Source organism: Mesorhizobium sp. LSJC269B00 (assembly GCF_000502815.1).
Lineage (GTDB): Bacteria > Pseudomonadota > Alphaproteobacteria > Rhizobiales > Rhizobiaceae > Mesorhizobium.
In genome coordinates, this window is sequence record NZ_AYVN01000001.1 from 283,913 (window position 1) to 399,255 (window position 115,343).

The 115,343-nt window shown below is 62.8% G+C and carries 101 protein-coding genes and 4 pseudogenes (2 of these 105 running past the window's edge); 55 read left to right on the top strand and 50 right to left on the bottom strand.

Annotated features, from left to right (window positions below; all coding sequences use genetic code 11):
- Positions 1–512: the 5' portion of a LysR family transcriptional regulator gene (locus X771_RS163340; RefSeq protein ID WP_023683382.1), read on the bottom strand. Its footprint begins 394 nt before the window's first position; 512 of the gene's 906 nt are visible here — the first part of the coding sequence; its start codon is at positions 510–512; its stop codon lies beyond the left edge, outside the window.
- Positions 513–684: 172 nt separating this feature from the next.
- On the opposite strand from X771_RS163340, the pseudogene X771_RS01000000164620 reads away from it, so the two are divergent.
- The 5 genes and pseudogenes from X771_RS01000000164620 (at position 685) to X771_RS163320 (ending at position 5,323) form a co-directional block, all read left to right on the top strand.
- Positions 685–1,760: pseudogene (locus X771_RS01000000164620) on the top strand (class I SAM-dependent methyltransferase).
- A 42-nt stretch (positions 1,761–1,802) separates the two neighbouring features.
- Entirely contained in the window at positions 1,803–2,102 is a 300-nt protein-coding gene (locus X771_RS163335) for an antibiotic biosynthesis monooxygenase family protein (RefSeq protein WP_023686292.1), read from the top strand.
- 142 nt (positions 2,103–2,244) lie between these two features.
- Positions 2,245–2,883 (top strand): DUF1326 domain-containing protein, encoded by a 639-nt coding sequence (locus tag X771_RS163330; RefSeq protein WP_023683386.1) that lies wholly within the window; start codon positions 2,245–2,247, stop codon positions 2,881–2,883.
- Between the two features lie 9 nt (positions 2,884–2,892).
- Positions 2,893–3,756, top strand: a complete 864-nt coding sequence (locus X771_RS163325; RefSeq protein ID WP_245261700.1) for a DUF2182 domain-containing protein — start codon at positions 2,893–2,895, stop codon at positions 3,754–3,756.
- 121 nt (positions 3,757–3,877) lie between these two features.
- The gene (locus X771_RS163320; RefSeq protein ID WP_023686294.1) at positions 3,878–5,323 is read left to right on the top strand and encodes an adenylate/guanylate cyclase domain-containing protein; all 1,446 of its coding nucleotides are present in this window, start codon (positions 3,878–3,880) and stop codon (positions 5,321–5,323) included.
- A 693-nt stretch (positions 5,324–6,016) separates the two neighbouring features.
- On the opposite strand, the gene X771_RS163315 is transcribed toward X771_RS163320, so the two are convergent.
- The 3 genes from X771_RS163315 to X771_RS163305 form a co-directional block, all read right to left on the bottom strand.
- The gene (locus tag X771_RS163315) at positions 6,017–7,171 is read right to left on the bottom strand and encodes a GNAT family N-acetyltransferase (protein WP_023686295.1); all 1,155 of its coding nucleotides are present in this window, start codon (positions 7,169–7,171) and stop codon (positions 6,017–6,019) included.
- Positions 7,168–8,160 (bottom strand): sterol desaturase family protein, encoded by a 993-nt coding sequence (locus tag X771_RS163310; RefSeq protein WP_023686296.1) that lies wholly within the window; start codon positions 8,158–8,160, stop codon positions 7,168–7,170. The genes X771_RS163315 and X771_RS163310 overlap by 4 nt, the downstream gene beginning before the upstream one ends.
- A gap of 203 nt (positions 8,161–8,363) precedes the next feature.
- The gene (locus X771_RS163305; protein ID WP_023671805.1) at positions 8,364–10,370 is read right to left on the bottom strand and encodes a heparinase II/III-family protein; all 2,007 of its coding nucleotides are present in this window, start codon (positions 10,368–10,370) and stop codon (positions 8,364–8,366) included.
- Between the two features lie 16 nt (positions 10,371–10,386).
- Between X771_RS163305 and X771_RS163300 the strand changes: the two genes are divergently transcribed.
- Both X771_RS163300 and asnB (X771_RS163295) read left to right on the top strand, forming a co-directional pair.
- Positions 10,387–11,628 (top strand): cellulase family glycosylhydrolase, encoded by a 1,242-nt coding sequence (locus X771_RS163300; protein WP_023686297.1) that lies wholly within the window; start codon positions 10,387–10,389, stop codon positions 11,626–11,628.
- Positions 11,629–11,850: 222 nt separating this feature from the next.
- Positions 11,851–13,740, top strand: a complete 1,890-nt coding sequence (asnB, locus tag X771_RS163295) for an asparagine synthase (glutamine-hydrolyzing) (RefSeq protein WP_023686298.1) — start codon at positions 11,851–11,853, stop codon at positions 13,738–13,740.
- Between the two features lie 18 nt (positions 13,741–13,758).
- Here asnB (X771_RS163295) and X771_RS163290 read toward each other — a convergent pair whose 3' ends face one another.
- Positions 13,759–14,877: a glycosyltransferase family 4 protein gene (locus X771_RS163290; protein WP_023671802.1), complete on the bottom strand. Its 1,119-nt coding sequence runs from the start codon at positions 14,875–14,877 to the stop codon at positions 13,759–13,761.
- Between the two features lie 26 nt (positions 14,878–14,903).
- On the opposite strand from X771_RS163290, the gene X771_RS163285 reads away from it, so the two are divergent.
- On the top strand, positions 14,904–16,484 hold the full coding sequence (locus X771_RS163285) for a lipopolysaccharide biosynthesis protein (RefSeq protein WP_245262505.1): 1,581 nt from the start codon (positions 14,904–14,906) through the stop codon (positions 16,482–16,484).
- A gap of 40 nt (positions 16,485–16,524) precedes the next feature.
- Here X771_RS163285 and X771_RS163280 read toward each other — a convergent pair whose 3' ends face one another.
- From X771_RS163280 to wecB, 3 genes are read right to left on the bottom strand one after another with little or no spacing between them, the layout of a single operon-like run.
- Positions 16,525–17,328 carry a WecB/TagA/CpsF family glycosyltransferase gene (locus tag X771_RS163280; protein WP_031195422.1) on the bottom strand — a complete coding sequence of 268 codons (804 nt, stop codon included), beginning with the start codon at positions 17,326–17,328 and terminating at the stop codon, positions 16,525–16,527.
- Complete coding sequence (wecC, locus tag X771_RS163275) at positions 17,325–18,662, bottom strand: UDP-N-acetyl-D-mannosamine dehydrogenase (RefSeq protein WP_023686301.1); 1,338 nt, start codon at positions 18,660–18,662, stop codon at positions 17,325–17,327. The genes X771_RS163280 and wecC overlap by 4 nt, the downstream gene beginning before the upstream one ends.
- Complete coding sequence (gene wecB / locus X771_RS163270; protein WP_023686302.1) at positions 18,655–19,809, bottom strand: UDP-N-acetylglucosamine 2-epimerase (non-hydrolyzing); 1,155 nt, start codon at positions 19,807–19,809, stop codon at positions 18,655–18,657. Before wecB ends, wecC begins: the two co-directional genes overlap by 8 nt.
- Before the next feature lie 609 nt (positions 19,810–20,418).
- Here wecB and X771_RS0133190 point away from each other — a divergent pair.
- Positions 20,419–21,459, top strand: a complete 1,041-nt coding sequence (locus tag X771_RS0133190) for a hypothetical protein (protein WP_023686303.1) — start codon at positions 20,419–20,421, stop codon at positions 21,457–21,459.
- Between the two features lie 42 nt (positions 21,460–21,501).
- Here the strand turns inward: X771_RS0133190 and X771_RS27730 are convergent, their stop codons facing one another.
- Positions 21,502–22,605, bottom strand: a complete 1,104-nt coding sequence (locus X771_RS27730; RefSeq protein ID WP_197031318.1) for an acyltransferase — start codon at positions 22,603–22,605, stop codon at positions 21,502–21,504.
- A 379-nt stretch (positions 22,606–22,984) separates the two neighbouring features.
- On the opposite strand from X771_RS27730, the gene X771_RS163265 reads away from it, so the two are divergent.
- From X771_RS163265 to X771_RS163245, 5 genes are all read left to right on the top strand, one after another.
- Positions 22,985–24,247, top strand: a complete 1,263-nt coding sequence (locus tag X771_RS163265; RefSeq protein ID WP_023671794.1) for a VpsF family polysaccharide biosynthesis protein — start codon at positions 22,985–22,987, stop codon at positions 24,245–24,247.
- A 218-nt stretch (positions 24,248–24,465) separates the two neighbouring features.
- A complete protein-coding gene (locus tag X771_RS163260; protein ID WP_031197769.1) occupies positions 24,466–26,079 on the top strand; it encodes a GumC family protein in 1,614 nt (537 codons plus the stop codon).
- Between the two features lies 1 nt (position 26,080).
- Positions 26,081–27,187, top strand: coding sequence for a glycosyltransferase (locus X771_RS163255; RefSeq protein ID WP_023683443.1), 1,107 nt, complete (start codon positions 26,081–26,083; stop codon positions 27,185–27,187).
- Between the two features lie 238 nt (positions 27,188–27,425).
- Entirely contained in the window at positions 27,426–28,085 is a 660-nt protein-coding gene (locus X771_RS163250; RefSeq protein WP_084566697.1) for a HemK/PrmC family methyltransferase, read from the top strand.
- Positions 28,082–29,197, top strand: a complete 1,116-nt coding sequence (locus X771_RS163245; protein ID WP_023686308.1) for a hypothetical protein — start codon at positions 28,082–28,084, stop codon at positions 29,195–29,197. Before X771_RS163250 ends, X771_RS163245 begins: the two co-directional genes overlap by 4 nt.
- 133 nt (positions 29,198–29,330) lie before the next feature.
- On the opposite strand, the gene nadE is transcribed toward X771_RS163245, so the two are convergent.
- From nadE to asnB (X771_RS163225), 4 genes are read right to left on the bottom strand one after another with little or no spacing between them, the layout of a single operon-like run.
- Positions 29,331–30,335, bottom strand: a complete 1,005-nt coding sequence (gene nadE / locus X771_RS163240; protein ID WP_023686309.1) for an NAD(+) synthase — start codon at positions 30,333–30,335, stop codon at positions 29,331–29,333.
- Positions 30,332–31,879, bottom strand: a complete 1,548-nt coding sequence (locus X771_RS163235; protein ID WP_023686310.1) for an AMP-binding protein — start codon at positions 31,877–31,879, stop codon at positions 30,332–30,334. The genes nadE and X771_RS163235 overlap by 4 nt, the downstream gene beginning before the upstream one ends.
- A gap of 23 nt (positions 31,880–31,902) precedes the next feature.
- Positions 31,903–32,163 carry an acyl carrier protein gene (locus X771_RS163230; RefSeq protein WP_023686311.1) on the bottom strand — a complete coding sequence of 87 codons (261 nt, stop codon included), beginning with the start codon at positions 32,161–32,163 and terminating at the stop codon, positions 31,903–31,905.
- A gap of 25 nt (positions 32,164–32,188) precedes the next feature.
- On the bottom strand, positions 32,189–34,126 hold the full coding sequence (asnB, locus tag X771_RS163225; protein WP_023686312.1) for an asparagine synthase (glutamine-hydrolyzing): 1,938 nt from the start codon (positions 34,124–34,126) through the stop codon (positions 32,189–32,191).
- 298 nt (positions 34,127–34,424) lie between these two features.
- On the opposite strand from asnB (X771_RS163225), the gene X771_RS163220 reads away from it, so the two are divergent.
- Positions 34,425–35,294 carry a hypothetical protein gene (locus X771_RS163220; RefSeq protein ID WP_023686313.1) on the top strand — a complete coding sequence of 290 codons (870 nt, stop codon included), beginning with the start codon at positions 34,425–34,427 and terminating at the stop codon, positions 35,292–35,294.
- A 207-nt stretch (positions 35,295–35,501) separates the two neighbouring features.
- Here the strand turns inward: X771_RS163220 and X771_RS163215 are convergent, their stop codons facing one another.
- From X771_RS163215 to X771_RS163170, 10 genes are all read right to left on the bottom strand, one after another.
- Positions 35,502–37,016 (bottom strand): aldehyde dehydrogenase family protein, encoded by a 1,515-nt coding sequence (locus X771_RS163215; protein ID WP_023671784.1) that lies wholly within the window; start codon positions 37,014–37,016, stop codon positions 35,502–35,504.
- 1,363 nt (positions 37,017–38,379) lie between these two features.
- Positions 38,380–38,754 (bottom strand): YciI family protein, encoded by a 375-nt coding sequence (locus X771_RS163210; protein WP_023671781.1) that lies wholly within the window; start codon positions 38,752–38,754, stop codon positions 38,380–38,382.
- A gap of 82 nt (positions 38,755–38,836) precedes the next feature.
- Entirely contained in the window at positions 38,837–39,937 is a 1,101-nt protein-coding gene (locus tag X771_RS163205) for a DNA topoisomerase IB (protein WP_023686314.1), read from the bottom strand.
- Positions 39,938–40,000: 63 nt separating this feature from the next.
- Positions 40,001–40,762 (bottom strand): hypothetical protein, encoded by a 762-nt coding sequence (locus tag X771_RS163200; protein ID WP_023686315.1) that lies wholly within the window; start codon positions 40,760–40,762, stop codon positions 40,001–40,003.
- Positions 40,759–41,637 (bottom strand): glycosyltransferase family A protein, encoded by an 879-nt coding sequence (locus tag X771_RS163195; protein WP_023686316.1) that lies wholly within the window; start codon positions 41,635–41,637, stop codon positions 40,759–40,761. Before X771_RS163195 ends, X771_RS163200 begins: the two co-directional genes overlap by 4 nt.
- A complete protein-coding gene (locus X771_RS163190) occupies positions 41,630–42,565 on the bottom strand; it encodes a glycosyltransferase family 2 protein (RefSeq protein WP_023686317.1) in 936 nt (311 codons plus the stop codon). The genes X771_RS163195 and X771_RS163190 overlap by 8 nt, the downstream gene beginning before the upstream one ends.
- A 101-nt stretch (positions 42,566–42,666) precedes the next feature.
- Positions 42,667–43,551 (bottom strand): transglutaminase family protein, encoded by an 885-nt coding sequence (locus X771_RS163185; RefSeq protein ID WP_023683456.1) that lies wholly within the window; start codon positions 43,549–43,551, stop codon positions 42,667–42,669.
- Position 43,552: 1 nt separating this feature from the next.
- Positions 43,553–45,964, bottom strand: a complete 2,412-nt coding sequence (locus X771_RS163180; RefSeq protein WP_023686318.1) for a circularly permuted type 2 ATP-grasp protein — start codon at positions 45,962–45,964, stop codon at positions 43,553–43,555.
- Positions 45,965–45,970: 6 nt separating this feature from the next.
- Positions 45,971–49,330 carry a transglutaminase family protein gene (locus X771_RS163175; protein WP_023686319.1) on the bottom strand — a complete coding sequence of 1,120 codons (3,360 nt, stop codon included), beginning with the start codon at positions 49,328–49,330 and terminating at the stop codon, positions 45,971–45,973.
- A 247-nt stretch (positions 49,331–49,577) separates the two neighbouring features.
- Entirely contained in the window at positions 49,578–50,774 is a 1,197-nt protein-coding gene (locus X771_RS163170) for an acyl-CoA dehydrogenase (RefSeq protein WP_023686320.1), read from the bottom strand.
- Between the two features lie 105 nt (positions 50,775–50,879).
- Here X771_RS163170 and X771_RS163165 point away from each other — a divergent pair, with 105 nt between their 5' ends.
- Entirely contained in the window at positions 50,880–51,791 is a 912-nt protein-coding gene (locus X771_RS163165; protein ID WP_023686321.1) for a LysR family transcriptional regulator, read from the top strand.
- Positions 51,792–51,802: 11 nt separating this feature from the next.
- Here X771_RS163165 and X771_RS1000000165780 read toward each other — a convergent pair whose 3' ends face one another.
- The 9 genes from X771_RS1000000165780 to X771_RS163125 all read right to left on the bottom strand — a co-directional run bounded on the left by X771_RS1000000165780 (position 51,803) and on the right by X771_RS163125 (position 62,671).
- Complete coding sequence (locus X771_RS1000000165780; RefSeq protein ID WP_023671771.1) at positions 51,803–51,985, bottom strand: hypothetical protein; 183 nt, start codon at positions 51,983–51,985, stop codon at positions 51,803–51,805.
- A gap of 65 nt (positions 51,986–52,050) precedes the next feature.
- A complete protein-coding gene (locus tag X771_RS163160) occupies positions 52,051–54,372 on the bottom strand; it encodes a Tex family protein (RefSeq protein ID WP_023686322.1) in 2,322 nt (773 codons plus the stop codon).
- A 114-nt stretch (positions 54,373–54,486) separates the two neighbouring features.
- Positions 54,487–55,668 carry a serine hydrolase gene (locus X771_RS163155; RefSeq protein WP_023686323.1) on the bottom strand — a complete coding sequence of 394 codons (1,182 nt, stop codon included), beginning with the start codon at positions 55,666–55,668 and terminating at the stop codon, positions 54,487–54,489.
- A gap of 33 nt (positions 55,669–55,701) precedes the next feature.
- The gene (locus X771_RS163150; protein WP_023686324.1) at positions 55,702–56,898 is read right to left on the bottom strand and encodes a serine hydrolase; all 1,197 of its coding nucleotides are present in this window, start codon (positions 56,896–56,898) and stop codon (positions 55,702–55,704) included.
- 62 nt (positions 56,899–56,960) lie between these two features.
- Entirely contained in the window at positions 56,961–57,995 is a 1,035-nt protein-coding gene (locus tag X771_RS163145) for an extracellular solute-binding protein (protein WP_023683465.1), read from the bottom strand.
- Between the two features lie 23 nt (positions 57,996–58,018).
- Positions 58,019–58,819, bottom strand: coding sequence for an ABC transporter permease (locus X771_RS163140; protein WP_023686325.1), 801 nt, complete (start codon positions 58,817–58,819; stop codon positions 58,019–58,021).
- The gene (locus X771_RS163135; RefSeq protein WP_023686326.1) at positions 58,812–59,732 is read right to left on the bottom strand and encodes an ABC transporter permease; all 921 of its coding nucleotides are present in this window, start codon (positions 59,730–59,732) and stop codon (positions 58,812–58,814) included. Before X771_RS163135 ends, X771_RS163140 begins: the two co-directional genes overlap by 8 nt.
- 2 nt (positions 59,733–59,734) lie before the next feature.
- Entirely contained in the window at positions 59,735–60,835 is a 1,101-nt protein-coding gene (locus X771_RS163130; RefSeq protein WP_023686327.1) for an ABC transporter ATP-binding protein, read from the bottom strand.
- 156 nt (positions 60,836–60,991) lie between these two features.
- Positions 60,992–62,671 (bottom strand): amidohydrolase, encoded by a 1,680-nt coding sequence (locus X771_RS163125; RefSeq protein ID WP_023686328.1) that lies wholly within the window; start codon positions 62,669–62,671, stop codon positions 60,992–60,994.
- A gap of 276 nt (positions 62,672–62,947) precedes the next feature.
- Here X771_RS163125 and X771_RS163120 point away from each other — a divergent pair, with 276 nt between their 5' ends.
- The gene (locus X771_RS163120) at positions 62,948–63,601 is read left to right on the top strand and encodes a TetR/AcrR family transcriptional regulator (protein ID WP_023686329.1); all 654 of its coding nucleotides are present in this window, start codon (positions 62,948–62,950) and stop codon (positions 63,599–63,601) included.
- 24 nt (positions 63,602–63,625) lie between these two features.
- Positions 63,626–64,657 carry a histone deacetylase family protein gene (locus X771_RS163115; RefSeq protein WP_023686330.1) on the top strand — a complete coding sequence of 344 codons (1,032 nt, stop codon included), beginning with the start codon at positions 63,626–63,628 and terminating at the stop codon, positions 64,655–64,657.
- A gap of 87 nt (positions 64,658–64,744) precedes the next feature.
- On the opposite strand, the gene X771_RS163110 is transcribed toward X771_RS163115, so the two are convergent.
- The 3 genes from X771_RS163110 to X771_RS163100 form a co-directional block, all read right to left on the bottom strand.
- Positions 64,745–65,938 (bottom strand): TMEM43 family protein, encoded by a 1,194-nt coding sequence (locus X771_RS163110; RefSeq protein WP_023686331.1) that lies wholly within the window; start codon positions 65,936–65,938, stop codon positions 64,745–64,747.
- A gap of 64 nt (positions 65,939–66,002) precedes the next feature.
- Complete coding sequence (locus X771_RS163105) at positions 66,003–68,648, bottom strand: pitrilysin family protein (RefSeq protein ID WP_031202385.1); 2,646 nt, start codon at positions 68,646–68,648, stop codon at positions 66,003–66,005.
- Positions 68,546–68,983, bottom strand: a complete 438-nt coding sequence (locus tag X771_RS163100) for an insulinase family protein (protein WP_023686333.1) — start codon at positions 68,981–68,983, stop codon at positions 68,546–68,548. The genes X771_RS163105 and X771_RS163100 overlap by 103 nt, the downstream gene beginning before the upstream one ends.
- Positions 68,984–69,490: 507 nt before the next feature.
- Between X771_RS163100 and X771_RS1000000169850 the strand changes: the two are divergent.
- Positions 69,491–70,206: pseudogene (locus X771_RS1000000169850) on the top strand (LuxR C-terminal-related transcriptional regulator).
- Positions 70,203–70,973 (top strand): helix-turn-helix transcriptional regulator, encoded by a 771-nt coding sequence (locus X771_RS163095; RefSeq protein ID WP_023686334.1) that lies wholly within the window; start codon positions 70,203–70,205, stop codon positions 70,971–70,973. The pseudogene X771_RS1000000169850 and the gene X771_RS163095 overlap by 4 nt, the downstream one beginning before the upstream one ends.
- Positions 70,974–71,010: 37 nt before the next feature.
- Here X771_RS163095 and X771_RS163090 read toward each other — a convergent pair whose 3' ends face one another.
- The 6 genes from X771_RS163090 to motA are packed head-to-tail and all read right to left on the bottom strand — an operon-like array spanning position 71,011 to position 75,876.
- A complete protein-coding gene (locus X771_RS163090) occupies positions 71,011–71,448 on the bottom strand; it encodes a hypothetical protein (RefSeq protein ID WP_023671756.1) in 438 nt (145 codons plus the stop codon).
- Positions 71,445–72,527: a flagellar biosynthesis protein FlhB gene (flhB, locus tag X771_RS163085; protein ID WP_023686335.1), complete on the bottom strand. Its 1,083-nt coding sequence runs from the start codon at positions 72,525–72,527 to the stop codon at positions 71,445–71,447. Before flhB ends, X771_RS163090 begins: the two co-directional genes overlap by 4 nt.
- A gap of 21 nt (positions 72,528–72,548) precedes the next feature.
- Complete coding sequence (locus tag X771_RS163080; RefSeq protein WP_023686336.1) at positions 72,549–73,565, bottom strand: flagellar motor switch protein FliG; 1,017 nt, start codon at positions 73,563–73,565, stop codon at positions 72,549–72,551.
- Positions 73,566–73,609: 44 nt separating this feature from the next.
- Complete coding sequence (gene fliN / locus X771_RS163075; protein ID WP_023671753.1) at positions 73,610–73,999, bottom strand: flagellar motor switch protein FliN; 390 nt, start codon at positions 73,997–73,999, stop codon at positions 73,610–73,612.
- A 33-nt stretch (positions 74,000–74,032) separates the two neighbouring features.
- Positions 74,033–74,965, bottom strand: coding sequence for a FliM/FliN family flagellar motor switch protein (locus X771_RS163070; RefSeq protein WP_023686337.1), 933 nt, complete (start codon positions 74,963–74,965; stop codon positions 74,033–74,035).
- Positions 74,966–75,000: 35 nt separating this feature from the next.
- Positions 75,001–75,876, bottom strand: a complete 876-nt coding sequence (gene motA, locus X771_RS163065) for a flagellar motor stator protein MotA (protein ID WP_023671751.1) — start codon at positions 75,874–75,876, stop codon at positions 75,001–75,003.
- Positions 75,877–76,020: 144 nt separating this feature from the next.
- Here motA and X771_RS163060 point away from each other — a divergent pair, with 144 nt between their 5' ends.
- The 33 genes and pseudogenes from X771_RS163060 (at position 76,021) to X771_RS162905 (ending at position 107,063) form a co-directional block, all read left to right on the top strand.
- Positions 76,021–77,832, top strand: a complete 1,812-nt coding sequence (locus X771_RS163060; protein ID WP_023686338.1) for a DUF1217 domain-containing protein — start codon at positions 76,021–76,023, stop codon at positions 77,830–77,832.
- A 7-nt stretch (positions 77,833–77,839) separates the two neighbouring features.
- Positions 77,840–78,565, top strand: a complete 726-nt coding sequence (flgF, locus tag X771_RS163055; protein ID WP_023671749.1) for a flagellar basal-body rod protein FlgF — start codon at positions 77,840–77,842, stop codon at positions 78,563–78,565.
- 4 nt (positions 78,566–78,569) lie between these two features.
- Positions 78,570–79,991 (top strand): flagellar protein export ATPase FliI, encoded by a 1,422-nt coding sequence (fliI, locus tag X771_RS163050; RefSeq protein ID WP_023686339.1) that lies wholly within the window; start codon positions 78,570–78,572, stop codon positions 79,989–79,991.
- Positions 79,978–80,844, top strand: a complete 867-nt coding sequence (locus X771_RS163045; RefSeq protein WP_023673646.1) for a hypothetical protein — start codon at positions 79,978–79,980, stop codon at positions 80,842–80,844. Before fliI ends, X771_RS163045 begins: the two co-directional genes overlap by 14 nt.
- 85 nt (positions 80,845–80,929) lie before the next feature.
- Positions 80,930–81,310, top strand: a complete 381-nt coding sequence (gene flgB / locus X771_RS163040) for a flagellar basal body rod protein FlgB (RefSeq protein WP_023683310.1) — start codon at positions 80,930–80,932, stop codon at positions 81,308–81,310.
- A gap of 2 nt (positions 81,311–81,312) precedes the next feature.
- Entirely contained in the window at positions 81,313–81,729 is a 417-nt protein-coding gene (gene flgC, locus X771_RS163035; RefSeq protein WP_023686341.1) for a flagellar basal body rod protein FlgC, read from the top strand.
- Positions 81,729–82,064 (top strand): flagellar hook-basal body complex protein FliE, encoded by a 336-nt coding sequence (locus tag X771_RS163030; RefSeq protein ID WP_023686342.1) that lies wholly within the window; start codon positions 81,729–81,731, stop codon positions 82,062–82,064. Before flgC ends, X771_RS163030 begins: the two co-directional genes overlap by 1 nt.
- An 11-nt stretch (positions 82,065–82,075) precedes the next feature.
- A complete protein-coding gene (gene flgG, locus X771_RS163025) occupies positions 82,076–82,864 on the top strand; it encodes a flagellar basal-body rod protein FlgG (RefSeq protein WP_023686343.1) in 789 nt (262 codons plus the stop codon).
- Positions 82,865–82,870: 6 nt separating this feature from the next.
- Complete coding sequence (gene flgA, locus X771_RS163020) at positions 82,871–83,398, top strand: flagellar basal body P-ring formation chaperone FlgA (protein WP_023686344.1); 528 nt, start codon at positions 82,871–82,873, stop codon at positions 83,396–83,398.
- Positions 83,395–84,636: a flagellar basal body P-ring protein FlgI gene (locus X771_RS163015; RefSeq protein WP_023683306.1), complete on the top strand. Its 1,242-nt coding sequence runs from the start codon at positions 83,395–83,397 to the stop codon at positions 84,634–84,636. Before flgA ends, X771_RS163015 begins: the two co-directional genes overlap by 4 nt.
- 3 nt (positions 84,637–84,639) lie before the next feature.
- Positions 84,640–85,221: a MotE family protein gene (locus tag X771_RS163010; RefSeq protein WP_031195437.1), complete on the top strand. Its 582-nt coding sequence runs from the start codon at positions 84,640–84,642 to the stop codon at positions 85,219–85,221.
- A complete protein-coding gene (gene flgH, locus X771_RS163005) occupies positions 85,218–85,922 on the top strand; it encodes a flagellar basal body L-ring protein FlgH (protein ID WP_023686346.1) in 705 nt (234 codons plus the stop codon). Before X771_RS163010 ends, flgH begins: the two co-directional genes overlap by 4 nt.
- A 17-nt stretch (positions 85,923–85,939) precedes the next feature.
- Positions 85,940–86,440, top strand: a complete 501-nt coding sequence (locus X771_RS163000; protein WP_023686347.1) for a flagellar basal body-associated FliL family protein — start codon at positions 85,940–85,942, stop codon at positions 86,438–86,440.
- Positions 86,437–87,168 (top strand): flagellar type III secretion system pore protein FliP, encoded by a 732-nt coding sequence (gene fliP, locus X771_RS162995; RefSeq protein WP_023686348.1) that lies wholly within the window; start codon positions 86,437–86,439, stop codon positions 87,166–87,168. The genes X771_RS163000 and fliP overlap by 4 nt, the downstream gene beginning before the upstream one ends.
- 210 nt (positions 87,169–87,378) lie before the next feature.
- Positions 87,379–88,338 (top strand): flagellin, encoded by a 960-nt coding sequence (locus X771_RS162990; protein WP_023686349.1) that lies wholly within the window; start codon positions 87,379–87,381, stop codon positions 88,336–88,338.
- Between the two features lie 281 nt (positions 88,339–88,619).
- Positions 88,620–89,580 (top strand): annotated as a pseudogene (locus X771_RS01000000164635) (flagellin).
- 194 nt (positions 89,581–89,774) lie between these two features.
- Positions 89,775–91,415, top strand: a complete 1,641-nt coding sequence (gene fliF / locus X771_RS162985; protein ID WP_023686350.1) for a flagellar basal-body MS-ring/collar protein FliF — start codon at positions 89,775–89,777, stop codon at positions 91,413–91,415.
- A 3-nt stretch (positions 91,416–91,418) separates the two neighbouring features.
- Positions 91,419–92,045: a hypothetical protein gene (locus X771_RS162980; protein WP_023686351.1), complete on the top strand. Its 627-nt coding sequence runs from the start codon at positions 91,419–91,421 to the stop codon at positions 92,043–92,045.
- Positions 92,046–92,076: 31 nt separating this feature from the next.
- A complete protein-coding gene (locus X771_RS162975; RefSeq protein ID WP_023686352.1) occupies positions 92,077–93,423 on the top strand; it encodes a MotB family protein in 1,347 nt (448 codons plus the stop codon).
- Positions 93,420–94,847 (top strand): chemotaxis protein, encoded by a 1,428-nt coding sequence (locus X771_RS162970; protein WP_023686353.1) that lies wholly within the window; start codon positions 93,420–93,422, stop codon positions 94,845–94,847. Before X771_RS162975 ends, X771_RS162970 begins: the two co-directional genes overlap by 4 nt.
- Complete coding sequence (locus tag X771_RS162965) at positions 94,844–96,229, top strand: flagellar hook-length control protein FliK (RefSeq protein ID WP_023686354.1); 1,386 nt, start codon at positions 94,844–94,846, stop codon at positions 96,227–96,229. Before X771_RS162970 ends, X771_RS162965 begins: the two co-directional genes overlap by 4 nt.
- Positions 96,156–96,749, top strand: a complete 594-nt coding sequence (locus X771_RS162960; protein ID WP_050587388.1) for a transglycosylase SLT domain-containing protein — start codon at positions 96,156–96,158, stop codon at positions 96,747–96,749. The genes X771_RS162965 and X771_RS162960 overlap by 74 nt, the downstream gene beginning before the upstream one ends.
- A gap of 220 nt (positions 96,750–96,969) precedes the next feature.
- On the top strand, positions 96,970–97,638 hold the full coding sequence (locus X771_RS162955) for a response regulator transcription factor (protein WP_023683295.1): 669 nt from the start codon (positions 96,970–96,972) through the stop codon (positions 97,636–97,638).
- A gap of 93 nt (positions 97,639–97,731) precedes the next feature.
- Positions 97,732–98,985 carry a flagellar hook protein FlgE gene (locus X771_RS162950; protein WP_023686356.1) on the top strand — a complete coding sequence of 418 codons (1,254 nt, stop codon included), beginning with the start codon at positions 97,732–97,734 and terminating at the stop codon, positions 98,983–98,985.
- 176 nt (positions 98,986–99,161) lie between these two features.
- The gene (gene flgK / locus X771_RS162945; RefSeq protein WP_023686357.1) at positions 99,162–100,616 is read left to right on the top strand and encodes a flagellar hook-associated protein FlgK; all 1,455 of its coding nucleotides are present in this window, start codon (positions 99,162–99,164) and stop codon (positions 100,614–100,616) included.
- 3 nt (positions 100,617–100,619) lie between these two features.
- Positions 100,620–101,663: a flagellar hook-associated family protein gene (locus X771_RS162940; RefSeq protein ID WP_023686358.1), complete on the top strand. Its 1,044-nt coding sequence runs from the start codon at positions 100,620–100,622 to the stop codon at positions 101,661–101,663.
- A gap of 30 nt (positions 101,664–101,693) precedes the next feature.
- Positions 101,694–102,041, top strand: a complete 348-nt coding sequence (gene flaF / locus X771_RS162935) for a flagellar biosynthesis regulator FlaF (RefSeq protein WP_023686359.1) — start codon at positions 101,694–101,696, stop codon at positions 102,039–102,041.
- A complete protein-coding gene (gene flbT, locus X771_RS162930) occupies positions 102,038–102,481 on the top strand; it encodes a flagellar biosynthesis repressor FlbT (RefSeq protein WP_023683290.1) in 444 nt (147 codons plus the stop codon). Before flaF ends, flbT begins: the two co-directional genes overlap by 4 nt.
- Positions 102,481–102,888: a flagellar hook assembly protein FlgD gene (flgD, locus tag X771_RS162925; RefSeq protein ID WP_023683289.1), complete on the top strand. Its 408-nt coding sequence runs from the start codon at positions 102,481–102,483 to the stop codon at positions 102,886–102,888. Before flbT ends, flgD begins: the two co-directional genes overlap by 1 nt.
- A gap of 24 nt (positions 102,889–102,912) precedes the next feature.
- Positions 102,913–103,179, top strand: a complete 267-nt coding sequence (fliQ, locus tag X771_RS162920) for a flagellar biosynthesis protein FliQ (RefSeq protein WP_023671896.1) — start codon at positions 102,913–102,915, stop codon at positions 103,177–103,179.
- A 71-nt stretch (positions 103,180–103,250) separates the two neighbouring features.
- Complete coding sequence (locus X771_RS162915) at positions 103,251–104,165, top strand: hypothetical protein (RefSeq protein WP_023686360.1); 915 nt, start codon at positions 103,251–103,253, stop codon at positions 104,163–104,165.
- Positions 104,165–105,196: an asparagine synthase C-terminal domain-containing protein gene (locus X771_RS162910; protein WP_245262515.1), complete on the top strand. Its 1,032-nt coding sequence runs from the start codon at positions 104,165–104,167 to the stop codon at positions 105,194–105,196. Before X771_RS162915 ends, X771_RS162910 begins: the two co-directional genes overlap by 1 nt.
- Positions 105,197–105,419: 223 nt before the next feature.
- Positions 105,420–107,063 (top strand): MFS transporter, encoded by a 1,644-nt coding sequence (locus X771_RS162905; RefSeq protein ID WP_023686362.1) that lies wholly within the window; start codon positions 105,420–105,422, stop codon positions 107,061–107,063.
- A gap of 23 nt (positions 107,064–107,086) precedes the next feature.
- Here the strand turns inward: X771_RS162905 and X771_RS162900 are convergent, their stop codons facing one another.
- From X771_RS162900 to X771_RS162865, 8 genes and pseudogenes are all read right to left on the bottom strand, one after another.
- The gene (locus X771_RS162900) at positions 107,087–107,455 is read right to left on the bottom strand and encodes a cupin domain-containing protein (protein WP_084012952.1); all 369 of its coding nucleotides are present in this window, start codon (positions 107,453–107,455) and stop codon (positions 107,087–107,089) included.
- Positions 107,456–107,513: 58 nt separating this feature from the next.
- Positions 107,514–108,899, bottom strand: coding sequence for an FAD-binding oxidoreductase (locus tag X771_RS162895; RefSeq protein WP_023686364.1), 1,386 nt, complete (start codon positions 108,897–108,899; stop codon positions 107,514–107,516).
- Between the two features lie 36 nt (positions 108,900–108,935).
- A complete protein-coding gene (locus X771_RS162890) occupies positions 108,936–110,051 on the bottom strand; it encodes an ABC transporter ATP-binding protein (RefSeq protein ID WP_023686365.1) in 1,116 nt (371 codons plus the stop codon).
- A complete protein-coding gene (locus tag X771_RS162885) occupies positions 110,048–110,845 on the bottom strand; it encodes an ABC transporter permease (protein WP_023686366.1) in 798 nt (265 codons plus the stop codon). Before X771_RS162885 ends, X771_RS162890 begins: the two co-directional genes overlap by 4 nt.
- Positions 110,845–111,717, bottom strand: coding sequence for an ABC transporter permease (locus tag X771_RS162880; RefSeq protein ID WP_023686367.1), 873 nt, complete (start codon positions 111,715–111,717; stop codon positions 110,845–110,847). The genes X771_RS162885 and X771_RS162880 overlap by 1 nt, the downstream gene beginning before the upstream one ends.
- Before the next feature lie 22 nt (positions 111,718–111,739).
- Complete coding sequence (locus tag X771_RS162875; RefSeq protein WP_023686368.1) at positions 111,740–112,816, bottom strand: extracellular solute-binding protein; 1,077 nt, start codon at positions 112,814–112,816, stop codon at positions 111,740–111,742.
- Positions 112,817–112,853: 37 nt separating this feature from the next.
- Complete coding sequence (locus X771_RS162870; RefSeq protein WP_031202386.1) at positions 112,854–113,507, bottom strand: XRE family transcriptional regulator; 654 nt, start codon at positions 113,505–113,507, stop codon at positions 112,854–112,856.
- A 185-nt stretch (positions 113,508–113,692) separates the two neighbouring features.
- A pseudogene (locus X771_RS162865) lies at positions 113,693–113,971 on the bottom strand (chloride channel protein); the annotation flags it as partial.
- 161 nt (positions 113,972–114,132) lie between these two features.
- Between X771_RS162865 and X771_RS1000000167875 the strand changes: the two are divergent.
- The gene (locus X771_RS1000000167875) at positions 114,133–114,447 is read left to right on the top strand and encodes a hypothetical protein (protein WP_155921527.1); all 315 of its coding nucleotides are present in this window, start codon (positions 114,133–114,135) and stop codon (positions 114,445–114,447) included.
- Positions 114,448–114,486: 39 nt separating this feature from the next.
- Here X771_RS1000000167875 and X771_RS162860 read toward each other — a convergent pair whose 3' ends face one another.
- Positions 114,487–114,786 (bottom strand): putative quinol monooxygenase, encoded by a 300-nt coding sequence (locus X771_RS162860; protein WP_023686372.1) that lies wholly within the window; start codon positions 114,784–114,786, stop codon positions 114,487–114,489.
- Between the two features lie 123 nt (positions 114,787–114,909).
- Between X771_RS162860 and flhA the strand changes: the two genes are divergently transcribed.
- Positions 114,910–115,343 carry the beginning of a flagellar biosynthesis protein FlhA gene (gene flhA / locus X771_RS162855; RefSeq protein WP_023686373.1) on the top strand. The gene runs 1,654 nt beyond the window's last position, so only the first 434 of its 2,088 coding nucleotides appear in the window; the start codon lies at positions 114,910–114,912; its stop codon lies beyond the right edge, outside the window.

Below are 115,343 nucleotides of genomic sequence, written 5' to 3' on the forward strand. Positions count from 1 at the left end.
GAGAAAGCGAGCCCGAAGCGTTCCGTATAGACCTGCTCCGCCCTCAGCCGATGATCGAATGGCTCCGGGCGCGCCAAGAGCGCGATGTCCAGCTTGCCTTGCAGCAAAAGGTCGGTGAGGTGGTCAGCGGCGCCTTCGATTACGGTCACCTCGATTCCGGGAAACCGTTCGCGAAATGCATTGAGGAAGCCGATAAAGCGCAGCGGCCCGATAGTGCACATCACGCCGAGCGTCACCGGCGCCGTCTCGAGCGACAGAAAGCTTCTGGCGGTGCGCTTGGCATGCTCCGAGCGCTGCGCGATTTCGTCGAGATGACTCCGCATCAGGCGACCGAAATCGTTGAGCTGGACATGGCCCTTGTCGCGATGGAAGAGCAGTCCGCCGAGTTCCGCTTCCAGCTTCTGTATGGCGCGGGTGAGCGCAGGCTGAGTGATATTCACAAGGTCCGCCGCCTGGCGAAAGTTGAGCGTCTGGCAGGCGGCCAGAAAATAACGAATTTCGTGCATTTCCATGACACATCCCCGCTGATGCCCGGCATGCATCGCCGCAATCAGAACTCGGCATTATCGGCAGGTGCTATCCTTAGGTAAACTTTCTCCGCTGTCCATGGCCAGCCCATCCCGGCGGCGGGATCAGGCGTCCAGCCTTGGGCCGATGTTTGGGATCGAGCCGGAGGAAAAGCCGATGCTGGAGCGCAACAAGGACAAACAGCCCGACCAGGAAAAGCTGGAGGCCCTGCTGGGAAAGATGGTCGGCGATCTCGGCGCCATCACCACCGGGGCGGCCGTGCTGCTGGGAGACAGGCTCGGCCTGTTCTCGGCGATGAGCGAGGGCGGCAAGATGACCGCCGGGCAGCTTGCCGCAAACACCGGCACGCAGGAGCGGCTTGTGCGTGAATGGCTTTCGGCGCAGGCGGCCGCCGGCTATGTCGAATACGACGAGGCCAGCGACAGCTTCTACCTCAGCCCCGAGCAGGAACAGGTCTTCGTCAACGAGGACAGCCCCACCTTCATGGCCGGCGCCTTCGAGGTCGTCTCGACGCTATGGCTTGACGAAGAAAAGGTGCGGCAGGCGTTTCGTTCGGGCAAGGGCCTGGGCTGGCACGATCACAGCGCCTGCCTATTTCGCGGCACGGAACGGTTCTTCCGCCCGGGCTAAAACGCCAATCTGATCGGCTCCTGGCTGCCGGCGCTCGATGGCGCGGTCGAGAAGCTGGAGCGTGGCATAGACGTCGCCGACGTCGGCTGCGGCCACGGCGCATCGACCGTGCTCATGGCCAAGGCATTCCCGAATTCGCGCTTCACCGGCTTCGACTATCATGCCCCGTCGTCGAACGGGCGCGCGCCGCAGCCAGAGAGGCCGGCGTCGCCGGCAACACCCGCTTCGAAGTGGCGGCGGCCAAGGATTTTCCTGGCACCTACGGTCTTGTCGCCTTCTTCGACTGCCTGCACGACATGGGCGATCCGGAGGGTGCGGCCAGGCATGTGCACAAGGCACTGAAGCCGGACGGCACATGGATGATCGTCGAACCCTTCGCTCATGACAAGCTTTCAGCGAACCTCAATCCGGTCGGGCGCATCTATTACGCCGCCTCGACCTTCATCTGCACGCCTGCCTCGCTATCGCAGGAGGTTGGGCTCGGCCTCGGCGCCCAGGCGGGCGAGGCAAGGCTGCGCAAGGTGGTTACCGGCGGCGGCTTCCGCCGTTTCCGTCGCGCCACCGAGACGCCGTTCAACATGGTTCTGGAGGCTCGCCCGTAAGCCTGGTCGATTTATTAATTTGGCTATGGATTGGAGGAAGGCATGACCGCTTACAATGTCGTTCGGTTTCGCACCAAGCCCGGCAAGGAACAGGCCTTCATCGACGCGCACAAGAAGGCAACGCTCGACGTCAAGGGCTTCCGCAAAGCCGCGCTCGTCAGGACCGGCGACCGGACCTTCTGCGTCGTCGGTGAATGGGACGACATGAACAGCCTCGCCGCGGCCCGGCCGCATATGATCGGCCTTCTCGATACGATGCGCGATATGCTGGAGGATCTCGGCGCCGAGCTCGGCGTGACGGATGCCGTCTCCGGCACGTCCGTCGTCGAGATCCGGACCTGAAGCGCCCCAACTGCAGGTTTTGGCATGCACAGCTCGACCACCGGGGTGGGGCCAATCCATCAAAGTCAGTGGCGACGCACGAACTGCTGGAGCGCGACCAATCTTCGGCGTATAACTAGGCCCAATCTCCGGAGGATGAGCCATGAATGCAGTGCCTCAATGGCGGCTCGCAGGCGACTGGTTCGACATCTGCAGCTGCGACATCCCTTGCCCTTGCGAGTTCGCCCAGCGGCCAACCGGCAATCACTGCCAGGGCGTGCTCGCCTGGCATGTGCGCGAGGGTCAGTATGGCGGCGTGAAGCTCGACGGCCTGACGCTGGTGGCGCTCGGCGAGTTTGAAGGCAATCTGTGGGCCGGCGAGGCAAAGGCCGTGATGGGCATGTATCTGGACGAGAAGGCTGATGAGCAGCAGCGCGAAGCCCTGCAGGTGATCTTCGGCGGCCACGCCGGCGGCTGGCCAGCGGGTTTTGCCGCCAATATCGGGGAGATGCGTGGCATGGAGTTCGTGCCGATCACTTTCGAGGTGGCGGGCGACCTGGCCACCTGGCGGGTCGAAATTCCTGGTCTCGTCGTTGGACGCGCAGAGGCGCTTTCCGGTCCCACCACCCCGCCCGGCAAGCGAGTGCAGACGATCAACCCGCCGGGTTCGGAGGTCGGCCCGGGCCAGGTTGCCACCTGGGGGCGTTCTGTCGAGGTGAGCACCAAGGGCTTCGGGCTCGACTGGACTGGCACGGCCCGCTCGAGCAAGCACATTCCGTTCGACTGGACCGGCCCGAACTAGGGCGTGACAATGGCTGACGCGTTCCCCAGGAAATCGCGGCGGTTCACCCGGAATCTGCGCGGCATCCCGCTCGGCCTTCTCGCATCGCTCGTCGTGCTGACGGCAGCGGCGTGGACGCTCACCCTCTACCAGACATTCAGCATGGATATGCCCATGGGCATTGCCGCGCGCGGCGGTATGGAGGGTATGGAAGGCATGGCTGGCATGGCGATGGCCGGAATTGCCGCCGACGACTGGTCATTTGCCGGCGCCGCCGCTTTTCTCGCTGTGTGGACCGTGATGATGGCGGCTATGATGCTGCCAGCCGCGGCGCCCATGATATTTATGTTCGCGGCGGCGCAGGCTAGGCGCGAACAACATGTGGCCATCCCGACGTGGACCTTCGTCGCGGGCTATCTGCTCGTCTGGGCGGGGGCGGGCCTTGTCGTATATGTCCTGGTCCAGTTCGGTAGCGACGTTGCAACGAGCCTCGATCCGCCCCAGCGTGCGAAATGGGCACCGCTCGCGCTCGGTGCCACGCTTGGCGTCGCCGGGCTCTATCAATTCACGACCCTCAAGCACATTTGCCTCAGCCATTGCCGTTCGCCGCTCGCTTTCGTTGCGCAGCACTGGCGCGACGGGCGTGTTGGCGCGCTCAAGATGGGGCTGCGCCACGGTCTCTATTGCTTTGGCTGCTGCTGGGCGCTGTTTGCCGTGCTGGTCGCGACCGGCGTCATGAGCGTCGCCTGGATGTTGCTTTTGACGCTGCTCGTCTTCGTCGAGAAGCTGCTGCCCCGTGGCCGCCGCTTCGAAGGTAGTTTGGGCATTGCTTTGGTGGTCCTCGGGATCGTTGTATCGCTCGGGGCGATCGATATGCCTTGGATGGTCGGTTAGACGAGTAGGAGCATAAGCATCTCAGCTGTGCCGGCAGACGCTTTCGATGGCAATCCATTCGCATCGCGCTGGTTTTTTAGTAGGCTGTCGCACGGCAAGGCGGCAAGGTTGAGGGTCCGATGTGACGGTAGTCGACGATCGTCTTCTCGAAAGCAGGATGACCAAAGTAGAGCAGGCGCGAGTCTGGAGCCCACGCGTCATCTCGAAATTCGAGACACTGATCAGGAGCGCCGACGATCAGGCGCTCTATCGTGTCAATCCGCTGGCCTTCGCCCGCGACCGCGCAATCGCCGAACCTGAAGCGATCGACCTCTTCCTTCATGCCGCCCGCTGTGGCTTATTCGACATGAGCTGGGATGTGCTGTGCCCCCAGTCTGGGATGGTGCTCGATAGTTTCGGCGCCTTGCGCACGCTGAAGACCCACTATGTCTGTGGCTTGTGCGATGTATCGGGCGACACCGACCTAGACGACTTCATCGAGGTCACCTTCTCGGTATCGTCGAAGTTACGGCGCCTGCCGCACCACGATCCCCAGACGCTTTCCGTCGAGGATTTTCACTGGAAGCTCCACTTCGGACATGACGGGCGGCTACCGGGGCAAGACGTTCGCTTTCTTGACGTTCTGCGTGGCTTGGTTCGGGGCATGACGTTTCTGCAGCCCGGCACCATCACAGTGCTCCGCACTGACTTGGGACTAGGCGCCCTTTCGGGAGTCAACGTCCGGACGCAGGCTGCATTCGCCGTGCCAATATCAGGCGATCCGGTGTCGGCACCCACAGTTCTGAAGATCGATTATGACGGCAAACGCTTCCTGCCGGCATTGCCCGCCGTGCCACCCGGTCCGATCGTTATAGAGGTAGCAAATAGGGGGCCAGCGCGTGGTTCGCTGCTTGTCATCAACTGGCCGCCCGAGCTTGTCGCGTTGACGACCAAGCCGGCCCTCGATTTCGATCCTTATGTTTCCGGTGGAGCGCTGCTTGCACGGCAAACCTTCCGCCAGCTCTTCCGGTCCGAACGCGTCGACGAGAATGAGGGGCTCGGTATCCGGCAGATCACCTTCCTGTTCACGGACCTCAAGGGTTCGACCGCCATGTATGAGCGCCTTGGTGACCTCAACGCCTATGCTTTGGTCCGCGAGCATTTCGCTCTGGTCAACGCGGCGGTTCAGCAACATTGCGGCGCGGTGGTCAAGACGATTGGCGATGCGGTGATGGCTGTATTCTCGCAGCCGTCGGATGCGATTTCGGCTGCACTCCACATCTTTGAAGAAATCGATCGCTTCAACGGCGACCATGACGGGCCGGGGATCATTCTGAAGATCGGAGCCCATTGTGGCCCATCGATCGCCGTGACGCTCAACGACAACCTCGACTACTTCGGTCAGACCGTGAATGTCGCCGCGCGCGTGCAGTCCCTAGCAGAAGCCGGACAGATCTGCATTTCCGAAGCGCTCTATTCCGCGCCCGGGGTTAGCGAAATGCTTGCCGGCCATCGCGTCGAGGCGTTTGAAGCGCCTCTTCGGGGTGTGGAGGGTGATGCAACTGTCTATCGTATTATGCGGGGATAGACTCGGTCGCATGCCAACTCCCGAGGAACTGCTCGACCATCTTAGATTCAAATCGCCTGCCCCAACCTTCGTATCAAGCACGCACCAGTTCGCCTCATTTCGCAATGCTCTGCGAACTGCCGCCTTGCATCGGTCCGACGATGATTGGCGCAAAGCTGGCTGTGCCCTGGATTTAGCGATGTCGGCTTTTGGGTGCAGGACGGGACGGCAGGAATGTCTGATATGGGGCGCAAAGCTGCCGTTCGCATCGTGGATAGCTTCCGGGTCAGACTCTCCCTTTGCCTACCGGTCTTTGCAGCACCGAGAAGGGCCCACTACGCCCGACACTGTAGAAAATATCGCATGGTCTCCGAGTGGGGGGAAAGGCGGTAGCGCTCTCCCGCTACCAGCCTACCTAAGCTACTGAAATCATAGTAAAAACGCCGACCTATGGTAGCGCCCTGTCCGAAAAAATCTTCAATGATTCTCAGGACCTAGCCTGCTACCGTTGTGACGCCAACGAACGTGTTGCAACGCTTCGCAGACGACAAACTGCGCCTCGAGAGACGTGATTTGCGGGAATTGAAGTCTGCACCTGCGGACCCATTCGGTCCCGATTCCGAGGCGCAATCGACGCGGATTTTCGAATGGCGCGCCCATGTCGCACGCCAGCCCTCAACGCTCGGCGGCTTATGCCCAAGTTATCCAGCTAAATTAAGCAGTCTCATCGGGCGGGCGCTCTGGATTCGCCGACGCCAATCCGCGTGAGCCTACGCGGATCGTCTGACAGATACGATCAGCGAGAGAAGCGAGCGCGCCCTGCACAGTGCGTGCCCCAAGAACGGATTGGAGGGTAACGGCCTGTGTTGCAAACCTATGTTTGAAGGCCTCTCCGCCACAGAGGAAATCGACCAATCCCAAGCCGTGATCAAACGACCACTGTATATACTCCGTAATCAGGACCGCACCCGGCGACGCTCGGCTAAAGTCAGGGTCGTAGGTGGTAACGAATGCCATCATGACGTTGTGCTGGACGATGTTGATGGAAACCGCGACCATCGCACCATTGCATTCAAGTACGAAAATGCGCAGCACACCGGCGCGTGACAGCGCGTCCACCAGGGCGGCAAGAACCGGCTCGCCCTCTTCGAAAAGGTCGGATTCACGCGTGTGCTTTTCCAGCCATCTGCGCTTCAGCGCCGACAGTCGCTCCAGCAATGGCTGCAGCGGCTCGTCGGCCGACAGGAGGCGGAATTTCACTTCGCCTGTTTCTTCCAGTATCTTGATGCCGCGCCGATAGTTCTGGCGCATCTTTTTCGGCTGGTCCGCCAGCCATGCTGCTCCGCTGGCCCACTGTCCAGCGACGCGATAACTGACTTCCTCCCGGTGATTGGCGCGAAGCTTGACGCCGCTGGAAGAGCCCGGTGTAAAAATCCTGCGGGCTGCCGCATCCGGCGACAGACGATTGATAAAAGCAAGATCGAAGCCACCCGCCGAACAGATCCGGTTCCAGAGGTTCTGGAGGGCCGATAGGGAGCATTCCGGCGCGACAAGAATATCACCATAGTCCGTATAGCTATTGGCGGCCCATTCGAGGAGCCGAAGTCCTTTTCGTCTGCCGATCGCCAGGGGAATGACAGCGACCAGCCTGTCATCGCTCCATACCAGGCCGATCCGCAGCGAGCGCCGGTCGCGGTCACGCACGGTGCTCCACCATGCCGAAACCCAGGCATGGCTCTGAAAGATCAGTGCATGGGTACGATGCCATAGGTCTACCCATTCGGCTTCGATGGCGGCCAGGCGATCCGTCGAACTGACGATTTCCAGTCGCTCCGCACCAACAGCGTCAATCGAAGCCATTTTGTTCATGGTTGGAGACGGTCCTGCGGCTGCGCGACATCGATGCGCTTTTGAAAGAGTCGCATGATATGGTTTGCCATTTTCTTGAGCGGCAGCACGTAAAGTCCGAAAAGCGACTGATAGTCGCGTACGTCGCGATCTATCAGTCCAAACTTGAGGTCTTCGTCCGGATCCGGGATGAACTGCGTTCCGAATATGCGATCCCAGAATGAAAAAAGCAGCCCGAAATTCTTGTCGTAGTGGCGAGGGTCGACACTGTGATGCACCTGGTGCCAGTGCGGACACAAGATGACGCCGTTCAACCGGCCGAAGGAAATCTTCAGATGCGTGTGGCGAACAAAGTCCATCATGAGAATGTTGCGAATGACATAGACGTTGATGCCAAATATGGCGATCTCGACCGGATCAAGCGCAATCAGGCTCCACAAGCCGAAACTGATCCCCGGTATGACGCCGTCCCAGATCCGGTTCATCAGATCGTCCAGGGGGTGAACCCGGTCCTTGGTGATCCCAACCATCACTTCGGCCGAATGATGCACCTTGTGCAATTCCCACAGGAACGGGAAACGGTGCTGGGCAACGTGATATAGGTAGTAGGAGATATCGTAAGCAACGAGCATGGTTGCGGTGAAGAGGATGATCGTCACTGGGCCGGCGGGGCCGGGTATCAGCGGTTGCGAGATGCTGAAGAGCCAGCCGACTGCCTGGTTTGTTGCATATCCCGTGGCGGCAACGAAGGTGACACCGGCGGGAATGAGCAGGAAGGGCATCACCAGCCTTTTCGTGATCCAGAACAATGCGTCCGCTCGCGCCGATGGGTGCATGATGACTTCCGCGGGAAAGGCGAAGTCGAAAAAGTCCCGGAAGGATTTCTGTTCGACCGTTCGCCAGTAGGCGACCACCGCGCTCCCCAGCGCCGTGAGCAACAGGAGACCGAGTGTCAGCAGATCGATGTGTGAGAGTTTTTCCACGATCACTCTGGCGAATTCCGAAAACATCGATGCAGTGGCTCCTAGGTGGTGAAATGGTGATCCGGCTCGTCGCGAAGCACATATTGCCAGGCCCATCATATGCTGCCCGCAACTGTGTATCGGGATGCGACTGGCAGAACAATCATGGCCAAATTAGCAGATCAACGGTGTCAAAACCGCTAAATATCTGAACGTAATTAATGTCGAACGCTGCGCCTGCAACCTGCCCGTTATCGGGTCTGCGGCGGACTTGGCGCGAGCCGGATGACTACTCCCTTTTCGCCTACTTGGCCACGCCATGCGAGGCGTTCGGCTGGCTGCCTTGCACCAAAACGCGGCGAAACCCAGCCGCCCTGGCCCGGTGTGTCGCCGCCGGAACGGATGTGGATCGCTGCGTCTGGAAAGTGGATAGTCATCAAAGGTTCAGCGCCGCGCAATATCGTGACAATGTTTCCATCCCTGTTGGCGTGGAGGTCGGCGGCGAGTTGGAAGACGATCTCAGCGACGCGGCTGCCGCCGAGCAGTTGGTCGGTCACGAGGATGCCGTCGCCATCGCGTGTCACGGCGCGTTGATGCACAACGCCGAAGCGGCCTTTGTACCCGTCATGTCGGGCACACAGCCTCCAGTGCGGCCCCGGCTCGCTCTCCACCAATGTCGCAACCGCCTTGTGCGACCAGTTGAACGCCCCGGAGATGATGCTTTGGCTTTTACCCTCTAGGTTCAGCGTGTTGTGCGCCGGCGTCGAGCGGAACCAGTCGCGCCAGCCTCCCCCCGAACCATAGAGCCATGTGCCGGGGTCGACCAGCACCGGATCGCCGTCAATGCACAGGGTGAGCGACAGCGCGTCGGCATGACCGTGCGCCGCTATCGAAAGGTAGCCCAGCGGGCCGTGGTCGTATGTCAGATGGACGTTGCGACCATTCATCTCGCCGCGCCAGACGGAGAGCCCGCCTTGCGTGAATGTATGCAATCCATTCGGCACCGGCGCCGGCCGCGGTGGCGCGCCGAAGAAAAGCGCACGAAAATCGCCAGGCTCCGGTGCGCTGCCCGGCATCCGTAGAAAACCACGGATGGCGGCCGCGACCGATCCGACATAATCGGTTTCGCCCCCCAGCGTGATCACGCGGCCTTCATCATTGTCGCCGAAGCCGCTGGTTTTCGGCGGGAGCCAGCCTGCGAAATTGGCGAAAGCGGCCAAACGCGCTTCGACGGGCTGGGGAAAAGGCAGTCCGGCCTGGCGCGCCGCCGCAGCGCACAGCAGGAAAAGTTCGGCACTGAAGGCGGCGTAGGTCGGGGTCTGCTCGGCCCCGGCGCCATCGGCCAGGATCTGTTTGAGCACCTCAGCCAGGAGCGACTCGCGAGCCACCTCGGCCCCGAAAGCCAGACCGATCAAATATTCGCCAGCCAATTCCGCGACGAGATGGTTGTTGGCGGACGAAAAACGGGAGGGAAACCGCGGCAGCCAATAGGCGCTTGCCGCCAGTATTTCACCGACTTTTTCTCGCGTCGCCGCGCCAAGCCGGTCGCCGACGAGGTCGAGCGTGACAATCAGGCTGATGGCTCGTAGCGCGACCTCGATGCCCGAGGCCCAGCCAACGCCCCGAAATGGTGGGTTGGCGAAATGCCAGCTCTCGATCGCCGCCTCGATGGCCGCACGGGATTGATCATCGCCGGTGAGAAGCAGATGGGCAGCCAGTGGCGGCAGTTGCTGCAGCCGGTTGATTTCCCAGACATATTTTACATCGCCACGGCCGGTGGCATGGCGAAAATCGATATCGAAAGTATGGGTCTTGGGGCCTGGCCAAAGCCGGCCGGTCACCGGATCAAGGCGCCAGAGCTCGGGTGGAAAGAGAGTATAGGGGTCTCGCTGTGGCCAGGTCTGCCCAAGTGCTGAAAACTGGCCCCGAAGAGTGTTTTGCGCAGCCGCCTCGATAGCTTGCCGCTGGGCTGGTGTCGCAGCGGCCGGCACAGCATTCCGCAATCCGTGCAGCACCGGGTGCAACTGCGGCGACGCATAGCGCTGCCAGCCGTTGTCGCGGCGGCGCGAAACGGTCCTCCGGCGCTGCTCGTCCAACCGATGCAATATCTCGGCCAACTCCATGCTGCGCAATCGGTTGAAATACCACCCGACCCTCATCCGCGCTCCGCCAAGATTTTGATCCTCATACACCATCCCGTCGAAAAAGCGTGTGGCGGCATCCTCTTTTCCGTTCCCGCGGTTAATATCTTCGGCCATGACGCGGAGTTTTGCGATGAGAAAAGTGGTCTACGTCATAGCGTGCGCGCTTGGCATGGCTTTGTCAGCCGAGGCGGCGCCGATCCCGCTTGAGCGCGGCGTTGGCGTCCATGAATGGCTCAACTGGTCGCCGGTGGAGAAAGATGGTTCCTACAAATGGCCGCCCTATCGCAGCGAGAAGGAATGGCTTGCGGGCGGCAGGCCGCTCACCGATTGGCCGGACGGCGACCAGTTTGATCGCATTCGATCCATGGGCTTCGACTTTGTCCGGCTGAGTGTCGACCCTGGCCCTCTGCTTGCCAGCGAGGGCGCCAAACGACAACAGGCGCTGGACATGCTTGCCGCTGCGGTGCAGCGGGTGGTTTCAAGCGGGCTCAAGGTGGTTTTCGATCTGCATGGCGTCAGCCAGGTTCCGGCCTACAGCATGGAAATGATCTATGGCGGGGCCGACAGCGAGGGTGTTGCCCGCTATCGCAAAATGGTAGTGGCGGTGGCTGCCATGCTGATCAAAATTGGCGCCGACAAGGTCGCCCTCGAGCCCTATAACGAGCCCGCCTACTACCCTTGCGATTCAAGCGGCAGCGATGACTGGCAGCGGATCATGGCAGGCACGGTTCGCGATATTCGCGCCGTCAGCAGCGAACTCACCATCGTCGCGACCGGCGCCTGCGGCGGGAGCATCGCGGGACTGGTCAACCTGGACCCCAACTTCGACGACCCCAACGTCTATTACAGTTTCCACATGTATGATCCGCACAGCTTCACGCACCAGCGGGCCGATGACAAGAACGCTTTCTCCTCCGGCCTTCCCTGGCCTGCCGACGCCAGCACGCCCGAAGTGGTCGCCGAAACCCTCAAGGCGCAGATGGACGCCGCCGGCTTGAGCCAGATCGAAGAGGTGATGAACATGGCCTCGGCGCGTGAAACGATCGCCCGATACTTTGAGCAGAATTGGGGGCAGAGCCAGCTCGAAGCGGGTTTCCGTCAGGCGGTCGACTGGGCTGAAGCCCATGGCATAGCGAGCCGACGCCTGTTCGTGGGCGAATTCGGCGTTATCCTGATGTCTGCGGATGGCCGCATGGGAGCTTTCGATGCTGATCGCCTGCGCTATCTCATCGCAGTGCGCAGAGAGGCGGAACGCTTCGCGATGCCGTGGTCGGCCTGGGAATTCTCCAATCCTTACGGAATGAGTGTTATCCAACCCAAGGGGCCTGCGATCCCGGACCGGGAGATGTTGCGGGCACTGGGCCTGCCATAACTCGTCATCGGGTCAGGATCGGTTCGAGCGGTCTGCCTGGTTGCTGGCGATCAATCGCGTGAAACCCAAGGACTGTCGTCTCCAGTTGCAGCCGAGAGGGCCTGATCGAACCAAATCAGGCTCAGTTTTAAAATCACTCCACCGAGCAGCTATTTAATATATTCGCTGTAGATTGGTGTCCTCGATCATACGCAAACAAGGGAAAGAGGGCCAAGGGAAAGAATGTGCGGAATTGCCGGCTGGATTGGGCGCAGGGTCGAGAAGCCACAAGATCGGGCCGCCGGGATGTCGAATGCCTTGCAGCATCGTGGTCCCGATGCCGAAGGCATCGAACTCCTGGACCTGAACACAGGCGAGGACCAGTTGGCATTGGTGCATCGCCGCCTGGCGATTATTGACTTAAACGCCGATTCAAATCAGCCGATGCAGACCGAGGACGGACGGCTCCGGATTATTTTCAACGGCGAAATATACAACTACATCGAGCTGCGTGAGGAGTTGATCGGTCTCGGTCACCGTTTTCGCACACGCTCCGACACGGAAGTGCTGCTCAGGGCTTATGACCAGTGGCGCCTGGCCATGTTCGACCGGTTGAGCGGGATGTTCGCTTTTGCGCTGTGGGACGCTCAACGGCGCGAATTGATCCTCGCCCGCGACCCCTTTGGAAAAAAACCCCTTTACCTCATGCAAGGCAGAAATTTGCTGTCGTTTGCCTCGGAGATCAGCGCGTTGTTGTCTGCGCAGCCAGATGGCCAGCAGCTCGATCTGGATGGAGTGCGCGAGTATCTGACCTGGCGTTACGTGCCTGGACCGCGGACGCTTTTCAAACAGATCCGCAAGCTCAACCCGGGAAGCTACGCTGTGTGGTCGCAAGGGGAAGTAACGGAAACGCGCTATTATGCGCCCCCGGATCAGACCGATCTGACAGCGGATATCGATCCAGGAACCGCCAAGCGACGATTTCTGGAATTGCTCGACCGTTCTGTCGAGATCAGGATGCGCAGTGATGCGCCGTTTGGCGCCTTTCTATCCGGGGGGCTCGACTCGTCGGCAATCGTTGCCCTGATGACCAGGCACAGCGACAACCCCATTCGTACGTTTTCGGTCGGTTTCAGCGAACAGGCTTACAGCGAGCTTCCATTCGCCCGGCGCGTCGCCGATCATTTCAAGACCGATCATTGCGAAATCGTCATCCAGGCGGATGACCTGATGAATCATCTGCCCAAGATGGTCCGCCATCGGGGGGCACCTGTTTCACAAAGTACGGACATTCCAATTTACCTGATGTCGGTTCGAGCCTCGCAGGACGTCAAGATGGTGCTTACGGGCGAAGGGGCGGACGAGATTCTCGGCGGCTACCCCAAACATCGCGCAGAGTCTCTGGCGGGTGTCTACCGGTCACTTGTTCCAGCGTCGCTTCACAACAATCTCCTCGCCCCTTTGATGCGCGCATTGCCCGGCGCATCGGCCAAGTTCGATACATTTGCCCGAAGCGCGGGTGAACGGGACTTTGCCACCCGGATGATCTCCTGGTTTGGAGCCATGACGGCGCGGGAACGCGATTCGCTCCTCGGTGGGTTGGCCACTTGCGGCCATGACTGCAACGATTTCCCGTTCTCTTCGAGTGTGACGGAATCCCATCTGCGCCGTGTGTTGTTTTTTGATCAGACATCGTGGTTGCCCGACAACCTCTTGGAACGGGGCGACCGGGTGATGATGGCCGGTTCAATCGAGGGGCGAATGCCATTCCTTGATCGCGATCTGGTTTCCTTCGTCAGCCAACTGCCCGATCGTTACAGGCTGGGCCTCCTGCACAGCAAACAGATCCTGCGCGACTGCTTGGCCGGCATGGTTCCCGACGAGGTCCTCAACCGCCCAAAGATCGGCTTCAAGGTGCCCGTCGCCGAATGGTTCCGCGGGCCGATGAGCGATTATGTACGAGACCATCTGTGTTCGTCCCATTCGGTCATCCGTAGCTATTTGAGCGCCAAGAAGCTGGACCAGATTGTCACGGAGCACGCCGAGCGCGCCGCGGACCACGAAAAACTGATATGGGCGCTTTTGAACCTGGAGATATTCCACCGCGAATTCGCGCTTGGCCCGCCGCAGTGACGACAATGAAGGACAGCGTCAGCGTTTGACCGATCGAGCCTCGGACGCGACCGATCTCCAGACATCGCAGATCGCGTCGACAAACGGTGCAAGCTCAAGCCTTTCCCGGTGCACCGCCATGGCGGCGGCGCCAAGCCTCGCGCGCAGCGCCGTATCCTCGACCAGCCGAGTTAACGCCTCGGTCAACGCCGCCACATCGCCGGGCGGCACCAACAGACCGGATTGTTCGTGGGTGATGATGTCCTCGACCGCGCCAACCGGGGTGGCCACGACAGCCAGGCCGGCCGCCATGCCTTCGATCACCGACATTGGCAGATTTTCGGCGAACGAGGGGAGCACCAGAATATCGGCCGAAGCGATCAGTGATGCGACCTCGTCAGGTCCCACCCAGCCCGGAAAAGCAATACGGTCGGCAATCCCTAGAGCGACCGACCTGGCTCGTGCCGGCTCGACCTCACCATCGCCGGCGATCGTGGCACGCCAACCCCTGAGATGTTTCATCCGCTCCAGCGCCTCGCCCAACTGCGGCACGCCCTTTCGCTCGCCGATGCGGCCGAGGAACAGGATGTGCACGTGATCGCCTCCGCCGACATGCGCCAGGGAAGGAACTGCCGTGGCGTTGGGAACGATGACAATATTGCCGCCGTTCGCCGGTGCCCGGCTGGCGACGAAATCGCGCCAAAGCCCGCCCAGGACAATCACCCGGCCGGCATGCTCGAACAGAGCCCTGATACGGCGGCTCATGAAACTATGATCATCTTTCCAGAATGTCTGATACTGCGCCCCATGCAGATGAAGGACATATGGTATCGACAACAGCCTGGCGCAGGCGGCGATCATCATCTTGCGATAGGTGCTGCCGGAGACCGATATATTGATGTGAATGACGTCGGCGCGTCTGTCGAGGCGGGCCGCAAGCATCCGCGCGCAAAAACCAAGCATGTAGAAGATCGAAAGCCCGACATGTCCCGGGCCACGGCTGGAAAGAAAGCGCAGATCGATGTCGGCGATCTCTTGCCGTTCGAACTCCTGCTTCAGCGCCCCCATGATCCGGTCGATGCCGCCTTGTCCCGAAACGCCCGAGGGCGTTGCGACCAGGACATGTATTTTTCTATTGTGGGCGAGACGCTGCAACATGACACCATTTGGATTGCGGATGCCGGGTGACCGTAAAGCAAAGGTTCCAAAAAAGGTTTACGACAAATCTTTTGGTCAAACTGTATCCGTTCACCCTTTGCCGTCATCATGCTGGAATTCCCGTCGGTCAACGGTTAATCGACGGCAAATTTTCCGGGGACAACCCTTTGCTGCTCCGTTCCACACTCATCTATGGCCCCGCTATTCTGCTGACGCGGGTTTCCGCTCTGCTCCTGCTGGTCGTCATGACGCGGCTGATCGACCAGACCGAGTATGGCCTGCTGACCCTGGTGGTCACCGTGGGCGAAATGACGGATGTTGCCGTTACCAACTGGCTGCGCATTGCCTTGCTGCGGCTTGGTGGAAAAGGCGACGTCAGCCGTGGCAGCCTGATGCTTGCCGGACAGGTATTGCTTGCCACCACGGTGCTGGCCCTGATCATATCCGTGATCGCCTCGGCGGTGATCGTGCCGGAGCGCTGGATCGAATTTGCAATCGCCGTCTGCAGCTATCTGATTGCCGGCTCCATCAGCCGGTTTGCGTTGACGGTGCTGCAAATGCAGCAGCGTCATTCCCTCTATTCAATGCTTGAATATCTGCGCGGCCTGCTGCAACTCGCCTTGCCGATCGCCGCCATCCTTATCTTCCAACGCTCGTTTCTGACGGTATCGCTCGGCTCGAGCCTCGCCGTGCTGATTGCCGGCATCGTGGCGTGCGTGGTGGCATCCGGGCGCGTTATTGGCGGCCCGCCGCGCTTCACCCACAAGGAGTTTTTTGCCCTCGGCGTGCCCCTCGTCATCATGGCGCTGGTCGGTTTCGGTCTCAACAGCGCTGAACGCGTCTTCCTCAAGCTCTACTACGATGCCGGCGCGGTGGCTGTCTTCGCAGCCGCCTACGCATTGGCTCGGCAGCCGATCGATATGGTCGCCAACGCAATCAACATGGGCGCATTTCCAGAAGTGGTCAGCCGCTTCGACGAAGAGGGATCCGAGGCGTCCGGGCGGTTGTTGTCGCAACTCATGGCCTTGATGATACGCCTTTGCCTGCCGGTCGCAGCAACGCTTATCGCGCTCAGCGGCGACATCACGCGACTCCTGCTGCCCGCGGAATATCATGGTCGCTTCGGTCTGCTGTTTCCGATCATCGCCTTCAGCGTTCTTTGTGCCAATCTTACAAGCTTCGTTTATGGCGTCGTGGTGCACGCACATAAGCGGCCGTGGTTGCTGATCATCGCCAATTCCTTCGGCTCGGTGGCAACGATTTCACTGTCTTTTCTGTTGATTCCCACCATGGCGGAGGTTGGCGCGGCGTTGGCGTTGGCGGGCGGATCGCTGGCAGGTCTTGCAGCCTGCATCGTCATCGCCGAGAGGCTCACGCCGGTGCCGGTTCCCTGGCGCGACATCGCTGTCTCGGCCATCATTTCTATCTGCACCGGACTGGCCGCCAGCCTTGCCAGCACTGCGCTGGGCAATATGCCGGCGATCTTTCCGCTCGCGGCGGGCGGTGTCGCCGGCGCTGCGGCTTTCCTGGGACTGACCTGGTTGTTTCACCCCGCGGCCGTGACGCAGTTCATCGGCAAGCTAAGGGCACGGCTCCGGATCGCATAAATCCCGCGCAATGAGGCATGCTTGTCTGAAAGTCGCGAGCCTACGGATTGACGTTTCGGCGTCCCCGGCGAGACCAGAACTCACGCCACAGCAGCAGTGCATAGGCGGTGTTGGTATCGTAGTAGCGGCGCCACAAGCGTCGCGGCTCCTGTGCCACACGGAACAGCCACTCCAGGCCGGCCGCCTGAACCAGTTTCGGTGCCCGGGCGACCTTTCCACCATAGACGTCGAAGCTGCCGCCCACGCCCATGACGAAACTCGGAGCGAGTACGTCGCGATAGCGCTTGAGAAAGCGCTCCTTGCTCGGCGTCGGCATCGCCACAAACAGGCAGTCGGCACCTGAAGCGTTGATGGCCTCGACGATCGCGGCCTCTTCGTCCGCCTTGAAATACCCATTGCGCCTGCCGGCAATGGCCAGGCTCGGATGATCTCTGGCAAGTCGGCTTTCAACTGCGTCGAGAATGTGCTGTTCAGCGCCCAGAAGGTAGGGGCGATAGCCACGCCTGGCGCACAGCGCAAGCAGGTTGATCATGACGTCGACGCCGGTCACACGCTCCGGCAACTCGACGCCGCAGAGCCGCGCGCCCCAAAGCACGCCTTTGCCGTCGACATTGACCATATCCGCCCCGACGACATCCTCGCGCAGTTCGGCATTCTTGCGCATGTTCACAAGCTTGGCGACGTTCACGACAACATGATGAAGCGGCCGCCGCGTCGCCATCGCCTCGTCTGCGATGGCCAGCGTCTCGGCCATGGTCAGCGCATGGATGGTCGCGCCGAGAAACTCGCGGCGGCGTGATGCCAATAGAGAGTGTTGCGCCCATGCCGGGTCATGCGAGTTCATGCCGCTTCTCCGGTGCGAGCGAGAGACTGCGAGCGTTCCATTTCGGATTTCTTGCCTTCGATGCGGGCGTCGGGCTTGCGCGCCTTGCGCCAGGTCCACAGGCCCCGTGTGTCGACGAGCTTCTTGTCCTTGAGCGCTTCGGGATCGATCAGATTGAATTGTCGATGGTCGACCAGCAGGACGACGATATCGGATTGGTCAATAGCGGAAAGTGCATCGGTGAACATGACGCCGCTGCCCTCGAGCTCGTGTGGCAACTGACGCGCATTGGGCTCGGCAGCGACGATCTTGATATTGGGAATCTTGGACAGAAGCTTAACAACCTCGACAGCCGGGCTCTCGCGCATATCGTCGATATTGGGTTTGAAGCTGAGGCCAAGACAGGCGATCGTCTGCTTGCGGGTCGGGTCGAGCAATGCCTCGATGTCCCTGACCACCGACAAGGGTCGCTCGGAATTGATGCGCCGTGCCGAACTGATCAGCCGCGTATTGTTCGGTGCGGCGTCGATGATAAAATACGGATCGATCGCAATGCAGTGGCCGCCCACGCCCGGGCTCGGCTGCAGGATGTTCACGCGAGGATGCCGGTTGGCGAGATCGATTACCTCCCAGACGTTGAGCGACAGATCCTGGCACACCGCCGCAAGCTCATTGGCGAAGGCGATATTGACATCGCGGAACGCATTTTCGGTCAGCTTAACCAGTTCCGCGCTTTCGGCCTGGGTTATGAACAGGTCGCCGGCGACGAAGCTTGAATAGAGTGCCGCTGTCCGCTCCGAAGACTTTCGGGACAGCCCGCCGATCGAGCGATCATTGTTGATCAGTTCGGTCAGCACCTTTCCCGGCAGCACGCGCTCGGGAGAGTAGGCGACCAGGACGTCAGCTTCCTCGCCATGTGCGACGGGAAATTTGAGATCGGGTCGCAGTTCCGCGAGCAGCGCTGTCATGACACGCGTCGTACCGACCGGCGATGTTGATTCCAGCACCACCAGGTCGTCCCGTTTTAGCACCGGAGCGATGCTTCGCGCTGCCGCAAGCACGTAGCTGACATCCGGCTTGCGGTCCGGGGTGATCGGAGTTGGAACGGCGATAATATAGGCATCGGCCGGCTGAGGCGTACTGAATGCCTTGAGCTTGCCATTGGCGACGACTTTCTGGATCAAACCATCCAGGTCCGGTTCGATGATGTGGATTTCGCCGCGGTTGACCTTCGCGACCACCGCCTCGTTGATATCGACACCGATGACATCGAGTCCGCGGCTGGCAAAAATGGCACAGGTCGGCAGGCCGATATAGCCCATGCCGATAACGGAAACGGTTTTGATTTCAGCCATGATTCAGCAATTCCTCAACGATCCGGCTCGCAGCTTGGCCATTGCCGTATGGATTGTGCCTCTCCGCCATGCCGCGATAGACGCTCTCATCATCGAGCAGGCTATTGGCATTGGCCAGAATTTTTTCGATATCGGTGCCGACCAGCCGGGCAGTACCAGCGGCGATCCCTTCGGGTCGCTCCGTGTTTTCCCGCATCACCAGCACCGGCTTGCCGAGTGAAGGCGCCTCTTCCTGCACGCCGCCGCTGTCGGTCAACACCAGGTAGCTCTGTTTCTGCAGGTACAGGAACGGCAAATAGTCCTGCGGGTCGATCAGGTGGATGTTCGGCACCGTCCCGATTTCGGCCTCGACCACGGAGCGCACATTCGGGTTGGGATGGACCGGGTAGATGATCTGCACATCCCTGCGCGCCGACAATGCCTTCAGCGCGGTGCAGATTCTCTGGATGCCGCCATCGAAATTCTCACGGCGATGACCGGTGACGAGTATCATTTTCTTGGTCGGATCGATGAAGGGGAAACGAGCGGCGAGCTTGGCGTTCATCAGCTTGTCGGCATCGATCTCGCTGGAGAAATGCAGCAGCGTGTCGATAACGGTATTGCCGGTTACGAAGATGGTGTTCGCAGCCTTTCCTTCGGCGATGAGATTGTCGCGCGCCTCGGTGGTCGGCGCAAAATGCCAGGTGGCGATGTTGCCGGCAATCTTGCGGTTCAGTTCCTCCGGAAAGGGAGAGTTGATGTTGTGGCTGCGCAATCCCGCCTCGATATGGGCAACCGGAATCCGCTTGTAGAAGGCAGCTAGAGCCGCGGTCATCGCGGTGGTTGTGTCGCCCTGGACGACGACGATGTCCGGCTTCGCCTTCTCCAGCACCCCCGCCATTCCGAGGAGCACGCGCGAGGTCACGTCGAACAACGTCTGACCTGGCTGCATGATGTTGAGATCGTAGTGCACCGGCAGGCCCGTCAGTTCAATGACCTGATTGACCATCTCGCGATGCTGGCCCGTCACACATATTTCCGTGGTGAAGCCTGGATGGGCGAGCGCGGCCCGCGCCACCGGAAAACATTTGAGCGCCTCCGGCCTCGTGCCGAACACGATCAGCAGTTTTCGCCTTGAGGGCAAGTTCGGATGTGAAACGGCGTTCATGGTTGACCCTGGTCACCGAAAGCGTGGGCGCCCGGCTGACATGTGCTTTCAGCCTAACAATAGCGCCCTGAACCGCCTTCGTATTCAAAAAAATTAACGTATGATTAACGCTAGAGTCCGCAGCCCCCCTTGGGCAACCCTTGCCAGGAACTGTGGGGAAAGATACCAGAGCAAAGCCATTTTTTGCTTTAACGAGAATAACTTGGGTTGACTAATATTTTAATCATCGGCCACGCCGTCGCATCCCGGCGCTGGGAAAATGAGCTTTTCATGCGGTTGGGTGCGGCAGGTTATGGGGTCTCGAGTTGCCACGCGCCGGCGCCGGCGCCAACCGCTCGGGGGCTGGACACTGTCTTGGCGATCGAGAGCCGGCGTTTCGGTCCCTCGCTGGCGGGCCAGTCCGAGCCGTTGCCGCCCATCGATCGCGGCCCTCCGGACCTCGTCATAGATCTCACTGCCAGCGCAACGGGGCAAGACGCGCCAGTCCTGAGGCTCGAATTTTGCGGTCGCAACAGCTTTCCAGCCGGCGTTGCCGCAATGTTGGCGAGCGGACAATTGCCTGAACTTGGCGCTCGCCTCGATGGCGTTGTCGTGGCCCAGGCTAGACCGATGCTGGCAGACAGGCTCTGGCTATCTCGAAGCTGCAACGACCTGCTCGCCGGCGCCATGTCGCTGATCATGCAAACCGTCGCCCGCTTCTTTGCGGGCAAGCTTGTGCCGGTAAGCGACAACCCGGTGCCGATCCTGAAGAACGACAGTTTTGTTCGACACTATGTGCCCTTTTTCGGCAGGGCTTTGATCGATCGCGCCGTGCAAAAAATCAGGCGGGGACGACGCCCCTTCTATTGGCAGGTTGCCTATCGGGTGATCGACGGACCAGGCATCGCCGAAACCGGGCAACTCGACGGCAAACCGTTCACAGTCCTGCCGGACGATGGCCAACGCTTCTATGCCGACCCGTTCGTCTTCGAGGCCGACCGCCGCCATCATCTGTTTGTCGAGGAATTCCCCTACGCGACGAGTCGCGGCGTGATTTCCGTCGCCGAGCTCGGTGACGATGGCACTTTCGGTGTTCCAAGGGTTGTATTGGAGGAAGCGCACCACCTGTCGTATCCGCAGGTGTTCGCACACGATGGCGAGATTTTCATGATCCCCGAAAGTGGTTCGGCTCGCGAACTTGTGCTCTATCGCGCCGCGCAGTTTCCCGACCGCTGGGTCCGCGACACCGTGCTGATGGCGGACAGGGATTTCAACGACGCGACGCTGCTCGAATCCGACGGTCGCTTCTGGCTGGTTGGAACGGAGCGGTTCGGCTACGGCAGCGCGTCGGACACGATGGCGGTCTATTGCGCACCCTCGCTGCGCGGGCCATGGGTCGCCCATCCGCTCAATCCCATTGCCGTCGATCATTCGGCCACCCGGCCGGGCGGCGCCTTTATCCGCCACGACGATGCCCTGGTGCTGCCGGTGCAGAACGGATCGAGGGCCTATGGCGGTGGTCTGGGGCTGATGCGGCTTGAGCGACTCGACGCGTCCGATGTCCGTTTTGCCTCGCCCCGGCCGATCGGCGCGGGTCCGGCATGGGCACGCACGGGCATTCATACGCTTAACCGCGCCGGCAATGTCGAGGTCGTGGACAGCGCGGGCTGACTGAAGCGCTGAAAGCCGTGAGCGTCCCGTTGCGTGGCCTGCTTATTTGTTCTCCGTGGCAATATGAGGAAGCGGTGTGTTTCTCGTCTTCCTTCTGCCGTTCAGGGTCTGAAGAATCGGCTTCTCGATCGTCTCGTAAATCACCAGACTGACGAGGCAGGCTGCCACGATGCTGACCACCGACACCAACAATACCGTTGTCGGATGCTCGTATCCGACGGTGCGTCTGGCCAGGTACGCCACAGCGCCGATCACGAAGATATGCGACAGATAAAGCGCGTAGGAAGCGTCGCCCAACTGCTCGAGAAGGCTCCAGTGCTTGAGTTTCGGCTCCAGAATGAGGCTGAGATGAAGCAGGCCCGCCGCCCACATTGCTTGTCCCGCGAAGCTGATCTGACCCAAGAGCGGCGTACCGTCATCGACGAATGAAAGCACCACGCCTGCAGCGGTCATTACGCCGAATATCCAGGCATGGCGTATGTCGGAAGTGAAATCACCGTCCAAATAGCGCCGCCCTATCCACATGCCGATTACGAATGCCACCGGAGAAGGGTTGAGATAGAACTGGATAACAGGGTTGGTGGGAGCCAGCCACAGCCCGGCTATCCACATCGCAATGAAAAAGACCGTCAGCACAAATACGCGCGAGGTCACGGACAGGAATGCGAACACCGCAAAAGCGATATAGAAAAATACCTCGTAATTGAGCGTCCAGCCGAGTGAGAGGATTGGACTGGCGCTATCCCGTCCAGGCGCTTCGTGAACAATGAAGAGGAGCGACTGAAGATAGTGGGGCCATGTAAAGACGGTCTTCTGGAAGAGACTTGGCGCGAGCGCCGCCAGAACCGCGGCGAGGCTGGTGAAAAGCCAGTAAAGCGGGATGATCCGGATTGCTCGGCGTTTCAGGAAGGTGGCAGCGGAAAACGGACCATCTCCCGTAATATGGACCATTATGAAACCGCTGATGACAAAGAACAGAACGACGCCCAGGCGGCCCGCCGTCACAATAATCAGATTGTCCACGCCAATCTGATAGGAAAAGGCGTGTGCGAACAGAACCAGCAAGGCGGCGCAGGCGCGAAGATACTGAATCGAATAGAATTTCTTCACCTTGATCTCCTGCGCTTTGCCGGCGCCTGATGCCATTGTGCCGTCCACAGGCAGCGCGTCGGGCGCCGTGCAAAGCATCGCCATCAATACGACCGGCCAATTAAGTGTGGGTTACCGAGTTCACGAAATAGCGTAAATCCGGCTGCCGATGCATGTCGCGCAAGTGCATTGCGTGCATTCGTTCCCACGCGGCGCACTTTGGTGAGATTTCAATGAGCGGTGTCCGGCTTTTCGGCAAAGCTGACATGTGGCGACCCATGCCCGGCATCGCCACTGTTAAGATCGGGTTATCCATATTCCTTTACGTTCGTCCAGGAAAATGTACCCGGGGGCGCGTGCGTCCCCTGCCATCTCAATCGCAAGCCGCAACGCTGGTCGGATAATCGTGAGTGTCACCCCCACAGAGCAACAGTTCGTGACCGCGCAGGCCAGCCGCCAAGACGCCCTCACACTCCTGTTCTTTCTCCTCGCGGCCTTCGCTTTCCTGCTCCGCTCGACCATCTCTCCGCAGTTGATGAATATGGTGATGTCCTATTCGACGGAGGGGGGGTCGTTTCCCGAAAAGCTGCATATCGGGACCTATGCGATCTTTCTGCTGCTTGTCGTCATCGCCACGACCCGGCCAATTCGGCTCGAAGGCGATGAAGTCAGGCTGTTCAAGGCGACATTGTTATATTCGCTGCTGCTGTTGTGGCTGGTGCCTTATCTCTTCGTGATAGGCCGTGCCGGCTCGGCCGGCTTCATAATCGATTCCTATCTGGTCTCTTGTGCCGCGGCGATGATCATGCTTGCCCTGGGTGACCATGTGCGCAGGGCGCTTGGCAATGTCATCGTCGGCATGATCGTCCTCAGCGCCATCATCGGAACGATCGAGGCCGTCACCCAGCATCGATTCCTGCCCTATCCCCTCGTTGAGCTGGACTTTCGGCCGATCGGACTGTCGGCCCATCCGCTGGCGCTGGGCGCGCTTTGCACCACCGCCATAGGTTTCGTTGCATTGACGCGGTGGCGTATCTGGGTGTGCGCGCTTTGCATCTTCATTCTCTTCATCGGCACGGCCGCTTCGGGCGCGCGCACCGCCCTGCTGCTCGCTTGCGGCGAGATCCTGTTCCTGCTCGTGTTCCTGCCTTGGCCGGACTTGTCACCCAGACATCAACGCCAGGCCAAACTCCTGGTGCTGATGCTGACGCTGGCCGGTGGCGCCATACTGATTGCGATACTCTTTTCGGCGGGGCTGCTGAACCGCTTCAGCAACACGCTCTTTGATCAAAATTACGACGCGCGCGTCAAGATCTACGATGTATTCAAGTTTGTTGAATGGAGGGACATCCTGCTTGGCATGAATCCCAACGAGTTGTTGAAGATCGTCAACGAAAAGCTCAACCTCCCCTTCATCGAAAGCACGCCGGTCGTTCTTACGCTTTTGTTCGGCCTGCCGATCGCCCTGCTCTTCGCCTTTGCTTTCTTCCGGTTCCTTTTCAAGCTCCTGCGCAATACGCCTCGGGCCGCCCATATCGCAGCGGCCGCGTCCATTCTCGCGGCATTGTCAAACAATGCCCTTTCTTCGAAGGCGCCGGATATCATGCTGCTCGTCATCTTGTTGCTCGCTTATCGAAAGCCGGATGGGCGCCAAACCGGCACGCCCCTTCAAGGCCAACCAGCATCAACAGCGACATGACGCCAAGCCCGCTCCTTGCGGGTGCCCTCGCGACGACCTCTTGTATTTCCATTTGAAACGCCTGCACGCTTTGCCAGGCTACGACGGGCGTGGCAGAATACCGACCAAGGGTGGATAGATCGCTGTTCCGGAACGCGCCTGACACGCCTGGAAAATGAAATGTTAACGATGTTTCCGTAAAGCAGGCTGTGCGTATTGAATATTAAAGGGTTAGCATGATGTCCGCCGCTTCCGGTCCTCCTCCAGCCGCGGCCGCCGCCGGCATTAGCCCCTATGAACGGATCGAAAATGCGCGGCGCGCCAGCAGGCCAAAGCCGCAACAAACCGCGCCGATCATGGCACATGCGGCGGCACCCGCTGTAACGTCGGCCCCTGTAACGTCGGCCCCTGTAACGTCGGCCCCTGTGTCGCCTGCACCCGTGGCGCCGCCTGTAGCCGAGCCCGTCACGACGGTGACGCTCAACAAGATCGGAACCTTTCTCGAACTCGATTTCGGGCGTCTGTTTGTCTGGCTGCGCGCCGGCCTCGCTCTGGTATGCCTGCTGGCAATAGCCGGCGGGATCATCGGCGGTGCCTACGCTCTGCTGAGCAAGCAGCGCTACACCGTGACCACGGACATCCTCATCAATCCCGCCAATCTTCAGGTTGTTCCGAATGATCTTTACCCGCAATCGGCCCAGGTCGATGGACAGCTGCTCAGCGCGCGCAGCAAAGAGCGCATCTTGACCTCGGGCAGCGTGCTTTCACGTGTTGTAGACGATCTTGACCTGGCCAGTGACCCGGAGTTCTTCGACGCGGACCGAAGCCGCACAGGGACGGACGGCGCCAAACCCGACCCAAAGCTTACCGCCCTGAAGAACCTGGCGGAACGGGTTAGCAGCATCGCGGATGAAAAGTCGTTTGTCACGACCTTGATGGTATCGGCGGAAACCCCCGCTAAGGCGATCCTGATTTCGCAGGATATCGTCAAGACTTTCCAGGAAGAGCTGGCCAGCGCCGAGGCTTCCGGCGCCAGCCGTGCCGCGGCCGCGCTGGACGGGCGGCTGGGCCAGCTCAAGAGCGATGTGCAGGCGGCCGAAGAGAAGGTCGAGGCCTATAGGCGCAGCCACAATCTGGCCACCAGCAATGGGCAGCTTGTTTCCTCGCAAACCATGACCCAGCTCAACGGCCAGATCGTGGAGACGCAATCGCGCGTCATCGCCGCGCAGGCAAGTTACGACGCCCTGCTTGCCGCCGGCGCAAACGGCACCAATTCCGGTCCCGCCACGTCGGAGGCGCTTGTGGCGCTGCGCGCAACGGCCAACGGCCTGCGCCAGCAGATCGATTCGCAGTCGATGACCTTTGGCCCCCGTCATCCGTCGATCGTCAGGCTTAAGACGGAGTACAACACGGTCAGCGCGCAACTCAGCGCCGAATACGCGCGCACCCTGCGCCTGGCGAAGGTCAATCTCGATGCCGCCAAAACCTCGTCGGCCTCCCTCAATGCCAAGATGAATGACTTGAAGGGCAACGTGTTCTCGGATAGCGATTCCGAGGTCGCCTTGCGTGAGCTTGAACGTGACGCCGCGTCGAAGACGGCTATCTATGAGAGCTTCCTGTCGCGGGCACGCCAGATAACCGAGCGCGAACAGATCGACAGCACCAATGTGCAGGTGATTTCCACCGCAGTGCCGCCAAAGGGCCGTTCATGGCCCCCGCGCACCGTCGTGATGATCGGCCTGGGGGCCATTGGCGGCATGATCCTCGGCATGTTGCTCGCCATTACCCTGGGTATCGTGCGCGACATGCGGCTTCCGCCGAACCGCCCGGATGTCATTGCCAGCCGCGCCTGAAATGGCGAAGCGGATTGTCTTTCACATTGCCAGCCTCAGGGGCGGCGGCGCCGAGCGTGTGTTCGTCCTGATAGCGAACGAGCTGGCATCGCGCGGCCACAACGTCACGCTTTTTACCTGGAACGCGCAGGGGCCCAATGCCGCCCTGCTTTCGCCTGCCGTGCATCTGGTCGATTTCGGCCTCCCCATTCGCGGCGAGGGTTATGGCAAGTGGGCGACATTGAAAGGCATCGTGCGAAGCGCGGGCCTGCTTGGCCGCCTTTCTCCCGACGCGATCTACAGCGCCCCGGAATTCGCCAATCTGGTCGTGGCGCTGGCGCTTTCCCTCGCGCGAAGCAGGGCGCGGTTCTTCCCGAGTTTCCACGCCGCCGCCTCATTGCCTTCCGGCAGCCTTGGCGCGAAAATGGCGGTCTGGCTTTCGGCCCTGGTTGCGGCCCGCGCCACCAGGGCCATCGCGGTTTCTGAGGGTGTCGGCGGCGATCTTGTGGCCCGAGGCTTCCCGAAATCCAAGGTCGTGGTCATCAACAACCCGCTGCCGCCGGCTGCGGCATCCCAGCAACGCTCCTACGCCTGGCAGGCAGAGCTCGCGGCGATGGGCGACGGCCCCGTCATCATCACCGCCGGACGCCTGGTGCCGGTTAAGGATCATTGGACGTTGCTGCGGGCCTTCGCTGTGCTGCGCGCCGGCCGCCGGGCCCGGCTTGTCATCTTCGGCGAGGGTCCGCTGGCCGACGAGCTGCGCGCCTATGCCGAAGAATCCGGTATCGGCGCAGACGTTCTGTTTGCGGGCTATGTCAATGATCCGGCGGCCTGCTACGCAGTAGCTGACTTGTTCGTCCTATCATCGACCAGCGAGGGCTTCGGCAATGTTCTGGTCGAGGCCATGGCAGCGGGGATTCCGGTGGTCTCCACGGACGCGCCGCACGGCCCGCGCGAAATACTTGATGACGGCCGCTTCGGCGCCCTGGTGCCGGTCGGCGATGCCGCGGCTCTGGCAGTGGCGATGGCCAGAATGCTCGACCAGCCGACAACCGCCGCGATCCTGAAAAGCAGGGCGGCGGACTTCGAAATTGAAAAGATCGGAGACCGGTACGAGGCGTTGCTCTGAATTAGCGCATGGATCGGCTTGCGGCGGCACAGGAATTCGCCATTGATGGGACAGGACGCCGCCAACATAGGCCGGTTACTCCCAATCCAATCATGATCTTTAACATCAATTTACCCGGAGTTGGTAACAACAGGGAACCCGCGTTTTATCCTCAGGATAGGGATTTTCCTTGCCGCAGCATCACAGCCTTCCTGCCGGCCGTGCAAACGATCGCAATTGGCCGCGATTGCACCGCTTCATGCGGGTTGAGCTGGAACTCGCGCCTGACGTCCTGGTGCCGCGAGCCGAAACGGAACTGCTTGGCCGGACGGCCGCGGCCATTCTTGGCGAACAGGCGCACGAAACGATCCTGATCGACATGTGCTGCGGCAGCGGCAATCTTGCCGTGGGCATCGTCAGCGGATGTCCTCGGGCTCGGGCATGGGCGGCGGACCTGACCGACAGCACGGTTTCGCTTGCCCGCCGCAATGTTGTGCGCCTCGCCCGGCAGGACAGGATCAAGGTCCGGCAAGGCGACCTATTTGCCGCGATCGAGGGTGACGGCCTCCGCGGCGCTGCCGACATGGTTGTGTGCAACCCGCTCTATATTTCCTCATCCCGTCTCGATAGCGAAAGCGCGCATCTGTTGGAGAACGAACCTCGGGAAGCTTTCGACGGCGGCCCTTACGGTATTTCGATCCTCCAAAGGCTGGTCCGGGATGCCGCAGCTTTCCTCAAGCCAGGCGGATGGCTGCTATTTGAGTTCGGCGAAGGTCAAGATCGGCAGATAGCAACCCTTTTATCGAGAACGAAATCCTACGAAACCCCAACCTTTGCCGTGACGGCCGACGGCCAGCCCCGTGTCGCCATGGCGCGCAAACATGGTGGCCGGGTTCCCGGAACCGGGAGCCCGGCGTGAGCGTCGTCCGCGCCCTCGATCAGGCCGACCTTGCGGCCGTCGCGGGCATGTTTCAACGCATGCTGCGCAAGAAGCGGGGGCCAGCGCCGGCCTCCCTCGTCGATTACATGAGGCGGTTTTATCTGGACGCACCCGACTGGGGCAGCAGGCTCCGTTCGCTTGTCCATGTCAATGACGCCGGCCAGGTTTCCGGGTTCGTCGGCGTTCATGCGCTGCCAATGAAATTCAACGGCCGGCAGCTCTACGCTGCCATCTGCAGCTCGCTGATGGTCGAGGATCACGAGACCGATCCGATGGCCGGTGCCCGCCTGTTGAAGGCCTTCCTCGATGGTCCGCAGGACATCTCCTTCAGCGAAACCGCCAATGATACGTCCGTGAAACTGTGGACGCGGCTTCGCGGCGTTGTGCTGCCGCAATACAGCCTTGACTGGGTTCGCGTGATGCGGCCGGCGACCTTCATGCTCAGCCTTTTTGCCAATCACATGAAGCTTGCCTGGATGTTCAACCCGCTCGCCCGGATCGTCGACCGGCTCTACCTTCGCAAAATGAAGGGCAGTCAACGACGCTGGACCGGCGTCGTCGCCAACGCATCGAGCCGGGGGGCATTTCGGACCTCCGAGATCGACAGCGGCAGCTTTGCGGGGCTGCTGGAGCCGCTTTGCGCCCAATTTCCGCTACGTCCGCAGTGGGCGGAAGGTCAGCTCAACCATATTCTGGGCGATGCGGCGCAAAAGCCGGATTTCGGAGAGCTTGTCTACGTGTCGGTGGCATCGCCGAACGGCGCCAATGTCGGCGCTTTCGCCTATTACGCGCGACCGGACGGGATCGGCCGCGTGCTGCAGGTCCTCGCTCTTCCCGGCCAGGCCGGGCCGGTGATCGATTGCCTGGTCGAGCATGCCGCCCGGCGCGGTGTCTCCGGCTTGCGCGGCCGCGTCCAGCCCGCGCTTCTGGACGCCATGCTTGTAAGACGCATAGCCTTCATACCGGTCGCCTCGACCGTCGTGCATTCACGCGATCCCGAGCTTCTCGATGCCATGAAGAACGCGCAGGTCTTTCTGAACGGGCTTGCGGGCGAGCAGTGGAGCCAGTTGATCGGCGGCCGCTTCACCTGAAGCGTTCCGCCTACAGCAATTCCAGGAAAGGGTGCGCGGCTTTCCGTCCGGAATTGCGTAAAGACAAGAGCTTAGTATTCTTTCATGCATGTCGTATCGCAAGACCGGATCACTTTTGCTCGATATGCATAGGTCAGGAGCCGACTTCGTCCACGCCGTCAACGAGCTGCGGGCGCAGGTGCAGATAGCGCGTTGCCTTTCGCTTGGCGGCGATGTCGGCCCAGACGCGTTCGATCTGTGAGGCGGTCAATCCCGCCGCTTGCCCTACCACCTCGGCGGACACGCCGTTGTTGAGGCCGTAGAGACACAGATCCATCCGATCGTAAGGCAGGGAGAAGTAGAATTCTTCCTGCGTCTGCGCCAGCGAGTAGGTGTCGGTGGTCGGCGGCCGGTTGCGGACCTCTTCCGGAATGCCGAGATAGGCGGCTAGCGCATAGACCTGCGTCTTGTAGAGATGCGCGATCGGCTTGACGTCGGCGGCGCCGTCGCCGTTCTTGACGAAGAACCCCTGATCGTATTCCAGCCGGTTCGGTGTGCCGAGCACGGCGAAGTTCAGCCGGTCGGCATGATAATATTCGATCTGCTTGCGGGTGCGCTGCTTCATGTTGGTGGCGGCAACGATGCCGAGATAGACCGCCACCGGCATCCGCAGTTTCGTCTGCTTGCCTTGCGGGTCCTGCACCACCAGCGAGGAGATGTTGTAGCCCTCGCCTTCGAGCACGTTCGCGATCACGATCTTCGAGGCCCAGCCCTTGCCATAGTCCGGGACCATTTCGCGGATGAAGGCGTCGCGGCGTTCATAGCAGCCCATTGCCCGCAGGGTCGGCCCGATATCCTCCACAACGGCCTCGACGACGAAAGTGTCGGCGACCAGATGGCCGAGTCGCAGGCTTTCGGGGTCGGAATCGCTTTCCGGCATGAGCACGCACAGCACATTCTGGTGGCCGACGGCACGCGCGGCCAATGCAGCCGAAACGCTGGAATCTATACCGCCCGAAAGACCGAGCACGAGGCCGCGCTTGCGAATGCCGCGCAACTGCTCGCGCAGGGCCGCCACGATCCTGTCCGTTTCGGCGGCGGGATCGATGACCAGGGCTTGCGTGAAGGCCGGCGCATCCTGGGTTGAGCCGATGTTCATTGCTCGGCCTCCATCATCTCAGCCGCGAGCCGGCGGCTGACCTTGCCCGACTCCGTCTTCGGTAATTCGCTGCGGAACTCTATGATTTTGGGGACCATGAAATCCTCCAGGTGCCGCGCGCAGTGACGAATGATGTCCTTTCCGCCAAGCGCCGGATCGGACCGCACGACGAGCGCGCCAATCGCATGCCCCAGCACCGGATCCGGCACGCCGACGACCACCGCTTCCGCGATACCTGGATGGGCGTGGAGCACTGCCTCCACTTCCTTGGGGGCGACCTTCTCGCCACGCGTCTTGATGATATCGTCCTTACGCCCGACAAAATAGAGAAAGCCGTCCTCGTCGGTCTGGAACAGGTCGCCCGTATAGAGCACCTTTTCCCAAGGGTTAGGCCCCGGCCGGAGCGCTCGTTCCGTCGCGGCCTGGTTGCGCCAATAGCCCTGCATGACGTGCGGACCGCGGATAACGAGCTCACCTGCCACGCCCGCCGGCACGCGTTGTCCAAGGTCGTCGACGACAAAGGCTTCCGTGTTGGGGATGGCTATGCCGACCGACCCTGGCCGGCGGTCAAGTTCCTCGGGTGGCAAATAGGTGCAGCGCTTGCATTCGGTCAGCCCATACATCGAATAGATCCGGACGCCGGGCAGCAGCGAGCGCAGGCGTTCTATGTGGGCTGGCGGCAAGGCGGCCGCGGTGTTGGAAATATAGCGGAGGCTGGGCAGGAAACCCGGCGCCAGATCACGCATCTGCAGGATCATCGCCGCCATGGTAGGCACCAGCGGAAGGCCGGTGACGCCCTCTTTGCGGATGCGTTCGAAGATCTCGTGCGGGAAGGCGAAGGACTTCTCGAGCACCAGCGTAGCCCCGAGCCTGACTGCCATCAGCAACTGATAGAGGCCATAGTCGAAGGCAAGCGGGAGGACGTTCAGGATGATGTCGTCCGGCGCGTTGCGCAGATAGGTGGCGATCGACCCCGCGGCAGCGTCGCAATTGCGATGCGTCATCATCACACCCTTGGGCCGGCCGGTCGAACCTGACGTGTAGATCAGCATCGCAAGGTCGACGTCGATGCCGCGATGGTTCACCTCCGCGCCATCGAACGTCAGGCAGTCAGTCAGGGACGCGGCCCCTGCCGGGCATTGCCCATCGGCCCCAGGGGTGGAAGCCACGAAGATGCCGGTCTTGCCTTGCGATGCGCAGGCTTCAGTGACCACGGGCACCAGCTTCGCCTGCGTCAGGACCGCCCTGGCGTCGCAATCGGCGATGACGTAACCGAGCTTGTCGGCCTTTGTGGAGGGGTTGATCGGACTGAAGGTCGCACCTGCCTTGAGTGCGGCAAAGATCGATACGGCGGCCTCCCAGCAATTGTCCATGAAGATCAGAACGCGGTCGTCGCGCCTGATCCCATTCATGAAGAGAGCGGTGGCCAGCCGGCTCGAAAGGTCGTCGAGTTCTTCGTAGCTCAGCCTTTTGCCCCTGGTGACCAATGCCGTCTTGGCCGGGTGGGCAGCAGCCTTCGCCACCAGAAAATGCTCGATCCGCACGGGACGTTCCTCGCCGTTGGCGCTTACGCTGCCAGCGTTTGTGCTCTCGCCTCGATGAAGGACGAGATGCGGTCAAGCGAGTCCAGGTTGGTCGGAACGATGTCGGCATCCACCATCGCGATGCCGAAATTGTCCTCGATGAAGGCCACCAGCTCAAGCACCGCAGTCGAGTCGATAATGTCGTTCTCGATCAGCGAGGCTGAATCCGACAGTTTGTAGGAGGTGTCGCCGAACAGGAAGTTGTCGACGATAAAGCTTCTGACCCTGTCCTTGATTGCCGTCATCGTGTCTTTCCTTTTCCTCGCCGTCTCAGGCCGCTCTTGCCGCGCCGACCGCTTGGCCGGCGAAATTCTTCTGCCACAGCTGCGTCGACAGAATGCCGACGAAGGCGGCGTTGTCGCGAAATCCGGTCGCGGTCTCCATGCGGCATTTCTCGTGGAGCTTGGCCACCGCCTTGGCGTTGAACAGGCCGCCGGCGGTAATGCTCGCCTCGCCCAGGCAGTCACGAACATAGTCTAGTTCCTCCGCCCCGACGAAGGAGCGGGCCTCCGGGGCGCGGTAAGGTTGCTTGGTGCGTTTACCGATCGCCGCCGGAAGGTGGTGCCTGGCCACCTTGCGCAATATGTGCTTCTCCATCAGGCCTTTCAGTTTCATCTCCGGCGGAAGTCTTGCCGCGAACTCTACCACGCGATGATCCAGGAAAGGAAACCGCCCTTCGATGCCGTGCGCCATGGCCATCCGATCGCCTTGGCTGGAGAGGATGTAGCCGGGCAGGAGGAAGCGGGTTTCGAGATATTGCGCCTGATGCAGCGGATGCCATAGGGAAAACGCCTCGGGTAGGCGGCTGGTCAGCTCTTCAGCTGCGTCATAACCCTTCAACGTCGCGCGCAGGTCGCCGGAAAAGAAGATTTTCGCCGCCGCCGTGGTCTTGAAGCGTGGCCGATGCGAGAACAGCGGATCGTCGAGGGCAGCGTTGCTGGTGCCGAAGAAGGCAGCCAGATACTCCACCGATTGCTGTTGCAGGCCCGGCAGATACGGGTAAAGCCGGCGGAACAGCTGCGGCCTTATGCGCGATGTGGGCTGCCGCCCGCAGAACCGGCGGACACGCGCCTCCTTGAAGACGTCGTAACCGGCGAAGACCTCGTCGGCGCCTTCACCCGTCAGCACCACCTTCAGGCCGGCCTGGCGAACCAGGGCGGACAATTTGTAGAGTGGCGCTGGCGCCGTGCGGATGATCGGCCGCTCGGCAAAGCGGATGACGTCAGGAAAGACGCTGGCGATATCGCGGGCGCCGCATTCTATGGCGTGGTGGCGCGTGCCGAGCGCCGAGGCCATTTCGGTCTGAAAGGCGCTTTCGTCATGCTCGGCGCTGTCGAAGGTTACGGAAAATGTCTCCAGTCTCCGAGGAGTCATGCCGGCGGCAAGCGCCGAAACGAGCGACGAATCGAGCCCTCCGGAAAGATAGGAACCGACCGGCACGTCGGCCCGCATGCGAAGCCTCACCGCATCGGTCAGAAGGGCTTGCAACTCCTCTGCCGCGCGGTCCTCGTTCGTGATCTTCGACGGCTCATCACGATGCGGATAGTCCAGGTGCCAGTATCGTCTGACCGTGACCTGCCCCTGCGTCGCGATCATCACACTTGCCGGTTCCAACTCGTGGATATTGCGGAACGCCGTGCGCGGAGCGATCGGCGCCCACAGCGTAAAGATCTGATCCAGCGCAATCGGATCAATTTCAGCGGAGACGCCCGGGACCTTCAACAGGGCTTTGATCTCCGAGGCAAAGTAAAGCACCCCGTCATTACTTGTGTAGAAGAGCGGCCGGACACCCATCCGGTCTCGTGCAAGCACCATTCGTCGCTGCCGATTGTCCCATATCGCCAAGGCGAAATCACCGTTCAGGAGAGACAAGCAGTCTTCGCCCATCTCCTCATAGAGCTGAAGGATGACCTCTGTGTCGCTCGACGTCCGAAAGTGTCGGCCCTTGGCGATCAGCCCTTCGCGCAGTTCTATGTAGTTGAAAATCTCACCGTTGAACGCAATCGTCAAATTGCCGGCCTCGTCGGACATCGGTTGCTGGCCATCGCCGATGCCGATCACCGACAGCCGCGCATGCCCGAGCCCGGCATCGGGTGCTACGAATTTCCCTTGCTCATCCGGCCCACGATGGGCAATTGCGGCTACCATGTGCGTGAGCAAAGCTTCCGCATCCCGGATTGACCCGAAATAACCCCCGAATCCACACATCCCTTGAACTCATATTGAACGCTAAGGAACGGAACATAACCTCGATAGTGGCATCTGAGGTTAATCCGATATTTTCACCGAGCATGTGGTTAACAAGAAGTTTGCCACGATGTGGTCTTCGTGGCTAGGACGCGATGGCTCTCCTTCACCTCGCGGTTGCGGCCGTAATAGCCGGAACGATAGCCCAGGCTCGCTCTAGGCCTTTTTTCCGGGTTGGCATGGCTGGACACGGGCAGCTAAGGCTGGAAATGTGATTGCACGTCTTCGCTGCCGGGGGGCTGGCCGGAGGACGAGGAGGATGGGGCTGAATTTCGAATATATTGCCGGCCATCCGGCGCTGCACCGTCATGTCGAGGCGCAGTCGAAGGCGCTGCTGCATATCTATGAAACGAGCCCACGCCTGGCCGCCGTGTTCGCCACGCAACAGCGCTGGTTGCTGGCTCACACCGGCCTAGCCCTGCATTTCGCCCGCGACCCGCGCGATCCCCGCACGGAACTGACACTGGCCCGCTTCATCGATGCCGTGCTTCACTATTCCGTCGCCAGCCGCAACACGGCCGAAGCCTTCATCAAGGAGATGCTGTACTATCACATCATCGAATACCTGCCGCACACCGGTGATGGACGAGCCCATCCCTTTCAGGTGACGGCAGCGACGCTGAAGGAATTCGATGGCTGGGTGGTTGCGCATCTGCGCACGCTCGACGGTCTCGACGGCGGCGACCGCCTCGCCGCCTTTCTCGAGCAGCACGGCATGATTGCCAGGCTGCAGCCGCTGGTGGCGGAAGGCCTGCTCTCCTCCAACCCTGTGCGTGAGCCCAAGCAGACGTTTTCGCTGTTCATCTGGCTCAACAATGGCGGCATCGTCATGGATTGGCTGATGTCTGGCATCGATCCCGACAATGCCGGCCTCGACCGGATCCCGACCAGCGTGGTTTCGATCGGCGAATTCGCCAGTTGGCTAAAACTCTCGCGCACCCATCTTGCGCGCAAATTGCGCGACGCCGAAAAGCTCGGCAGCGTCGGCTGGCTAGGCCAGCGCGGGCATTCGGTGATGTGGGTGTCGAACAGCTTCTACCAGGAATACATGACCGTCCAGGCCGCCAAGCTTGCCGTTATCGATGCCGCGTTCGAAGCCTGCCGACCGGCGTCGCCGCACGCTGGCTGAACGTTCGGCGCAGACGCTGTTGCGCAGCCGATCGTGCCGACCGCGAGGACCCGTCCGGGCGCATGGCCGAGGTGGCCTTTCCGCCGTCGGGATACGGACATCTGGACAGCGGGGGCGAAGCCTGAAAGCGGAACGATCCGCGCGAGCGGCAGCGATCCGCCCGACGAGTTCGGGTGGATCAACTGGTCAAAGGCCGGGCGCAGCATCTCAATCGATGTCGAATGACACGCCCTGCGCCAGCGGCAGCGCCTTGGAATAGTTCACCGTGTTGGTGGCGCGGCGCATATAGGCCTTCCAGGCATCGGAGCCGCTCTCGCGGCCGCCGCCGGTTTCCTTCTCGCCGCCGAACGCGCCGCCGATCTCGGCGCCCGACGTGCCGATGTTGACGTTGGCGATGCCGCAATCCGAACCATCGACGCCGAGGAAGCGCTCGGATTCCTGCAGGTCGCGGGTGAAGATCGACGACGACAGTCCGGCGCCGACCGCATTGTGCTCGTCGAGCACGGCATCGAAATCGGAGTACTTCATTACATAGAGGATCGGCGCGAAGGTTTCTTCGGTAACGGGAGCCACCTGCTTCGGCATTTCGACCAGCGCCGGATGCACGTAATAGGCATCGGGATGGCCATTCTCGACCCGCGAACCGCCGGTCAGCTTGCCGCCGTGAGCGGTGGCTTCCTTGAGCGCCTTCTGCATGGCGTCGAAGGCCGCCTTGTCGATCAGCGGCCCGACGAGCGAAGACGTCTCCAGCGGATTGCCGACCGAGACGCTCTCATAGGCCTTCTTCAGCCGCGGCAGCAGCGCGTCATAGACGCTGTCATGCACGAACAGGCGCCGCAGCGTCGTGCAGCGCTGGCCGGCGGTGCCCATGGCGCCAAAGGCGATGGCGCGCAGCGCCATGTCGAGATCGGCGGTCGGGCAGACGATGCCGGCATTGTTGCCGCCGAGTTCGAGCACGGCGCGGGCAAAGCGCTTGGCCAGACGCGGGCCGACATCCCGGCCCATGCGGGTCGAGCCGGTGGCCGAAACCAGCGCCACCTTCGGGTGGTCGACCAGGATCTCGCCGACGGAGCGGTCGCCAATCAGCACCGGTGCCAGGCCCTGCGGCGCATCCGCGCCGAAGCGCTTGACCGCGCCGGCAAAAATCGCCTCGCAGGCGAGCGCCGTCAGCGGCGTCTTTTCCGAAGGCTTCCACACCACGGCGTCGCCGCAGACCAGCGCCAGCGCCGCGTTCCACGACCACACCGCGACCGGGAAATTGAAGGCCGAAATGACGCCGACGACGCCGAGCGGATGCCAGGTCTCCATCATGCGATGTCCCGGACGCTCGGTGGCGATGGTTAGACCGTAGAGCTGGCGGGAAAGGCCGACGGCGAAATCGCAGATGTCGATCATTTCCTGGACTTCGCCGAGGCCTTCCGACGGGATCTTGCCGACCTCGATCGACACCAGCCGGCCAAGCTCGGTTTTGTGCGCGCGCAACTCCTCACCGAGCAGCCGCACCAGTTCGCCGCGCCGGGGACCCGGCACCATCCGCCAGGCCTGGAACGCCGTGTGCGCGGCATCGATGGTCTTGGCCGCATCGGCCGGCGAAATCGTCTTCAGCGCCGCGATCTGTTCACCCGTCACCGGGCTGCGCACGACGAGGTCGCCGCCGGTCAGCGCGTCCTTGGCCACACCCAGTTTCGCCAGAAGTTCGGCCGTTTCCTTCGCTATCGTCATTTTTATCCCTTTCAGATCCGCTCGCCATCATAGGGCGGCGGTCGAGCCTTGGCGCCATTATCGCCCGCATGCCGCGGGCGCTGTCATGGCGTGCCATTACTCGTTTCAGGGGAAAATCGCCACCCCGGCATGGTCCAAGCCGAGATTGCACGATTGAGCCAGAGGAGGAACAGGCTTAGTGCGCTGTCTTCGCCGGCGCCTTCACGGCTCCGTCTCGCATCAGCCGGTCGATATGCATGCGGATATGGGCGGCTTCCGCTGCCGTGTTGGCCAACGCAATGGCGCGATCGAAGGCGACACGCGCCTCTTCGCCACGGCCGAGCTGCATCAACAGACCGCCCTTGAGGCCGAAGAAGTGGAAATAGCCGGACAGCCTCTCGCCAAGCGGCTCGATCATGGCGAGGGCAGCTTCCGGCCCGCGCACCTTGGCGACCGCAACCGCGCGGTTCAGCGTCACCACCGGCGAAGGTTGCATCGCCTCCAGCAGGCTGTAGAGCAGGTCGATCTCGGTCCAGTCGGTCTCCTCGGGGGTTGCCGCCCGCGCATGAAGGGCGGCGATCGCCGCCTGCACCTGGTAGGGTCCGGGCTTCTGGTGGCGCAGGGCCTTGTCGACCAGCGCCAGGCCTTCGTCGATCATCTTGCGGCTCCACAGCGAGCGGTCCTGGTCGTCGAGCAGCACGATCTCGCCATTCTCGTCGAAGCGGGCCGGCGCGCGCGCATGCTGCAGCAAAAGCAATGCCGTCAGACCCATGATCTCCGGCTCGGTCTGGAACAAGATCGGAAGAGCGTCGTGTAGGGAAANGGAGTTCAGACGTGTGCTCTTCCGATCTCTCGACCGCTCCGGGCGTCTCGAACGGCACGCCGGCATCGGCAATGCGCGCCTTGGCGCGCGTGATGCGCTGTTCCATGGCGCTTTCGCCGACCAGGAACGCACGCGCGATCTGCTTGACTGTGAGACCGGAGACGATGCGCAGCGCCACCGCGATCTGCTGCGTAGGCGGCAGATCCGGATGGCAGCAGATGAACAAGAGCCGCAATATGTCATCGCGGTAGTGCGCGCCGTCCAGCCGTTCGGCGATATCGCTCTCGGCATCTTCCAAGTCCGAGATCTGGTCCTCTTCCGGCATTGGCGCCTGCTTGGCGCGCTTGCGCACCGCGTCGATGCCGGTGTTGCGGCCGACAAAGATCAGCCAGGCCGCAGGATCGCGCGGCGGCCCGTTCTGCGGCCAGTTCTTGAGTGCCCTCAGGCACGCGTCCTGGAAAGCTTCCTCCGCCGTATCGAGATTGCGGAAATAGCGCAGCAGCGCACCCATAGCCTGCGGGCGGGCAGCGCTGATCGCCGAGCTTATCCAGGCGAGGTCTGTCATGTGGCTACTCTGGTTGGGTTGAAGACGGAAACCGGTCGGATCTCATAGGATCCGCCGCTGGGATTGACCTCGGAAAGCTCGCGCGCGAAGTCGACGGCTTCGTCGAGATCGGCGCATTCCAGCGTGTAGAAGCCGAGGAACTGTTCCTTGGTCTCGGCAAACGGGCCGTCGATGACGACCGATTCGCCCTTGACCTTGCGCAGCGTCGTCGCGGCGGTGGTGGGCAAAAGCCGCGCCACCGGCCCAAGCCGGCCGGCTTGAGCATATTTTTCCTGCACATGCATGAGCTTTGCCATGACCTCGTCATCCTGTGCCTTGCTCCAGGAGGAGACGACATCTTCGGAGGCATAGCAGAGGATAGCGTAGAGCATGGGACGTCCTTTTCTGTCTCAAAGGACGAAACAGTAGGGCCTGTGCCGACATGGCGTCGACAAAAAAGTTACGCCATTTTTGTCAGCCTTCGCTTGCCTTCAACCATCTCAGCACAAGAGCCTCTTCATCATCGAGACCGTCGATCGCTCGCTTGCGCTTGTTGGCCTCGGTCATTTCGCTAAGCAGCCGCCCTTCCACCCAGGCTTCGAAAACCTGTGGATGGATGTAGCATTTGCGGCAGACGGCGCGTGTGTTGCCGAGCCGCTCGGCCACCTTGTCGATGACCGCGTTCATCACACGCTTGGTCTGCGCCTGGCTTTCGGGAAGCTCCGTCCGCGCAAACAGCGACGCGGCATGGATGGTGCCGCCCCAGGTGCGGAAATGCTTGGAGCTGAAATTGGCGCCGATCGCGTCGCGGATATAGCGGTTGACATCGTCGGAGCGCACTCCATGCCGCTCGCCGTCCTCGTCGAGATATTGGAACAGTTGCTGCCCCGGAATATCCTGCGCGCCGCGCACGACCCGGGCGATGCGGCGGTCGACCAGCTTCAACTTCCATTCCTTGCCGGACTTGCCCTTGAAGGCAAAGCGCAGGCTGGATCCCTTGATGTCGACGTGGCGGTCGCGTAGCGTCGTCAGCCCAAAGCTCTTGTTGTCGCGGGCATAGGCGGCATTGCCGACCCGGATCATCGTGTTGTCGAGCAGCCAGACAATTGCCGCCACGACGCGCTCGGCCGGCAGGCCACGGCGGCGCAGATCGGCATCGATCCGGCGGCGAAGCTCCGGCAGGCTTTCGGCAAAGGCGACAAGGCTGGAGTATTTGGCGCCGTCGCGCTCGGCGGCCCACAGCGGATGGTAGCGGTACTGTTTGCGCCCGCGCTGGTCGCGGCCGGTCGCCTGGATGTGGCCGGCGGGATCGGGCGAGATCCACACATCCGTCCATGCCGGCGGAATGGCCAGCGCCTTGATGCGGGCAATGGCTGCCGCGCCGACGGCCTGTCCTTTCGCGCCCTTGTAGGAAAAGCCTTCGCCCGCCTTCAGGCGCCGGATCCCCGGCTCGCTGTCGCTGATATAGGTGAGCGAGGCCTGTTCGGCAGCGGTCTGCGCGCCGTTCTTCGGCGCTCCATCGTCCCCCTGTCCGGCAGCCGACCGGCCGGATGGCGTCCCAGATTTGTCAAGCATGCCCGCTCCACGAGATTTTTCTCGTAGATAAGCGCCAGGCCGACTGCTGGTTCCACCCCGTTGCTATGGAATGTGGTCGGGTCCACCAATGGTGGCACCAGCCGGCACGGCCATCCAGAGGCCGCCATCGTCGACGTGAGGCGGATGGTAGTCGCGCCCGGGCGGAATCTGTTCGAACACGGCCCCTGCCTCATCGGCAAGGTAGTCATAGCCCACATCCTGCAGGAGCCCCTTTGGATCAAGGTGGTGGTAGAGATTGCGGCGGGCGATCCGCCGCTTCGGCTCCATCATCTTTAAATGATAGAGGTTGAGCCCGCTGTTGCGGGCCTTGAAACCAAGATCGGGAGGATACCAGAGCCCGTGCAGGTCCTCTGGTCGGTACTTCGCCGGATCGTAGGCTCTGAACAGACGATACTGGAACTTTTCGGCCCACAGCCCGTCGACCCGGTACTCGGTCGGCGAATACAATTCGCGGAGCCGGAACCCCCAGGCCATACGCCTGTAATCACCCGTCAGCTGTCCGATCCGCTCCGCGGTACCGCGTTCCAGCCGCTCATCGGGATCAATAGCCAGGATCCAGTCGGCGGCAGCTTCATGCGCTGCGTCGAGCAAGATCCGCCGCCGCTGCGGCTCGCTGCTGAACACGCCGGTCGCCCCGCGATCGTCATAGGCAATCCAGCCGTCAACGACCGGATCGATATTGGTGATCAGATCGGCAACCAGATGCGCGTCATAACGATAGCTGAAAACTGCGACCGTTCTCTGGCGCGTCCAGAACAGTCGGCTCCGTCGCCAGCGTCGAGGCTTGATTTGGCTCGTTATCATTTTCTTGTTGCCGCTTTCACGCGATTTCGCACGCCAATATAGACACCCACGGATTTGACCAGCAGGGCAAGCCAGACAATTGGCATCGACATCATCGCGAAAGTTCGATCCCGATCGGAAAGCCCGATCTTCGCCAGCTTGCGGGCATTCCGCCGATCGCGAAACGTGTCGCGAAAACACCGAAACGGAGTGTTCAGGGCAGACGCTGCGAGGTAATCGCCGCGGCGACAGCCGCGCCTGTACTGATCGGCAAGCAATCTGGACAGCCGGGTTTCGTTGCGATGAACGGTTTGCACCTTAGGCTCCCACACCGGCTGCAGTTCCTGCGGCAGCCGCCCCAGGAATTCGGTGTCTTCGGCAGCAGGCATGGTTTCATCGAACAAGCCAAATTCATCGAACAGCCGCCGATCGAACGACACGCCGTAACGCAGCGCACGATCCGACGGCAGACCGGGAAGCCGTCGCATGAACATGATCAGATGAGCCGCACAGGCGATCAGATTGCGCGGATGGCTATTCACCATCGCGCTCGCCACGGCGCGGTCGCCAGCCAGATGCCGCTGCATCCGTGCCTCGGCCCAGCCCGAACAGGCGAGGCAATCATCGGCAAGAAAGGCAACGAAAGGCGCTTTGGTGGCCGCAATGCCGAGGTTGCGGGCTGCGCCTACAAACAGCCTTCGACCGACCTCGATCACTGGCACCTTGACCCCGGCGCCGGTCAGCAGCGCCAGGACCTCGCCTCCGCCCGAGTTGACCACCCTGATCTCGAGCGGCTCATCCTGATCCAGCAGGGATGTCACCGCCTCGACGATTTGAGCCGGCGCGCGATAGCCGATGACAATGACGGCAAGCTGCGGCGGGGCTGATTCAGGCACGTTGCAACTGGACGCGCGGAGAGGAAAACCAGCGCCGCAGCGCCAGCTTCAGCTGGTAGCGCCTGCAACGCCAGGTGTTCGACCGCACCTTCGGCGCCGCCGCCGCGATCCTCAGGAACCGCGCCGCCGTCTCCAGATCGCCGCGCGCATAGTGAACCCGGGCGATCTTGAGGGCGACCAGCCCCTCCCTGGTCTTTAGCGACGACAGTGGGATGCCACAGTCAGTCAGCTCGCGCAGCGCCAGCCGCCAGTCGAGAAAGCGGCGCACCGGCCTGGTGATGAAGCGATCATCGGAACGCACTGCCGAAACGTGGTAGATCATGACGGGATGCACGATCAGGGCAAGCGACGCCCTGCCCATCAGCCTGGACCAGAACAGCGTGTCCTCGTCATAGGCAAGCCCGGTCGGGAAGCGCGTGTCGCCGACGACGCGCCGGGAAACCAGCGCACTGCCCACGGCGATCGAGCGAATGTGACCTTCCAGATAGGCCGAGGCATTGGCTATACCGTCTTCTATGTAGCCGGCTGGAAGCTTGAGGTTCCGGTTCTCGCCATCGGTGCGCCGACGGTAGGCGCCGATCACCATGTCGGCGGCCGGTTGCTCCCCCGCCCGGACCAGCATCGACCGCAGCCCGCCCTCCAGATGCAAGTCGTCGGCGTCGATCAGGTAGATCCAGGAGCATTGCGCCTGCGCCAGCGCCACATTGCGGGAGCCGCCCGCGTCCCGGCAGCTGCTCTTGAGCACGCGCAACGGCAACGAGAATTGCGTGGCGGCATTCAGCGCGGCTTCTGCCGTCCCGTCCGAGGAGGAATCGTCGACCAGCAGCACCTCGCCGATAACCTCGGCTTCGGAACGAAGCGAGGCCAGCGTGGCCGCAATGGTTGCCGCCGCATTGTGCGCCGGGATGATGACACTGATTGCCGTCAATACCGAACTCCGCATCAGCATGCCTGCCGACCGATCCTCCCCGAAGTTTCGACCGAGCATAACGGGCATGGCCGTTGTTGAGAAGCTGTGCTTCGAGGCTGTCAGGCCTTCTCGAGCGCGACCGGGATGACGTCGACGGCCTGGTCGCCGACCTGGCCGCCGGTGGTTTTCAGCACGCCGACGATCGGAGCCACGTCGGAATAGTCGCGGCCATAGCCAACGGTGATGTGGTCGTTGCTGGCCCGCATGCCATTGGTCGGGTCGAATTCCTGCCAGCCGGCATCGCGCCCACACCACACCTTGACCCAGGCATGCATGGCATCGGCGCCTTCGAGCCGCGGCTTCCCTTTCGGGGGAATGGTGCGCAGGAAGCCGCTGACATAACCCGCAGGAATACCTAGCCCGCGCAGGCCGGCGATCATGATGTGGGAGAAGTCCTGGCACACGCCCCGCTTCAAACGGAAGGCATCGCTGGCCCCGGTACGCACCGTGGTCGCTTCCCCGTCATAGGTGAAGTCGCGGTGGATGCGGTTGCACAGATCGATGGCCATGCCGACCGTCGAGCCGCCGGCGCTGTCGCGGGCATAGGCGGTGATCGCCGCATCGATGCCGGCATGATCGCTGGCGGCGAGAAAGTGATGCGGTGCATCCGGCGCCAGTGACCGTACGGCGCCGAGTTCTTCCCGCAGGCGCTGCAGATCGGGCGACACGTCGAGCCCAGGCTCCGGCCGTGACACCGACACGCGCGCGCTCATTCTGATGTCGAGCCCGTCATGGACGTCGCGAAAGGCGATCGCGGTGACATTGTTGCCGAAGAAATCGGCAAAATCCGTGCGCTCCGATGGGGTCGGCACAAACGAAAGCGAGGCCGCGATCACGCGCTGCACGCCGGCAATGGTCGGCGGCAATACACGCACCTGATGCCGGCTGCCACCGGCCGCGGCGTCATAATCGTAGCTGAGATGAAGCCTGATATCGTACAGCATGTTAACCGAAATACGCTTTAGCCAGGCTGCTATAGAGGTTGCCGATCTCAGTTGCGAGATCGTCCAGCACCTCCGCCGACATCTCCGATGGCTCCATGACGGCAATTGCCGTGTTGAGCTGCAGGATTTCCTTGGCCGCGACCGACATATGCCCCTCCGGCCCAACCGATGGCAACAGGCCGATCTCCGCCTTCAGCCGTTCGAGCTGGAACAGGATCGAGCGCGGGTTGAGTGGGTCGAGCGCCAAGAGGTCGATCACCGTGCGCCGTCCGGCCCGCACCGGATATTGCCGGCGGTGGGTCATGACGCTGTCGCCGATCTCCAGCATCATGTCGAGCGAGCCGTCCGGCGCACCGGACCTTGTCAGTCGGGCTAGCGTACGGGCGATCTGGATGCCGCGCTCGATCCGCCGGCCGATCTCGAGGAAACGCCAGCCGGTGAAACGGTACATATTCTCGTGCAACAGGCCGGAGAAACCGGCGAGCTTGCGCAGCATGACCGTCATCGCCCGTGTCGCGTCGTCACCCGGCGCCACCGTGGTGGCGAACTGATGAATGGTCTTCGACAGGTCCTTCAGCGCCAGCCAGCCATCGGGCGAAAAGCGGTCGCGGATCTGTCCGGCGCTGTAGACGGCGCTGTCCAGCGTGCCGATCAATCCGGGCGGAATGGCCGCTTCGAGATCGATGCCGAAGGGTTCGAGATAGTCCCTGATATCGGCGAGCAGCAGCATGTCAGGATCGGACGTCTCGGCCAGCCGCACATGATAGGCGCGCAGGATACGCACCGTATCTTCCGAACGCTCGATATAGCGGCCGAGCCAGGTCAGGTTTTCCGCCGCGCGGCTGGGCAGGCTGCCCGGCATGGTGCGGACGAAGCTGTCATGCTCCTGCGGCAGCAGCGTCTCGCGCTCGACCGACCGGTCGCTGACCACCCAGACGTCGGCCGCCTGGCCGCCGCGCTGCATGGCGATGGCCGTCGGGTCGAGCGAAAGGCCGACACGGGCGAAACCGCCGGGCATTACCGTCCAGCCATCGGGCGTGCGCGCGAGATAAACGCGCAGGCTTGCCGGCCGTGGCTCCAGCCAGCCGCCGACATAGACCGGCGTCGTCGACAGCGTCACCGCTTCCTGGCCGACGAAACCGCTGCCATCGCTCTCGATGCGCGCGATCAGCGCGATGCGTTCCTCCGGCGTCAGTGCCGAACCGAGCCTGGTCTGGCCGTCATCCTCAAAGGCCAGCCGCGTCGACAGCGCCGGACCGATCACCATGCGATCGATATTGGCAAGCACATGGGCCCGTTCGGTTGCTTGCCCGCACCACCAGGTCGCCACGCTTGGCAACAGAAGTTCTTCGCCGCGCAATGCGCGCGAAATCTTCGGCAGGAAAGCGAGCAGCGCCCGGGTTTCCATCAAGCCCGAACCCAGCGCATTGACCGTCGAAACCGTGCCGCGGCGGATCGCCTCGACCAGCCCCGGGGTGCCGATATGCGAGTCTGGCCGCAGTTCCAGCGGATCGGCGAAGGCGGCATCGAGCCGCCGCCACAGCACGCTGATCGGCATCAGCCCCGAAACCGTGCGCACCATCAGCTTGCCGCCGGCGACGGTCAGATCCTCGCCCTCGAGCAGCATGATGCCGAGATAGCGGGCGATATAGGCGTGCTCATAATAGGTCTCGTTGAGCGGCCCCGGCGTCAGAATGGCGACGCGGCCGTCATTCTCCTTCGCCATGCCGATCAGAGCATCGCGAAAGCGACGGAAGAAACCGGCCAGGCGATGCACATGCATCTCGCCATAGATGTCGGACAAAGCCCGCGTCGCGGCGACGCGGTTTTCCAGCGCAAAGCCGGCGCCCGACGGTGCCTGCGTGCGGTCGCCCAGCACCCACCAGCTTCCATCCGGTCCACGGCCGAGCTCGAAGGCGCAAAAATGCAGGAAATGACCGCTGGCCGGCATGGTGCCGACGACGGGGCGCAAATATTCGGGGCTCGCCGCAATCAGGCCTGCCGGCAGGATTCCCTTCTCGATCAGCCGGTTCGGCCCGTAAATATCAGCGACTATCTCCTCGAAAAGCTCGGCGCGCTGGACGAGACCGGCGCTGATCCCGGCCCATTCCTTGTCTTCGATCAGCAGCGGGATATGCGCCAGTGGCCATTCGCGCTCGTTGGCGCCGGCCTTGTCGTAGACGCGATAATAAACGCCGGCGTCGCGCAGATACTGGTCGGCGCGGGCAAAGCGCTGGCCCAGCTTTTCGGGACCCAGCTCCTCCAGCGCCTCGATGAAGGGCGCCCAGGCCGGACGCGGATGGCCCGAAGCATCGACCATCTCGTCGACGACGCCGTCAATCGGCTGGTAGTGCTCCAGCAGACTGTGCCTCAGCGGCTTGCCGCGGACCTTTTTCTGATTCCCCTTTGCCATCGCTGATCAGAGTCTTGCTGGCCGCCTGAGGTCAAGGGTCATGGGGAAGTCTTCAGAGGCTTCTTCATTGCGCAGCACATAGGCCGACGGCGTATGGCCGCGCGGCTCGAAGCGGGCGAGACGCCTCGCCTCGGCCTCATTGCCGTTGACCGGGAACGTGTCGTAGCTGCGCCCACCTGGATGCGCGACATGGTAGACGCAGCCGCCCACCGCCCGCCCCGTCCAACGGTCGTAAATGTCGAAGACCAAAGGCGTGTTGACCGGCAGCGCCGGATGCAGGCCCGACGAAGGCTGCCAGGCCTTGAAGCGCACACCGGCCACCGCGACCTCGCGATTGTCGGTGACCTTCATCGGCACGATTCGGCCATTGCAGACAATGGCATGACGTTCCGGGTTGAGGCCTTCGGTCCTGACCTGCAGCCGTTCGACCGAGGAATCGACGAAGCGCACGGTGCCGCCGATGGCCCCTTGCTCACCCATCACATGCCACGGCTCCAGCGCCTGCCGCAGTTCCAGCTTGATGCCGGCATGCTGGACTTCGCCGCAGAACGGAAAGCGGAACTCCAGCTGGGCATCGAACCATTCCGGCCGGAATTCGAAACCGTTGAGCTTGAGGTCGTCGAGCACGTCGAGGAAATCCGCCCAGACATAATGCGGCAGCATGAAACGGTCATGGAGCGAGGTGCCCCAGCGCACGAAGCGGCCATCAAGCGGGTTCTTCCACGCACGGGCGATGATGGCGCGCACCAGCAATTGCTGCGCCAGCGACATGCGCGCATTGGGCGGCATCTCGAAACCGCGGAACTCGACAAGCCCAAGCCGGCCGGTCGGGCCATCGGGCGAAAACAGCTTGTCGATGCAGATTTCCGAGCGGTGCGTATTGCCGGTGACGTCAGTCAACAGATTTCGGAACAGTCGGTCCACCAGCCAAGGCAGCGGTGCGTTGCCCTGGTCGGGATGCGGCACCTGCGCCATCGCGATCTCGAGTTCGTAAAGCGAGTCATGCCGCGCCTCGTCGAAGCGCGGCGCCTGGCTGGTCGGGCCGATGAACAGGCCGGAGAATAGATAAGACAGCGACGGGCGCCGCTGCCATTGTAGCACCAGGCTCTTCAACAAATCGGGCCGGCGCAGGAACGGGCTGTCATTGGGCGTTGCGCCGCCGACCACAACATGGTTGCCGCCGCCGGTACCGGTGTGGCGGCCATCGATCATGAACTTGTCGGCGCCAAGCCGTGTCTGCCGTGCTTCCTCGTAAATCGCCGTCGTCGTCGCCACGCAGTCCTGCCAGTTGGCAGCCGGATGGATGTTGACCTCGATGACGCCGGGATCGGGTGCCACCCTGATGACGTTGAGGCGCGGATCGTGCGGCGGTCCATAGCCTTCGATATGCACGGGAAGGCGGATCGCCTTGGCCGCGTTTTCTGCGGCTGCGACCAGTTCGAGATAATCTTCCAGCGCCTCGACCGGCGGCATGAACACGCAAAGCCGCCCGTCGCGCGGCTCGACCGAAAGTGCTGTACGCACCGCGCCGCCGATCTCGGTGATCTCCTGCTCCACCCGGTCTTGCTGGCCGGTCGTCGCAGTGAACGATACCGCCTGCTGGCGCCGCGCCATCTCGTCGGCGCCTTCCAGTTCGGCCGGAGCCGGTTCTGGCAGTATGGCTTCCCGCGCCGGCAGCGGTCCACGCGGCAGCGACGGATCGACCGGCACAATATAGGGGAACTGCGCCGGCGGCACATAGGGCAGCGTGCCCAGCGGCAGGCGGTAACCGACAGGGGAATCGCCCGGCACCAGGAACAGCCGCCCGCGCCGTGTCTTCCACTTCTCCGAGCGCCAGCGCGGGTCCGAAGCCTGGCTGTTCCAGCGCTGCACCGGCAGCACGTAGCCCGACGGCTTGGTCAGCCCGCGCTCGAACACTTTCGCCATGCGGCTGCGCTCTTCCGGGTCTTCCAGCTTGGAGTTGGACGGATCGACATTGTCGGGCAGCTTGCCTTCCTTCAGCAGCCATTCGGCCGGGTCCTCATAGGCCTCGCTGACCATCGCCTTGTCGATGCCGAGTTCGCCGGCGATTGCCGTCAGCAAGCTCTCGGCCTGCTGCGGCCCCACCTTTGCATCGCTCTTTTCGCGTGCGATCAGCGACGGATCGCTCCACACCGGCTGGCCGTCGGTGCGCCAATAGAGCGAAAAGGTCCAGCGCGGCAGGCTTTCGCCCGGATACCATTTGCCCTGGCCGTAGTGGAGGAAGCCGCCCGGCGCGAAGCGTTCGCGCAATTTACGGATCAGCGCATCGGCCTTTTCGCGCTTGGTCGGGCCGACGGCGGCGGTGTTCCACTCGGCGGACTCGAAATCGTCGATCGACACAAAGGTCGGCTCGCCGCCCATGGTCAGCCTGACATCACCCGCTTGAAGTGCGGCGTCGACCTTGTTGCCCAGCGCATCCAGCGCCTGCCAGCTTTCGTCCGAGAATGGCTTGGTGATGCGCGGATGTTCGGCAATGCGGTCGACACGCATGTCGAAGCCGAACTCGACATTGGCAAAGCTCGCCATGCCGGAAATGGGCGCGGCGTTGCGGAAATGCGGCGTGGCCGCCAGCGGCACATGGCTTTCGCCGGTGAGCAGGCCGGACGTCGGATCGAAGCCGATCCAGCCGGCGCCCGGCAGATAGACCTCGCACCAGGCGTGCAGGTCGGTGAAGTCGACGGCGGTTCCGGCTGGGCCATCGAGCGCGACCAGATCGGGCTTCAGCTGGATCAGATAGCCTGAGACGAAACGCGCGGCGAGGCCGAGATTCCTGAGAATTTGCACCAGCAGCCAGCTCGAATCCCGGCACGATCCCTTTTTCGCGGCCAGCGTTTCCTCCGGCGAGAACACGCCGGTTTCCATCCGCACGATATAGGCGATCTCCCGCTGCAGCCGCGCATTGAGGTCGACGACGAAATTGACGGTGTTGGTGGCGCTACGGTCGATGGTTGCGAGGAAAGCCGACAGCAGCGGCCCCGCCGGCTCCGGCGTGCGGTAGATGGCGAGATCGTCCCTGATGTCTTCGGGGTACTCGAACGGGAAGGTCTCGGCCGATGGCTCGACGAAGAAATCGAACGGATTGTAGACCGTCATGTCGGCGACGAGATCGACCTCGATCTTCAATTCCGTCACTGGTTCCGGGAAGACGAAGCGGGCCAGGAAATTGCCGTAGGGGTCCTGCTGCAGATTGACGAAGTGGTTCGCCGGCCCGACCTTCAGCGAATGGCTGAGCACCTTGGTGCGGGAATGCGGTGCCGGCTGCAGCCTGATGACCTGGGGCCCGAGAACCACCGGCCGGTCATATTTGTAATGGGTCAGGTGGTAGACGGCTGCCAGTATTGCCATGGGGCCCCGGAGATCGGCGTTTCTTCAGCCGAACCCTGACACATCTATTGGCCATTCTCCAAGCAGAGATGTTGCGCTGCACCTAAATTAAGCAGCCGAAGCCGGCTACGCTGTGTCGAGATTCAGGTCAGGCCGAGTCGAAAATGGCTGATACCGAGAACCGGAGCAGAGCGTACTTTTGGCACGCGAGCACCGGAAGCGCAGGTATCGGCCATTGCAGGCCGGCCTCACTTGAATTCGGCACAGCTTAGAAAAACGCCTGTATCCCCGTCTGCGCCCGTCCCAAAATCAGCGCATGCACGTCATGCGTGCCTTCATAGGTGTTGACCGTCTCCAAATTCTGCGCATGGCGCATGACGTGGTAGCCGATCTGGATGCCGTTGCCGCCATGCATGTCGCGGGCCTGGCGCGCGATGTCGAGCGCCTTGCCGCAATTGTTGCGCTTGACGATCGAGATCATTTCCGGGGCCATCTTGCCTTCATCCATCAGCCGCCCGACGCGCAGCGAGCCCTGCAGGCCGAGCGCGATCTCGGTCTGCATGTCGCCGAGCTTTTTCTGGAACAGCTGCGTGCCGGCGAGCGGCTTGCCGAACTGCTTGCGGTCGAGTCCATACTGCCGGGCCCGGTGCCAGCAATCCTCGGCGGCGCCCATCGCGCCCCAGGAAATGCCGTAGCGTGCGCGGTTGAGGCAGCCGAATGGGCCGCCGAGGCCCCTGGCGTTGGGCAGCAGCGCATCTTCGCCAACCTCGACGCCTTCCATCACCACTTCGCCGGTGATCGACGCGCGAAGGCTGAGCTTGCCGCCGATCTTCGGCGCCGAAAGCCCCTTCATGCCCTTTTCCAGCACGAAACCGCGGATTTCGTCCTTGCCGCTGTCGCCCTTGAGCTTCGCCCAGATGACGAACACGTCGGCGATCGGCGCGTTGGAGATCCACATTTTCGAGCCGGAAATCTTGTAGCCGTTCGCCGTCTTCTCGGCCCGCGCCTTCATGCCGCCCGGATCGGAACCGGCATCAGGCTCGGTCAGGCCGAAACAGCCGATCCATTCGCCCGAAGCCAGCTTCGGCAGGTATCTCTTGCGCTGTTCTTCCGAGCCATAGGCATGGATGGGGTACATCACCAGCGACGATTGCACCGACATCATCGAGCGGTAGCCGGAATCGACCCGCTCGACCTCGCGCGCCACCAACCCGTAGGTGACGTAATTGGCGCCGAGCCCGCCATATTCCTCAGGGATGGTGATGCCGAGCAGGCCGGCCTCGCCCATCTCGCGAAAGATGCCGGCATCGGTCTTTTCCTCGAGATAGGCCTCCTCGATGCGCGGCGCGAGCTTGTCGGCGGCAAAGGCGGCCGCGCCATCGCGCACCATGCGCTCATCCTCGGAAAGCTGGTTCTCGATCAGGAAGGGGTCTTCCCAAACGAACGCGTTCTTGTCGGCGGCCATGGCTTCGCTCTCTCCAAAATCTTGAAGTGCTCGGGCTTATCCACCTCCGCTTCGGAAAAATCAAACAAAATTGCATCGCAGATCAATGAGGTTTAGTAATGGATCATGAACGTCCAACGCCGGCTTTTACCCAGCACCAGCGCCCTTGCCGCCTTCGAGGCCGTGGCCCGCCTTGGCTCCTTCACCGCTGCCGCCCAGGAACTCGATTTGACCCAAGGGGCCGTCAGCCGCCAGATAGCACTTCTGGAGGAACAGTTCGGCCGCCGGCTGTTCGAGCGCGACAGCCGCAATGTTCGGCTGTCCACGGCGGGCGAAATCTATGCCGAAGCCGTGCGGGCGGCACTCGGGCAATTGCGCGACGCCGCGCTCGGATTGATGAGCAATCGGCATAGCGGCATGCTGAACCTCGCCATACTGCCGACCTTCGGCACGCGCTGGCTGATGCCGCTGATCCCGGATTTCGTCGCAGAAAACCCTGACATCACCATCAACTTCGTCACCCGCATAGGCCGCTTCGACTTCGCCCGCGAGCGGCTCGACGCCGCCATCCATCATGGCCAGCCGGACTGGCCGGACGCAGATTCCACATTGTTGATGCGCGAAACCGTGATGCCGGTGGTCTCGCCAGACTTCCTTGCCAGCCGCGATATCACCACGGCGGCCGACATCAGCCGCCTGCCGCTGCTGCACATGGCGACGCGTCCCGGGGCCTGGGGCGAATGGTTCGAGGAACAGGGCTTGAGCGCACCGATCGGACCCGGCATGCAGTTCGAGCAATTCGGCACCGTTGCCCAAGCCTGCATGGCGGGGCTTGGCGTCGCGCTCCTGCCGCAAGTTCTTATCGCCGGCGAATTGCAGCGCGGTCAGCTCGTGCCGGCGCCGGGACAGCCGATGCAAAGCCGCAGCGCCTACTACCTCGTCGTCCCGAACGACAAGCGCGGCCACCCGCCCGTCGTCAGCTTTCGCGACTGGCTGCTGGGCCAGGTTGAGAAGGAACCGGCCGTTCTGGCCTGGTAGCTACTTCCGCTTCATCGGCTCGGTTTCCGGCTGGAAGCGCAGCGTTTTTGCGACTTGCGTTCGGCAACTTTCGCATCGAGCTTGCTTTTGATCCGGGCGAAAGCCTGGTCTCCATCGACCGAACTGCCACTCGCCATGCCCTCGTCCCAAAGACGCCCCAACTCTTGGACACTCACTTTCTCGAAACTTGCCATATCGCGCGTATCTCCACACAAGGATGGTAGATAACGCTCTAGCGATTGCAAGGAACCATTCGAGGCTACTTCCGCTTCAAGGCATCGGCCAGTGCTGCGCCAAACGCGCCTTGCTGTGCCGGTCGTTCCGGCTGACGCTGCGGCATCGGCGAAGGTTGCGCCGGCTTGCCGCCGCCATTGTCGCGCGGCCCCTTCGGCGTCCCGCCCTCGCCGCCGTCCTTGCGCATGGACAGCGCGATGCGCTTGCGCTTGATGTCGACATCGACGACCCGCACCTTCACCACATCGCCCGCCTTCACCACCTCATGCGCGTCCTTGATGAAACGATCGGCCAGTTGCGAGACATGCACCAGCCCGTCCTGGTGCACGCCGATATCGACGAAGGCGCCGAAGGCCGCGACATTGGTGACGGTGCCTTCGAGAAGCATGCCGGGCTTCAGATCCTTGATATCGTCGACGCCGTCGGCAAAGGTCGCCGTCTTGAAGCCGGGGCGCGGGTCGCGGCCGGGCTTTTCCAGCTCCGCAATGATGTCGCGCACCGTCGGCAGGCCGAACCGTTCGTCAACGAAGACGCGCGGATCGAGCGCCTTGAGCGCGGCACTGTCTCCCATCAGCGAGCGCACATCGCGACCGCAGGCAGCGACGATCTTCTTGGCCACGCCATAGGCTTCCGGATGGACGGACGAGGCGTCGAGCGGCTCGCTGCCATTGGCAATGCGGAGGAAGCCTGCGGACTGTTCGAACGCGCGCGGGCCGAGCCGCGCTACCTTGAGCAGTTCCTTGCGGCTGGCGAACGGCCCGGTCGCATCGCGATGCGCGACAATGGCATCGGCAAGCGACGCGCCCAGGCCTGACACGCGGGCCAAGAGCGGCGCCGAGGCGGTGTTGAGATCGACGCCGACAGCATTCACCGCGTCCTCCACCACCGCCTCCAGCGAGCGGCCAAGCCGGTACTGGTCGACATCATGCTGGTACTGGCCAACGCCGATCGATTTCGGCTCGATCTTGACCAGTTCGGCGAGCGGGTCCTGCAGGCGCCTGGCGATCGACACCGCACCGCGCAGCGACACGTCGAGCCCGGGAAACTCAGCCGCCGCTGTCGCGGAGGCCGAATAGACCGAGGCGCCGGCTTCGCTGACGATCACCTTGAGCGGCTTTGGCCCACCATCTGAAGGCATGTCGGACAGCATGTCGGCGACCAGCTTTTCAGTCTCGCGGCTGCCGGTGCCGTTGCCAATCGAGATCAGCTCGACCTTGTGCAGGCGGATGAGCTTGGCGAGCTCCGCCTGTGTGCCGCGCACATCGTTCCGCGGCGGAAATGGATAGACCGTCGTCGTCGCCAGCACCTTGCCGGTGCCATCTACCACCGCGACCTTGACGCCGGTGCGGATGCCGGGATCGAGCCCCATGGTCGGACGCGATCCTGCGGGCGCTGCCAGCAGCAAATCCTTGAGGTTGCGTGCAAAGACATGGATCGCCTCTTCCTCCGCCCGCTCGCGCAGGTCACGCATCAAATCGAGCGTCAGGTGCAGCGAAAGCTTGATCCGCCAGGTCCAGCCGGCGACTTCCATCAGCCAGCGGTCGCCCGGCAGGCTGCCGCCGATGGCGTAGGCATTGGCGATCATCCGCTCGACCGGCTTCACCGGCGAGGCATGGTCGGCATCGACCTCGATGTCGAGCGACAACACCTCTTCGTTGCGGCCGCGCAGCATGGCCAGCGCACGGTGGCTCGGAACATTTGCCCAACGCTCGACATGGTCGAAATAGTCGGAGAATTTCGCCCCGGCCTCCTGCTTGCCGTCGACGACACGGGCACGCATGAAAGCGCGCTCCTTCATGTAGGTTCGCAATTTGCCGACCAGATCGGCATTTTCCGCAAACTGTTCCGACAGGATGTCGCGTGCGCCTTCCAGTGCGGCCTTGGCGTCGGCCACATCCTCGGTCACATAAGCCAGCGCCGCCTCGGCGGGCACCAACGACCGGTTGGCCAAAATAGCCTCCGCCAATGGCCCCAGCCCGCGCTCCCGGGCGATCTCGGCCTTGGTGCGGCGCTTGGGCTTGTAGGGCAGGTAGATGTCTTCCAGTTCAGCCTTGGTGGCGGCAGCCACAATTTTGGCCTCAAGTTCGTCGGTCAGCTTGCCCTGCTCGCGAATCGAACCAAGGATCGTATCGCGCCGCGCATCGAGCTCGCGCAGATAGGCCAGCCGCTCGGCAAGGTCGCGCAATTGCGTGTCGTCGAGCCCGCCGGTGACCTCCTTGCGGTAGCGCGCCACGAACGGCACCGTCGCGCCCTCATCGAGCAGCCCTATAGCTGCCGATGCCTGCTCCGGCCGCGCCCCGATCTCTGCCGCGATGATGGATGCGATGCGTTTGCTGTCTGCTGCCATGCTGGTCCCTGTCGCAAAGAGCGGCGACCATAGGCGCTGATGTCCGTCCCGCCAACCGCAGTGTTCTCAAGCGTCAAAGAGGTCCACAGGAAAGCGCCTTGCTTTGGCTCGTCCTCAGACCATCCCGCTCAGCGCCTCGAAAAAGGCAACGATCTCGCGTTCGAGCGGATAATCTTCAGGCACCGGCTGCGACCCCATTTTTGCAATCACCACTTCCGTCTTCGGGTTGACGTAGAGCCATTGGCCGTGGATGCCGATGCCGCAGAAGGCGCCGTTTGCCGCCCCCGTCTGGTACCATTTGTTACGGTAACGGCCCTTTGGGAACAGATGCACCATTGTGCCGCGCTGCCAGGCCTCCGCGCTGCCGCCGGCAACGGTCGTATCGCGCACCCAGCCTTCTGGCACGATGCCGCGGCCATTGGCCGTGCCGCCCTGCCGCATCATCTCGCCGATACGCGCCAGGTCGCGCGGCGTCACCGAAATGCCGCCGGCGGTGCGCGCCGTACCTTCCATGTCGACGCCGATCGAAGCCTCGCTGACAGCACCCAGCGGTAGCCACAGTTTCTCGCGCATCAGGTCCGGGAAGCGCTGGCCGGAAGCTCGTTCGAGCAACAGGCCGAGCAGATCGGAATTGGGCGAACGGTAGCGGAAGGTTTTGCCGTGCGGTTCTTCGAGCCGCTGCAAGGTCAGAATGAATTCGCGCAAGCTTTCAGTGCCGCCGCCCGGATTCCACAGCGTAGCGCGACGGTAACGGGCAAAGGCGCTTTCGGGATCGAGATAGGCCTCCTCGAAGTCGAGGCTGACGCTCATATCGAGCACATGCCGGCAGCTTGCATCGGCATAGGCCGAACCGGCGGCTTCCGGAATGTACTGGGTCACCGGCGCTTCCGGGTCGAACACGCCCTCGCCTTCCAGTATTCCGGCGATGATCGCGGTGACCGATTTGCTGATCGAAAAGATGATGTGACGGGCGCCGAAATCCATATTGGGCGCGAACCAGTCGCCGATGACCTTGCCAGCCTTCATCACCGTCAGCGCGTCGCTGCTCGAACGTGTGAGGAATTCGGCCACCGTTTCCGGGGCGCTGGCGATCGAAACCTTTTCGCCGAGCAGGCCGCTCAGGTCCCGCACCGGCGCTTCGACGCTTCCCGGCGTCGCCGCCACGGGAGCGGTCGGCACCAGCTCGCCAAGGTTCTGGAACGACCAGCGGTTGAACGGGCTTTCGCGCCAGTTGGAGAGCAGCACCTCATTGCGGGCAAAGCCGTAGCGGGTCTCGAACGCAGTCTTGCCGGTCATGAACCTTTCCTCAGAGGAATGGTTTGTTGTGGGTCAACCAAGCGCCTTGGCGATGGCGTGCACCGCCTTCAGCGTTGCCACCGAATAGGCGACATTGCTGAAATCCGGATAGCTTGAAAGCTTGACCACGACCATGCCGGTGTCCCAGTCGATATGGATCATCTGCCCGAACACGCCTCGGCACATCAAAGCGCGCGTGCGCGGATTCTCGATCCAGAACTGGTTGCGATAGCTGCCCTCCGGCAGGCTCGGATTGAAGTCCGGCCCATGCTTGCCGTTGCGCGTCGCCTCGATCCAGTCGGCCGGCACGATGCCGCGGCCCTTGTCGAGGATCAGCTGGCCGAAGCGGGCGTAATCGCGCAGCGTCGCGTTGAAGCCGCCATCGGCCAGCGCATAGCCGGCGCTGTCGACCGTGAAGCAAGCGCTTTCGTCGGCGCCGAGCTTTTGCCACAGCTCCTCGGACACCAGCTGCGCCAGCCGTTTACCGGTGACCCGCTCCATGATGAAGGCAAGCACGTCGGTCTCGATCGAGCGGTACTCGAACGCGACGCCATGCGGCCGCACCTTGTCCTTCAGCTGCAGGATCAACTCGAACAGATGCGGCGGCCATTGGAAATCCGGATCGCTGTCCGGCGGCACCGGCTTCCAGCCCGTGGCGACATCAACCTGGCCGATGTCGGAGTAACGGTCGGTGTATTCCTCGGAAAACCGCACGCCGGTGGTCATATCCAGCACATGCTGCACGCTGGCGCCGTCCCAGCCGGTCGCGCCGAGCTCCGGCAGATAGGCGGTCACCGGTTTGGCCGGGTCGATCAAGCCGCGCCCAACCAGAATACCGAACACGGTGCCTGTTACCGACTTCGCCATCGACTGCGACAGATGCAGCGTGCGCTCGGCCATGCCGTTGAAATAGCGCTCATAGGCGACCTTGCCGTCTTTGAGCACCAGGAAGCCGTCCGTGTAGGTCTCGTCGAGCAGGCCAACGAGCGTCGTCGGACGGCCCTTGCTGTCTTCCACCGGCAGCGCGTCGAGATCGGTCTCTGCGCGCTCAAGACGATGGCGATGGCCATTACCGCGCCAGACCTCGATGGTCGGCAGGAATTCGCGGATGTGTTGGAAGGCCCAGCGATTCCATGGCGGCCGGTCCCAGTTGAGCTTCGGCAGCACCATTTGAGGCGGCGAGCCCTGCATGATCGACGGCCGCGGATCGCTGTTGCGATAGGAGTCCATGAAAGCCATTCCGGAAAAGAAAAGACCCGGCGGCGCATGCCGCCGGGTCTGTCAGACTGCGGTTATTTCTGCAGTTCGGTCCAGATCTTGGTGTAGATGTCCTGGATCTCAGGCGCGCACATCTTCTGGAATTCGCCTTGTGCCTTCGCAGCCTCCGGAATGACGACTTCCGGGGCATCCTTCATATCGGCCGGCATGTACTTGTCCGAGCCGGTAATGGCGTTTGCGTAGCGATGGAAGGCCGAGAGGCCGGCCGCGTTTTCCGGATCCATGATGAAGTTCTGGAACAGCTTGGCGTTCTCGACATTTTTGGCTTCCTTGAGAACGACGACGTTATCGCTCCACAGGCCGTAGCCTTCCTTCGGATAATTGTAATGGATGGCCGGATTGGCCAGCCGCTGACGCAGCGCCGAACCGTTCCAGTCGCTGGTCGCCTTGAAGTCGCCGGCGCCCATCTTTTCGATGGTGTTGTATTCCATGGCGATCCAGTTCGGCTTGGCCGCGACAAGCGTGTCGCGCACCTTCTTCAGCACCGTCTTGTCGTCGGTGCACTGCTGGCCGCCGACATATTTGATCGCCGCGAAGATAACGTCATTCATCTCGGGAACGACATTGGTCTTGCCCTTCAGCTCGTCCGGCGTGTTGAAGATGATGCCCCAGCTGTCGGCTGGTCCCTTGTAGGCATCGGTGTTGACGACGACGCCGACGGTGCCCAGCGCCCACGGCACGGAATATTTGCGGCCGGGGTCGAAGTCTGGATTGGCCCATTCCGGCGCCACGTTCTTGAAGTTCTCCATCTTGCCCGGATCGGTCTCCTGCACGAGGCCCTCCTTGATCCAGATCGGCACGTAGGTTTGCGACGGAACGGCGATGTCGAAGCCGGTGCCGCCCTGGCGTACCTTGGCGAGCGCCGTATCGTTGGAATCGTAATCGGTGATGGTCACCTTGACGTTGTATTTGGCTTCGAACTTTTTGATCACGTCGGGGCTGGTATAGTTGCCCCAATTGTAGATGTTCAGCTCGCCATCGGCGCTGGCCAGGCTCGTCGTTGCGAGCAGCGCCAACCCCATGGCGGCTGTCGTTGTTTTCCAGTTCATGTTTTTAGCTCCCATTTGTCGGTTCAGTCTCTTTTCCTGCTGACGAAGAAAAACAACGTGACGATCGCGACCGAAAGCAGCAGGAAGGCGGTCGATATCGCGTTGATCTCAGGCGTGATGCCGCGGCGGATCTGGCCGAGCATGTAGGTGGGCAGCGTATCCTGGCCGCCCGATTTGACAAACTCGGTGATGACGACGTCATCGAGCGAGATGACGAATGCCAGCATCAGTCCGGCCAGTATGCCGGGCCACAAAAGCGGCAGCGTGATGCGGCGGAAGGTCTTCCAAGGCGTCGCGTACAGATCGGCGGCCGCGCGCTCCAGCGTCAGGTCCATGTTTTCCAGCCGCGCCCGGATCGGCAGATAGGCGAACGGGATGCAGAAAGCCGTGTGCGCGGCGATCAGATAGCCAATGCCGGAATAGCCGGTGAAGATCTTGATGCGCGAGAAGAAGATCAGCAGCGCCACGCCGGTGACGATCTCGGGCACCATCAGCGGCTGGTTGATCGCCGCATATTTGAAGGTGAGGCCCGGATAGGATGCGGTGCGCGTGGTGGCGAGCGCGGCCATGGTGGCAAAGATTGTCGACAGCACCGCAGCGACGGCGCCGATCCGGAACGAGCGTAGCGTCGCGTCGATAACTTGCACGTTCTGCCAAGCCGACTGAAACCAGCGCATCGAAAAGCCGCCCCATTCCGACGTCGAGTTCGCCGCGTTGAAGGCATAGGCGACCAGCACGATGATCGGCAGATAGAGCACGATAAAACAGGTCGCAGCGATCACCGTGAAGCCGGTCTGGTGCTTGATGGAAAAGTTCTTAGCCATGCCGCGCCCCCGACTTGCCGGCATTGCGCACATAGGCAAGCAAGGCAACCATGACGATGATCATCACCGTGATCGACAGCGCCGAGCCGAGCGGCCAGTTGCGGCCTTGGCCGAACTGCAATTCGATCAGGTTAGACAGCATCATATTCTTGCCGCCGCCAAGCACGCTCGGCGTCACATAGGCGCCAAGGGCTGGAATGAAGACCAGGATGGAGCCGGCAATGACGCCGGGTTTGACCAGCGGGAAAATGATCTTCCGCAATACATTGAAACGGGTCGCGTAGAGGTCGTAGCCCGCCTCGACGAGGCGAAAATCAAGCTTCTCCATGCTGGCATAGATCGGCAGCACCATCAGCGGCAGATAGACATAGGCCATGCCGATCAGAATCGCCGTGTCGGTGAAGAGAATCTGCACCGGCGCTGAGACGATACCAAGCTTCATAAGGATGGTGTTGATGATGCCTTCGTTGCGGATGATCTGCAGCACGGCGAAGGTGCGGATCAGCAGGTTGGTCCAGAACGGAATGGTGATCAGGAACAGCCAGAGATCCCTGGTCTTCTCGCTGCGCGTCGCCATGAAATAGGCGGTTGGAAACCCTAATGCCAAAGTTGCGATCGTCGTTATCACCGCCAACTTGATCGAGCGCCAGAATATGGTGACGTGCGCTGCCGCAAGCGAAAGCGTATCGTCGAAAATGTCGCGTTCCATGAACACCGACAGCCAGGCATCGGGCGAGAACTGCCACTTCACATCGCCATAGGGGCCAGGCGTCAGGAACGAGTAGATCAGCACGATCAGCAAGGGGCCGGTCGCGGCGAGGAAGATCACCAGCAAGGCTGGCGCTGACAGCAGCCAGCGGTCGCGCACATCGCGTCGCTGCGCTGCCTTGGCGACTTGTTCCGCGGTCGCCATGATCAGTCCTTCAGCACTTGCGCGGCGTCGTTGCCGATCATGATGCCGATCTGGCCGCCCTGCACGAAGCCGTCACCGGCGCCGCGGCTGTTCTGACGCCGCACGATGAACGGCTCGCCACCGGCAAGGCGCAGATGGAAGTGCGTGTCGGTGCCGAGATAGACGATGTTTTCGACGGTGCCGGACAGCGAAGCGCTCGGGCTGGCCGTGCCCAACTGCGCATGCTCTGGACGCACGACGATGGTGACCTTGCCGCTGGGGCTGAAGCCTTCCGGCAGCGAGGCTGGGATTTCCACACCAGACGGCAGCTTCACCGTCGCCCGGCCACCAGTCGCGTTAACCACATCCGCCTTGAGGAAGTTCGACTCGCCGATGAAGTCGGCGACGAAACGCTCGGCCGGCCGGTCGTAGATGTCGCGCGGCGAGCCGACCTGCAGGATCTTGCCCGACGACATCACCGCGATGCGGTCAGACATGGTCAGCGCTTCCTCCTGGTCGTGGGTGACGAAGATGAAGGTAATGCCGGTCTCGTGCTGCAGCCGCTTCAATTCGATCTGCATTTCCTTGCGCAGCTTGTAGTCGAGCGCCGAGAGCGGTTCGTCGAGCAAGAGCACCTTGGGCTGCGGCGCCAGCGCCCGGGCGAGCGCCACGCGCTGCTGCTGGCCGCCGGAGATCTGGCTGGTGCGGCGACCCGCCAGCGCCTCCATCTTCACCAGTTTCAGCATCTCGGCGACGCGCGCCTTGATCTCGGCCTTCGGCTTGCCCAGCATTTCCAGGCCAAAGCCGATATTTTCGGCGACCGTCATATGCGGGAACAATGCGTAGGATTGGAAGACGGTGTTGACCGGCCGCTTGAAGGGCGGCAACGGCGCGATGTCCTGACCGTAGAGGAGGATTTCGCCGGCGGTTGGAAAGTCGAAGCCGGCAATCAGCCGCAGCAACGTGGTCTTGCCGCAGCCGGATGGTCCCAGCAGGGTGAAGAACTCATTCTCGCGGATGGATACCGAGACCGTATCGAGGGCAGCGACCTGCCCCTCACCCGATCCGAAAATTTTACTGACGTTTACGACTTCAATTGCATTCCGATCCGGTTTTTCCGGCACGATACGCCTCACTGTTGACCCCGCTCTTGCTGGCGGAGTTTTTCCCCTGTTCGATGTGACCACACGGCCGGTAGGTTGGCAAGTCCGGCATTGAATCACAGTTCAGTCGGTCATTTCGTCTTGCAAGCGGCAAGCTGTGCAAGCCGCATGCCATTGTCAGGCCTGGTAGGTGACCTTGCCACCGCAGACCGTCGTCACCGGCCGCAGCTTGTGTAGATCGGCCGGCGCCGTCTTCTCGATATCGGCCGACAAAACCACCAGATCCGCCATATAGCCGGGTTTCAGAACGCCTTTGCGATGCTCGGCGAATTCGGCATAGGCGCCCTCGACCGTGTAGGCGGCAATCGCTTCCTGCAGCGAGAAACTCTGGTCAGGATCGCCTTCTGCCCATGGTTTGCGCTGCACTGCCGCCTGAATGCTCAGGATCGGGTCGATCGCTGCCACCGGCCAGTCCGAGGCGAACACGACATGGGCGCCGGCGCTTTTCAGGGTGCGCCAGGCATAGCTCAGCGGCCAGCGGGCCGGCCCGATGCGTGACACCGTCGGCTCCAGCGGAAAATCCATGGCGCCGGGCGGATGCGACGGCTGCATCGAGGCGATGACGCCGAGTTCGGCAAAACGCGGCACGTCGGCTGCTGTGGTGACCTCGATGTGCTCAACCCTGTGCCGGCTGTCGCGCTTGCCATTGACCTTCTGCGCCGCCTCGTAACCGTCGAGCACTGCGCGCACCGCGCCGTCGCCGATCGAGTGCACGGCGATCTGCAGCCCGCCTTTGTCGATAGCCACGGCGAGATCGATAAATTGCTGCGGCGTGAACAGCGGCTCGCCGACCCAGTCGGGACGGTCGGCATAAGGTTCGACCATAACAGCGGTCCAGGAATCGAGCACGCCGTCATAGAACACCTTGACCATGCCCGACGACAGCCACTCGCTGTGGTAGCGCTCGGCCATGACGGACGCCTTCTCGAGCATGTCGAGCGTCATGAAGTTCTTGTAGTGGAACGGGATCTTGACGCGGCAGGGCAATCCCTCCTCTGCCTCGATCTCGGAAAGCAGTTCGAGCTGGTAGAGATTGCCGTCCATGTTCTGGATCGAGGTGATGCCGTGGCGCGCGCACCATGCAAGCCCGCGCCGCATGATGTCACGGTCAGCGGCCCGCTCGGCGGCCGACGGCGTTGGGTCCGGCTCGCCGCCGGTCGACAGCCCCAGCCGCACCCGGCTTTCGCCGGCAAGGTCGAGCACCGGACCGAAGGCCTCGCCCTCGCGCAATTCGCCCGCGGCCAGGCCGTCGACACCCATCACGATCTCGTTGCCCGGACCGAGCGTGCGTCCCTTCAGGATGCCGGCTATCTCCAACGCCTTGGTGTTGGCCCACATCGTATGGTGGTCGGGCGCTGCCATGCAGAAGGGGCGGTCGGGCAGGATGGCGTCGAGATGATGGCGTGTCACCCGCTCGTCGCCGAGCACGGTGTAGTCGACGCCCTGTCCCACAAGCATTTTCGCCTCGGGCCGCGTCGTTGCGTAGTCGCGGATGGCGCTTTGAAGCGCCTCGAATCCATGGATACCGCCGAGTTGAAGATGCGCGAGCTCGGCCCCTCCCGAGAACAGATGCATGTGGGCTTCGATGAAACCGGGCAGGACCGAACCGCCCTTGGCGTCGATCACCTCTGTGGTCGTTCCCTTGAGTTTTTCGATGGCGGCGTGGTTGCCTATGGCGATGATGGCGCCGTCCTTGACGGCAATCGCCTGGGCGGCGGGATTGTCATCGTCCATGGTCCGCACGCGACCATTGATGACGATCAGATCAGCATTTTGACCCGCACCCGTGACAGACATCGCGACTCCGCGCTTTTGACGACTGGCTGAGACGACAACCCTCTTGTCCGACAAGCTGCCACTCCGCTGGAGCGGCGTTATCGGACGAAAACTGATGCCAGTGCGCTGTTTCGAAATTCCCCTTGTGATCTCTCAAAACAGCGTGGATAAAAGAATGCGACTAATTATTCGCGTTTGTCAACGTGCCGAATTTCGAATGTATTGTGGACAACACACCACGCCAATGTTGAGACCGGGACCTGTGTTGAAACCGGCTGGGAACGAAGGCATCAATCCGTGAAGCGCAGTCTCAGCCGCGAAACCAGGATGGCGCTCGAACCGCGCAAGCAGCCGCGGCAGGAACGGTCGAGCAAGGTGGTCGACAGGATACTCGACGCTGCGCTGATCCTGACGCGGGAGCAAGGAACCAAGACGCCGACGACGCTCGCCATTGCCCGGCGCGCGGGCCTGTCGGTCGGTTCGGTCTACCAGTACTTTCCCAACAAGGAAGCCATTCTCCTCGACCTCGCCCGGCGCTGGCTGTCGTCCTTTCCCGAGGTGATCGCCAGGCGCATCGAGGTCACCCCACCCACCAACCGCGACGAATTTCGGCAGGAGGTGCGCAAGCTCTTCATCGATACCTCCAGAATATATCTCGAAAACGCCACCCTGATGCCGGTGATCGAGGCGATATCCGGCAATGCCGACCTCAGGCCGATCCAGGACGAATATGACGAGCAGATCATCGCGCTTTACGCCGCGTGGCTGCAGCATGTGAACCCGGCCCTTGAAGACAAGATCGCCAGCCGGCTCGGCGTGCTGATGATGGATGTCGGGCACGCCTGCCGGCTTGTGGGGTTGAAGCGGGATCGCAAGACATACGACCTCATCGAGGACGATGTGGAAAGAATGTGGCTCGCTTTGGTCACCCCCTATCTCAACCTTGACTGATTTCGCTATTTCGAGAGGAAATTCATGAAGACTGTCTATTCGCCGCTTCATGCCGGCCATGCCGGCCAGATGGAACTGGTCACGTCGGCAATCGTGCCGGGTTTCGAAAAGCCGTCGCGGGCCGAGTTCATCAAGGCGCGGGTCGAGAGCGAGAAGCTGGGGCCGATCATCGGACCGGTCGAGCACGATCTCACAGCCGCCAAGCGCATCCACAAGGCCGACTATATCGACTTCCTGCCGACCGTCTGGCCGGCGTGGAAGGCCGCCGGCTTCGAGGGCACGGCGATGCCCTTCACCTGGCCGACGCGCGGCCTGCGCGGCGACGTGCCACCCAAGCGCGTCGACGCCTTGCTCGGCTACTATTCCTTCGACGCCGGCGCCACCTTCGTCGAAGGCACATGGACCGCGATCAAATCGTCCTATGACGTGGCGCTGACGGCGGCCGCCTTGGTCAAGGGTGGCGAGCGGTCGGCCTTCGCGCTTTGCCGCCCGCCCGGCCATCACGCCGGTGCCGGGTTCATGGGCGGCTACTGCTACATCAACAATGCTGCGGTCGCCGCGCAGTGGTTCCTCGACCAGGGCGCCGAACGCGTCTCGATCCTCGACGTCGACTACCACCACGGCAATGGCACGCAGGAGATCTTCTATGAACGCGCCGACGTGCAGGTTCTCAACCTGCATGGCGATCCCATGGTCGAGTATCCGTTCTTCCTCGGCCATGCCGATGAACGCGGCGCCGGCGCCGGCGAAGGTTTCAACGTCAACTATCCCATGCCCTTCGGCACCAATTGGGACGCCTGGAACGCCTCGCTGGAGGATGCCTGCGTCAAGCTCGCCGCCTACGCCCCCGATATCGTCATCGTCTCCCTTGGCGTCGACACCTTCGAGAAGGACCCGATCAGCCAGTTCAAGCTAAAAAGCCCGGACTATCCGAAGATCGGCCATCGCATCGCCAAGCTCGGCCTGCCGACGCTGTTCGTCATGGAAGGCGGTTACGCCGTCGAGGAGATCGGCATCAACGCCGTCGGCGTGCTCACCGGCTTCGAGGACAAATAGGAAAGCAATTCCAGGACAAGTGTGAAGCGGTTTTCCGGCCGGAATTGCGCCAAAGAGATATGGGGCGGCTCCGGCCGCCCCGACCATCTAGGCGGCCGCAGCCGGGTTGGGTGCAACCACCGGAACGGCTGGCCTTCGCAACCGGCCGATGCGGTAGACAATCACCGCCGCAATCACGCCTGTCGCCAGGATGGCCACCGCCAGCAACGGCCGGTACCAGAACCAGGCAATCGCAATCGTCACCGTGCCGACCAGGATCGCCAGGACGAAGGCGATAATGCCGGTACCCATCCGCGCCATGCTGCCGAGGAAGGGTATGACATCGAGGATCACCCCGATCGGGCTGAGGAACAGCGCAAAGCCTATGGTCAGCAACAGCAAGCCGGCGCAGCGCAGCAGCCAGGTGATCAGCGTGTTGGCGCTGACCGCGTCGGCGAACATCTTTTCGGCCGGGACGTTGCCGGTATCCACCATCAGCAGCGCATCGCCGGCTTGCGTCTGATAGGGCTCGAAGCGGCTGCCGGCCTGGCGCGCGATGATACTGATCACGCCCAGCGGCGCCAGTTCGTAGCCGATACGATAGTCGCCCAAAGCGGGCGTCGTGTTGTCATTGCCGAGAAAAATCTTGCCATCGACGATGCTGAGCGGTTTCGTTCCGGTATAGGCAGCTTTTATCGCCGCCGACTGGTCGGCTGACAGCGAATAGTCCTTGTCACCCTCGATGCGGTCCAGCACTGGCGTATCGAGATCGAAGGCGACAAGCTTGCCCTCAGGAATCTGGAAGGTCCGGCCATGGATTTCCATCGGCGGATTCTGGTGGCCGTCCGGCTTCTTGAAATCGGAGGAGTCGATCTGGCTGTCGTCCCACACCTTGGAATAGCTGTAGGTGGTCACCGTCTCTTCGCCACCGCCGAGCTTCTTGGTCGTCTCCGACTTGGACTCTTCCTTCCACTGATACATCTCGACGCTCCGCGACAGCCGCAGCCCTTGCGTGGCGATGCCGAAATCCGGATCCGCCAGGCCGCTGTCCGCCGTCACCAGTCCGCTGACATGAACCAGCTTGCCGTCATTGGCGGTATCGACGCTGTCGGCGCCGACCGAAACCACCGCTCCAGAACCTTCGGCCAGCGAGCGCGCCGTCTGCACGGCGCGGCCTTCGTTCCAGAACAGCCCGATCACCATCAGCACGATCAGGACAAGGCCGAAGATGACCCCGCCGACCGCGCGCTCGATCCGCCCGAACCACGAGACGGACGTTACTTCCCGAAATGAATCGCTCATCGTTTCCCCCGAAACAAAGTTATCCCAAAATTACAACGCGGCCGGCGGCTGCGCGTTTAGCCCGTCAATCGGCGTGGATCTGCGCGCCGCAATCCCTTTCGCCGGCGCAGGCGTGCACCGCGCGCGTCGTGCCGCCATCGCCAACCCGCCACGGCGAGGCAGACAGCGGCGCCTGGCGATTGCCCCCGAGAAGATCGAGCGCCCGCATCGCCGTCTCTTCACCAGCCTCGTCACGCTTGACGATCTCGACGTCCTTGAGGCCGATCGCGGCAAGCTGCGGCATCACCACATCGGGGTCGCCCGCCACCACGATCAGCGACGGATCGAGCGACGCCAGGGCCAGCGCCTGTTTCTGAACCGCATCGAGCGTCAGCTTTGTGCGCGCCGCCATGCGGGTTTGCTGGTCCTCCAGCGTCGATCCGCTGCCGACCGCGCCAATCAGCGAGGAGAACAGACCAGCCGACGTCTCGGCCGATCCAGCCAGCGCCCGGCGATAGACAGTCACCGTGCGGTCGACTTCGTCCTGCGCCACCGGCAAGGTGGTCAGGCCGGCAAATCCTTTCAGGATTTCGGTAATCGCCGGCCCGGTGTTGGCGCGCTCGACGGTGGTTGCCACGACCAATCCCGAGCCGGCCTTCATCGGGCTCATCAGATAGCTCGACACGCCATAGGAGTAGCCCTTCTCCTCGCGGATCACCGAATTCAGCCGGCTGGAGAAATCGGCGCCAAGCAGGTTGGAGACCGCGGTCGATTCAGCGCGCTCGCTCTCGTCGGTGCCGGGCGCCGGCCGCGCCACGAACAGCGCCGACTGGCTGGCGCCGGGTTCGGGCACCAGCAGCACTTTCTGTCCCCCGTTGAAATGCGCCGCCGGCGACGGCTCGACGGCATAGCCAGCGGTGTCGCTTGTCCACGCGCCGAATGCTTTTTCAAGGCTGGCGGCGACGGTCGCGACCGGCATCGGGCCGACGCTGTAGAAGGTCACCGCCTTCGGCGTGAACTCCGCCTTGAATGCGTCCCTCGCCTCGTCGAGCGAGATCGAGGCCAGCGCCTTTGCCGACCAGTCCACCGCTGCCTTGCCCGGCACCTGCGGGATCAGCGTCGCCTTTGCCATGCGGCCGGCAACGCCGGGCAGATCCGCCTCGCGGCCGTTTACCCAGTCGACTGTCTGCGCCATCAGCACCGTCCATTCGGTCTTGTCGAAACGAGGCTTCAGCACCGCGTCGGCGAGCAGGCCAATACCCTGGTCGAGCTTTTCCGGCGGCACGCCAAGCGTCATCATCGTGGTCAGCGTTCCGGCCTGGTGGCCGACGCCCGCGCCGATGTCGCTGGCCACCTTGGCGAAATCAGCCGAGCCGCGATCGGCGGCCCCGCGTGTCGCCATGCTTGCTGCAAGCTCCAGCAATCCCTCCTTGCCTTCCGGCACGCTGTTCCAGCCGCCGGCGGCACTGGCCGCGACATACACCATCGGCGCTTCCGGCATTGTGTAGTGGACGAGTTTGATGCCATTCGAGAGCGTCGCCGTTTCCATGGCGGGCAGTGTTGCCGAAGGCGCTTGCCCGGCCGCATGCTTCGGAATGTCGATCGCCGGTCGCTCCGGCGCGGTGAACGGCTGCGGTGTGCCGGACGAGCCGATCAGTGCATCGGGATAGCCGCCGCGCGGGCCGGGCTTCAGCATCAGCACGCTGGCATCTTCCGGTTTCAACAGCCGCTTCATCGTTGCCTCGACATCCGCCACGCTGGCGTCCTTCACCCGCGGGTCGTCGACCAGCGCGCTCTGCGCATCGCCGAGCACGTCGGCATTGTAGGAGACGACGCCGGCGCGATCCTTCAGTGCTTCGCTGCCGAGCCGCGCTGCCTGCAAGATGCCGGTGCGCGCACGCTCGACATCGACCGGATCGAGCGGGGTCTTCAGGAAATCCGCGAACGCCGTTTTCATCGCGCTTTCCAGCGCTTCCGGCGCCACACCTTCGGCGGCACCCGCCTCGAAGGTAAAGCGGCCACCGAGCAGACCGCCGGTCCAGCTCGCGCTGGCATAGGTGGCAATGCCCAACTGCGAAACCAGCCGGTTGCGCAAAAAACCATATTCGCCGTTGCCGAGCAGTTCGGCGGCAATGCTGAGCGCACCATTGTCGGGCGACTGCGCCACCGGGCCACTGAAGCCGACCACGACGATGGGGCTTGGCACACGATCCTCGAGCACCAGCTTGAGCCGGGCCTGCGTCGGTGCCGGCACGGCGGGCCGCGCCACATCGGCGCCGCGCGCCACGCGGCCGAACGTGTCGGCAATCAGCGCCTTGGTGTCGTCGATCTCCAAGTCGCCGACCAGCACCAGCACCGCATTGTTGGGCAGATAGTAGCTGTTGAAGAAACCCCTGACATCGTCGAGCGTCGCCGCATCGAGATCGGCGACCGAGCCGATAACCATGCGGCTATAGGGATGCGGCTTCGGGAACAGCCCGGACCAGAAAGCTTCCCAGCCGGATGCGCCGGCCTTGTCGAGCACGTTCTGGCGCATCTCGTTCTTGACCACCGAGCGCTGCAGATCGAGCTTGGCCTGAGTCACCGAGCGGCCGAGATTGGCCATGCGGTCTGCCTCAAGCGACAAGATCATCGGCAGTGACGACGACAGCCCGTCGACATAATAAACCGTGCCGTCCTCGGTGGTCCAGGCATTGATCTCGTTGCCGAGCGCGGCGTGCGCGCCGAACACGTTCGGCCAGGCCGGCGTGCCGNGGTGGTCCAGGCATTGATCTCGTTGCCGAGCGCGGCGTGCGCGCCGAACACGTTCGGCCAGGCCGGCGTGCCGGAAAACATCAGATGTTCGAACAGATGCGCAAAGCCCGAGCGTCCCGCGGGTTCATTCATCGACCCGACGCGGTAGCGCAGGTTCATCACCACCTTCGGCACGCGATGGTCGGGCACCAGCACCACCTGCAGCCCGTTGTCGAGCGCATAGGTAACGGTCGGCTCAGCCTTGGCGGGCGCTGCCATGCCGGCAAGAACCGCAAGCACCACCGTGAACGCCAGGAAAACCTGCTTCATCATGACCCCCGATGCTGATGGCCGCGAGCAAGCGCCGCCAAATCCGCCGTATGACCGAAGGGATGCCCACCCCTCACGGCTGCCGAGACCCTATCGGAATCGATCGGCCCTCGATACGGCAGTATCGCAACACCCTCTGGCTTTTTCGTGTCGGCGTTTCAGGCCTTTTGCGGCGGAAAAGGCCGCGAAAGCCGCCCCTGAGTCGCTTGAGTCCAATAATATTGATTTTGTCAAATCGCGTTTGATGTCGGATTCATCTGCGGGTAGATTAGACCCGAATCAGCCGGTCCTTGGGGGGCGCGGCGACCACCCAAAGTCTCAAGTTCCGGCCAATGACCGGCACCAGACGCGGACGGCTTCGCGTTCCCTGAATGGATTCGGCGATCAGCGCGACCGCCGCGCCGTGTGAGTGCTTCGTAAACGTGATGCGTCTTCAAGTTCGGCCGCTGCCAACCCCAGCGTCCGGGCTCAAGAAAAGACTCCGGCCATGACATACAACCAAAGCATCCAATGAGCAGTTCCGCCGCGCTTCTCCAATCCGATACGTTAGGCTCGCGCCTTGAATCGCGCGGCGATCTCACCTCCTTTTTCATGCAGCTTGCCGCCGAGATCGGCGCCGACAGCTACATGCTCGTCGCCATCGTCCACGACCAAGATCGCAACGACGCCCGCATCGTCTCATCCAACTGGATCTTCGACGCCATTGAACTGATCGGCAAGCGGCTGATCGCCGGCCTTGCCCAGGGACCGCTGACCGTTGCACCTGGCATCCGCCCGAGGCCACTGGTCGCCGCCGCGGCGCCCGACGCCGGCGGACTGCTCACCGGCGAAGAGGCGCGCCTGCTCGACGTGCTTGGCCATGCCGAAGTCTATTCACTGCGGCTCAATGTCGGTCGCCAGCGGCTGTTTGCGCTTTTCTCGGCGGCCGAGGCCGGCAGTATCGACCAGCCGGCGCTGATGAAGGCTCAGTTGAAGTGCTGCTACGCGCTGTCCGCTATCCCGCAATTGATCGCCGCCGCCGCCATGCAGGACCCGCTGTCCGACCGTGAGCGCGAATGCCTGTTCTGGGTGTCTGAAGGCAAGNCAAGACCACCGATGAGGTCGCGGTGATCCTCGGGGTCTCGTCCAACACCGTCAACAGCTACATCACCCACGCCATCCAGAAATTCGCGGCCTCGAACCGCGCGATGGCCATCGCCACGGCGATCAGGAGCGGCATCATTTGAAACACGCTGACATCAAGGCGGCGGCCGAAGCCCTTTTCAACGAGCAGCGCAATCCGTTCGGCGCCTTCTCCATCGGTTCCGAGACGCACCATGCCGTTACCATCCCGGACGCGGTGCGCCGCTGCCGCTGGATCGCCGTCGACATCAACGCGTCGGCGTTTGGCCTCTATTTCGTCAGCCCCTCGCCGGAACGGGCGCGCCTGGTGCCGAGCTTCGATTCCGACTATCCAGCCACTGCGGTGACAACCAAGTTCATCGCCGGCGCCAATGGCGAGGAGATGGTGCGCCACAGCGGCGCCTCGACAGCGCCGCGCTGGTGGGCCGATGACGGCATCGCCGGCTCGGACGCCGTCTTCCAGAACCTCGCCTGGGCGGAGCGGACGGCGCCGCTGGCGCCGGGCACCAACGGCATTGCCTTTCCCGTCCATGCCGATCGCGGCCATTGCGGGCTGGTGGTGTTCCTCGGCTCGACGATCGCTCTGCCGGAGGACACGCTCTACGAAATCCACGCCCGCTGTTTTTCGCTGTTCGCCGCCGTCGCCCGCATTCGTCCGAACGATGCCGGCCGGATGCGGTCGATCTCCAAGCGTGAACTGGAGTGCCTGAAGCTGACCGCCAACGGCAACACCAGCGAAGAGATCGCCAGGCTGCTGAAGCTGTCGGTCCACACCGCCAACCAGTATCTCACCCAGTCGACCCAGAAGCTCAACGCCGTCAACCGCAACCAGGCGGTGGCCAAGGCGCTGCGCCTGGGTCTGATCGAGTGATCAAAGCCGCGTCCGGCGATTGGGATAAGACAAAAGATCAGCGATAGGCGAGCGGCTCGGTCCGGCGAATGCGCGCCTCTTCGATGACCGTCTCCAGCAAGGCGGTGTTGTGCTCGGGGTCTTCGCCGGGCTTCTCGAACGACACATAGTTGACCGCGACCGAAGACCTCTCCTCGCTCAGCGTCAGCTGGAAATAGACGGTGACGCCCGGCGGCCGAAGCTCGAGATCGAGCACGATGCGCGGGCTGCCGCTCCAGTCGACATGTGCCTCTCCGCCATGGCCGAGCCTGAGCGTGCCCGGCAGGAAGAACAGCTCCACAGCCGAATCCACCAGATCCGACAGGCAAGCGAAATGCTCGAGCCGGATGAAGGCGATGTAGTCGGCGACGTCGATCAGCCGCAACTCGTCGACCACCTGCTCGATGGCCTTGGCGACGATGAGTTCGCGGGATTTTGCGTGCGGTTGGCGGTTCATGAAATTTGTCTCCGCTCAGCCTTTTTGGAGTAGACGATCCGCACCAGTTCGGCGACGGCCTGGTAGAATTGCGACGGGATCACGCTATCAACCGAAACTTGCTTGTACATGGAGCGGGCGAGCGCCACGTCCTCGAAGATCGGGATGTTGTGCTCCTTGGCAATCTCGCGAATCTTGAGCGCCACAAGGTCCTGGCCCTTGGCCAGCACCAGGGGCGCTGAATCCTCGTCGCGAACATATCTGAGCGCGATGGAAAAGTGCGTCGGATTGGCGATGATCAGCGTCGCGCGCGGCACGGCCGTCATCATCCGCTTGCGCGCCCGGTCGCGCGCCAGCGAGCGCAGCCGCGACTTGATGATCGGGTCGCCCTCGGACTGCTTGAACTCGTCCTTGACCTCCTGCTTGGTCATCCGCAGATCCTGCTTCCAGTGGAAGCGCGACCAGATGACGTCGACCGCCGCGATCAGCCCAATGACGAAGACGATCGCCACCAATATGTCGACGGTGATGCTTTTGATGACGAGGCCGAAAGCGACGGGGTTGGTGATCATGCCGGCCAGGAGCTGGCGGTAGTCCTGCGATAGCGTGAAGTAGAGCACGATGCTGGCGAAGCCGAGCTTGCCCAGCGACTTCAGGAACTCGACCCAGCCCTGAATGCCGAACATCCTGGTCCAGCCTTTGGCTATCGAGATGCGCGACAGTTGCGGCCGGATCCGCTCGCCGACGACTTGCGGCATGTTCTGCAGCACCGAGGCGCCGATGCCGACCACCACCAGCAGCGCCAGCAGGCTGACAATGGCATGGCCGATCTCCATCATCACGGTCTTGTAGAGCGCGATGACGTCGGTCTCGGTGTCCATCGGCCACGCCTCGGGCTTCTCCAGGAACATCGACAGGAACATGCCGAGATCAACGACCGCGTCCTTGGCGTAGAAGACGGTGAACACCAGTATAGCGATGAAGGACGCCAGAAGTGCGGCCTCCCTGGAATGGGGCAGCTTGCCCTGTTCGATGGTGTCGCGGATCTTCTTTTCGGTCGCGTCTTCGGTTTTGGAGTCTTTGTCCGCCGCTTCAGCCATTGTGGGGTCTGTTGCTCAGCGTCAGGCCGCTTCGCTCTGCTGCGATGAAGGGAGTTCAAATGCCCCCTCTCGCGACAGCCGGATTGTAGCCACGGCAACGGTCTTGCGCGCCGTCATGATGTCGGCAAGCTGGATACCTTCCGAACCCTGGCCGAGCTCGGACTCGATCATGCGCCGCGACCGGGCGCCGATCGCCGACAGCACCGACTCCGTCAATGCGGGCGCCGCACCGCGCAGCGCCAGCGTAATCAGTTCGGTCGACAGCCCGTCGAACAGAAGTACCCTCGCCTTCTGCGTCAAAAGCGGCAGATCGTCGAAGGCAAACAACCTGGAGCGAACACCGCCGAGGTCCGGCGTGCCGGCCTCTTCCAGATCCTGCATGACCTCTTCCAGCTGCGGCTTGTCCATTTCGTTGAGCACACTGGCGACGCGCGCCTGTCCGGCCGAGATATCCTTGGTCGCTGTCTGCGCCAGCACGCTGGCGCGCAGCTGGTTCTCGATGATCCTGGTCGCCGCGTCCGGAATGGTCGCCATCGTCACCATGCGCTTGATGATCTGGCTGCGCATCGGCTTTTCCATCGTCAGCAGAATGTTGGCGGCGGCCTGCGGCGCAAGCTTCGACAGCACCATGGCCGCGGTCTGGGGATGCTCGGCGGCAAGGAACGTGCCCAGACGCGTCGGTTCGAGCTTTTCCAGCTCCGGCCAGATCGGCGGTGGTCCTTCCGGCGCAACCTCGAAGCGCTTGTCGCCCATGATGGCGCTCATCTCTTCGGGCGACAGCGATTCATTGAGGATCGTGTCCATCCGGTCGGCGGAATCGAGCAGGCCCGCACCTTCGGTGAACTCGGCCTCGAATTCGGCAACGATGCGTTCGAGGTCGCTTTGCGGAATGGTGCGCAGCAGCCGCGCCCCTTCGATCAGTGCCTTCAGTTCTTCTTGCTTGAAGAATTTCAGCAGCCGGCTGGCCGAAGGCTTGCCCATCGCCACCAGGATGGCGGCGGCCTTTTGCGGGCGCGTGAGCGTCACCGGCGTCGTCATGGCATAAGCTCCGATCGCTGCTGAGACCGCATGTCGTCTAATCCTCAGGCGCTCTTGGCGGCAGCGATGATTTCGGTCAGCCTGATGCCAAAGCGCGACGGATCGCTTTCCAGCACGGTGATCTCGCCGCGCGCGATCTTGCGGCCGTTGACCACGACATCGACCGGTTCGCCGATGCGCCGGTTGAGCGCCACCGTCGAGCCCTTCTGCAGCGCCATCAGGTCCGACACCGGCATTTCCGTACTGCCGAGGATGATCTGCACATCGACCGGGATGCTCATGATGATGTTGGAATTGGCGCCGGACGTGGCAGCCCGCAAGGCGGCGTCGGGGCGCTTTTCCTCCTCCTGGAGGACGCCGCGCAATTCCTCGATGGCGCGGTCGAGCTGTTCGTCCGGCTGGTCGATATTGGCTTCCACCTTGGTCTTGGCCATCAGTCGTCTCCAAATGCTTGGGCTTGCCCGGCGTCAGCCCGGCATGAGCCCATCGATAAAATCCTGACCGGCATCGTAAGGATGCCTGATCCGGACGGTGTAGTTCTGCCCGAGTTTACCGAACTCGCAGACAAACAGCGTCTTGTCGCGCGCGCTCAGCTTGGCCTGCGACTGCGCGGTTTCCTCGAACTCGATGACCTGGCCTGGCTCGAAACCGGCGAGATCGCCGAGCGTCAGGCGGGCCAGCGGCATGGTCGCTTCGAGCGTCACCGTCGAGCGCATCACTTCATCGGAAAAACGTGCCCGCCAGTCGGAGGTCGTGCCTTCGCTGTCGTGGACATCGGCGATACCGCGTGTGGCAAGCAGAATGCGCTGCGGGATCATCACCGTGACCGTTCCGCTGTCGGTCGGCGTCGAGATGCCGAAGACGATGCGCACCGCCGCGCCATCGCGCAGCACGCGACGCTTGGCTTCGCTGCCCGAAAGCGCCCGCGGCACCGGCAGCCGCAGCTCGAGCGAGCGCCGGCCCGATCCGTTCAACGCCTGCGCAACTTCCTGGAAGACCGTGGTCGCGACATCGGTCTCGATCTGCGACAGAGCGCGCTCGATCGGCGAAACCGGCTGATCCGGATCGCCGCCGAACAGCGCGCACACCATCACGGCGATGGCCGGCGCATCAGCCACCAGCGTCATCGCATCCGAAGACGTCGGCGATGCTATGATGGCCATGGCAAAGGCATCGCCGGCATTCGTGCGGGCATCGGGAACACGGCTGATCTCGACCGCGCGCAGGTCGACGGTGACCGGTGCGCCGAGTTCGCCGGCCAGGCTCTTCTGCAGCAGCGGCAGGGCGCGCTCGCCCATCGAGCGCCCGGTGCCGATGACATGAGCGGCCTCACCGCTGTCACCGACCAGACGCTCAATGATCAGCGAGCGGGCTTGCGAGGGGCTGCCAGGACTTGTCATGACGGCGTGCGGTCCTGTCTGTCGTCATGCATGGCTCAAGCCGCTTTCTTCTCGGCGGAAGCTGTGTTCATCGTGCTTTGCTCGACGGCATCGATCGTCGGCCGCTCATAGGACGAGATGGTCTTGCGACCGAACTCGATCGCCACCTGCGGCAGGGCGCCGTTCATGTAGGCAAGCAGCGTCTGCTTGACGATGATATAGAGGCGGTTCTTCTTCTCGCGCACCGTCTTGATCTTGGTGGCGACCGGCCCGACCACCGCATAGGACAGGAAGATGCCGAGGAAGGTTCCGACAAGGGCAGCGCCGATCAGGCCGCCGAGGATTTCGGGCGACTGGTCGAGCGCGCCCATCGCCTTGACCACGCCGAGCACGGCGGCGACGATGCCGAGCGCCGGCAGACCATCGCCCACCGCCACCAGCGCATGGTAAGCCTTCATCTTGTCGGACTTGATGGTCTGGATTTCCTCGTCCATCAGCGCCTCGATCTCATGCGAGCGGGCATTGCCGATGATGATGATGCGGCAGTAGTCGCAGATGAAATTCGTCAGGTCGTGGTTCTTGAGCACGGTCGGGAACGCCTGGAAGATTGCCGACTCCTCCGGATTGTCGATATGCGCCTCGACCTCGCTGCGCGACTTCGAGCGCAGTTCGCGCATCAGGCTGTGCAGCACGCCCAGCGTCTCCAGATAGTCGCGCTCTTTCGGCACCGCCTGCTTGAACGCTTCGAGGATACCCCTGCCGGTGTCCTTGACCGTCTTCATCGGGTTGGCGACGAGAAAGGTTCCAAGTGCGGCGCCACAGATGACCACCGCTTCCCAAGGCTGCATCAGCACATGCAGATGGCCGCCCATCGCCATGAAGCCGCCGAGAACACAGCCGAGCGTCACCACAAGTCCGATCAGAATGCCCACGCCAGATCCTTCCGCATCACGTCAGGCCTAACCGATAGCCCCCGTGCCTTGTGTGAGGCTTGAATCATGCAAGGTGAGGCGATTCAGCCTCGCGCAAGCAAGTCCGCATAGTCTTGCTTTTGAAGCTGCGACCGGAGGCATGTCGTGTTGAGCACTTTTACCAGCTACCAGCTCATCGCCAGGGACATCCCCAAGGCGATCGACCGCATCGAGGCGGAGCCGATCACCAAGCGCGACACCGACTACTATCTCGCGAACATCGGCAGCGTGAAATCGATCGACGATTTCGTCAAGAACGACCGGCTGTTCAAATATGCCATGAAAGCCTTCGGTCTCGGCGACATGGCTTACGCCAAGGCCTTCATGGTCAAAGCCCTGAAGGAAGGGGTGTCGGATTCCGACAGCTTCGCCAACAAACTGAGCGACAAGCGTTATGCCGAGTTCGTGTCGGCCTTCAATTTCGCCGCACTTGGCGCTAATGCCACGAGCTACAATTCGGCACAGCAGGGCGTGACCAACAATTATGGTCTCCAGGTCTCGGTCGGCCCTTCGCAGAACGGCTTCACCTACTACAAGGGCGAAACCTCGTACTACCTGAGCAACATTTCCAACGTAAAATCGATCGACGACCTGATGGGCAACGATCGCCTGCTCACCTATGCGATGGCCGCGTTCGGCCTGGACGCCGACGCCGAGCCGGCTGCGACCGTGCGGGCCATGCTGGAAGGCGGCGTCACCGACCCGAACAGCCCCGCAAACACGTCGACAAACAAGGGCTATGCGGCTTTCGTCGCGGCTTTCGACTTTGCCCAATATGGCGACCAGGCTACGGCGCGCGACGCCGTCCAGCAGGCGGTGCCGAAGGCTGTGATCGGCGGAACCGGACTGTTGCTCGTCAAGCCGACCGCGCAATACATCAAGGGCGAGGCCGACTACTACGCAGCCAACATCTCCAAGGTGAAGTCCATCGAAGACCTGCTGAAGGACAAGCGCCTGCTGACCTTCGCCATGGCTGCCTATGGGCTTGATGCATCGACCCAGACGACGAAGCAGATCCGCACCATGGTCAATGGCGGCGTCACCGATCCGTTGAGTCCCGCCAACCTGTTGACCGACAAGAGCTACGCCAACTTCGTCAGCGCCTTTGATTTTGCCCAGTATGGCGATCAGACGATCACGCGCGACGCGGTGCTGAAGACCACGCCGAAGCTCTACACGACCGAGTCCAGTCTTGGCCTCATCAAGCCGAATGCGGACGCCGTCCAGGCCGAGACCAGCTACTACCTCGCCAACATCACCAAGGTGAAATCGGTCGACGACCTGATGGCCGACAGCCGCCTTTATAACTATGCTCTGTCCGCAAGCGGGCTCGATCCGGCGACCACCAACAAGGATCTCGTCCGTGATGTCCTTGAGGGCGGTGTCCGCGATCCCGCCAGTGTCGCCAACAAGCTCTCCAACAAGGCCTATGCCAGGCTCGCCACCTCGTTGAATTTCGAGGCCTACGGCGAAGCGGCAACGACCCGCAGCCCGTCGCAGCAGCCGGTGGTCGACAAATACATGCGCCAGACCCTGGAAGAAGACGCCGGCAAGACCAATGAGGGCGTGCGGTTGGCGCTCTATTTCGAGCGCAAGGCCTCGACCATCACCAACTGGTACGACGTGCTGGCCGACACGGCCCTGGCCAGCGTGGTACGCACCGCCATCGGCCTGCCCGATTCCTTCGCTGCCGCAGATATCGACAAGCAGGCGCAGGCCTTCGACGCAAAGCTCGACCTCACCGATTTCACCGACCCGGCCAAGCTCGAGAAATTCCTCACCCGCTTCACCAGCCTTTGGGAAATCAATCATCCGACCTCGACCGCCCAGACATCGATCGGTGTGCTGTTTGCGCAGCCGACCACCGTCGGCATCTCGACCGATCTGATGATGGCCATGCAGAAACTGAGATTCTGAGAACACCATGCAGGACAGCCTTTACGTCGCCCTTTCCTCGCAGATCGCGCTTGAGCGCCGTCTCGACACCATCGCCGATAATGTCGCCAACGCCTCGACCATCGGCTTTCGCGCCACCGGCGTGAAGTTCGAGGATGTCGTCTCCGGCAGCGGCCCCAAATCGGTGTCCTTCGCCTCCTCCGGCAAGACCTATTTGTCCGGCGCGCATGGCGCGATGACGCAGACCGGCAACCCGTTCGACTTCGCCGTCCAGGGCGATGCCTGGTTCGGCATCGACACCCCGGCCGGCACCGTGATGACGCGCGACGGACGCTTTTCGATGAACGAGAACGGCGAGTTGATGTCGCTCGAAGGCCATCCGGTGCTCGACGCCGGCGGTGCGCCGATCCAGCTCGACCCGCGCGACGGCCCACCCAAGGCGGGCGCCGACGGCTCGCTGCGCCAGGGCGACAAGCTCGTCGGCGCCATCGGCCTGTTCAATTTCGATCCCGGCCCGAATTTCGTCCGCTACGGCAATTCTGGCATCGTGCCCGCGCGTGCGCCGGAGCCGGTCACCGACCGTTCCGATCTCGGCGTCGCGCAGGGCTATGTCGAGGAATCCAACGTCAATCCGGTGCTGGAGATGACGCGCCTGATCATGGTCCAGCGCGCCTTCGAGAACACGGCGGCGCTGATGCGCCAGACCGATGCCTCGACCGACGACGCCATCAAGACGCTCGGCTCCAAGTCGTAGCAGCATGTCGAGCAGCAAATCATCGATACGCGCGCTTGAACGGCAACCGGAGACAGCACCGGAAAACCGGCTGGCTGCGCTGGAGCGGATCTGGCGCCGCTTCGATGACACCGAGACGTTGCTGCGGCGCGGCGGCCGTGTTTCGGAGGTTTCGCCAACGCATTACAAGGTGCGCGGCCTGTCTGAAGTCGCCAGGCTTGGCGACCTCGTCGAACAGCGCGGCAATGCCGGCACGCGCCGCGGCGAGATCGTCAGGATCGGCCGCGACGAAGTCGTCATCGCCCCTTTCGAACGCAGCGCCGACGCCGGCATCGGCGACGCCGTGTTTCGCCGCGGCCCGCTGACGGTAACGCCGCATGCTTCGTGGCGTGGGCGCGCCATCGACGCGCTGACCCGCGTCATCGACGGCGGCCCGCCGCTGATCAGGATCGGCGAGGCTGCGAGCGGCGACGGCACAACGCCCGGCGCCATGGCGCGGCAGCGCGTCGGCACCGCCTTCACGACCGGGGTCAAGGTCATCGACATCTTCACGCCGCTCTGCCTCGGCCAGCGCCTCGGCGTCTTTGCCGGTTCCGGCGTCGGCAAGTCGACGCTGCTCGCCATGCTGGCCGGCGCCGACGCCTTCGACACCGTGGTCGTGGCGCTGATCGGCGAGCGCGGCCGCGAGGTACGCGAATTCCTCGAAGACACGATCGGCGCAGAGAGCATGGCCAAGACGGTCGCCGTCGTCGCTACCAGCGACGAGAGCGCCATGATGCGCCGGCGCGCGCCGGATACCGCCATGCGCGTTGCCGAACATTTTCGCGACCAGGGCCATCGCGTGCTGCTGGTGCTGGATTCGATTACCCGCTTTGCCCATGCGCTGCGCGAGGTAGCGACCGGCACCGGCGAGCCGCCGGTCGCCCGCGGCTATCCCGCTTCGGTTTTCACCGACCTGCCCAAGCTGCTCGAACGCGCTGGCCCGGGCGCTGAAGGCCCCGGTGTCAAAGGACAGGGATCAATCACTGCCATCATCTCGGTGCTGGTCGACGGCGACGACCACAACGACCCGGTCGCCGATTCGGTACGCGGCATTCTCGACGGCCATGTCGTGCTCGACCGCGCCATTGCCGAACAGGGCCGCTACCCCCCGGTCAATCCGCTGTCGTCGATCTCGCGCCTCGCCGACAAGGCATGGAGCCCCGAGCAACGCATGCTGGTGACCAGGCTGAAGTCGATGATCTCGCGCTTCGAGGACACGCGCGACATCCGCCTGCTCGGCGCCTATCAGGGCGGCGCCGATGCCGAGCTCGATATTGCCGTGCGCCAGGTGCCGCTGATCTACGAGGCGCTGACGCAGTCGCCCAGGGATCGCGCCTCGAGCGACGCATTCTCCGACCTCGCCCGTCATCTGAAAGGCAAGCAAAGTGTCGATGCAGGAGACTGAGCTTCAGTACACCGAGCGGCTTTTGCGCGAGATGATCGCAGAGGCCAGTGCCGCCGAGGAAGCCCGGGCCAACGAAGCGAGAGCTGTCAGGGCAAAGGCCGATCTCGACAAGGCCGCCAAGGCTGAGGCCATTCTGGCCAGGGCCGCCAGGCCATTCTTGCCCAGGGTAGCCAGCGTAGTCGAGTCCACTGTGCCTCGCTTGGCCGAGCCTGCCTTGCCCAGCGTCGTCAAGCCTGAATTGCCAAGGACCCCTCGCGCCGGCCCCAAAGAAGCGATCGAGACCAGTCGTGACTCGCTTCTCGACGGGCTGTTCCCGGTCACCGAATGGCCGCAGCCGCCAAGGCCGCAATATCCCAGGCTCGACAAGAAATCCGACCGCCGCAGCGATATCGTCTTTGCCGCGCTCGGCATCACGCTTGGCCTGATCTGCGCGCTGTTTCCCTGGTATATCTTCTTCAATCAGGACCAGTTCGGCGTGCAGGCGATCAAGTTCGGCGGCAGCGGCACCAATGCAGGGCGGGTCAGCGGCGGCTCGCAGATGGAGAACAGCGGTCAGCCGCTGACGGCAAACGATGTTCCCGATGTCGACCTGTTCGCCACCGGCACGCTGCAGGACCCCGAGGACAAGACCCAGCCTCCCGGCGTCGACGAGCAGCCCTTCCCGGCGGACGCCAAATTTCGCATGGTTCATGTCGCCAATGGCCGCGCCATGATCGAGGACGATGCCGGCCTGTGGATCGTCCAGCGCGGCTCGAAGCTGCCCGATACCAGCGTCGTCTCGTCGATCGAGCAACGGGGCGGCAAGTGGGTCATGGTCACCAGCACCGACCAGGTGATCGAACTCTCCAAATAGCGGCACACCGGATTTACCCCCGAGCCGCGCAAGGTCCGCGCAAGACTGGCAGCCTAGTCTTGTACGTACCAGCCCGGAGATCCCCATGGAGCCCGTCAATCTTTTCGATCTCGCCGCCAAGCAGTCGCAATGGCTGTCGGTGCGCCAGTCGGCCATTGCCGGCAACATCGCCAACGTCAACACGCCGGGCTACACCGCCGGCGATGTCGAGCCGTTTGAGAAGGTGCTCGACCGCACGGCAGTGTCGCTGACCGCCACCCAGGCAGGCCACCTCGGCACTGCCGCCACTAATGCCGGCTTCACGGTCAAGCCAGAAGAGACGACCGGCGCCATCATGCCCTCGAAGAACACGGTCGTGGTCGAGAACGAACTGATGAAGGCCGGCGAGGTCCGCCGCTCGTTTGAACTCAACACCGCGATCGTCAAGGCCTTCCATTCGATGATGATGATGGCGGTGAAGAGCTGACCATGGACGCCTTGACCTCAGCCCTCAAGATCGCCGCGTCCGGCCTCAGCGCCCAGTCGGACCGCTTGCGCGTCGTCTCGGAAAATCTCGCCAACGCGCAGTCGACCGGCAACACCCCGGGCGCTGACCCCTATCGCCGCAAGACCATCAGTTTCGTCTCGGAACTCGACCGTGCCTCCGGTGGCACGACAGTTGAGGTCAACTCCATCGACCGCGACCCCAGCGACTTTCCCGTCGAATTCCAGCCCGGCAACGAGGCCGCCGACGACAAGGGCTACGTCAAGATGCCCAATGTCAACGTGCTGGTCGAGATGGCCGACATGAGCGAGGCCAACCGCTCCTACGAAGCCAACCTTCAGGTCATCAAGCAGGCGCGTGATCTGATCTCCATGACCATCGACCTGATGAGGAACCAGTAATGATCAGCGGCATTGGCGGTATCGGATCGCTTCCCCTCAAGCCGGAGATCGGTGGCGCCGATACCACGACCGACCTGTTCCAGGGCACCAGGGCGCCGATGGCCGGCAGCGAAATCGGCGCCACCTTCGCCGAAGCGCTGAGCCAGGCTGCTTCAAAGACCGTCAACACCTTGCACAACGCCGAGCAGGTCTCGATCCAGGCGCTCAAGGGCGACGCCGATACCCGTCAGGTCGTCGACGCCGTCATGAGCGCCCAGCAGGCCCTGCAGACCACGATCGCCATCCGCGACAAGGTCGTCTCCGCCTATCTCGAAATCAGCCGTATGGGCATCTGAGGAGACTTGCCGTGAAAGCACTCGCCATCGCAGCGACCGGCATGAATGCCCAGCAGACCAATCTGGAAGTGATCGCCAACAACATCGCCAACATCAACACCACCGGCTACAAGCGCGCGCGCGCCGAATTCTCCGACCTGCTCTACCAGGTCGACCGCACGCAGGGCGTGCCCAACCGCTCCAATTCATCGCTGGTGCCGGAAGGCGTGTCGATTGGCCTTGGCGTCAAGACGACGGCGGTGCGCAACGTCCATACCCAGGGCGAACTGACCTCGACCGGCAACAGTTTCGACATGGCGCTGACCGGCCGAGGCTGGTTCCAGATCGAGGGCGCCGACGGCGGCACACTCTACAGCCGCGCCGGCGCCTTCAACACCAACGCCACCGGCCAGCTGGTGACCGTCGACGGCGCCAATGTCATCCCGGCCATCACCGTGCCGACCGATGCCATCGAAGTCGTGGTCAACAAGACCGGCCAGGTCTTTGCCCGCATCGACGGCCAGACCGACCTCCAGCTGCTCGGCCAGCTGCAACTCGCCAACTTCGCCAATGAAGCCGGCCTGGCGCCGCTCGGCGATAATCTGTTCCAGGAAACGCCGGCCTCGGGCCCGGCCAATGTCGGCGTGCCCGGCGATCCCGGCTTCGCCTCGGTCGAGCAGGGTTATCTCGAGGCCTCCAACGTCGATCCTGTCAAGGAAATCACCGAGCTGATCTCGGCGCAGCGCGCCTATGAGATGAACTCCAAGGTCATCCAGGCCGCCGACGACATGGCCTCCGTCGTGTCCAAGAACATCAGGTAAGGTTTGATGCTCTCTCCGGCCTCCCGCTCCGCGCTTTGCCGCACCGCGCTGATGCTCGCGCTGGTAGCCGGCGGTGTGCCGGCGTTTGCCCAGGAGAGCGCAGACCAGCAGACCAGCACCCACGTCGCGAGCAGTCAGGCAACCGGCGAGATCGTTCTGATCCCCAACCGGGTCATTTATCCCGGCGAGATGATCGACACCGGCGTGCTGAAACCGGTGACGCTGCTCCCCGGAAAGCACAGGCCGGATGCGGTCGCCACGCAGGCCATGGAACTCCAGGGCAAGGTCGCCAAGCGCACGCTGCTGCCCGGCCGCTACATCCCGGCCGCCGCCATCCGCGACGCCTGGCTGGTCGAACAGGGCGCCGCCGTGCAGGTCTATTTCATCGCCGGCGACCTCACCATTTCGGCTACGGCGGTGTCGCTGCAGCCGGGTGCCGCCGGCGATTTGATCAAGGTCCGCAACACAGACAGCGGCAAGATCTTTTCCGGCACGGTGATGGCGGACGGCACCGTCCGGGTCAGCGCGTCATGAGACGCGGAGCTGCCCTTCTGCTCGCGACCGTTGTCGGCCTGCAGCCGGCGCTGGCCGACGGTCTTACGCCGAAGCAAAAGCGCGATCTTGCCGGCCAGAATGGCGGCGCCTTTGTCGATCCCGAATATGATCCGGCCACCACCAACCGCATGTTCAGGGTCTCCAACGGCCCAAGCTCTCTGCCACCCGGCCAGGTCGCATCGCGCATCAAGGACATTGCGCAGCTGCAGGCTTCGCGCGACAACCAGCTCGTCGGCTACGGCCTCGTCATCGGCCTCGCCGGATCGGGCGACAGCCTGCGCAATTCGCCCTTCACCGAACAGTCGATCCGCGCCATGCTCGAAAATCTCGGCATCGCCACCGAAGGCGGCAGCGCGCGGGCCAAGAACGTCGCCGCCGTCATCGTCACCGCCAACATGCCGCCTTACGTGCAGTCGGGCGCCCGCATCGACATCGACGTCTCCTCGATGGGCGACGCCACATCGCTTGCCGGCGGCACGCTGATAATGACGCCACTGAAGGCGGCCGATGGCGAAATCTATGCTGTCGGGCAAGGCTCGGTCATCGTTTCCGGCTTCACTGCCCAGGGCGATGCCGAAAAGCTGACGCAGGGCGTGCCGACGGCCGGCCGCGTGCCCAACGGCGCCATCGTCGAGCGCACGGTGCGCGCCGAATTCGAGGACCAGGCGCTGCTCACCTTGCAATTGCGCAACCCCGATTTCTCCACTGCCGTTCGCATCGCCGACGCCATCAACGGCTACACCTCGCAACGCTTCGGCATGCGCGTGGCGGCGGAGCGCGATGCACGTACCGTGCAGATCAGGCGGCCGAAGAATGTTTCGGCGGCGCGCTTCTACGCCGAGATCGAGAATTTGGTGGTCGAGACCGACACGCCGGCACGCGTCGTCATCGACGAACGCACCGGCACCATCGTCATCGGCAACGAGGTCAAGATCTCGCGGGTGGCGATCAGCCACGGCACGCTCACCGTGCGCATCACCGAACAGCCGAAGATCGTCCAGCCGGAACCGTTCTCCAAGGGCGTGACAGCGGAGGAACCCTTCACCACCATCGATGCCACGCGGCCTGACGCCCGCGTCAATGTGCTCGACGGACCGAACCTCGAAACGCTGGTGTCGGGCCTCAACCGTCTCGGCGTCAAGCCGGACGGCATCATTGCCATTTTGCAAGGCATCAAGTCGGCCGGCGCTTTGCAGGCCGATCTGGTTCTCCAATAGGCCATGCCGATGATCGATTTCTTTTCCCAAAAGCAGCACCGCCGAAGCGCGGCCTTGGCAGCTTGCGTCATCGCCGCCACCGTCCTTGCCGGCGGCACTGTCCGCGCGGAAGAAGCGGTGCGGCAGGTTCTGCCTGGCGGGCAACAGCCGGCGGCAATGCAGCAGCTGGTCCGCGAGAAGGTGCCCGATGAAAGCGAGATCCAGCGCTTCTGCTCCAACATCGCCGACGCCGCCCGCGACCGCCGTTACGCGCTGCAGGCCGAAGAGTTGAAGCAGTTGCAGGCTGGCATCGACCAGCGCATGAAGGCGCTGGACGACAAGCGCGCCGAATACGAGCAATGGCTGAAGCGGCGTGAAGTTTTCCTGGCCCGCGCCGAGGATGGCGTCGTCAAGATCTATGCCGGCATGAAACCGGATGCCGCGGCCGAGCGCCTGGCCATGGTCAACACTGATCTCGCCGCCGCCATCCTGATGAAACTCGATTCGCGCAAGGCCGGCGTCATTCTCAACGAAATGGACCAGAAGGCGGCAGCCACGCTCACCGGCATTATGGCCAGCGCGGCGCGAAGGGTAGACCCGTCATGAAGTCGCATATACTCGCCCTGGTCGCCACCGCTTCACTTGCCGGCTGCGCCTCCGACCCCAGGGAGATCGGCAGGGAGCCGGCGCTGTCGCCGGTTGGCGCCGGCATTACCGGCAGCGTCAATGCGCCCTACTCCTATCCCGAAACGCCACCCGCGCCAGTGAAGAAATTCTCGCTGTGGGATGATCGCCAGAGCCGGTTGTTCACCGACCCACGCGCGCTGCGCGATGGCGACATCCTCACCGTCAGGATCAAGCTCAACGACAAGGCCAACTTCAAGAACCAGAACGACCGCAGCCGCACCGCCGGGCGCAAGCTCGGCTATGACGTCAACCTCGGATGGGAAGGTGCCACCACCAGCGGCAAGGGCGACGCGGGGCTGAGCTCCACCACCGAAACCAATGCGGACGGCGAAATCAAGCGCTCGGAGAACCTCGAGCTCAACGTCGCCGCCGTCGTCACCGAAGTCCTGCCCAACGGCAATCTGATGATCCGGGGCTCACAGGAGGTGCGCGTCAATTACGAGCTCAGGGTGCTGACCATCGCCGGCATGGTGCGTCCATCCGATATCGGCGCTGAAAACACCATCTCTTATGAACGCATCGCCGAGGCGCGCATCTCCTATGGCGGCCGCGGCCGCGTCAGCGAAATCCAGCAGCCCGCTTACGGTCAGCAGATCCTCGACCAAGTCCTCCCCTTTTAGGACTGGAGAACGGCGCCGTGGCAAATGTCGAACAGGTTCAGCAAAAAAAGGGCCCGTCGCTTGTCATCCAGCTTGCGATGCTGCTGGCGATGACGGGCGCCGCGATCGGCATGGGCTGGATGTCCGGCGGCTATCTGAAGGGCGTCGGGGGACCGGTGCCGGTGCCCGCCGCGCCCGAGAACCAGTCCAACGCCGAGCAACCGAGCAAGGCGGCCGAACATGCGCCCGGCACCGGGCCGACGCTTGTCCAGCTGGCGCCGATCACCACCAATCTGGCTTCGCCTGCCGACACCTGGATAAGGCTGGAAGCGTCGGTGGTCTACGATGCGCCGCAGCCGCCGGAACTTACCGAAAGCATTCACCAGGACCTGCTTGCCATGGTCCGCACCCTGAAGATGCATCAGATCGAAGGCGCCAGCGGCTACCAGCATTTGAAAGCCGACCTCGAGGAGCGCGCCGCAATCCGCAGCGGTGGCCATGCGAAACAGGTTCTGATCAGGACATTGCTGCTCGAATGAGAAAACTCGTCCTCGCCGCCGCGATCGTCGTCGCCGCCACCTCTGTCGCCGCCGCCCAGCAGCTCGATCTCGGCGGCATCGGCAAGGCCGACGGCGCCACCGTCGGCTATATCATCCAGATGTTCGGTCTGATCACCGTGCTGTCGGTGGCGCCGGGCCTGTTGATCATGGTGACGAGCTTCACCCGCTTCGTCATCGCCTTCTCGATCCTGCGCGCCGGCATCGGCCTGCAGTCGACGCCGGCCAATCTGATCCTGATCTCGCTGTCGCTGTTCATGACCTTCTACGTCATGGCGCCGACCTTCGACCAGGCCTGGAACACCGGCGTCAAGCCGCTGATGGACAACCAGATCAGCCAGACCGAGGCGTTCGAAAAGATTTCGGACCCGTTCCGCACCTTCATGCTGCACAATGTCCGCGACAAGGACTTCGACCTGTTCGCCGATCTCGCCCGCGAACGCGGCCAGGTCGTTGCCAGGGACACCGTCGACCTGCGCATCCTGGTGCCGGCCTTCATGATCTCCGAAATCCGCCGCGGCTTCGAGATCGGCTTCCTGATCGTGCTGCCGTTCCTCGTCATCGACCTGATCGTCGCCACCATCACCATGGCCATGGGCATGATGATGCTGCCGCCGACCGTCGTTTCGCTGCCCTTCAAGATCCTGTTCTTCGTCCTCATCGACGGCTGGAACCTGCTTGTCGGCAGCCTGGTGCGCTCCTTCACCTGACCGTCCGCGCGCCGTTGGCGCCTTGCTAAAGTTTTATGCAATATATTTCCGGTTAACCGTCCCGTTTAGCCCTTTGGTAGGGACTTGCCCGCATATTGCTCGCAGATGGCGGGTGATCGGGTCTCACGATCATTGGCATGATGCCGCTCCGTCATACCGGAAAAGCCGGTATGTCAAAAACACCCTGTAAAAATCAAGGTACGAGTAGCCATGTCCAGTATCATGACGAACGCCTCGGCGCTGACCGCGCTGCAGAGCCTGAACAACACCAATAAATCCCTCGAGCAGACGCAGGCCCGCATCTCGACCGGCTACCGCGTTGCCACCGCTTCCGACAACGCCGCTTACTGGTCGATCGCGACCTCGATGAAGTCCGACAACAAGGCCAACTCGGCCGTGCAGGACGCCCTCGGCCTCGGCGCCGGCAAGGTTGACACCGCCTACACCGCCATCAACGACGTCAAGGACCAGGTCGACCTGATCAAGACCAAGCTGGTCACTGCCCGTAGCGCCTCGAAGGAAGACCAGCAGAAGATCGCGACCGAAATCAACGCCATCCAGGCGCAGATCAAGTCCTCGGTCGCCAACGCCAACTTCGCCGGCTCGAACCTGCTGCAGAACGACGCTGCCGCTGCGTCCGACCTGAAGATCGTTGCGGCTTACAACCGTACCGGCGCGACCGTCACCATCGACACCATCGACGTCAAGGCAGCCGATACGCAGGTTCTCGATGTCGCCGGCACGGGCGGCATCGTCGGCGGCCTGCTCGCCGCTGCCTTCTTCGACCCGAGCACCACGGCGGTTACCCCCGCCGCCATCGACACCGCGCTCGGCACTGTTGAAACCGCGCTTGCCAAGCTGTCCACCGGCGCTGCCTCGCTCGGCGCCGCCAAGTCGCGCATTGACACCCAGAAGAGCTTCCTGTCGAACCTGTCGGACTCGATCGACAAGGGCGTCGGCGCGCTGGTCGACGCCGACATGAACAAGGAATCGACGCGGCTGCAGGCCCTNGACTCGATCGACAAGGGCGTCGGCGCGCTGGTCGACGCCGACATGAACAAGGAATCGACGCGGCTGCAGGCCCTGCAGGTCCAGCAGCAGCTCGGCATCCAGGCGCTGTCGATCGCCAACGGCAACTCGCAGTCGATCCTGTCGCTCTTCCGCGGCTGATCTCTCGACATTACGACTGACACCATCCGTCGGGCCGCGCCAACAGCGCGGCCCGATTTCTTTTGCGGCTGTTGATTGTCTTGCTGAATGGCTGCCGATTTTTGCTCTTGGCCAGCGCCCTGAATGGCTTGGTTTAACAGGCCGTTAACCATATCCCGGTAGTCATGGTTAACCATTCCATGGCGGGCAGACCATACGGTCGATGGGCTTATGCCTACCCCCTTGATGAAGTTGATCCGGCGTGTTCGGGACACGCCAGTGTTTGAAAAGGGGTAAATATCTTGGCTAGCATCATGACGAACGCTTCGGCTCTGACCGCGCTGCAGAGCCTGAACAACACCAACAAGCAGCTTGAAACCACCCAGTCACGCATTTCGACCGGCTACCGCGTCGCCACCGCCAGCGACAACGCCGCCTACTGGTCGATCGCCACCACGATGAAGTCCGACAACAAGGCGCTTTCGGCCGTTCAGGACGCGCTTGGCCTCGGCGCCGGCAAGGTCGACACCGCCTACACCGCCATCACCGACATCAAGGACCAGGTCGACCTGATCAAGGCCAAGCTGGTCACTGCACGCAGCGCCAGCAAGGACGACCAGCAGAAGATCGCCACTGAGATCAAGGCTATCCAGGACCAGATCAAGTCGTCGGTCACCAACGCCTCCTATGCCGGCTCGAACCTGCTGCAGAACGACGCTGCTGCGACCTCCGACCTGAAGATCGTCGCGTCCTATAACCGCACCGGCACGACCGTCGCCATCGACACCATCGACGTCAAGGCGGCCGACACGCAGGTCCTCGATCTTCCCGGCACCGGCGGCATCGTCGGCGCTCTGCTGGCGACGACCTTCTTCGATCCCAGCACAACCCAGGTCCTTCCGGCAGCCATCGACACCGCACTTGGCGCCGTTGAAACGGCGCTTGCCAAGCTGTCCACGGGCGCTGCCTATCTCGGCGCCGCCAAGTCGCGCATCGATACCCAGAAGAGCTTCCTGTCGAACCTGTCGGACTCGATCGACAAGGGCGTCGGCGCGCTGGTCGACGCCGACANATACCCAGAAGAGCTTCCTGTCGAACCTGTCGGACTCGATCGACAAGGGCGTCGGCGCGCTGGTCGACGCCGACATGAACAAGGAATCGACGCGGCTGCAGGCCCTACAGGTCCAGCAGCAGCTCGGCATCCAGTCGCTGTCGATCGCCAACGGCAACTCGCAGTCGATCCTGGCGCTGTTCAAGCAGTAAGCCTGACCCGGCTTTCTCCTTCTTGAATTGAAGGGCCGCGCCGACAGCGCGGCCCTTTCGCTTTGTGGCTGTGTTTTGACGCATGTCGTTGACCCGGAACCGCTGCACACTTCCGGGCGACATGCTCTATCATCTTCGCACAAGCTTCGCGGTCTAGTGTTCCCACGGAATATCATGCTGGGAGCGCTTGAATCGTGCCGCAACAGATCCAGAGCATCATCTCGAATCTCAGGGCATTTGGCGTCAGGCGCCTTGCCATGCTGGCCGGCATTGCCGCGCTGGTGATGGCCGTCATCGGCATCGGCTCGGTCTATCTCAACCGCCCGGCCTATGAGACGCTCTATGTCGGGCTCGATCGCTCCGACGTGAACCAGATCGGCCTGGTGCTCGGCGAAGCCGGCATCGGCTTCGACGTCGGCTCCGACGGCACCTCCGTGCTGGTGCCGGCCGGCACCACCGCGCAGGCGCGCATGCTGCTCGCCGAAAAGGGCCTGCCGACCAGCGCCAATGCCGGCTACGAACTGTTCGACAATGTCGGTTCTCTTGGCCTGACCTCCTTCATGCAGCAGATCACCCGCGTGCGCGCGCTGGAAGGCGAGATCGCCCGCACCATCCAGTCGATATCCGGCATCAAGGCCGCCCGCGTTCACATCGTCATGTCCGAGCGCGCCAATTTCCGCCGCGACGAACAGCAACCCTCCGCCTCGGTGGTCATCCGCTATTCCGGCATCGACGCCGAAAAGAGCGCCATGTCGATCCGCCATCTCGTCGCCGCCGCCGTGCCGGGCCTGTCGGCCGACAAGGTTACCGTGCTCGATTCCAACGGCAACCTTCTCGCCGCCGGCGACGATCCCTCCAACACAAGTGCTGCCCGCACGCTCGGCGTCGAGCAGACCGTCGAGGCGCAGATCGGCGACAACATCCGCCGCGCGCTGACGCCTTATCTCGGCCCCGACAATTTCCGCGCCAGCGTCAAGGCCGATGTCAACACCGACACCCGCCAGACCGAAGAGACGATCTTCGATCCGGAGTCACGCGTGGAGCGTTCCGTGCAGTCGGTGCGCGCCAACGAAAACAGCAATCAGAGGCAGGCCTCGACCCCGGCCACCGTCGAGCAGAACCTGCCCGAGACCCAGGCGACCAGCACCGATGGTCCGCAGACGTCATCGGAGAATGATCGCAAGGAGGAGATCACCAATTACGAGATCAACTCCAAGAAGATCGCCACAGTCTCGAACGGCTATTCCGTCACCAAGATGTCGATCGCCGTCGTCGTCAATCAGCAGCGGCTGATGACCATCCTCGGCAAGGACGCAACGCCCGAGCAGATCGCCAAGCGCGTTGCCGACATCCAGAAGATGGTGGCTTCGGCCACTGGCTTCGACGACAAGCGCGGCGACATCATCGATGTCTCGGCCGTCGAGTTCATCGACGGGCTCGACGGCGAGGCGGTCGAACAGCCGGGCATAATGGCGTCGATCGGAACCCATGCCGGTACGATGATCAACGCCGGCGCTTTCATCGTCGTGGTGTTCCTGGTCGCCTTCTTCGGCCTGAGGCCGATGGCCACCGCGCTGAGCGCGCGGCCGACGCCGGCACTTGCCGGTCCGAGCTTCGACGACGTCCAGCGTTCACTGCCGACACCCGAAGCCGCCAGCGCCGAACAGGCGCCGGCTGCCTTGCCCGGCAGCCGCCCAGGCCCGACTCCACTCGACGATCTTCGTCAGAAGATCAGGCCGGCGCCGCAGGAGCGGCTTGCCCGCATGGTCGACATCAATGAGGAGCGCACCGCGCAGATCCTGCGCAAATGGGCGGCCCAGGAAGCAGCGGTATAGACCATGGCCTCGGCAGCGCTTTTCGACCTTTTGCCGGATTTCGGCGCACGCAGCCAGCGTGCCGGCCAGCCCTCGCTCGCCGCCATGGCCGAGCCAAGGCCGGAGACGTCGGCGCCGCAGGCCGACATTGGCGCGCTGATCGCCGAAGCGGTCATCGATGCCGAAGCCGCCCTTGAAGCCCGCCTTGCCATCGCCCACCAGGCAGCGCTCGAGGCGCAGAGACAGGCCAACGCCGATGAAGCAAAGGCCTTTCTAGAAAGTTTCGGCGGCGATCTCGGCGCGGTCGTCACTGCCCGTATCGAGATCATGGAGGCCAAGGTCAGCGACCTCGTCGGCGCCACCATTGCGCGCATCATTGGCGGCCTTGTCAGCGACGATCTGCAGAAGCGTTCGCTGGAAACCCTTGCCGGCACGATCCGCGAAGCCGTCGGCGACAGCGAGGCGGTGCGCATCGCCGTGCGCGGACCGCTGTCATTGTTCGAGACGCTGAAGGCTTCGCTCGGCCCACGCGCGGCCAATCTCGATTTCGTCGAGGCGCCCGGCTTCGACCTTACCGTCGCCATTGACGAGGCGGTGTTCGAAACCCGCATTGCCGAATGGTCGGCCGCCTTGTCGGAGGCCCTGTCATGAGCGAGGGCCCTCTTACGAACGAGTGGACGTCATGAGCGTTGTCGAGGCCGCAGACGCCAGGCATGAGATCATCATCGTGCGGCGCAACCACGACGACCACGACGACGCCCACCATGGCGGCGTCTGGAAGATCGCCTTTGCCGATTTCATGACTGCCATGATGTGCTTCTTCCTCGTCATGTGGCTGATCAACGCCGCCAACGAGCAGACCAAGGCAGCCGTCGCCAGCTACTTCAATCCGGTCAAGCTGGTCGATCGCAACGCCAGCCGCAAGGGCCTCGAAGACCTCGGCGATGGCCCGAGCAAGGTCGGGCTGACGGCGGACGACCCGCGGGACAAGACCAGCAAGGCCGGACAGGACGGCGTCGGCGGCGCCGGTACTTCCGACAAGAAGCAATCGAAGGAATCGGCGCCAAAGACGGATCTTTCCGACGAGCATCTGTTTGCCGATCCCTATGCGGTGCTGTCGGAAATCGCCACCGACACCGGCGTCATGCAAAATGTCAGCGAGAAGGGCGATGGCGGCGCGCAGGCGTCCGGCCCGGCTACCGGCGCATCCGGCGGCCAATCCTACCGCGACCCGTTCGCGCCGGATTTCTGGTCGCAGCAGGTGGCTGCACCAGGCGCCGAAGCCACCGCCGAACGCACCAAGATCGAAGGCGATCCCCTGAAGCCGGGTGACAAGGCGGCACAGACGCAAGTGGCGGAGGTGAAGGCCGTGCCGGCCGCGCCGCCAGTGGCCGCGGCGCCGCTCGAGCCGCTGGCGAAATCCGTTTCCGATAAGCCGCTGACCAAGGCTGAAGCCAAAGCAGAGGCCAAGGCTGAAGCAGCGAAGGCCGAAATTGCAAAGGCCGAAGCCGCCGAAGCACAACCCGCACCCAAACCCGAAGCCGCGGAAAAAGCGCCGACGGCCGCCACTGTTAGAGCCGCGGCGCAGGTCAAGCAGGAACTGGCCGAGGCCTTCAAGCCAGGCGACAAATTGCATAATGGCGTCTCCGTCGAAGCCACCGACAAGGGTGTCGTCATTTCGATCACGGACCAGTTCGATTTCGGCATGTTCGAGATCGGATCGGCGGTGCCTAGGCGTGAACTGGTGCTGGCGATGGAAAAGATCGGCCGCATCGTCAACGAGCAGAAAGGCACGATCAGCATCAACGGCCACACCGACGCGCGGCCGTTCCGCAGCGACACTTACGACAATTGGCGGCTGTCCACGGCGCGCGCCCATTCCGCCTACTACATGCTGGTGCGCGGCGGCGTCGACGAGCGCCGCATCACCGAGGTCGCCGGCTTCGCCGACCGCGAGCCGAAAATCGCGGCCGACCCGATGGCTGCAGCGAACCGCCGCATCGAAATCCTGATGGCGACCGACGGATGAGGCGCGCCGCCATCATCGGCGGCGTCGGGCTGCTGCTGCTGAGCGCTGTCCATCCGCCATCGGCCTTCGCCGAGGACGGCTTGCAGCCCTATCAGCTGGTGCGCTCGCTGCAGCTTGTGCAGGACCGCATAGCCGCAGGCGATCACGCCGCGCTGCCGATGCAGGCCAAGCTGCTCGAAATGGCCGACACAAGGCTGCGCGCGGCGAACGCAGACGATTTCCGCGACCCGAAGAATTTTCGCGCCTTGCTGGTCTATGGCATGAGTGGCGGCAACCCCGTCACCGTCGAGGCGGCGGTGTCGCGCGCCAAGGCCGACCCGCAAAGCCTGGCCATCGCCAAGGGCATTGTCGATTATCTGAACGGCCGGCAGGCGGCTGCGATCGAGGCGCTGAAGCCGATCGATCCGATGACCCTGCCCCCCGATCTCGGTGCCTTTCTGGCGCTGGTCAAAGGCTCGCTTCTCGCCACCGAGCAACCGGTCAGCGCGCTTGCGCTGCTCGACGATGCTCGCCTGCTCAGCCCCGGCACGCTGGTCGAGGAAGCAGCGCTGCGCCGCTCGGTCGGCATCGCCGCCGCGCAAGGCGACGGTGCGCGTTTCGCGCTTGCCTCAACCCAATATGTCGAAGACTACCTCTATTCGCCCTATGCCAGCCAGTTCGCCGACGCCTTCGTCTCCGGCGTCATCGCGCTGCACATGGCAATCAGCCAGGACAAGCTCGCCGACATCACCGCAATGATGGATCCCGAGCGCGAGAAGGTGATCTATCTGCGCATCGCCCGCCGCGCCGCCATCGACGGCTTTGCCGATCTCTCCGCCTTTGCCTCGGCCAGGGCTGAACGGGGCCGCGACGGCATCCACAATCAGGATGATCCGCGCGCCCAGCTCTATTCCAGCCTGTCCACGGTAACGTCCGGCACCATCGGCGAGGTCCGCGCCAAGCTGGACAAGATCGATCGCAACCAGCTTTCGCAAAGCGACCGCGACCTGCTCGATGCCGCGCAGGCCGTGGCGGGTGAAGTCATCGCCCCGCCGGCGCCGCTGCCTGCCGAAAAGCCCGCACCTGCCGCGGCCAGGCAGGAGCCGGTCAAGACCGCGGCCGTGGAAAGACCCGACGAGCCAGAGCTGCCGCCGGTCGAAGGCGCGATGCCGGAACAGCCAGCCGCCACAACGTCGAGTGAACAGCCCGCAACCGACCAACCGAAGGCGGCAAGTGAGCCGGCCGCGCAGGCACCGAGCACGCCCGAGCCAAAGGCGGCGGAAACGCCTGCAGTCGCCTCGGCCAGCGATGCGGCTCCGGTCGTGCCGGCATCGGTGCCGGCCCCCGCCGCAGTAGAGCCTACCGATCCCACCGACGCCGCCATGGCGAGGACGCGTCACCAGCTCGATTTGATCGACCAGATGCTTGGAGCAGCCCCGAAATGACCACCAATGTTGGCCAGGCCCTGCCGGCTCCCGCGCACGCCGGATCGAAGCAGTCGGCCTCAAACGCCAAGGGCGGCGACAAAAGCTTCGGCGACATGGTGCGCGGCGACGACGATGCGCCGACACCGATAGGCCAGGGAGCAATTGAGGCCGCGTCGCACGAGCTGCATTGGGCCAAACGCAGCCCTGCCGGTCCCGGCAAAAGCGAAATCCCACACACCCAGTCTGGCAAAACGGGGACGAAATCCGCTGCCGGCAAGGCCGCAAAAGAACATGCCGATAGTGGCCCGGACAAACCATCCAAGGACGCTGAGGTGGCCGGACGAGACGCGGATGCAGGATCGCTGCAGGATCATTTGCCACTGGTGCTGGCGCTGCACGATATCAGGCATTTCTCAACGGTCCGGACAAGCGGGAACGGCATCGCGACGAATGGACAGACTGGGCAACCGGCGCCCGCTGGCGAGGCCACTTCTGCACAGACGTCGCCTCTGAAGAGACACCGCGCAGCGTCCGGCATTGACAACAGACTCGACACGACGACGCGATCGGAACGGGCCAAGCCCGGTACCAGCGTTTCCGCACAGGATCAGGGGCAAAAGCTGCCCGCGATCGGGCTCCAGTCCGGCAAACTGCCGCACCAGGATGGTCCGACGCCTCCTCTACCGGCGGGCCAGACGGCAAGCGACGTTTCGGCACCCGAGGCAAAACGGTCCGCGCCGTCGGCGAAGTCCGTCGATGGAGCCCATTCCGCGGCATCGTCCACACAGGGAAAACAGCCGCCATTCGCTGCGCGCGTCGACATTGTCGCCGAACAGAGCTTCCCCGCGCCGGCGCATAGTCCGATAAACCAAACGACTTCGGCGCTTATCGACGCGCTGGCTTCGGATAACGGCCTGCGGCAAGCGGTTTCGACGCCGTCGACGACCGCCCAGACGGCCGGTTCTGTTGCCGTTCCGACACATATATTGAAGATCGAGCTTCACCCGGCAGAGCTCGGCATGGTCACCGCCAGTCTCAGGCTTTCCGGAGAACAACTTTCGATAGAATTGAAGCCCGAAACCCATGAGGCTTACCGCCGTCTCGCCACCGACAGCGACGCCATCGTGAAGTCGTTGCGCGGGCTCGGCTTCGATGTCGACAAGGTGACCATCCTGCAACCCTCGATAGCGATCCACGCAGCGGCCCGCAGCGATGCAGCGAACTCGCATCCAATGCCGCAAGGCCGCGACCAGTCCGCTTTTCAGCCCGGAAACTCGAGCGGCAACAATACGGGTTCGGGCGGCCACCAGTCGGGAAGAAACCGCAATGACGATGCCCAGGAATTCGGCCGCGCTGGCGCGCCTGCTCGCGAGCGTGCTGGCGACGATATGTTTATCTAGCCTCGCCACCAAGCCGGCCACCGCCGCCACCAACCCTTGCGAGCCCGAGATTTTGCGTGCCGCCGATCGCTATGGCGTGCCGGCCGGCATCCTCTATGCGGTCGGACTGACCGAGACCGGCAAGAAGGGAAGCCTGCAGCCTAATGCGTTGAATATAGAGGGGAAAGCGGTATTTCCAAGGAACCGCACCGAGGCCCTGGCCGCCTTCGAAGCAGCCCGGCGCGAGGGCAAGACACTCATCGATCTCGGCTGCATGCAGATCAACCATCACTATCACGCCGCGCATTTCCGCAGCGTCGACGACATGCTGGACCCGCGCCAGAATGTCGACTATGCCGCGCGCTTCCTGGCCAGCCTGCATGCGCGTCATGTCAGCTGGTCGATGGCCGTCGCCCGCTACCACGCCGGCCCCGACAATGACCCCGCGCAGAAATTCTATGTCTGCCGCGTCATCGCCAATATGGTCGCCACCGGCTTCGGCAAATGGACCCCGAACGCCCGCAACTTCTGCAACCATTAGGTGAATCATCTCTTGCGAACGGCTGCAAATCCACGCCCGGCGGGTGACGTGCCACGTCACCCGTTCGGCAACCAACGATACAACCTCCTGATTGCGGTTATTTCGAAACTCGAAATAACTCCCAAGAAAATAGCTACAAGAAATGATGGTTGTTCAGGATTCCCGGCACCGGTTACGGCTCTTCCCACGGGGCAGATGATCTGATTCGGAGGCGGGGCCGATGATTGTAATCGTTGACGAGCGTGAGCTCGTAACTGAAGGCTATAATTCACTTTTCGATCGTGAGGGCGTCGCCTGTGCAGGCTTCGCGTCCGGTGAATTCGGCGAGTGGGTGACATCGGCCGCCGACACGGATTTGCGATCGGTCCGAGCCTTCCTCATCGGCGACTGCCGCGAAGGCGCCATCTCGCCACGCCAGATCCGCGACCGCACCGGCGCTCCGGTTATCGCGCTCAGCGAACAGCACTCGCTTGAAAATACGCTGCGGCTGTTCGAGAGCGGTGTCGACGACGTCATCCGCAAGCCGGTCCATATCCGGGAGATCCTGGCCCGCATCACCGCCATCCGCCGCCGCGCCCATGAGGACGTCAGCTATACCGAGATCGGCGCCATGCGCATCTTCATGGACGGCCGCGATCCCGAGATCGATGGCCAGCCGTTGCCTCTGCCGCGCCGCGAACGCCGCATCCTCGAATATCTGGCGAGCAACCGCGGACGCCGCGTCACCAAGACCCAGGTCTTCAACGCCATCTACGGCATCTTCGACGAAGAGGTCGAGGAGAACGTCGTTGAGAGCCACATCTCCAAATTGCGCAAGAAGCTGCGCGAAAAGCTCGGCCAGGACCCGATAGATTCCAAGCGCTTCCTTGGCTACCGGCTGGTGTTCTGATGGCGGTCTGCGCCAGCCTCGCGCAAGACAGAAATTATATCCTCGCGACCACAGACATAGGCCCAACGATGTTGGGCATTGAGGAGACGTTCGATGAGCCTTTACGGAATGATGCGGACCGGCGTTTCCGGCATGAACGCGCAGGCCAACCGCCTTTCGGCCACAGCCGACAACATCGCCAATTCCGACACCACCGGCTACAAGCGATCCTCGGCCGAGTTTTCGACGCTGATCATGCCGCAGGTCGGCGGCGCCTATAATTCCGGCGGCGTCAACACCACCATCCGCTCGGCCATCAGCGCCCAGGGCGTGCTGCAGTACACGACCTCGGTTTCCGACCTTGCGGTCAACGGCAACGGTTTCTTCGTCGTCCAGGACCCCAGCGGAACGCCTTTCCTCACCCGCGCCGGCGCATTCGTTCCCGACGCTCAGGGCAGACTGGTCAACGCCGCCGGCTACCAGCTGATGGCCTACAGCTACGCCAACGGCACACCGGCTGCCACCGCCAACGGTTTCGAAGGGCTGGTGCCGGTCCAGATCTCCGACCAGGAAATGACCGCGACGCCCAGCACCGCGGGCAACTTCAACGCCAATCTGCCGGCCGGCGCCACGCCGCCCGCCGGTGCGCTGCCGTCCACCAACAGCCCGACGGCGGAATACACGTCGAAATCCTCGATGGTCACCTACGACAATCTCGGCAACAAGAAGCTGCTCGACCTCTATTTCACCAACACCGGGACCGGCACCTGGTCGGTCTCTGTGTTCGACCAGTCCCAGGCGACGCCGGGCACATCCTTTCCCTATACGGGCGGCGCGCTGGCCACGGCCAACCTGACCTTCGACACCACCACCGGCAAACTCACCGGCGCCGTCGATTCGATTACCATCCCCGTACCGGGCGGTGCGTCGCTCGACCTCGATTTGTCCAAGCTGACTCAGCTCGGCACCGGCTTCACGGTCTCCGAAGCCAAGGTCAACGGCAACGCGCCCAGCACGATCGAAAAGATCCAGATCGGCGAGGACGGAGTCATTTACGCCCAGTATCAGGACGGCTCGACCAAGCCGCTGTTCAAGATCCCACTGGCCGACGTCCAGAGCGCCGACAACCTCACCGCACTGCCTGGCAATGTCTATGCGCAGTCCACCGACTCCGGCACCGTGCGCATCGGCTTCGCCAATGAAGGCAAGCTCGGCAGCATCATCTCCGGCGCGTTGGAAAATTCCAACGTCGATATCGCCGAGGAATTGACCAACATGATCGCGGCGCAGCGCAGCTACACCGCTAACTCGAAAGTGTTCCAGACCGGTTCCGACCTCATGGATGTCCTTGTCAACCTGAAGAGATAAACGACGGGCGCCAGGGGAATGAACCCAAACCAGAGCAGCGCGGTGCGCGGATTTCGAATTCAAGGCCACACCGGCAAACCGGCCGGGGTGGTCTGGAATTGCAGGTTTCCGAACGCCGACGCCGCCGACAGGGCAGAGACGTCATCCCCTCCCCACTGGCCTCGTGAAAGACCCGCATGTCGCTGACTTCCGCATTGACCATAGCCCAACAGTCGCTTCAGACCACATCGAAGCAGACCAGCGTCCTTTCCCGCAATATTGCCGACGCCAGCAACCCCGACTATGCCCGCCGCACGGCGGTCGTCGTCAGCAGCGCGCCCGGCGCCCGCTCGGTCGAGATCCAGCGCGCCACCAACGCCCTGCTGTTTCGCCAGAACCTTAGCGCGCAATCGGCATGGAGCGGCCAGAGCACGCTTTACAGCGGAATTGACCGCCTCGCCGTTGCCGTCAACGGCGTCGACAACGCCTCCTCTGCCTCGACCGCGATCGGCAAGCTGCAGAACGCGCTGCAGCTTTACGCCGCTACGCCATCCAACCAGAACCTCGGCTCCAGCGTCATCGACGCGGCCCAGCAGGTGGTGCGCGCTCTGAACGACGGCACCAACGCGATCCAGGATTTCCGCACCCAGGCCGATGGCGAGATATCAACGGCGGTTAACGATCTCAACTCGCTGCTTAGTCAGTTCCAGGACGCCAACAAGGCGGTCATCTCCGCAACCCGTTCGGGTACCGACGCATCCGACGCGCTCGACCAGCGCGACGCTTTGCTGAAGAAGATCGCGGACTATGTGCCGGTGTCGACCTTCACGCGTGGCGACAACGACATGGTCATCACCACCAAGGATGGCACGACACTGTTCGAGACCATTCCGCGCTCGGTAAGTTTCACCCCGTCGGCGGGCTACACGGCCGGCACACCAGGCAACACCATCTACATCGACAATGTGCCGGTCAGCGCCGGGGCTGGCGGCAACACCAGCGCCGACGGCAAGCTCGCCGGGCTCATCACCTTGCGCGACGGCGTCGCGGCGACGATGCAGAGCCAGCTCGACGAAGTGGCGCGCGGCCTCATCACCGCCTTTGCCGAAACAGCACCTTCGCAGCCCGACCGAACCGGCCTGTTCACCTGGTCGGGTGCGCCCGCCATTCCGGCCGCCGGCACGCTGATCGACGGGCTTGCCGGCTCGATCAAGGTCAACGCCGCAATGGACTCGAGCGTCGGCGGCAATCCGGTGCTGCTGCGCGACGGCGGCGCCAATGGTGCGGCCTATATCGCCAACACTGCCGGCAACGCCTCCTATTCGCAGCTCTTGATCGGCTATGGCGACAAGCTCGACAAGCCGATGCCTTTCGACGCTGCGGCCGGCATCACCGTCACGTCCAGCGTGTCCGACTACGCCGCCAATGCCATTGGCTGGTTCGAAGGCCAGCGCCAGCAGGCCTCGAGCAACGCCGACGCCAAGGAAGCGCTGGCATCGCGCACCGCCGAGGCGCTGTCCAACGACACCGGCGTCAATGTCGACCAGGAGATGTCGCTGCTGCTCGACCTCGAACACACCTATCAGGCCTCGGCGCGCATGATGAAAACCGTCGACGACATGCTGTCGGCCCTGCTCGATGCCGTAGGATAAGCCATGAAAGCCACATCCGTCTCATCAGCCGCCCTCTCCAACGCCGCGCGCTATCAGCAGATGCGCATGCAGGCCGAACTGGTCAAAGCCACCAAGGAATCGACGACCGGCACCGTCGCCGATGTCGGTCTGGCGCTCGGCGCGCGCACCTCGCAGGCGGTCACCTTCTCGCGCGACCTCGACCGATTGAACGTCATCATCGATTCCAATTCGCTGGTCACCGCGCGGCTGTCCTCGACGCAGGCTGCGCTTGGCCAGCTTTCCGACACTGCGCAGAATTTGCTGACCGCGCTGACCGCCGCCGGCAATTCCTCGAGCACCATCACGCAGCAAGCCGGCAAGGCCGCCGTGCAGCAGATGACCTCGATCCTAAACGCCAGCGTCAACGGCGAATATCTGTTTGCCGGCACCAACACCGACGTCAAGCCGATCGACGACTTCACTGCCGCCGGCTCGCCGGCCAAGGCGGCGTTCGACGCTTCCTTCTCGTCGTATTTCGGCTTCACGCAGGCCGATCCGCTCGCCGCCAACATCACCGCCGCCCAGATGGATAGCTTCATCACCAGCAATGTCGTGCCGCAGTTCATGGGCTCCGGCTGGCAGGCCAACTGGTCGAACGCTACCGACCAGCAGATCGTCAGCCGCATTTCGCTGGGCGAAACCACCCAGACCTCGGCCAGCGCCAATGACGACAGCATCCGCAAGCTCGCCATGGCTTCCGCCCTGATCACCGGCCTGCTCTCCGGCAATATCAGCCAGGCGGCGAAGACCGCCGTTGTCGGCCGCGCCCAGGCGATGGTCGGCGAGGCGCTAGGCGGGCTAGGGCAACTGCAGGCCGAGACCGGCCTTGCCGAGAAGCGGGTCTCCGACGCCAGCGACCGCATGAAGACGCAGGTCGACCTGTTCGAGCGCCATATCCTCGATCTGGAAGGCGTCGACCCCGCCGAGGCAGCCACCCGCGTCGCGGATCTGACGCAGCATATCGAGACGTCCTTTGCGCTGACCGCGCGCCTGCAGCAGATGACCCTGCTGAACTACCTGACCTGACAATCTCAACCGCAACGGTAGAGCCAAACGATGTACCAATTCTCCTACGCCGACATCCAGACCGACTCCGTTGCCGATGCGAAAGATCGCGAGCGGCAGCTTTTGACCCGCTCGATCGAAATGCTGGCGGCGGCAGCGGCTGTCGGCCACACCTCGATGCAAGCGGTCGAGGCGCTGCACTTCACCAACCGGGTCTGGACCACCTTCGTCGAGGATCTCGGTTCCAGCGACAATGTCCTGCCCAAGGAACTGCGCGCCAACCTCATCTCCATCGGCCTGTGGCTGCTGCGCGAGGCCGAGGACATCCGCCAAGGCCGCACCGACAATTTCGAAGGGCTGATCGAAGTGTCCCAGATCATCCGGGACGGCATTCAATGACCAACACGCTGAAGATATCGCTGAAGCCGAACGAGAAGATCTACATCAACGGCGCCGTCATCCGCGTCGACCGCAAGGTCACCGTCGAGCTGATGAACGACGTACAGTTCCTGCTCGAGAACCATGTCATCCAGGCCGACGATGCCTCGACGCCGCTCAAGCAGCTCTATTTCATCCTGCAGGTGATGCTGATGAACCCGGCCGGCGCCATCGAGGCGCGCGCCATGTTCCGCCGCTCGCTGCCCTTGCTTTTGGCAAGCTTCGAGGATGAGCAGATCAGTGGCGCGCTGAAGCAGATCGACCGCATGGTCGGCGAAGACCATATCTATGAAGCGCTGAAGGCTATCCGTGCGCTTTATCCGCTCGAACGCCGCGCACTTGGCGGCAATGACGATGTTCAGGGTGCGAAGCGCCCGCTGGCCGTGGGAGCACAATACTGATGAATGTGGACATGACGACGACGATCCCCACGGGCGCCAACCAGGGCACCCAGCAGACGTCGAAGACAGCGGTCGACTACCAGTCGTTCCTGAAGCTGCTGATCGCCGAGATGAAGAACCAGGATCCGACGAAACCGATGGATTCGACACAGTATGTCGCCCAGCTCGCCACCTTCTCGCAGGTAGAGCAATCCGTGCAGACCAACACCAAGCTCGACCAGATCATGCAGTCGTCGGCGCTGTCGCAGGCCGATGCCTTGATCGGCCGCTCGATCACCTCGGCCGACGGCAAGACGACCGGCGTCGTGGCCTCGGTCAGGCTTGCAAGCAACGGCGTGATCGCCGTGCTGCAGAACGGCACCGAAGTGCCGGTCGGCGCGGGCGTTTCGATAAAGCCGGCCAGCTAGACAGTTCCATAGAGGCGCGCTCACATGAACGAGGCCGACGCACTCGACATCGTCCAGTACGCGGTATGGACGGTGCTTGTTGCTTCCGCGCCGGTGGTGCTGGTCGCCATGGTGGTCGGCATCGGCATTGCCCTGATCCAGGCCCTGACCCAGATCCAGGAAATCACCCTGACCTTCGTGCCCAAGATCGTCGCCATCATGCTGGTCGTGGCGCTGACCGGTCCGTTCATCGGCAGCCAGATCTCGGCCTTCACCAACGTCATCTTCGAGCGCATTGAAAACGGGTTCTAGGCAGCGCTTGCAGGCGGCTGTGTTCCGGCTAGATTGCAGGCCATGACTCAGGCAGAACTCACCGGCAGGCCATGTGCGGAATAGCCGGCGTCTGGCGCAAACGAAACCCGATCGACGCCAACGACCTGTCGGATGTCGCCAGCATGATGCAGGCGCTGGTACATCGCGGCCCCGACGATCATGACAGCTGGCACAACAATCGGCTGGCCCTCGGTCACCGCCGACTGACCATCATCGATCCCTCGCCCGCCGCCCGTGAGCCGATGCTGACTTCTTCCGGCGATGGCGTTCTCGTCTACAATGGCGAGGTCTACAATTACCGCTCGTTGCGCGAAACGCTGCAGGCGCAAGGCGTCGTCTTTCGAACCATCTGCGATGCCGAAGTGGTTCTCGAAGCCTTGCATCACTGGGGTCCCGAAAAAGCCGTGCCGCTGTTCGACGGGATGTTTTCCTTCGCCTATTTCGACGCTCGCAGCAGTGCGCTGTGGCTTGCGCGTGACCGTCTTGGGATCAAGCCGATGTCGGTGGCCGACACGCCGGAGCGAATCCTGTTCGCCTCGGAGGACAAGGCGATCCTCGCCTGCGACGGTTTTCCGCGCGACATCGACAGCCGCGAGATCACCTTGCGGCTTGCCTGGCAGAGCCGCGATTCCAGCTACAGCCTGTTCGACCGCATCGAGCGCCTGCCGCCCGCCGGCCTGTGGAAGATCACCGATGGCGTTATCGAGAAGCGCCGCTTCTGGCATGTGCTGGACGTGCTGGAGACCGCGCGCATTACCGGCGATGCATCCGCTGATGCTGAACACATGGCGACGCTCGAGGCGTTGCTCAAGGACAGCGTCGGACTTCACTGCATCGCCGATACCAGCGTTGCCACCGCCTGCAGCAGCGGTGTCGATTCCGGCCTGAGATCGGAAGAGCACACGTCTGNATCGCCGATACCAGCGTTGCCACCGCCTGCAGCAGCGGTGTCGATTCCGGCCTGATAACGGCGCTGGCAAAGCGGTTCAGGCCGGAAGTCCACGGTTATGTCGTCGACCCGCAGCTCGGCAACAGCGAGGCCGAAGACGCCGAACGCACCGGCCGCCATGTCGGCGTGCCCTTGCGCCGGGTGCCGGTCGACAGGAACCGGTTTTTCGAACTTTGGCCAAGGGTAATCTGGCATCTTGAAAGCGATGGCTGGCACGCCAGCCATGTCGCACTGCTGGCGCTTGCCGAACGATGCCGGGCCGATGGTGTCAAGGTGCTGCTCACCGGCGAAGGCGCAGACGAATTGTTTGGCGGCTACCCCTTGCAGGCCTTGAGCATGAAGAAGTGGCGTTCCTGGTCGTGGCCCCGGCGCCTGGTCCATTCGAAGCGCTCGCTCGACCGGAGATTCGAGCAACAGCGTCATGCCCCCTACAAGGTCTCGGCTGGAAGCCACTCACAAATGGATCGCAGCATGGTCCTGCGTGCTTTGTCGCCGGAGCTGAATTTCCTGCAAACCGAGATCTTCGACCGCCTGGAGCCGGTTATGCCGCCCGCGGATCGCGCCTTTCTCGGTAGTTGCCTCTACGACCTCTATTCGCATCTGCAGGACATACTGCACCGGCACGACCGGCTGAGCATGGCGGCGTCCGTGGAACTGCGGGTCCCGTTCCTGGAAAACCGCCTGATCGACTTCGCCATCCATTTGCCGAGGCGGCAGAAATACCGCGACAAAACAGGAAAATGGCTTTTGCGAAAGGTCGCTGAAAAGCATATTCCGCGCCAGAACGTCCAGGCGCGCAAGATCGGCTTCGAGATGTCGTCGCAATTTTCGGCCGGCACGGAGACTTTGCTACGCGGCGGTTTCCTGCGCGATGCCTTGAAATGGCCCGCCGCGAATTTGGAGGACATGGTCCAGTTGGCGCGGCGCGAGCAACCGTCCAGGCTGCGGCTTGTCGGCATGGAGCTTTTCCTGCGCCTTCACGCCGGCGGCGAGACGACAGGCACGCTGACCGAAGCCTTGCATACCGCTGCCCGGGACAGAAGCTGACTTCGCTCGCGGCCGACAGCCCCGAGCAGTGGACCAATGAGAACATCGCTCTGGGTAGCGAACCCTTCCCGGCTGACGTATTTTCGCCTTGCTATCCTGTTGTTGGACCATGATCTTTTTCGAAGACGCGTTCGCCCTTTTGGATGTCGTGCTCTATTTCAAACGGATGCCATGATTGTCGTCCCGGCGGACGAAACCAGCACGTTAAGGTGGGACAGGTCTGATGATCGATGACGAGCCGGACAGCGAACGCGTTTCGGCGCTGGCGCCGTTCCGGCACGGCATCTTCCGCGCCGTCTGGTCGGCCAGCCTGGTGTCGAATTTCGGTGGCCTGATCCAGGGCGTCGGCGCCGCCTGGATGATGACCACCATCGCCACGTCGCCCTATCAGGTGGCGCTGGTCCAGGCCTCGGCCACTCTGCCGATCATGCTGTTTGCACTCGTCGCCGGCGCCATCGCCGACAGCTTCAACCGGCGCAAGGTGATGCTGATCGCCCAAATCTTCATGCTGGTCGTCTCTGCACTTCTAACGCTGTTCACCTGGAACGGCTGGATGACACCGTGGACGCTGCTTGCCTTCACCTTCCTGATCGACAGCGGCACCGCGCTCAACAACCCGTCCTGGCAGGCATCGGTCGGCGACATGGTGCCACGCAACAAGCTGCCGGCGGCGGTTGCGCTGAATTCGCTGGGCTTCAACCTGACGCGCAGCGTCGGCCCGGCGATCGGCGGCATCATCGTTGCCGCCGCTGGTGCGGCTGCTGCCTTCGCCGCCAATGCGCTGAGCTATATAGGTCTCATCATCGTGCTCTTCCGCTGGAAGCCGGAACTGCCGGTTTCGACGCTGCCGCGCGAGACGCTGGGCGCCGCCATGGGCGCCGGCCTGCGCTATGTCGCCATGTCGCCCAACATCGGCAAGGTGCTGGTCAGGGGCTCCGCCTTCGGCTTCAGTGCCGGCGCGGTTTTGGCGCTGCTGCCGCTGGTGGCGCGCGACGTCGTCAAGGGCGATGCCTTGACCTACGGCATCATGCTAGGCGCCTTCGGCATCGGCGCCGTCGGCGGCGCGCTGATCAGCGTGCGTCTCAGACAATTGCTGTCCAGCGAGACGATGGTGCGCATGGCCTTCGCCGGCTTTGCCGTCTGCGCCTTCAACGCCGCCATCAGCCACAATGCTTGGCAGACCGCGGCGGGTCTGCTCATCGGCGGCGCCTGCTGGGTGATCGCGCTGTCGCATTTCAACGTCACGGTGCAGATGTCGACGCCGCGCTGGGTCGTCGGCCGGGTGCTGTCGGTTTACCAGACGGCGACCTTCGGCGGCATTGCGCTGGGCAGCTGGATCTGGGGCGTCGTTGCCGATGCGCATGGCGCCGAAACCGCGCTGATTGCGGCGGCCATCGCGATGCTTGTTGGCGGCGCGATCGGCCTGTTCCTGCCGCTGCCGCAGCAGACGACTCTCAACCTCGACCCGCTCAACCGCTTCAAGGAGCCGCATCTCGGCCTCGACCTGAAGCCGCGCAGCGGCCCCATCGCCATCATGATAGAGTACATTATCCGCGACGAAGATGTGCCCGAATTCCTCGCCACCATGGCCGAGCGCGGGCGCATCCGCCGCCGCGACGGCGCCCGCAACTGGACGCTGGCTCGGGACTTAGAAAATCCCGCAGTCTGGATCGAGCACTACCACACGCCGACCTGGCTGGAATACATCCGCCACAACCGGCGCGCCACCCATGCCGACGGCGTCGTCGGCGAGCGGGTGCGGGCGCTGCACAGCGGCGACGAACCGCCGCGCGTGCGCCGCCTGATCGAGCGCCCGACGACCGCCGGCACCGCGCTGGTCTCGCCGAAGGGGCCGATCGATCACTGAGCTCGCCATAGCCGTAGCGCCGGTCAGCCGGCGCTCTGGATCATGTAGAGCTTGCGCGTGGTCTCGCGTATCAGCCACTCGCCCTTCCAGCCCTGCGGCAGGACGAGGAGATCGCCCGGACCGAGTTCCCGCACCTTGCCATCGATGCGGCTCAGTTCCACGCGCCCCGAAATGATGTGGCAGATCTCCGACGAGTCCGAACGATCGGCGGTGAAGCGGCCGGGCGTGCATTCCCAGATGCCGACATCGACAGTCCCGTCCGGCGATTGAAAGAATGAGCGCACGGCCTCGACCTGATCCCCTTCAATCGACGTTGGCTTAGGAGAGAACGCGCCGATCTCGGCCTTGGCGAGATCGTGGAAGGTCGAAAGATCGATCAAGTCTAGCTCCATGGATAAGAGCAATTCCAGGAAAGGGGTCTGCCCCGGAAATGCGTGAGAACAAATGGCTTTAGTGGCCGGTGATGCTGTCGGCCAACGCGGCCAGCTTCGAGGTGTGCGCAAGCCCTGCCGCCTCGCGGCCATCGGCAATGCGATAAAGCTGGTACATCGAATGCACGCCCAGCCAGCGGAAGGGCTCCGGTTCCCATGGCCTGACCTTGCGGTTGACCCAGGGCAGCTTCGTCAGCTCGGTGTTTGCCCCGAGAACAAGGTCAGCCAGCGTGCGCCCCGAAAGGTTGGAGCTGGACACGCCGAGGCCGACATAGCCGCCGGCCCAGCCGATGCGGGTCGCGGGATCGAGACCGACCGTGGTGCACCAGTCGCGCGGCACGCCGAGCACGCCGCACCAGGCGTGATCGATGCGGCATCCCTTGGTCTGCGGCAAGAGCGTCGTCAGGATCGTGTGCAGCTGGTCGATCGTGGCCTGCTGCGTCTGGCCGTTGACGTCGGTGCGCGAGCCGTAGCGATAAGGGACGCCGCGTCCGCCCATCGTGATGCGTCCCTCACGCGTGCGCTGGGCATAGCAATAGGCATGCGCCGCATTGCCGAGCAGTTCGTGCCCTTCCCAACCGATGTCGCGCCACAGGTCGGGCGGCAGCGGCTCAGTCACGATCTGCGCGCTGTTGAGCGCCAGCCAGGTCCGCTCCTCGCCGGGGATGCCTGATGTAAAACCCTCGGTCGCGCGGATGATCGTCTCCGCCTGCACCGTACCGCGGTCTGTCGTCACACTGCCCTTGGCGATGCTTGTCACCGTCGTCTTCTCATAGATCGGCACGCCCAGCCGCTCGACGGCATCGGCAAGCCCACGCACCAGCTTGGCCGGCTGCACCCGCGCCTGGCCATGGACGACGAAGCCGCCCATGACGTTACGGATGTTGATGCGCGTGCGCGTTGAGGCGGCGTCCAGCATCTCGACGCGGTTCGGGTCGACATCCCAGGAACGGATCGTCTCGCATTCTTCGCGCACGCGCTCCAACTGCGCTGCGTTGGTGGCCACCGTCAGATTGTCGACGCGGCGAATGTCGGCGTCGATGCCTTCCTCGGTCGCGACCCGGATCACTTCATCAACGCAGCCTGCCATCGCCGCCTGCATCGCCATCACGCCTTGCCGGCTCGATGTCTTGAGATATTTTTCGCGCGACCAGCTGAAGCCGCCCGACAGCCAGCCGCCATTGCGCCCCGAAGCGCCGAAGCCGGCAAATTCGCGCTCGACGATCACGACGCGCAGCGATGGCTTCGCCTTTTTCAGATAGTAGGCGGTCCACAGGCCAGTATAGCCGGCGCCGACAATGGCGACATCGGCCTCGATGTTTCCAGGCAAGTGCGGGCGCGGAACGGGAACCGCCCCCAGATCCGCATACCAGAACGATATGTCGCCGTTGCGCTTGGCTTGCATGGAATGACTTTCAGATGGGATCAGGCCAGATTGGAATCAGGTGAGTGTGGTGTCGGCGCTTGCGTCGTCCGCCAGCAGCTTGGCGTCGCTGCCGTCGAAGCAGAGCTCGACCTTGTCGCCGAGGCCAAAACTCTCGCCGGTCAGCGGTGAGCGCACGATCGCGGCCGAGCCGTCGGCGAGCTTAACTTCGTATTTCGATTCCGAGCCGAGATAGATGGCTTCCGCGATCGTCCCCGACAGGCGGTTGGCGCCATTGGCAGCACTTTGGCCGGCTCTTCGGATCGCGAGCTTTTCGGGACGCAGCAGCATCACCGGACTGGCTTCTCCCGACAGCTTACGCGGTACCGTCACCGTCTCGCCGGCGATGCTCAGCGCGGTGCTGTTGCCATCGCTGCGCGCCTTGCCGCGCAGCACGGTGGAATCGCCGATGAAGCGACCGACGAACAGCGTTGCCGGCTCGTCATAGAGCTGGCGGCCGGTGCCGACCTGCTCGATGCGCCCGCGGTTGAACACGGCGATGCGGTCCGACAGCACGAGCGCCTCTTCCTGGTCGTGCGTGACATAGACGAAGGTGGTGCCGAGTTCGCGATGGATGCGCTTGATCTCGAGCTGAAGCCATTCGCGCAGCTTCTTGTCGAGCGCGCCGAGCGGCTCGTCCATCAGGAGCAGCGGCGGGTCGAAGACGATGGCGCGTGCCAACGCCACGCGCTGCTGCTGGCCGCCCGACAATTCGCTGGGATAGCGATGCGCGAAATCGCCCATCTTGACCATGTCGAGCGCCCTTGCCACGCGTGTCTGCCTCGTCGCCTGGTCGACGCCGCGAAGCGTCAGCGGATAGGCGACGTTGCGGCCGACGCTCATATGCGGGAACAGCGCGTAATGCTGGAAGACGACGCCGATGTTGCGCTTGTGCGCCGGCACGCCGACGACGCTTTTTTCCCCGACCAGAAGCTTGCCGCTGGTGACATCGGTGAAACCGGCAATCACGTTGAGCGTCGTCGTCTTGCCCGAGCCGCTGGGGCCGAGCAGCGTCATGAACTCGCCGGGCTCGATGCGCAGCGACACGCCGTCCAGCGCCTTGAAGCCGCCATAGGCCTTGCTGATCGCTTCGAGATCGATCGCCGCGCCCTTGCTTGTCGGCTTCGGATTCATTGGCGTCCTTTCCGCTCGCGGCCAAGAAGGAGCATGCCGCCGCCGATCAGGATCGTGGTCGCGAAAAGCAGGATCGTGCCGACAGCCGCCACCGTCGGATCGGCGTCGCGCGTGATCGAGGCAAAAATCTGCACCGGCAATGTCTTGAGATAGGGGTTCGTGATGAACAGCGACACGACAATCTCGTCGAACGAGGTGGCGAAAGCGAACAGCAGGCCTGAGAGCACGCCCGGCGCGATCAGCGGCAGCGTCACCGTGCGAAACGTGGTCAGTGCGCCGGCGCCCAGGCTCGCGGCTGCTGTCTCCAGCCGGCGGTCGAACACTTCGAGACTGGCCGAGACCGCGATCAGCACGAAGGGCAGCGCAAGGATGGTGTGGGCCAGCACGAAGCCGAGCAGCGTCCCGACGAGCTGCGTGTCGAGATAGACGGCATAGATGCCGATCGCCAGCACCACGCCCGGCACCACCATCGGCGTCAGCATCAGCATACGCAAAAGGTTCGCCGGCCGCGCCTTCATGCGGTCGAGGCCGAAGGCGGCAAGCGTGCCGAGCACCGTCGCCAGCACCGCCACGATCGAGGCGACCTTCAGCGAATTCAGGAAGCTGTTCGACCAGTCCGGATTGGTGGCGAAATTCTGGTACCACTGCCAGGAAAAGCCTTGCGGCGGAAAGGCCAGCGATTTGTTTTCGTTGAACGACATCGGCACCACGACCAGCGTCGGCGCAACCAGCCATATCGCCACCGGCAGGCAGACGAGCCCGAGAAGAACGCGGGTGAGCGGCTTCATCTCCATCAGCGCCGCCCCGCTTCCCGATGCCTGGACCGCATCACGGGTGCTGCCAGCGCCAGCAGCACGAAGGTGGTGACCAGCAGAACGACGCCCATGGCGCCGCCCCTGCCCCATTGCAGCAGGCTCAGCACCTGCGTCTGCACCAGCGTCGAGAGCATGGTCGAGCGCGGACCGCCGAGCAAAGCAGGCGTGATGTAGAAGCCGAGCGACAGGATGAAGACGATGATCGCGCCGGCATAGACGCCGGGCAGCGACAGCGGCAGATAGACGGTGAAGAACGCGCGCGACGGCCGCGCACCGAGGCTTTGCGCCGCACGCATCAGCCTGAGGTCGATGCCTTGCATCACGGAATAGAGCGGCAGGATCATGAACGGCAACAGCACCTGCGCCATGCCGATGACAACGCCGGTCTGGGTGCGGATCAGCTTGACGCCGCCGAACCCGACCGAGCGCAGCAACGAATTGATGACGCCCGAATCCTGCAGCAGGATCACCCATGACAGCGTTCGCACCACACCACTCACCCAGAACGGGATCAGCACGCAAAGCACAAGCACCAGCCGGACGCGCGGCCCGACCGCGGTCATCAGATAGGCATAGGGATAGGCCGCGATGACGCAGACCAGCGTCACCCAGGCCGAAATGACGAAAGTCCGCTGCAGCACTGTCAGGTTGACCGGCGCGCCGAAGAACCAGGCATAGTTCTGCAGCCCCCACTCAGGTTCCGACAGGCTGCGCAGCACGATGGTGAGCAGCGGATACCCGATCACCGCGACGAGCAGGATGAGCGCCGGCGCCGTGAGCGCGAACGGCCGCCATGCCCGACCCGACCGCGCATGGGCGGCGGGTTGGGCGATGGGTTCGGACGCGCTCACGGCCTGGCTCTCACTTGGCTGTTCAGTTGCCGGCCATCAGCGCCGACCACTTCTCCTGCGCCACCGGGAAGTTCTCGACCCAGAACTTGATGTTCTGCTTGTAACCCTGCTTCTGGCGCTCGGGCGTGTTGGTCAGGAAGGCGGCGACCGACGCATCGACCTTGGGCTGCGCGTCATTGTTGATCGGCGTATAGGAGGTCTGCTGCGCCAGGATCTCCTGCGCCCCCTTGCCGAGATAGGCATTGAGCAGCGCATAAGCCGCATCCGTATCCTTGACGCCGACCGGAATGGTCATCTGGTCCATCACCACCAGCCAGTCCTGCCAGGCCGGCGCATATTTGGCGCCGTTCTTCACCGCCGTCATGGCACGTCCGGTCCACATCATCAGCATGTCGGCTTCGCCGGATTCGGCAAGCTGCTGCGATTCAGCGCCGGTCTTCCAATAGATCGTGTCGGGACCGAGCTTGCGGATGACATCGATGGCCTTGTCGATGTCGGCCACCGTCATCGCCTTCGGGTCGCCGCCAGACGCCTTCAACGCCTGCTCCAGCAGGCCGCCGGTCGGGTCGCCCGAACCGTCGAGCGCGCGCGTGCCGGGGAATTTTGCCGTGTCGAAGAAATCGGCCCAGTTCTTGGGCGGGTTATCCCCATACTTCTCCTTGTTGTACATCAGCACGACGCCGTAGTTCATGGCCGGCACCGAGCATTCGCCGACCTGGCCCTCGGGCACTTTGGAGACGTCAAGCTTGCTGAAATCAAGCTTCTGGAACAGCTTGCCGCAATAGACGTAAGGCGGCAGGTCGGCGGTGTCGACGACGTCCCAGGTGACGTTGCCGGATTCGACCTGCGCCTGCAGCTTGGCGATCTCTGTCGGCCCGTCATTGAGCAGCGTGGCGCCGGACTTTTCGACGAACTCCTTGAGCGCGGCGGCCTGGCCGTCCTGGTAGATGCCGCCATAGGAGACGAGCGTCAGCGTCTTGCCCTTGAGCGAGCCTTCCTTGACCTCACCCGCGACAGGCTTTTCCTGCGCGAACGCTGCGGTTGCCAGAACGCCGAGCGCCAGCACGGCGCCAAGGCCAAGATGTCTTGTTTTCAGCATGATTATTGTTCTCCCATTTGACCCGCATGGATTGAACCTACCTGGCTGCGAGCGGTTTCCAGGCCCTATATTGATCGAGTTCGGCGCGCATCGAGGTCGGTGGCGCAATGATCCACATCACCTCGGCTCGGCCACTGCCGATGTTCTCTGAGCGATGTGCTGTCGATGTCGCGTATTCGATGCTGTCGCCCTCTTCCAGCACATGCCTGACATCGCCGAGCGAAACCTCAACGATGCCGCGCAGCACGACGAGCATCTCGTGCGCGTCGCCATGGGTGTAGAGCGCTGGGCCGGTCGAGCCGCCGATTTCGAACTCGCCGACATAGACTTCCATGTCGCTTAAAGGGGGACGCGAGAGCAGCATCTTGCGGCAGCCGTCGCTGGGCGGCAGGCTCGGCCGCTCGCTGCGCAGCAAGACCCCGCGCTGCCCGGCGGCACTATCCTCGAACAGCATCGCCACGCTTACGCCAAGCGCCGAGGCCATCTGGTTGAGCGAGGCGGTGCTGGCGCCGGTCAGGCCGCGCTCGAGCTGGCTGATGAAGCTGGCGCTGGTCCCGGTCAGTTCGGCGAGCTCACGCAGCGAAAGCCGGCGGCCGAGACGCAGGCTCTTCAGCCGCTGGCCCAGCATCTGATGGGCATGCGCTGCCGTAGAGGCGACGCCATTCTTGACCGGAGCCTGGTCGATGCTCATCCTGTCTTTTCTCCCACTGAACAATTTGTACAGTGACACTGTACACGTGGCAAGCGCCGAGTGAAGGAGAGTTTGAGATGCCGGCAAAGCAGCGCGGCACGGCGCGAAAGCGCGCCGGACGGCACAGGTTCGGGCGGGCCATCGGTCAGCGCCGCTCCTCCTGAATGCTGAAAGAGCCTGGAGGCCTACTCTTCGCCAGACAGGTCGCGCCGCGCCTTGTCGAGTTCCTCGGCGTAGCGCCGCATCAGATGGCCCTCAGTCAAGAGCCCGACAACGGCCCGGTTGTCGAAATCCTCGACCACCGCCAGTTCCTCGGCGACGGCGCGCTGGAAGGTTTCGGCGGCCGACTGGACGTTCATGGTCGGCACCAGCACCGCATCCCGGAATTTGGCCAGCGCCAGCACCGCGGTCTCGCCATCGGACGGATCGCTGTGCAGTTCGGCGACGATCAGCACGCCGACATAATGCCGGCTGCTTGCGGCGCCATTCTGGCGCTGAGGCGCAGTCAGGCTTGCCGCCCCGCTTCAATTCCCCGCGAGCGTGTCGAGGTATATGAGCGATCGCTTACGCAATCGACGCAGCTGTGTTATTTTTGCCCGTCTCTATTTCCCTCAAGGAGGAGAAGATGAGTGCGCGGGGATTTTTTTCATTAGCTGTTGGCATGATTTTTTTGAGCTCGTCTGCGGTGAGCAATTCAAGCATGGATATGCCGGTTAGGTCTGTTGTGTCACACCCGATGTCTCTTTTTTTGGCGGGAGGCAATCCGGAAAACCAAAGCCGGCCGGCAAAGGAATTTATCCAGACTGCACAACAAGATGTTTGCTGTCCTGGCGGCTATCCTTGGTATCGCAATTCGACGAACACCTGCTACGGCAGCTATGAAGACTGCCACGATACCGATGGCGGCGGATGGTCCTGCAGACAGGTCAACGCCTGCTAGACTTTCTTGGGCCCACGCCTTCTTGACTGTGCCTGGTCCTCAGATCGGCTTCGGCTCGCCGGCCTCGTAGAGCATGAGGTTGCGCTCGCCTATGCCGAGCGATGCCCAGCTCGCCCGGCAATCGGCGATGTGAGGCGAGCGGAAATGCGCGTCGAGCGCGGCCCTGTCGCTCCACACCTCGGTTACATGGATGAGCCCGACGTCGAGCACGTCCTGCGCGTAGGAGTATTCGATGCAGCCGGGCTCCGCACGGCTGCCCAGTATCATGCGCCGCATGGCCGGCCTTGCCTCGTCGAGCCGTTGCGCCGGCAGGCGAATGGTGCCGATGATCACCAGCATGATCTCTCTCCTCAAGGCCTCTGTCGTCCCGGCAAGTAACCAGTCCTCCCACCCTCGCGCAAGCTTGACCGGTTAGGCTCGAAGGGCTGTCGCGTGCTCGGCAGGCTTGTGATTGGGGACGACATGGCGGTCAGCGAAAGCTTAGCGACAGGAACAGTGGCCAAGAACGGCCGCGATGTCTTCTTCGCCATCGGCATCGTCATCATCCTGGCCGTGCTATTCCTGCCGATCCCGGCCTTCCTCATCGACATCGGCCTCGCCTTCTCGATCGCACTGTCGGTGCTGATCCTGATGGTGGCGCTGTGGATCCAGCGGCCGCTCGATTTCTCGTCCTTCCCGACCGTGCTGCTGATCGCCACCATGCTACGGCTTTCGCTCAACATCGCCACCACGCGCATGATCCTGTCGCACGGCAATGAGGGCACGCACGCCGCCGGCTATGTCATCGCCGGCTTCTCCAAACTTGTGATGGCCAGCGATTTCGTCATCGGCCTGATCGTCTTCATGATCCTGATTGTGGTCAACTTCATCGTCATCACCAAAGGCGCCACCCGTAT

Excerpts from the sequence above, each read along its gene's own strand:
- X771_RS163335 (WP_023686292.1), top strand. The coding sequence starts at position 1,803 with ATGACCGCTTACAATGTCGTTCGGTTTCGCACCAAGCCCGGCAAGGAA.
- X771_RS163330 (WP_023683386.1), top strand. The coding sequence starts at position 2,245 with ATGAATGCAGTGCCTCAATGGCGGCTCGCAGGCGACTGGTTCGACATC.
- X771_RS163325 (WP_245261700.1), top strand. The coding sequence starts at position 2,893 with ATGGCTGACGCGTTCCCCAGGAAATCGCGGCGGTTCACCCGGAATCTG.
- X771_RS163315 (WP_023686295.1), bottom strand. The coding sequence starts at position 7,171 with ATGAACAAAATGGCTTCGATTGACGCTGTTGGTGCGGAGCGACTGGAA.
- X771_RS163310 (WP_023686296.1), bottom strand. The coding sequence starts at position 8,160 with ATGTTTTCGGAATTCGCCAGAGTGATCGTGGAAAAACTCTCACACATC.
- X771_RS163305 (WP_023671805.1), bottom strand. The coding sequence starts at position 10,370 with ATGGCCGAAGATATTAACCGCGGGAACGGAAAAGAGGATGCCGCCACA.
- X771_RS163300 (WP_023686297.1), top strand. The coding sequence starts at position 10,387 with ATGAGAAAAGTGGTCTACGTCATAGCGTGCGCGCTTGGCATGGCTTTG.
- asnB (WP_023686298.1), top strand. The coding sequence starts at position 11,851 with ATGTGCGGAATTGCCGGCTGGATTGGGCGCAGGGTCGAGAAGCCACAA.
- X771_RS163290 (WP_023671802.1), bottom strand. The coding sequence starts at position 14,877 with ATGTTGCAGCGTCTCGCCCACAATAGAAAAATACATGTCCTGGTCGCA.
- X771_RS163280 (WP_031195422.1), bottom strand. The coding sequence starts at position 17,328 with ATGAACTCGCATGACCCGGCATGGGCGCAACACTCTCTATTGGCATCA.
- wecC (WP_023686301.1), bottom strand. The coding sequence starts at position 18,662 with ATGGCTGAAATCAAAACCGTTTCCGTTATCGGCATGGGCTATATCGGC.
- wecB (WP_023686302.1), bottom strand. The coding sequence starts at position 19,809 with ATGAACGCCGTTTCACATCCGAACTTGCCCTCAAGGCGAAAACTGCTG.
- X771_RS0133190 (WP_023686303.1), top strand. The coding sequence starts at position 20,419 with ATGCTGGCAGACAGGCTCTGGCTATCTCGAAGCTGCAACGACCTGCTC.
- X771_RS27730 (WP_197031318.1), bottom strand. The coding sequence starts at position 22,605 with ATGGCATCAGGCGCCGGCAAAGCGCAGGAGATCAAGGTGAAGAAATTC.
- X771_RS163260 (WP_031197769.1), top strand. The coding sequence starts at position 24,466 with ATGTCCGCCGCTTCCGGTCCTCCTCCAGCCGCGGCCGCCGCCGGCATT.
- X771_RS163255 (WP_023683443.1), top strand. The coding sequence starts at position 26,081 with ATGGCGAAGCGGATTGTCTTTCACATTGCCAGCCTCAGGGGCGGCGGC.
- X771_RS163250 (WP_084566697.1), top strand. The coding sequence starts at position 27,426 with ATGCGGGTTGAGCTGGAACTCGCGCCTGACGTCCTGGTGCCGCGAGCC.
- nadE (WP_023686309.1), bottom strand. The coding sequence starts at position 30,335 with ATGAACATCGGCTCAACCCAGGATGCGCCGGCCTTCACGCAAGCCCTG.
- X771_RS163230 (WP_023686311.1), bottom strand. The coding sequence starts at position 32,163 with ATGACGGCAATCAAGGACAGGGTCAGAAGCTTTATCGTCGACAACTTC.
- asnB (WP_023686312.1), bottom strand. The coding sequence starts at position 34,126 with ATGTGTGGATTCGGGGGTTATTTCGGGTCAATCCGGGATGCGGAAGCT.
- X771_RS163220 (WP_023686313.1), top strand. The coding sequence starts at position 34,425 with ATGGGGCTGAATTTCGAATATATTGCCGGCCATCCGGCGCTGCACCGT.
- X771_RS163215 (WP_023671784.1), bottom strand. The coding sequence starts at position 37,016 with ATGACGATAGCGAAGGAAACGGCCGAACTTCTGGCGAAACTGGGTGTG.
- X771_RS163210 (WP_023671781.1), bottom strand. The coding sequence starts at position 38,754 with ATGCTCTACGCTATCCTCTGCTATGCCTCCGAAGATGTCGTCTCCTCC.
- X771_RS163205 (WP_023686314.1), bottom strand. The coding sequence starts at position 39,937 with ATGCTTGACAAATCTGGGACGCCATCCGGCCGGTCGGCTGCCGGACAG.
- X771_RS163200 (WP_023686315.1), bottom strand. The coding sequence starts at position 40,762 with ATGATAACGAGCCAAATCAAGCCTCGACGCTGGCGACGGAGCCGACTG.
- X771_RS163185 (WP_023683456.1), bottom strand. The coding sequence starts at position 43,551 with ATGCTGTACGATATCAGGCTTCATCTCAGCTACGATTATGACGCCGCG.
- X771_RS163180 (WP_023686318.1), bottom strand. The coding sequence starts at position 45,964 with ATGGCAAAGGGGAATCAGAAAAAGGTCCGCGGCAAGCCGCTGAGGCAC.
- X771_RS163175 (WP_023686319.1), bottom strand. The coding sequence starts at position 49,330 with ATGGCAATACTGGCAGCCGTCTACCACCTGACCCATTACAAATATGAC.
- X771_RS163170 (WP_023686320.1), bottom strand. The coding sequence starts at position 50,774 with ATGGCCGCCGACAAGAACGCGTTCGTTTGGGAAGACCCCTTCCTGATC.
- X771_RS163165 (WP_023686321.1), top strand. The coding sequence starts at position 50,880 with ATGAACGTCCAACGCCGGCTTTTACCCAGCACCAGCGCCCTTGCCGCC.
- X771_RS1000000165780 (WP_023671771.1), bottom strand. The coding sequence starts at position 51,985 with ATGGCAAGTTTCGAGAAAGTGAGTGTCCAAGAGTTGGGGCGTCTTTGG.
- X771_RS163160 (WP_023686322.1), bottom strand. The coding sequence starts at position 54,372 with ATGGCAGCAGACAGCAAACGCATCGCATCCATCATCGCGGCAGAGATC.
- X771_RS163155 (WP_023686323.1), bottom strand. The coding sequence starts at position 55,668 with ATGACCGGCAAGACTGCGTTCGAGACCCGCTACGGCTTTGCCCGCAAT.
- X771_RS163150 (WP_023686324.1), bottom strand. The coding sequence starts at position 56,898 with ATGGACTCCTATCGCAACAGCGATCCGCGGCCGTCGATCATGCAGGGC.
- X771_RS163145 (WP_023683465.1), bottom strand. The coding sequence starts at position 57,995 with ATGAACTGGAAAACAACGACAGCCGCCATGGGGTTGGCGCTGCTCGCA.
- X771_RS163140 (WP_023686325.1), bottom strand. The coding sequence starts at position 58,819 with ATGGCTAAGAACTTTTCCATCAAGCACCAGACCGGCTTCACGGTGATC.
- X771_RS163135 (WP_023686326.1), bottom strand. The coding sequence starts at position 59,732 with ATGGCGACCGCGGAACAAGTCGCCAAGGCAGCGCAGCGACGCGATGTG.
- X771_RS163125 (WP_023686328.1), bottom strand. The coding sequence starts at position 62,671 with ATGTCTGTCACGGGTGCGGGTCAAAATGCTGATCTGATCGTCATCAAT.
- X771_RS163115 (WP_023686330.1), top strand. The coding sequence starts at position 63,626 with ATGAAGACTGTCTATTCGCCGCTTCATGCCGGCCATGCCGGCCAGATG.
- X771_RS163110 (WP_023686331.1), bottom strand. The coding sequence starts at position 65,938 with ATGAGCGATTCATTTCGGGAAGTAACGTCCGTCTCGTGGTTCGGGCGG.
- X771_RS163090 (WP_023671756.1), bottom strand. The coding sequence starts at position 71,448 with ATGAACCGCCAACCGCACGCAAAATCCCGCGAACTCATCGTCGCCAAG.
- flhB (WP_023686335.1), bottom strand. The coding sequence starts at position 72,527 with ATGGCTGAAGCGGCGGACAAAGACTCCAAAACCGAAGACGCGACCGAA.
- X771_RS163080 (WP_023686336.1), bottom strand. The coding sequence starts at position 73,565 with ATGACGACGCCGGTGACGCTCACGCGCCCGCAAAAGGCCGCCGCCATC.
- fliN (WP_023671753.1), bottom strand. The coding sequence starts at position 73,999 with ATGGCCAAGACCAAGGTGGAAGCCAATATCGACCAGCCGGACGAACAG.
- X771_RS163070 (WP_023686337.1), bottom strand. The coding sequence starts at position 74,965 with ATGACAAGTCCTGGCAGCCCCTCGCAAGCCCGCTCGCTGATCATTGAG.
- flgF (WP_023671749.1), top strand. The coding sequence starts at position 77,840 with ATGCAGGACAGCCTTTACGTCGCCCTTTCCTCGCAGATCGCGCTTGAG.
- fliI (WP_023686339.1), top strand. The coding sequence starts at position 78,570 with ATGTCGAGCAGCAAATCATCGATACGCGCGCTTGAACGGCAACCGGAG.
- X771_RS163045 (WP_023673646.1), top strand. The coding sequence starts at position 79,978 with ATGCAGGAGACTGAGCTTCAGTACACCGAGCGGCTTTTGCGCGAGATG.
- flgB (WP_023683310.1), top strand. The coding sequence starts at position 80,930 with ATGGAGCCCGTCAATCTTTTCGATCTCGCCGCCAAGCAGTCGCAATGG.
- flgC (WP_023686341.1), top strand. The coding sequence starts at position 81,313 with ATGGACGCCTTGACCTCAGCCCTCAAGATCGCCGCGTCCGGCCTCAGC.
- X771_RS163030 (WP_023686342.1), top strand. The coding sequence starts at position 81,729 with ATGATCAGCGGCATTGGCGGTATCGGATCGCTTCCCCTCAAGCCGGAG.
- flgA (WP_023686344.1), top strand. The coding sequence starts at position 82,871 with ATGCTCTCTCCGGCCTCCCGCTCCGCGCTTTGCCGCACCGCGCTGATG.
- X771_RS163015 (WP_023683306.1), top strand. The coding sequence starts at position 83,395 with ATGAGACGCGGAGCTGCCCTTCTGCTCGCGACCGTTGTCGGCCTGCAG.
- X771_RS163010 (WP_031195437.1), top strand. The coding sequence starts at position 84,640 with ATGCCGATGATCGATTTCTTTTCCCAAAAGCAGCACCGCCGAAGCGCG.
- flgH (WP_023686346.1), top strand. The coding sequence starts at position 85,218 with ATGAAGTCGCATATACTCGCCCTGGTCGCCACCGCTTCACTTGCCGGC.
- fliP (WP_023686348.1), top strand. The coding sequence starts at position 86,437 with ATGAGAAAACTCGTCCTCGCCGCCGCGATCGTCGTCGCCGCCACCTCT.
- X771_RS162980 (WP_023686351.1), top strand. The coding sequence starts at position 91,419 with ATGGCCTCGGCAGCGCTTTTCGACCTTTTGCCGGATTTCGGCGCACGC.
- X771_RS162975 (WP_023686352.1), top strand. The coding sequence starts at position 92,077 with ATGAGCGTTGTCGAGGCCGCAGACGCCAGGCATGAGATCATCATCGTG.
- X771_RS162970 (WP_023686353.1), top strand. The coding sequence starts at position 93,420 with ATGAGGCGCGCCGCCATCATCGGCGGCGTCGGGCTGCTGCTGCTGAGC.
- X771_RS162965 (WP_023686354.1), top strand. The coding sequence starts at position 94,844 with ATGACCACCAATGTTGGCCAGGCCCTGCCGGCTCCCGCGCACGCCGGA.
- X771_RS162960 (WP_050587388.1), top strand. The coding sequence starts at position 96,156 with ATGACGATGCCCAGGAATTCGGCCGCGCTGGCGCGCCTGCTCGCGAGC.
- X771_RS162955 (WP_023683295.1), top strand. The coding sequence starts at position 96,970 with ATGATTGTAATCGTTGACGAGCGTGAGCTCGTAACTGAAGGCTATAAT.
- X771_RS162950 (WP_023686356.1), top strand. The coding sequence starts at position 97,732 with ATGAGCCTTTACGGAATGATGCGGACCGGCGTTTCCGGCATGAACGCG.
- flgK (WP_023686357.1), top strand. The coding sequence starts at position 99,162 with ATGTCGCTGACTTCCGCATTGACCATAGCCCAACAGTCGCTTCAGACC.
- X771_RS162940 (WP_023686358.1), top strand. The coding sequence starts at position 100,620 with ATGAAAGCCACATCCGTCTCATCAGCCGCCCTCTCCAACGCCGCGCGC.
- flaF (WP_023686359.1), top strand. The coding sequence starts at position 101,694 with ATGTACCAATTCTCCTACGCCGACATCCAGACCGACTCCGTTGCCGAT.
- flbT (WP_023683290.1), top strand. The coding sequence starts at position 102,038 with ATGACCAACACGCTGAAGATATCGCTGAAGCCGAACGAGAAGATCTAC.
- flgD (WP_023683289.1), top strand. The coding sequence starts at position 102,481 with ATGAATGTGGACATGACGACGACGATCCCCACGGGCGCCAACCAGGGC.
- fliQ (WP_023671896.1), top strand. The coding sequence starts at position 102,913 with ATGAACGAGGCCGACGCACTCGACATCGTCCAGTACGCGGTATGGACG.
- X771_RS162905 (WP_023686362.1), top strand. The coding sequence starts at position 105,420 with ATGATCGATGACGAGCCGGACAGCGAACGCGTTTCGGCGCTGGCGCCG.
- X771_RS162900 (WP_084012952.1), bottom strand. The coding sequence starts at position 107,455 with ATGGAGCTAGACTTGATCGATCTTTCGACCTTCCACGATCTCGCCAAG.
- X771_RS162895 (WP_023686364.1), bottom strand. The coding sequence starts at position 108,899 with ATGCAAGCCAAGCGCAACGGCGACATATCGTTCTGGTATGCGGATCTG.
- X771_RS162890 (WP_023686365.1), bottom strand. The coding sequence starts at position 110,051 with ATGAATCCGAAGCCGACAAGCAAGGGCGCGGCGATCGATCTCGAAGCG.
- X771_RS162885 (WP_023686366.1), bottom strand. The coding sequence starts at position 110,845 with ATGGAGATGAAGCCGCTCACCCGCGTTCTTCTCGGGCTCGTCTGCCTG.
- X771_RS162875 (WP_023686368.1), bottom strand. The coding sequence starts at position 112,816 with ATGCTGAAAACAAGACATCTTGGCCTTGGCGCCGTGCTGGCGCTCGGC.
- X771_RS162870 (WP_031202386.1), bottom strand. The coding sequence starts at position 113,507 with ATGAGCATCGACCAGGCTCCGGTCAAGAATGGCGTCGCCTCTACGGCA.
- X771_RS1000000167875 (WP_155921527.1), top strand. The coding sequence starts at position 114,133 with ATGAGTGCGCGGGGATTTTTTTCATTAGCTGTTGGCATGATTTTTTTG.
- X771_RS162860 (WP_023686372.1), bottom strand. The coding sequence starts at position 114,786 with ATGCTGGTGATCATCGGCACCATTCGCCTGCCGGCGCAACGGCTCGAC.